General features: G+C 68.6%; 93 protein-coding genes and 1 pseudogene (2 of these 94 running past the window's edge). 50 read left to right on the forward strand and 44 right to left on the reverse strand.

Translation table 11 applies throughout. From position 1 onward, the window contains the following. Together CAL25_RS11585 and CAL25_RS11590 are read left to right on the forward strand one after the other, a co-directional pair. A protein-coding gene (locus tag CAL25_RS11585; protein ID WP_094800095.1) for a (2Fe-2S)-binding protein crosses the window boundary here: on the forward strand, positions 1-103 show its final stretch. The gene continues 401 nt to the left of window position 1, outside the view; 103 of the gene's 504 nt are visible here — the last part of the coding sequence; its start codon lies off the left edge, out of view; the stop codon is at positions 101-103. Next, entirely contained in the window at positions 100-3,024 is a 2,925-nt protein-coding gene (locus CAL25_RS11590) for a cytochrome c (protein WP_094800096.1), read from the forward strand. Before CAL25_RS11585 ends, CAL25_RS11590 begins: the two co-directional genes overlap by 4 nt. On the opposite strand, the gene CAL25_RS11595 is transcribed toward CAL25_RS11590, so the two are convergent. The 7 genes from CAL25_RS11595 to CAL25_RS11625 form a co-directional block, all read right to left on the reverse strand. Next, positions 2,970-3,404, reverse strand: coding sequence for a VOC family protein (locus CAL25_RS11595; protein WP_094800097.1), 435 nt, complete (start codon positions 3,402-3,404; stop codon positions 2,970-2,972). The two genes, CAL25_RS11590 and CAL25_RS11595, sit on opposite strands and share 55 nt — an antisense overlap. A 63-nt stretch (positions 3,405-3,467) precedes the next feature. Beyond that, a complete protein-coding gene (locus CAL25_RS11600; RefSeq protein WP_094800098.1) occupies positions 3,468-4,289 on the reverse strand; it encodes an ABC transporter ATP-binding protein in 822 nt (273 codons plus the stop codon). Continuing rightward, entirely contained in the window at positions 4,286-5,062 is a 777-nt protein-coding gene (locus CAL25_RS11605) for an ABC transporter ATP-binding protein (protein ID WP_094800099.1), read from the reverse strand. Before CAL25_RS11605 ends, CAL25_RS11600 begins: the two co-directional genes overlap by 4 nt. Continuing rightward, entirely contained in the window at positions 5,059-7,014 is a 1,956-nt protein-coding gene (locus CAL25_RS11610; RefSeq protein ID WP_094800100.1) for an ABC transporter permease, read from the reverse strand. Before CAL25_RS11610 ends, CAL25_RS11605 begins: the two co-directional genes overlap by 4 nt. 122 nt (positions 7,015-7,136) lie before the next feature. Continuing rightward, entirely contained in the window at positions 7,137-8,342 is a 1,206-nt protein-coding gene (locus tag CAL25_RS11615; protein WP_094800101.1) for an ABC transporter substrate-binding protein, read from the reverse strand. 324 nt (positions 8,343-8,666) lie between these two features. After that, entirely contained in the window at positions 8,667-9,140 is a 474-nt protein-coding gene (locus CAL25_RS11620) for a MarR family winged helix-turn-helix transcriptional regulator (protein WP_094800102.1), read from the reverse strand. A 77-nt stretch (positions 9,141-9,217) separates the two neighbouring features. Then, the gene (locus tag CAL25_RS11625) at positions 9,218-10,228 is read right to left on the reverse strand and encodes an XdhC family protein (RefSeq protein ID WP_094800103.1); all 1,011 of its coding nucleotides are present in this window, start codon (positions 10,226-10,228) and stop codon (positions 9,218-9,220) included. A gap of 123 nt (positions 10,229-10,351) precedes the next feature. Between CAL25_RS11625 and CAL25_RS11630 the strand changes: the two genes are divergently transcribed. Then, entirely contained in the window at positions 10,352-10,966 is a 615-nt protein-coding gene (locus CAL25_RS11630) for a nucleotidyltransferase family protein (protein ID WP_094800104.1), read from the forward strand. Between the two features lie 11 nt (positions 10,967-10,977). On the opposite strand, the gene CAL25_RS11635 is transcribed toward CAL25_RS11630, so the two are convergent. Further along, positions 10,978-12,351, reverse strand: a complete 1,374-nt coding sequence (locus CAL25_RS11635) for a DHA2 family efflux MFS transporter permease subunit (protein WP_094800105.1) — start codon at positions 12,349-12,351, stop codon at positions 10,978-10,980. A gap of 206 nt (positions 12,352-12,557) precedes the next feature. Between CAL25_RS11635 and CAL25_RS11640 the strand changes: the two genes are divergently transcribed. Then, a complete protein-coding gene (locus CAL25_RS11640; RefSeq protein ID WP_094800106.1) occupies positions 12,558-13,418 on the forward strand; it encodes a LysR family transcriptional regulator in 861 nt (286 codons plus the stop codon). Here CAL25_RS11640 and CAL25_RS11645 read toward each other — a convergent pair. Both CAL25_RS11645 and CAL25_RS11650 read right to left on the reverse strand, forming a co-directional pair. After that, the gene (locus CAL25_RS11645; RefSeq protein WP_094800107.1) at positions 13,415-15,706 is read right to left on the reverse strand and encodes an ATP-dependent DNA helicase; all 2,292 of its coding nucleotides are present in this window, start codon (positions 15,704-15,706) and stop codon (positions 13,415-13,417) included. The genes CAL25_RS11640 and CAL25_RS11645 overlap by 4 nt on opposite strands. Continuing rightward, entirely contained in the window at positions 15,703-17,457 is a 1,755-nt protein-coding gene (locus CAL25_RS11650; RefSeq protein ID WP_094800280.1) for a VRR-NUC domain-containing protein, read from the reverse strand. Before CAL25_RS11650 ends, CAL25_RS11645 begins: the two co-directional genes overlap by 4 nt. 372 nt (positions 17,458-17,829) lie before the next feature. Between CAL25_RS11650 and CAL25_RS11655 the strand changes: the two genes are divergently transcribed. Further along, the gene (locus CAL25_RS11655; protein WP_094800108.1) at positions 17,830-18,087 is read left to right on the forward strand and encodes a hypothetical protein; all 258 of its coding nucleotides are present in this window, start codon (positions 17,830-17,832) and stop codon (positions 18,085-18,087) included. A gap of 6 nt (positions 18,088-18,093) precedes the next feature. Here CAL25_RS11655 and CAL25_RS11660 read toward each other — a convergent pair whose 3' ends face one another. Further along, entirely contained in the window at positions 18,094-19,932 is a 1,839-nt protein-coding gene (locus tag CAL25_RS11660; RefSeq protein WP_094800109.1) for a glycoside hydrolase family 15 protein, read from the reverse strand. Beyond that, positions 19,932-20,747, reverse strand: a complete 816-nt coding sequence (locus tag CAL25_RS11665; protein WP_094800110.1) for a glucose 1-dehydrogenase — start codon at positions 20,745-20,747, stop codon at positions 19,932-19,934. The genes CAL25_RS11660 and CAL25_RS11665 overlap by 1 nt, the downstream gene beginning before the upstream one ends. A gap of 304 nt (positions 20,748-21,051) precedes the next feature. Between CAL25_RS11665 and CAL25_RS11670 the strand changes: the two genes are divergently transcribed. Further along, the gene (locus CAL25_RS11670) at positions 21,052-21,828 is read left to right on the forward strand and encodes a 2-keto-4-pentenoate hydratase (protein ID WP_094800111.1); all 777 of its coding nucleotides are present in this window, start codon (positions 21,052-21,054) and stop codon (positions 21,826-21,828) included. Between the two features lie 67 nt (positions 21,829-21,895). Here the strand turns inward: CAL25_RS11670 and CAL25_RS11675 are convergent, their stop codons facing one another. Then, positions 21,896-22,804, reverse strand: a complete 909-nt coding sequence (locus CAL25_RS11675; RefSeq protein ID WP_094800112.1) for a LysR substrate-binding domain-containing protein — start codon at positions 22,802-22,804, stop codon at positions 21,896-21,898. A 149-nt stretch (positions 22,805-22,953) separates the two neighbouring features. On the opposite strand from CAL25_RS11675, the gene CAL25_RS11680 reads away from it, so the two are divergent. From CAL25_RS11680 to CAL25_RS11690, 3 genes are all read left to right on the forward strand, one after another. After that, positions 22,954-23,862 carry an NAD(P)-dependent oxidoreductase gene (locus tag CAL25_RS11680; RefSeq protein ID WP_094800113.1) on the forward strand — a complete coding sequence of 303 codons (909 nt, stop codon included), beginning with the start codon at positions 22,954-22,956 and terminating at the stop codon, positions 23,860-23,862. 68 nt (positions 23,863-23,930) lie between these two features. After that, a complete protein-coding gene (locus tag CAL25_RS11685; RefSeq protein ID WP_094800114.1) occupies positions 23,931-24,896 on the forward strand; it encodes a Bug family tripartite tricarboxylate transporter substrate binding protein in 966 nt (321 codons plus the stop codon). A gap of 24 nt (positions 24,897-24,920) precedes the next feature. Next, positions 24,921-25,496 carry an amino acid synthesis family protein gene (locus CAL25_RS11690; protein ID WP_369597736.1) on the forward strand — a complete coding sequence of 192 codons (576 nt, stop codon included), beginning with the start codon at positions 24,921-24,923 and terminating at the stop codon, positions 25,494-25,496. Positions 25,497-25,577: 81 nt separating this feature from the next. Here the strand turns inward: CAL25_RS11690 and CAL25_RS11695 are convergent, their stop codons facing one another. After that, on the reverse strand, positions 25,578-27,161 hold the full coding sequence (locus tag CAL25_RS11695; RefSeq protein WP_094800116.1) for a TerC family protein: 1,584 nt from the start codon (positions 27,159-27,161) through the stop codon (positions 25,578-25,580). 697 nt (positions 27,162-27,858) lie between these two features. Between CAL25_RS11695 and CAL25_RS11700 the strand changes: the two genes are divergently transcribed. Next, a complete protein-coding gene (locus CAL25_RS11700; RefSeq protein WP_094800117.1) occupies positions 27,859-28,263 on the forward strand; it encodes an Hsp20/alpha crystallin family protein in 405 nt (134 codons plus the stop codon). After that, positions 28,260-30,662: an endopeptidase La gene (gene lon / locus CAL25_RS11705; RefSeq protein ID WP_094800118.1), complete on the forward strand. Its 2,403-nt coding sequence runs from the start codon at positions 28,260-28,262 to the stop codon at positions 30,660-30,662. Before CAL25_RS11700 ends, lon begins: the two co-directional genes overlap by 4 nt. A 65-nt stretch (positions 30,663-30,727) precedes the next feature. Here lon and CAL25_RS11710 read toward each other — a convergent pair whose 3' ends face one another. Both CAL25_RS11710 and CAL25_RS24385 read right to left on the reverse strand, forming a co-directional pair. Beyond that, on the reverse strand, positions 30,728-32,383 hold the full coding sequence (locus CAL25_RS11710) for a rhodanese-like domain-containing protein (RefSeq protein WP_249279045.1): 1,656 nt from the start codon (positions 32,381-32,383) through the stop codon (positions 30,728-30,730). Between the two features lie 78 nt (positions 32,384-32,461). Then, positions 32,462-32,974: pseudogene (locus CAL25_RS24385) on the reverse strand (cysteine dioxygenase); the annotation flags it as partial. Positions 32,975-33,479: 505 nt separating this feature from the next. Between CAL25_RS24385 and CAL25_RS24040 the strand changes: the two are divergent. The 4 genes from CAL25_RS24040 (at position 33,480) to CAL25_RS11725 (ending at position 36,131) form a co-directional block, all read left to right on the forward strand. After that, positions 33,480-33,779: a hypothetical protein gene (locus CAL25_RS24040; protein WP_141217922.1), complete on the forward strand. Its 300-nt coding sequence runs from the start codon at positions 33,480-33,482 to the stop codon at positions 33,777-33,779. Further along, positions 33,776-34,975, forward strand: a complete 1,200-nt coding sequence (locus tag CAL25_RS11715) for an EAL domain-containing response regulator (protein WP_094800120.1) — start codon at positions 33,776-33,778, stop codon at positions 34,973-34,975. The genes CAL25_RS24040 and CAL25_RS11715 overlap by 4 nt, the downstream gene beginning before the upstream one ends. 164 nt (positions 34,976-35,139) lie before the next feature. Beyond that, positions 35,140-35,763 carry a response regulator transcription factor gene (locus tag CAL25_RS11720; protein WP_094800121.1) on the forward strand — a complete coding sequence of 208 codons (624 nt, stop codon included), beginning with the start codon at positions 35,140-35,142 and terminating at the stop codon, positions 35,761-35,763. Between the two features lie 53 nt (positions 35,764-35,816). Beyond that, positions 35,817-36,131 carry an Hpt domain-containing protein gene (locus CAL25_RS11725; RefSeq protein ID WP_170948469.1) on the forward strand — a complete coding sequence of 105 codons (315 nt, stop codon included), beginning with the start codon at positions 35,817-35,819 and terminating at the stop codon, positions 36,129-36,131. Positions 36,132-36,318: 187 nt separating this feature from the next. Here CAL25_RS11725 and CAL25_RS11730 read toward each other — a convergent pair whose 3' ends face one another. From CAL25_RS11730 to CAL25_RS11740, 3 genes are all read right to left on the reverse strand, one after another. Next, the gene (locus CAL25_RS11730) at positions 36,319-37,047 is read right to left on the reverse strand and encodes a TerC family protein (protein WP_094800123.1); all 729 of its coding nucleotides are present in this window, start codon (positions 37,045-37,047) and stop codon (positions 36,319-36,321) included. Positions 37,048-37,156: 109 nt separating this feature from the next. Next, complete coding sequence (locus CAL25_RS11735; protein ID WP_249279029.1) at positions 37,157-37,948, reverse strand: anti-sigma factor family protein; 792 nt, start codon at positions 37,946-37,948, stop codon at positions 37,157-37,159. Then, positions 37,941-38,483, reverse strand: coding sequence for a sigma-70 family RNA polymerase sigma factor (locus CAL25_RS11740; RefSeq protein ID WP_094800124.1), 543 nt, complete (start codon positions 38,481-38,483; stop codon positions 37,941-37,943). Before CAL25_RS11740 ends, CAL25_RS11735 begins: the two co-directional genes overlap by 8 nt. Before the next feature lie 420 nt (positions 38,484-38,903). On the opposite strand from CAL25_RS11740, the gene CAL25_RS11745 reads away from it, so the two are divergent. The 4 genes from CAL25_RS11745 (at position 38,904) to CAL25_RS11760 (ending at position 45,321) form a co-directional block, all read left to right on the forward strand. Beyond that, on the forward strand, positions 38,904-40,679 hold the full coding sequence (locus CAL25_RS11745; RefSeq protein WP_094800284.1) for an MFS transporter: 1,776 nt from the start codon (positions 38,904-38,906) through the stop codon (positions 40,677-40,679). A 571-nt stretch (positions 40,680-41,250) separates the two neighbouring features. Beyond that, positions 41,251-42,639, forward strand: a complete 1,389-nt coding sequence (locus tag CAL25_RS11750) for a glutamate decarboxylase (protein WP_094800125.1) — start codon at positions 41,251-41,253, stop codon at positions 42,637-42,639. A gap of 140 nt (positions 42,640-42,779) precedes the next feature. Next, the gene (locus tag CAL25_RS11755) at positions 42,780-44,480 is read left to right on the forward strand and encodes an aspartate:alanine exchanger family transporter (RefSeq protein ID WP_094800126.1); all 1,701 of its coding nucleotides are present in this window, start codon (positions 42,780-42,782) and stop codon (positions 44,478-44,480) included. A 373-nt stretch (positions 44,481-44,853) separates the two neighbouring features. Further along, entirely contained in the window at positions 44,854-45,321 is a 468-nt protein-coding gene (locus tag CAL25_RS11760) for a hypothetical protein (protein WP_094800127.1), read from the forward strand. Positions 45,322-45,400: 79 nt separating this feature from the next. Here CAL25_RS11760 and CAL25_RS11765 read toward each other — a convergent pair whose 3' ends face one another. From CAL25_RS11765 to CAL25_RS11780, 4 genes are read right to left on the reverse strand one after another with little or no spacing between them, the layout of a single operon-like run. Beyond that, complete coding sequence (locus tag CAL25_RS11765; protein ID WP_094800128.1) at positions 45,401-46,549, reverse strand: hybrid sensor histidine kinase/response regulator; 1,149 nt, start codon at positions 46,547-46,549, stop codon at positions 45,401-45,403. A gap of 20 nt (positions 46,550-46,569) precedes the next feature. Beyond that, a complete protein-coding gene (locus tag CAL25_RS11770) occupies positions 46,570-47,172 on the reverse strand; it encodes a chemotaxis protein CheB (RefSeq protein ID WP_094800129.1) in 603 nt (200 codons plus the stop codon). Then, the gene (locus CAL25_RS11775) at positions 47,172-48,011 is read right to left on the reverse strand and encodes a CheR family methyltransferase (protein WP_094800130.1); all 840 of its coding nucleotides are present in this window, start codon (positions 48,009-48,011) and stop codon (positions 47,172-47,174) included. Before CAL25_RS11775 ends, CAL25_RS11770 begins: the two co-directional genes overlap by 1 nt. Before the next feature lie 32 nt (positions 48,012-48,043). Beyond that, positions 48,044-51,508, reverse strand: coding sequence for a response regulator (locus CAL25_RS11780; RefSeq protein WP_094800131.1), 3,465 nt, complete (start codon positions 51,506-51,508; stop codon positions 48,044-48,046). Positions 51,509-51,957: 449 nt separating this feature from the next. Between CAL25_RS11780 and CAL25_RS11785 the strand changes: the two genes are divergently transcribed. The 9 genes from CAL25_RS11785 to CAL25_RS11825 all read left to right on the forward strand — a co-directional run bounded on the left by CAL25_RS11785 (position 51,958) and on the right by CAL25_RS11825 (position 61,463). Then, the gene (locus CAL25_RS11785) at positions 51,958-52,692 is read left to right on the forward strand and encodes a FadR/GntR family transcriptional regulator (protein WP_094800132.1); all 735 of its coding nucleotides are present in this window, start codon (positions 51,958-51,960) and stop codon (positions 52,690-52,692) included. A gap of 173 nt (positions 52,693-52,865) precedes the next feature. After that, positions 52,866-53,852, forward strand: a complete 987-nt coding sequence (locus tag CAL25_RS11790) for a DctP family TRAP transporter solute-binding subunit (protein ID WP_094800133.1) — start codon at positions 52,866-52,868, stop codon at positions 53,850-53,852. Further along, on the forward strand, positions 53,852-54,325 hold the full coding sequence (locus tag CAL25_RS11795; RefSeq protein ID WP_094800134.1) for a TRAP transporter small permease: 474 nt from the start codon (positions 53,852-53,854) through the stop codon (positions 54,323-54,325). The genes CAL25_RS11790 and CAL25_RS11795 overlap by 1 nt, the downstream gene beginning before the upstream one ends. A gap of 3 nt (positions 54,326-54,328) precedes the next feature. After that, positions 54,329-55,612: a TRAP transporter large permease gene (locus tag CAL25_RS11800; protein ID WP_094800135.1), complete on the forward strand. Its 1,284-nt coding sequence runs from the start codon at positions 54,329-54,331 to the stop codon at positions 55,610-55,612. Further along, the gene (locus tag CAL25_RS11805; RefSeq protein WP_249279030.1) at positions 55,609-56,529 is read left to right on the forward strand and encodes an HpcH/HpaI aldolase/citrate lyase family protein; all 921 of its coding nucleotides are present in this window, start codon (positions 55,609-55,611) and stop codon (positions 56,527-56,529) included. The genes CAL25_RS11800 and CAL25_RS11805 overlap by 4 nt, the downstream gene beginning before the upstream one ends. Then, positions 56,526-58,232, forward strand: a complete 1,707-nt coding sequence (locus CAL25_RS11810; protein ID WP_094800136.1) for a thiamine pyrophosphate-binding protein — start codon at positions 56,526-56,528, stop codon at positions 58,230-58,232. The genes CAL25_RS11805 and CAL25_RS11810 overlap by 4 nt, the downstream gene beginning before the upstream one ends. A 173-nt stretch (positions 58,233-58,405) precedes the next feature. Then, positions 58,406-58,936 (forward strand): hypothetical protein, encoded by a 531-nt coding sequence (locus CAL25_RS11815; RefSeq protein WP_249279031.1) that lies wholly within the window; start codon positions 58,406-58,408, stop codon positions 58,934-58,936. A gap of 147 nt (positions 58,937-59,083) precedes the next feature. Continuing rightward, complete coding sequence (asd, locus tag CAL25_RS11820; protein ID WP_094800137.1) at positions 59,084-59,989, forward strand: archaetidylserine decarboxylase; 906 nt, start codon at positions 59,084-59,086, stop codon at positions 59,987-59,989. 139 nt (positions 59,990-60,128) lie between these two features. Continuing rightward, positions 60,129-61,463, forward strand: a complete 1,335-nt coding sequence (locus CAL25_RS11825) for an alpha-hydroxy acid oxidase (protein ID WP_094800138.1) — start codon at positions 60,129-60,131, stop codon at positions 61,461-61,463. 16 nt (positions 61,464-61,479) lie between these two features. On the opposite strand, the gene CAL25_RS11830 is transcribed toward CAL25_RS11825, so the two are convergent. Both CAL25_RS11830 and CAL25_RS11835 read right to left on the reverse strand, forming a co-directional pair. Then, positions 61,480-62,232 (reverse strand): MetQ/NlpA family ABC transporter substrate-binding protein, encoded by a 753-nt coding sequence (locus tag CAL25_RS11830; RefSeq protein WP_249279046.1) that lies wholly within the window; start codon positions 62,230-62,232, stop codon positions 61,480-61,482. 152 nt (positions 62,233-62,384) lie between these two features. Further along, positions 62,385-62,951 carry a GNAT family N-acetyltransferase gene (locus CAL25_RS11835; RefSeq protein WP_094800140.1) on the reverse strand — a complete coding sequence of 189 codons (567 nt, stop codon included), beginning with the start codon at positions 62,949-62,951 and terminating at the stop codon, positions 62,385-62,387. A 160-nt stretch (positions 62,952-63,111) separates the two neighbouring features. On the opposite strand from CAL25_RS11835, the gene CAL25_RS11840 reads away from it, so the two are divergent. Then, positions 63,112-63,489, forward strand: coding sequence for a DUF423 domain-containing protein (locus tag CAL25_RS11840; protein ID WP_094800141.1), 378 nt, complete (start codon positions 63,112-63,114; stop codon positions 63,487-63,489). A gap of 207 nt (positions 63,490-63,696) precedes the next feature. Continuing rightward, positions 63,697-64,590 carry a DMT family transporter gene (locus CAL25_RS11845; protein ID WP_094800142.1) on the forward strand — a complete coding sequence of 298 codons (894 nt, stop codon included), beginning with the start codon at positions 63,697-63,699 and terminating at the stop codon, positions 64,588-64,590. A gap of 124 nt (positions 64,591-64,714) precedes the next feature. Here CAL25_RS11845 and CAL25_RS11850 read toward each other — a convergent pair whose 3' ends face one another. The 3 genes from CAL25_RS11850 to CAL25_RS11860 all read right to left on the reverse strand — a co-directional run bounded on the left by CAL25_RS11850 (position 64,715) and on the right by CAL25_RS11860 (position 67,787). Beyond that, entirely contained in the window at positions 64,715-65,395 is a 681-nt protein-coding gene (locus tag CAL25_RS11850; RefSeq protein ID WP_094800143.1) for a glutathione S-transferase family protein, read from the reverse strand. A gap of 117 nt (positions 65,396-65,512) precedes the next feature. Then, positions 65,513-66,571: a serine hydrolase domain-containing protein gene (locus CAL25_RS11855; protein ID WP_094800144.1), complete on the reverse strand. Its 1,059-nt coding sequence runs from the start codon at positions 66,569-66,571 to the stop codon at positions 65,513-65,515. Between the two features lie 28 nt (positions 66,572-66,599). Next, positions 66,600-67,787 (reverse strand): pyridoxal-phosphate-dependent aminotransferase family protein, encoded by a 1,188-nt coding sequence (locus tag CAL25_RS11860; protein ID WP_094800145.1) that lies wholly within the window; start codon positions 67,785-67,787, stop codon positions 66,600-66,602. Positions 67,788-68,015: 228 nt separating this feature from the next. Here CAL25_RS11860 and CAL25_RS11865 point away from each other — a divergent pair, with 228 nt between their 5' ends. The 7 genes from CAL25_RS11865 (at position 68,016) to CAL25_RS11895 (ending at position 75,783) form a co-directional block, all read left to right on the forward strand. Further along, the gene (locus CAL25_RS11865) at positions 68,016-68,795 is read left to right on the forward strand and encodes a GntR family transcriptional regulator (protein WP_094800146.1); all 780 of its coding nucleotides are present in this window, start codon (positions 68,016-68,018) and stop codon (positions 68,793-68,795) included. 154 nt (positions 68,796-68,949) lie between these two features. Then, entirely contained in the window at positions 68,950-70,500 is a 1,551-nt protein-coding gene (locus CAL25_RS11870; protein ID WP_094800147.1) for an ABC transporter substrate-binding protein, read from the forward strand. 63 nt (positions 70,501-70,563) lie between these two features. Continuing rightward, positions 70,564-71,481, forward strand: coding sequence for an ABC transporter permease (locus CAL25_RS11875; RefSeq protein ID WP_094800148.1), 918 nt, complete (start codon positions 70,564-70,566; stop codon positions 71,479-71,481). Positions 71,482-71,491: 10 nt separating this feature from the next. After that, complete coding sequence (locus CAL25_RS11880) at positions 71,492-72,421, forward strand: ABC transporter permease (protein WP_249279032.1); 930 nt, start codon at positions 71,492-71,494, stop codon at positions 72,419-72,421. Position 72,422: 1 nt separating this feature from the next. After that, positions 72,423-73,409 (forward strand): ABC transporter ATP-binding protein, encoded by a 987-nt coding sequence (locus tag CAL25_RS11885; protein WP_094800149.1) that lies wholly within the window; start codon positions 72,423-72,425, stop codon positions 73,407-73,409. Then, on the forward strand, positions 73,406-74,389 hold the full coding sequence (locus tag CAL25_RS11890) for an ABC transporter ATP-binding protein (protein ID WP_170948470.1): 984 nt from the start codon (positions 73,406-73,408) through the stop codon (positions 74,387-74,389). Before CAL25_RS11885 ends, CAL25_RS11890 begins: the two co-directional genes overlap by 4 nt. Further along, positions 74,386-75,783, forward strand: a complete 1,398-nt coding sequence (locus tag CAL25_RS11895; RefSeq protein WP_094800151.1) for a M20 family metallopeptidase — start codon at positions 74,386-74,388, stop codon at positions 75,781-75,783. Before CAL25_RS11890 ends, CAL25_RS11895 begins: the two co-directional genes overlap by 4 nt. A gap of 99 nt (positions 75,784-75,882) precedes the next feature. Here the strand turns inward: CAL25_RS11895 and CAL25_RS11900 are convergent, their stop codons facing one another. Beyond that, a complete protein-coding gene (locus CAL25_RS11900) occupies positions 75,883-77,112 on the reverse strand; it encodes a PQQ-dependent sugar dehydrogenase (RefSeq protein WP_283162761.1) in 1,230 nt (409 codons plus the stop codon). 207 nt (positions 77,113-77,319) lie between these two features. Here CAL25_RS11900 and CAL25_RS11905 point away from each other — a divergent pair, with 207 nt between their 5' ends. After that, positions 77,320-77,931, forward strand: a complete 612-nt coding sequence (locus CAL25_RS11905; protein WP_094800152.1) for a glutathione S-transferase family protein — start codon at positions 77,320-77,322, stop codon at positions 77,929-77,931. Between the two features lie 28 nt (positions 77,932-77,959). Here CAL25_RS11905 and CAL25_RS11910 read toward each other — a convergent pair whose 3' ends face one another. Then, positions 77,960-78,919 (reverse strand): N-carbamoyl-D-amino-acid hydrolase, encoded by a 960-nt coding sequence (locus CAL25_RS11910; RefSeq protein ID WP_094800153.1) that lies wholly within the window; start codon positions 78,917-78,919, stop codon positions 77,960-77,962. Between the two features lie 344 nt (positions 78,920-79,263). Between CAL25_RS11910 and CAL25_RS11915 the strand changes: the two genes are divergently transcribed. Next, positions 79,264-79,986 (forward strand): glutathione S-transferase family protein, encoded by a 723-nt coding sequence (locus tag CAL25_RS11915; RefSeq protein WP_094800154.1) that lies wholly within the window; start codon positions 79,264-79,266, stop codon positions 79,984-79,986. Positions 79,987-80,043: 57 nt separating this feature from the next. Here CAL25_RS11915 and CAL25_RS11920 read toward each other — a convergent pair whose 3' ends face one another. After that, positions 80,044-80,985: a LysR family transcriptional regulator gene (locus CAL25_RS11920; RefSeq protein WP_094800155.1), complete on the reverse strand. Its 942-nt coding sequence runs from the start codon at positions 80,983-80,985 to the stop codon at positions 80,044-80,046. A 183-nt stretch (positions 80,986-81,168) separates the two neighbouring features. Here CAL25_RS11920 and CAL25_RS11925 point away from each other — a divergent pair, with 183 nt between their 5' ends. The 3 genes from CAL25_RS11925 (at position 81,169) to CAL25_RS11935 (ending at position 84,440) form a co-directional block, all read left to right on the forward strand. After that, complete coding sequence (locus CAL25_RS11925) at positions 81,169-82,146, forward strand: Bug family tripartite tricarboxylate transporter substrate binding protein (RefSeq protein WP_094800156.1); 978 nt, start codon at positions 81,169-81,171, stop codon at positions 82,144-82,146. Between the two features lie 93 nt (positions 82,147-82,239). Beyond that, positions 82,240-83,700: an N-acyl-D-amino-acid deacylase family protein gene (locus CAL25_RS11930; protein ID WP_094800157.1), complete on the forward strand. Its 1,461-nt coding sequence runs from the start codon at positions 82,240-82,242 to the stop codon at positions 83,698-83,700. Beyond that, on the forward strand, positions 83,697-84,440 hold the full coding sequence (locus CAL25_RS11935) for an aspartate/glutamate racemase family protein (protein WP_094800158.1): 744 nt from the start codon (positions 83,697-83,699) through the stop codon (positions 84,438-84,440). Before CAL25_RS11930 ends, CAL25_RS11935 begins: the two co-directional genes overlap by 4 nt. A gap of 102 nt (positions 84,441-84,542) precedes the next feature. Here CAL25_RS11935 and CAL25_RS11940 read toward each other — a convergent pair whose 3' ends face one another. The 8 genes from CAL25_RS11940 to proC form a co-directional block, all read right to left on the reverse strand. Then, the gene (locus tag CAL25_RS11940; RefSeq protein ID WP_170948471.1) at positions 84,543-86,498 is read right to left on the reverse strand and encodes a methyl-accepting chemotaxis protein; all 1,956 of its coding nucleotides are present in this window, start codon (positions 86,496-86,498) and stop codon (positions 84,543-84,545) included. Between the two features lie 356 nt (positions 86,499-86,854). Beyond that, positions 86,855-87,556 carry an ABC transporter ATP-binding protein gene (locus CAL25_RS11945; RefSeq protein WP_094800160.1) on the reverse strand — a complete coding sequence of 234 codons (702 nt, stop codon included), beginning with the start codon at positions 87,554-87,556 and terminating at the stop codon, positions 86,855-86,857. Beyond that, positions 87,557-88,324, reverse strand: coding sequence for a high-affinity branched-chain amino acid ABC transporter ATP-binding protein LivG (gene livG, locus CAL25_RS11950; protein WP_094800161.1), 768 nt, complete (start codon positions 88,322-88,324; stop codon positions 87,557-87,559). It lies immediately after the preceding gene. Further along, on the reverse strand, positions 88,321-89,556 hold the full coding sequence (locus tag CAL25_RS11955; RefSeq protein ID WP_094800162.1) for a high-affinity branched-chain amino acid ABC transporter permease LivM: 1,236 nt from the start codon (positions 89,554-89,556) through the stop codon (positions 88,321-88,323). The genes livG and CAL25_RS11955 overlap by 4 nt, the downstream gene beginning before the upstream one ends. Then, a complete protein-coding gene (livH, locus tag CAL25_RS11960) occupies positions 89,556-90,482 on the reverse strand; it encodes a high-affinity branched-chain amino acid ABC transporter permease LivH (protein ID WP_094800163.1) in 927 nt (308 codons plus the stop codon). The genes CAL25_RS11955 and livH overlap by 1 nt, the downstream gene beginning before the upstream one ends. Before the next feature lie 99 nt (positions 90,483-90,581). Then, positions 90,582-91,697, reverse strand: a complete 1,116-nt coding sequence (locus CAL25_RS11965; RefSeq protein WP_094800164.1) for a branched-chain amino acid ABC transporter substrate-binding protein — start codon at positions 91,695-91,697, stop codon at positions 90,582-90,584. 325 nt (positions 91,698-92,022) lie between these two features. Further along, positions 92,023-92,523, reverse strand: coding sequence for a queuosine precursor transporter (locus CAL25_RS11970; RefSeq protein WP_249279047.1), 501 nt, complete (start codon positions 92,521-92,523; stop codon positions 92,023-92,025). Between the two features lie 74 nt (positions 92,524-92,597). Further along, positions 92,598-93,431, reverse strand: coding sequence for a pyrroline-5-carboxylate reductase (gene proC / locus CAL25_RS11975; protein ID WP_094800166.1), 834 nt, complete (start codon positions 93,429-93,431; stop codon positions 92,598-92,600). A gap of 306 nt (positions 93,432-93,737) precedes the next feature. On the opposite strand from proC, the gene ugpB reads away from it, so the two are divergent. The 4 genes from ugpB to CAL25_RS11995 all read left to right on the forward strand — a co-directional run bounded on the left by ugpB (position 93,738) and on the right by CAL25_RS11995 (position 98,309). Further along, complete coding sequence (gene ugpB / locus CAL25_RS11980; RefSeq protein WP_094800167.1) at positions 93,738-95,051, forward strand: sn-glycerol-3-phosphate ABC transporter substrate-binding protein UgpB; 1,314 nt, start codon at positions 93,738-93,740, stop codon at positions 95,049-95,051. Positions 95,052-95,344: 293 nt separating this feature from the next. Further along, positions 95,345-96,226 carry a sn-glycerol-3-phosphate ABC transporter permease UgpA gene (gene ugpA, locus CAL25_RS11985; RefSeq protein WP_094800168.1) on the forward strand — a complete coding sequence of 294 codons (882 nt, stop codon included), beginning with the start codon at positions 95,345-95,347 and terminating at the stop codon, positions 96,224-96,226. A gap of 25 nt (positions 96,227-96,251) precedes the next feature. Next, the gene (gene ugpE / locus CAL25_RS11990) at positions 96,252-97,103 is read left to right on the forward strand and encodes a sn-glycerol-3-phosphate ABC transporter permease UgpE (RefSeq protein ID WP_094800169.1); all 852 of its coding nucleotides are present in this window, start codon (positions 96,252-96,254) and stop codon (positions 97,101-97,103) included. A gap of 117 nt (positions 97,104-97,220) precedes the next feature. Then, positions 97,221-98,309 carry a sn-glycerol-3-phosphate import ATP-binding protein UgpC gene (locus CAL25_RS11995; RefSeq protein ID WP_094800170.1) on the forward strand — a complete coding sequence of 363 codons (1,089 nt, stop codon included), beginning with the start codon at positions 97,221-97,223 and terminating at the stop codon, positions 98,307-98,309. 119 nt (positions 98,310-98,428) lie between these two features. On the opposite strand, the gene CAL25_RS12000 is transcribed toward CAL25_RS11995, so the two are convergent. Further along, complete coding sequence (locus tag CAL25_RS12000; RefSeq protein WP_249279033.1) at positions 98,429-99,400, reverse strand: Bug family tripartite tricarboxylate transporter substrate binding protein; 972 nt, start codon at positions 99,398-99,400, stop codon at positions 98,429-98,431. After that, positions 99,397-100,641 carry an amidase family protein gene (locus CAL25_RS12005; RefSeq protein ID WP_094800171.1) on the reverse strand — a complete coding sequence of 415 codons (1,245 nt, stop codon included), beginning with the start codon at positions 100,639-100,641 and terminating at the stop codon, positions 99,397-99,399. Before CAL25_RS12005 ends, CAL25_RS12000 begins: the two co-directional genes overlap by 4 nt. 103 nt (positions 100,642-100,744) lie before the next feature. Between CAL25_RS12005 and CAL25_RS12010 the strand changes: the two genes are divergently transcribed. Beyond that, a complete protein-coding gene (locus tag CAL25_RS12010) occupies positions 100,745-101,644 on the forward strand; it encodes a LysR substrate-binding domain-containing protein (RefSeq protein WP_249279034.1) in 900 nt (299 codons plus the stop codon). A gap of 184 nt (positions 101,645-101,828) precedes the next feature. On the opposite strand, the gene CAL25_RS12015 is transcribed toward CAL25_RS12010, so the two are convergent. Continuing rightward, the gene (locus CAL25_RS12015; RefSeq protein WP_094800173.1) at positions 101,829-102,956 is read right to left on the reverse strand and encodes a branched-chain amino acid ABC transporter substrate-binding protein; all 1,128 of its coding nucleotides are present in this window, start codon (positions 102,954-102,956) and stop codon (positions 101,829-101,831) included. A 215-nt stretch (positions 102,957-103,171) separates the two neighbouring features. Between CAL25_RS12015 and CAL25_RS12020 the strand changes: the two genes are divergently transcribed. The 3 genes from CAL25_RS12020 to CAL25_RS12030 all read left to right on the forward strand — a co-directional run bounded on the left by CAL25_RS12020 (position 103,172) and on the right by CAL25_RS12030 (position 113,335). Next, entirely contained in the window at positions 103,172-103,792 is a 621-nt protein-coding gene (locus CAL25_RS12020) for an RBBP9/YdeN family alpha/beta hydrolase (RefSeq protein ID WP_094800292.1), read from the forward strand. A 597-nt stretch (positions 103,793-104,389) separates the two neighbouring features. After that, positions 104,390-111,976: a type I polyketide synthase gene (locus tag CAL25_RS12025; protein ID WP_094800174.1), complete on the forward strand. Its 7,587-nt coding sequence runs from the start codon at positions 104,390-104,392 to the stop codon at positions 111,974-111,976. Positions 111,977-111,988: 12 nt separating this feature from the next. Beyond that, positions 111,989-113,335, forward strand: a complete 1,347-nt coding sequence (locus CAL25_RS12030; RefSeq protein ID WP_094800175.1) for an aminotransferase class I/II-fold pyridoxal phosphate-dependent enzyme — start codon at positions 111,989-111,991, stop codon at positions 113,333-113,335. 7 nt (positions 113,336-113,342) lie between these two features. Here CAL25_RS12030 and CAL25_RS12035 read toward each other — a convergent pair whose 3' ends face one another. Continuing rightward, positions 113,343-114,926, reverse strand: a complete 1,584-nt coding sequence (locus CAL25_RS12035; RefSeq protein ID WP_249279035.1) for an LTA synthase family protein — start codon at positions 114,924-114,926, stop codon at positions 113,343-113,345. Next, a protein-coding gene (locus CAL25_RS12040) for an SDR family NAD(P)-dependent oxidoreductase (protein ID WP_094800176.1) crosses the window boundary here: on the reverse strand, positions 114,919-115,343 show its 3' portion. 343 nt of this gene lie beyond the right edge of the window; the window shows 425 of its 768 coding nt (coding positions 344-768); its start codon lies beyond the right edge, outside the window; its stop codon occupies positions 114,919-114,921. Before CAL25_RS12040 ends, CAL25_RS12035 begins: the two co-directional genes overlap by 8 nt.

Raw genomic sequence — 115,343 nt, forward strand, 5'->3', positions numbered from 1 at the left:
CCACAACCTCTGCCGCTGCGGCACGCATCTCGAGATCCTGCAGGCGGCGCATCTGGCGGTGCGCTACTGGGCCGAGGATGCCGCGGCGAGGACGTCCGCATGAGCCTGCGCCTCACGTCCACGACGGACCTCGCGCCGCCCGACGGACCCGCGCTCGCGCACGGCGTGCTGCTGCTGCCGCCCCACCCCACCTGGGACGCCAGACGCTACACCGGCCCGCGTGCGGGCGACCTCGATGCCAGTGCGCTGCAAGGCCTGCCGGGCATGCCCCGGCTCATACAGCATCACAATCTGGTGGCCGTGATCGCCACGCGGCCCGACCACGCGCGCGCGGCGGCCGCGCGGCTCGCGGTGCCGTGGCGCACGCCCGGCGCCGCGCCGCAGCGAGCGCGAGCCGAGGACGACGCCCGCGACGGGCCGGCGCCGCTTGCCGAAGCGCACTACCGCTGGCCGCTGGCCGGCGCGGACCACGCCGCCTGCTGGGCCATCGCGTGCCCCGGCCCCGACGGCCTGACGGTGTGGTCCTCCTGCCCGGCGGACCGCTTGCGCACCGAGCTGACGGCCCTCCTCGACCTGCCCGCCACCCGCCTGCGCCTGCTCCCCAATGGCGTCCGCCAGGATCCCGGTGCCAACGACAGCGTGGCGCTCGACGCCGCCGCCGTGGCCGCCCTGCTGTCGTTGCATGCGCAACAGCCGGTGCGCGTGGACGGCGCGGACCTGTGGCTGCCGCACGCGAGCGCCGTCGGCGTGAGCGCACGGCTCGAGCGCGGCGCGGGCGACGCGCCGGGCCCGCTGATTCTGCACACCGACGGCGCGGCGACGCCGCGGCCCTCGCTGGCGCGCCTGCTCGCCCACGATATCGTGGGCGCGCCGCCCGGCGACGCGCCGCCCTACCGCGGCGGCGTCGTCGCGCCGCTCACCGGGCCGGTGTCGCTCGGCAGTCTTGCCGATGCCCGCGGCGCCTTGCGGGCCGCGCAGGTGTTCGCGCAGGAGTCGCTGCAGGATGAAGCGGCGGACGCGTCTCGCGCCGACCCGGTGGCCTGGCGGCTGGCACAGCTCGACGACCCGCGCGGCGCCGCGCTGATCCGCAGCGTGGCCGAACGCGCCGGATGGCAAGACGGCCAGCCGAGTACGTGGGCAGCCGGTCCGCGGCAGGGCCGTGGCTTCGCCTATGCCAGCGTCATCGACGACAGTACCGAACCGCCCACGCGCAACTGGGCGGCCTGGGTCGCCGACGTGACCGTCGATCCCAGCGACGGCGCCGTGGCCCTCACGCGCGTGGTCGTGGGCCACGACACCGATACGCTGCACGTCCCGGCCGTCGCCGCCGACCGCATCACCACCGACATCCACGACCAGACGCAGCGGCTGCTGCGCGCGCCCGCGGGATTCGACCAGCCCGAGGGCGCGAGCCCGTTGGCATCCGTCGACCCGAAGGCGCACGCGCTGGCCGCGCCGCGCGTCGATCTGGTCGGCGGCGCCGGCACGCTGGCGCCGCCGCGCGACCTGCAGTGGTCCGACGCGGCCGCCCTGCCCGCCGCCGCCGCGGTGGCCAATGCGGTGTATGCCGCCACCGGCGTGCGGCTGCGTGAACCGCCCTTCAACGGGCCGGCCGCACGCGCCCAGCTCGCGGCGCCCCACGCATCGCGTTCGGCGCGCCGCGCCACCACGGCCTGGCTGGGCGGCATCGCCGCGGCAGCATGCGGCCTGGTGGCGATGGCGTGGCCCTGGAAGGCCGCCATCGCGCCGGTCGACGCCCCCGACCTCTCGCTCTATTCGTCGGCCGCCATCGAGCGCGGCCGGCTGGTCGCCGCCGCCGGCGACTGCATCGTGTGCCACACCGCCCCGGGCGGTCAGCCCAACACGGGCGGGCTGGCCCTCGATACGCCGTTCGGCACGATCTACACCACCAACATCACGCCCGACCGCGAGACCGGCATCGGCGCCTGGTCGTATGCGGCGTTCGAGCGGGCCATGCGCCAGGGCGTGCACCGCGACGGCCGCCAGCTTTATCCGGCCTTTCCCTACACCGCGTTCGCGCGCCTCACCGACGGCGACATGCAGGCGCTCTACGCCTATCTGATGTCGCAGCCGCCGGTGGCGCACGTCCCGCCGCCCACCGAACTGGCGTTTCCGTACAACCTGCGTCCGCTGGTGGCGGGCTGGAACGCCCTGTATCACGACGCGGGCGTGTATCAGCCCGATCCGACCCAGACCCTGCAATGGAATCGGGGCGCTTACCTGGTGCAGGGCGCGGGCCATTGCGGCGCCTGCCACACGCCGCGCAACGCGCTCGGCGCCGAACGCACCGGCGCGGCCTACCTCTCGGGTGGCGTCGCCGAAGGCTGGGAAGCGCCCGCGCTCAATGCCTTGTCACGGGCGCCGGTGCCCTGGAACGAACAATCGCTGTATGCCTATCTGCGCACGGGCGCCTCGGCCGAGCATGGCGTCGCCGCGGGCCCGATGGCGCCGGTGATCCATGGCCTGTCGGCCCTGCCCGACAGCGACGTGCGGGCGATCTCGGTGTACCTGGCCTCGCTGCAGGCACCCGCCGAGGCGGCGGCCTTGCCCGATGCCGCGCAGCGGATCGCGCGCCTCGAGCAGGCGAGCGCCGCCGACGCGCGCGTGTTTCCGGCGAACGGCGAACGTCTGTATCAGGGCGCCTGCGCGGCCTGCCACGAGACCCGCGATGCGCCCGCCCTGTTCGGCGCCCGCCCCTCGCTCACACTCAACACCAATCTGCACAGCGCACGGCCGGACAATCTGGTGCAGGTGATTCTGAACGGCATCGCCGAGCCGGCCGATGCGGCGCTGGGCACGATGCCGGGCTTTCGCGACAGCCTCGATGATGCGCAGGTGGCCGATCTGGTGGCCTATCTGCGTGCGCGCCACGCGCCCGATCAGCCGGCCTGGGAAGACGTGGCCGCCACCAGCCGGCGGCTGCGCGCCGCGCACGACGGCGCGGCGGCTCAGGCGTCGAACGTCACCTCGACGGACGCGGCGCTGCGGCGCGCGGGCCCGTGAAACACGGCTTCGATATTGTTGCCGTCGGGATCGAGCACGAAGGCGCCGTAATAGCCCGGGTGGTAGGGCCGCTCGCCGGGCGCGCCGTTGTCTTTGCCGCCGGCGGCAAGCGCCGCCTGGTGAAAGGCCTGCACCATGGCTTCGTCACGCGCCTGAAAGGCCAGATGATGGCGGCCGGTGAGCTGGCCGCAGGCGGCCTGACTGTCGGCGCTGGAGACGAATAGCTCGTCGACCCAGAAATAGTCGTCGCCCTCGCCGCCCCAGGGCACCTCGAGCGCCTGAAACACGGCTTCGTAGAAGGCTCGGCTGGCCGCCAGATCCCGCACCACGAGCTGGATGTGGTCGATCAGACGGCCGCGATGCAACGAGAGGGTTTCCATGGTCGGTCTCCGTAGGGAATGCGCGCCAGCTCCGCGCCGGCGCGCCTACGGACCATCGTAACCTCAGACCGTGAGGTAGGCGCGCCGGACCTGTTCGTTGTCGGCGAGCTCGGCCATGGAGCCGGTGTACCGGATCTGGCCTTTCTCGAGCACATAGACGCGGTCGGACACGAGCTCGGCGAAGTGCACGTTCTGCTCGGACAGCAGAATGCTCGCGCCCTGCGCCTTGAGCTCCAGAATCATCTGCGCCATCTGCTCCACGATCACCGGCGCCACCCCCTCGGACGGCTCGTCGAGCAGCACCAGGAACGGATTGCCCATCAGCGTGCGCGCGACGGTCAGCATTTGCTGCTCGCCCCCGCTCATCTGCCCGCCCGGCCGGTCCTGCATCGCGCCGAGGTTCGGGAACAGCGTGTAAAGCGCCTCGGGCTGCCAGTGCCGCGCGGGCGAGCCGTCGGGCCAGGTGCGCGGCGGTTGCCGCCCGACCTCGAGGTTTTCGGTCACGCTCAGGTCGGTGAAGATGCGGCGGTCTTCGGGCACGAAGCCCAGCCCGAGCCGCGCGATTTCGTAAGGCTGCAGGCCGGCGATGTCGCGGCCCATGAACGTGACCTCGCCGCGCCGGCGCGCCAGCAGGCCCATGATGGCCTTGAACGAGGTGGACTTGCCCGCCCCGTTGCGGCCCATGAGCGCGACGACCTCGCCACGGCGCACGTCGAGATCGACGTCGAACAGGATGTGGGCGGCGCCGTACCAGGCGTTCAGACCACGCACGGACAGCAGCGGTTCGGCCGCGGTGGCGACCGCCGCGGTATCGACCGCCGCGGTGGCGACCGCCCCTGCCACGGGCGCGGACACGGCTTGCGGGGATTCGGCGACGGCACTCATGCGGCGGCTCCTGCGGCGGTTTTCTCGAAGGTCTTGCCGGTGCCGAAATACACTTCCTGCACCTTGGGATGATTGCGGATCTCCTGGGCACCGCCCTCGGCGATCAGCCGGCCGCGCGCCAGTACGATCATGCGATCGGCATAGGCGAACACCACATCCATGCTGTGTTCGGTAAAGAGCACGGCCATGCCGCGATCGACCACCAGCTGCTTGGTCAGCGCCATCAGTTCGTTGCGCTCCTTCGGCGCCATGCCGGCCGTGGGCTCGTCCATCAGCAGCAGCTTGGGATCGTTGGCCAGACCCATCGCCAGCTCGACGCGTTTGACGTCGCCGTAGGCCAGCTCGCTGCACGGCCGCTCGGCCTGGTCGCGCATGCCCACCTGCGCCAGCAGGTCGAGCGCCTCGTCGCGATACTGCCGCCCGGCGCTGCTGCCGATCGAAAACACGCGGCGATGATGCGACAGCAACGCCATCTGCACATTCTCGACCACCGTCAACGAGGCGAACGTGGCCGCGATCTGGAAGGTGCGGCCCACGCCCAGCCGCCAGATGTCGCGCGGCTTCATGCCCACGAGCTCATGGCCGCCCAGGCGCACCGAACCGGCGGTGGCGGGCAATTGGCCGCCCACCATATTGAAGGTGGTCGACTTGCCGGCGCCGTTCGGCCCGATCAGTGCCAGCAGCTCGCCGGCGGCCAGATCGAAGCTGATGTCGTCCACGGCCTTGACGCCGCCGAAGGCCTTGCTCAGGTTTCTGACTTGCAAAAGACTCATGCCTGCTTCTCCCGCGGACCACCGACGAACGCGCCGCCCTTGCCCTTGCCCGAATCGCCGCGCGGGGCACGGCGCGCGTCCCACGCCTGCGCCACCTGGCGGCAGAAGCCCGCGATGCCTTGCGGGAACACCAGCACCAGCAGCAGGATCACGCCGCCAAAGAGCGCACGCCAGTATTCGGTGGCGCGCATCACGTAGTCTTGCAGCAGATTGAAGGTCGCCGCGCCCACGATCGGACCGACCAGGGTCTGGATGCCGCCGAGCAGCACCATCACCAGACCATCGACGGACTTGCTCACCGCCATCGCATCCGGCGAAATGCTGCCCTTCGAGAACACGAACAGCGCCCCGGCCAGCCCGGCGAAGAGCCCCGACATCACGAAGGCCATCCATTGCACGCGCTTGACGTCGATACCGATCGCATCCGCGCGCAGGGCCGAATCGCGGCCGGCACGCAAGGCATAGCCGAATGGAGAAAACAGCACGCGCCGGATCGCCACGACCGCCAGCGCCACCAGCACCAGCGCCGCGTAATAGAACGCGTTGCCCGACAGCCATTCGGCCGGCCAGACGCCGATGATGCCGTTCGAGCCACCGGTGAAGTCGTCCCACTGGAACACGACCGACCACACGATCTGCGAAAACGCGAGCGTGAGCATGGCCAGATACACGCCGGAGAGCCGCACGCAAAACCAGCCGAACACCAGCGCCCCCAGCCCTGCGGCGAGCGGCGCGAACAGCAGCGCGGCCTCCATGGGCAGGGACGCGGCCTTCAGCAGCAGCGCCGCGCCATAGGCGCCCAGCCCGAAATACGCCGCGTGCCCGAAGGAATGCATGCCGCCCGGCCCCATCAGGAAATGCAGGCTCACGGCAAACAGCACGGCGATCAGGATGTCTTGCGTGAGCACCACGGCATAGGGCAGCACGTGGTCCAGCAGCGGCAATACCGCCAGCGCGATCAGCAGCGCCACGGCCCAGCCGCGCAGACCGCGGCCCGCGGGCCGCAGCGGCGCCTCGACCGGCGCGGAGTTGCGGCTCGCGCCCTGCGGCCGTCCGAACAGGCCCCACGGCCGGAACACCAGCACCAGCGCCATGAAGAGGAACTCGACCACCAGCGTGAGCTTGGAGAACGAAATGGTGATGCCGAAGATCGACACCGTGCCGATGAAGATGCACAAGGCCTTGATCTCGGCCACGATCAGCGCCGCGACATAGGCCCCCGGAATCGAGCCCATGCCGCCCACCACCACGATGACGAAGGCATCGCCGATGACGCGCAGATCGAGCCCCAGACTGGCCGGTTCGCGTGGCAATTGCAGCGCGCCGCCGAGGCCCGCCAGCATCGCGCCGAGCGCGAACACGCCGGTGAAGAGCCAGGCCTGGTTCACGCCCAGCGCGCCGAGCATCTCGCGGTCTTGCGTGGCGGCACGCACCAGCGTGCCCCAGCGCGTGCGAGTGAGCATGAGCCAGAGCAGCCCCAGCACCACCGGCCCGATCACGATCAGCACGAGGTTATAGACGGGGTATTGCCGGCCGAACAGGCTGATGGCGCCCGTGAGGCCCGGGGCACGCCGGCCCAACAGGTCTTCGGCGCCCCAGATCCAGAGTGCCGCGTCGTTGATCACCAGCACCAGGGCGAAGGTGGCGAGCAGCTGGAACAGCTCGGGCGCCTTGTAGATGCGCCGCAGCAGCACCACCTCGATGGCCGCGCCGATCGCGCCCACGGCCAGCGCCGACGCCATCAGGCCGAACCAGAAGCCGAGCGCGGTGCCCCCCACCCGCTCGACCACCGAATACGCCACATAGACGCCCAGCATATAGAGCGACCCGTGGGCGAAATTGACGATGCGCGTTACGCCGAAGATCAGCGACAGACCCGCCGCGACCAGAAACAACGACGACGCTTCGGCCAGGCCGTTGAGCAACTGCGCCAGAAAACCCGTGAGATCCATGACACCGACACCTGTGATGAACGCGCGCCGCGGCCGGAGAGCACCGGGCGCGCCGCCATGACCGCGATCGAGCGCGGCTCATGCAAGCAGCAGATCCGGCCCGCGCGGCGGGCCGGCCAGACTCACTGCGCCCGGCGCAGCTTGCGGACTTCGTCGTCGCTGGGCTGGGCCTTGGCGCCATCCACGTAGCGGATGTCGGTCATGATGCCCTTGCCATCCTTGGAGCCCAGCTTGCCGACATACGCGCCCATGGTCGACTGATTGTCGATGGCGCGGTACTCGATGTCGCCGAACGGGATCGTGAGCTTGAGGCCCGAGAAGGCCTTGATCATCGCCTCGGTATCGGTCGAGCCGGCCTTCTTGATGCCCTCGGCGAGCGACTTGATCGCGCTGTAGCCCACCACCGAGCCCAGGCGCGGGTAGTCGTTGAACTTGCCCTGGTACGCCTTCAGGAAGGCCTGATGCTCGGGCGTGTCGATGAACTGCCACGGGTAGCCCGTGACGATCCAGCCTTCGGGGGTCTCGTCGCGGAAGGTGTCGAGATACTCCGGCTCGCCGGTCAAGACGCTCACCACCGGCGTGCTCTTGAATAGGCCGCGGGTATTGCCTTCGCGCACGAATTTGGTCACGTCGGCCGCGAACAGCACGTTGAAGATGGCGTCGGGCTTGGAATCGGCCAGCGCCTGCACCACGCTGCCGGCATCGACCTTGCCGAGCGGCGCGGCCTGCTCGGTCACGAACTCGACGTCGGGTTGCGCCGCCTTCATCAGCGTCTTGAAGGTCGAGACCGCCGACTGGCCGTACTCGTAATTGGGATACACGATGGCCCAGCGCTTCTTGTTGAGCTTGACCGCCTCGGGCACCAGCATCGCCACCTGCATATAGGTCGAGGTGCGCAGGCGATACGTGTAGCGGTTGCCATCCTGCCAGACGATCTTGTCGGTGAGCGGCTCGCTCGCCAGGAAGAACACCTTCTTCTGCTTGGCGTAGTCGGTGAGGGCCAGGCCGATGTGCGACAGGAACGAGCCCGTCAGCATGTCGACGCGTTCGCGCGAGATCAGCTCTTCGGCCGCGCGCACGGCGTCGCCCGGGTTGGCGTTGTCGTCGCGGATCACGAGCTCGAGCTTCTTGCCGTTCACGCCGCCGGCGGCGTTGACCTCGTCGAGCGCGAGCTGCATGCCCTTCTTGTACGGCTCGAGAAACGCGGGCTGCGCCTTGTAGCTATTGATCTCGCCGATCTTGATGGTGCCCTGCGCCCAGGCGGAAGCGGAAACCAGCGCCGCGCATGCCGCGCCGAGCCACTGGGTATAGCGAATGCGACCGTTCATGTTTTCCCCTTGCATAGTCGATGATGGTCACTGCGGGTGAGTCCTGCCATGCGAATTCGTGGAACCTCGGCGAGCCTCGTCGGACTCGCATTCTTTTTAAAGCGTACACACTCGAATTCTGCACGCAAACCGCGCACCCGCACGGTATAACCACAATTTAAAAATGGATATTCCAAAACCCCCAGGGAATACCCGAATAACGTCACAAAATCAGTGCATTAACGCACCACTCCAGGCACCAGAAGTGCGCGCATGAGCTCGATTCACGTGGCGGACGGCCCTCTGGGCCGGCTCAGAATATCGAGCGTCCTCGCTTGAATTGACCTAGGACTTTCCCGTAGTCGCCTCGGCGTCGGCATCGTCGAACTCACACATCTTGCGCAGCAGATACACCACCGCCACCCGTTCGGCGGGGTTCAGCTCGCCGAACGTCGCCTCGGTGATGTCGCGCGCGAACGGCACCATTTCGCCCACCAGCGCCGCGCCGGCCTCGGTCAGCGAGACCAGCACCTTGCGGCGATCCGCCGGATCATGCGAGACCGTGATGAGTTCGCGGGTCTTGAGGCGATCGATCACGCCCCGCACCGTCGCCTGATCGATGGCCGTGTGCTTGACGATCTCGATCAGCGAGCACGCCCCCTGGTCGCGCACGGCGCACAGCACGACGAACTGCGCCGCCGTCAGCTGCGAATCGGGAATGGTTTGCTGGAAGAGCGCCACATGGCGCTGATAGGCGCGGCGCAGCAGGTGGCCGACCTGCTCCGAGAATTGATAGGGTTGCTTCGGGTCTTTCACGATGAGCCTGTGCCTGCGGGGATGGGGGCATCGGAACGATGGGCGCGATACATGGCCGCAGTATACCGACCCCCTCCGCGTCAGTCGCAGGCTTTACGCCCCGCCGTCAGGGTCTCGCGGCCCTGCCCGCCCGCCGCCGGCAGGCGTTCGGCGCCGAGCGTGTTGCGCACCCAGACCAGCTCGGCGGCGATCGCCACCGCGATCTCGGCCGGGGTGCGGCTCGCGATATCGAGGCCGATCGGACCGTGCAGCCGCGCGATCTGGGGATCGGTGAGATCGAGCAGGCGCAGGCGTTCGCGGCGCTTGGCCTGATTGCCACGCGAGCCCAACGCGCCCACATAGAACGCGGGCGAGCGCAGCGCCTCCATCAACGCCATGTCGTCCAGCTTGGGATCGTGGGTGACCGCCACGATGGCCGTGCGCGCGTCGGTGCCGATCTCGAGCACCGCGTCGTCCGGCATGCCGTCGACATAGCGCGCCGCGTCGCAGTGCCAGACGGCGCGCGCCTCGGGCCGCGGATCACAGACCAGCACATCGAAATCCAGCGTCGCTGCCAGGGGCGCGAGCACCTGCGCCGTGGCATTGGCGCCGATGATGAGCAGGCGCCAGCGCGGCCCATACACCGCGCGCAGCACCGTGCCGTCGAAATCGGGACCGTCGATCGGCTCGGCCGGCGCCAGCGTCATCGCGCCGGTGCGCAGGTCCAGCGTGCGCCGCACGAGTCGATGCTCGGCCACCTCCGCGAGCACGTGCTCGATCCACGCGCCGTCGGCGAGCGGTTCGACCACCAGCCGCAAGGTGCCGCCGCACGGCAAGCCGAACTGCGCGGCCTCGTCGCTCGTGACGCCGTAGGTCAGACGCTCCGGCACCGCCGGCAGGCGGCCCTCGCGCGCGCGCTGCATCACATCGTCTTCGATGCATCCGCCCGACACCGAGCCACAGGCCACGCCATCGCCGCGCACCACCAGCGTGGCGCCCGCCTGGCGCGGCGCGGAGCCCCAGGTCTGCGCAACGGTGAGGAGATGCACCGTGTGGCCGGCGGCGAGCCAGTCACGGGCGTGACGCAATACATCGAGGTCGAGAGCATTCATGAGCGATCAGCAGTAAATAACCAGGCGAAAGGCAGGCCAGAGGCAGGCAAGACCCGCATGAGCAAGCCGCGCGCCCGCGCCGCCTCTCTATACTGAAGCCCCTGCCCCGCGATCCGGCACGCCATGCCTTCCAACCCTGTGTATACCCCAGACCTCTCCGCCTGTGTTGGCATACTGCTTGCCGCCGGTGCGGGCTCGCGCTATCGCCAGGCCGGCGGGGCCACCCATAAATTGCAGGCCCCGCTGCCCAGCGGGCAGACGGTCGCCGTGCAGAGCGCCCTGCGCCTGCGCGAGGCCACCGGGCAGGTGTTGGCGATGGTGGCCGCCGACGACGCGCTGCTGTCGGCTCAGTTGGCCGCGTCGGGCTGCACCGTCGCCGCGGCGCCGCCGGTCGAAGCCGGCATGAGCGCCACATTGGCCGCGGCGGCGGCGTGGCTGCTGGCCCATGCGCCGCAGGCGAGCCACGCCGTGGTCGCGCTCGCGGACATGCCCTGGATCGCGCCGCAGACCCTGCTGAGCGTGGCCCGCGCCGACGCGGCCCACCTCATCGTCGCGCCCGTTCATGCCGGACGCCGAGGCCATCCGGTGCGCTTCGCCAGGACGCTGTGGCCGGAGCTTGCCGCGCTGAGCGGCGATACCGGCGCCCGTGGCGTGCTGGCGCGCCACCGCGCGCATGAGATCGAGGTCGACGATCCCGGCGTGCTGCGCGACGTGGACCTGCCCACCGATCTGGGCTGAGCGGCCCGCGCTCAGGCGGGCTGGGGCTGCGGCGCGCCCGGCACATCGATGCGGCGGAACACCAGGGCCGAGGCCAGCGTGACCATCCCGACCACCACGAACGCGATGCGGAAGGCGTGGCCCGCGTCGCCGCCGGCGGCAAAGAGCGACACGAGGCCGCCGCCGATCGACACGCCCAGGCCCATGGCCAGCATCTGCACCATCGAAAACAGACTGTTGCCGCTGCCCGCGTCGCGCGGCGAGAGCTCCTTGAGCGTGACGCCGTTCATGGCGGCGAACTGCATCGAGTTGCTGGCGCCGAACACACACATCACCAGGATCTCGATCCACAGCGGCGTCACGGCCGAGAACGTGGCGAAGGCCACGATCGATGCACCGACGATCACCGTGTTCCAGACCAGGAACGCGCTGTAGCCGTGGCGGCGCAGCAGCGGCGCGATCCAGCCCTTGGCGAAGGTGCCCGCGATTGCCGCCGGCAACAGCATCAGGCCCGAATGCAGCGGGCTGTAGCCCAGCTGCAGCTGCATCAAGAGCGGCAGCAGAAATGGCACCGCGCTCGAGCCCACGCGACAGACCAGGTTGCCGAGCAGGCCCACGCTGAAGTTGGGCGTCTGGAACAGACTCAGGCGGAACAGCGGATCGGGGCGGCGGCGGGCATGCGCCACGTAGGCGCACACCGCGAGGATGCTGACGGCGACCAGCGTGCCCGAGACCAGCAGGCGATTCGACTGGACCGGGCTCTCGAGGGCCAGCGAGAACGACACCATGCAGAGCGACAGCAGACCGCCGCCCACCCAGTCGAAGCGCGGGGCTTCGGGCAGGCTGTCGTCGGGCATGAACTTCCAGACGCCGATCAGACCGAGGATGCCGACCGGCACGTTGATCAGGAAGATGGCGTGCCAGGTCATCGACTGCACGAACCAGCCGCCCAGTGTGGGCCCCAGAATCGGACCCACCTGCCCTGCGATCGAGATCATCGCGAGCGCCGCCACGTAGGCCTCGCCGCGCACCGTGCGCAACACCGCCAGACGCCCCACCGGCAGCAGCATCGCGCCGCCCACGCCCTGCACCACGCGCGCGGCCACCAGTTGCGGCAGCGACTGCGCGGCGGCACAGAAGATCGAGCCGAGCACGAACAGCAGGATGGACACGAAGTAGACGCGGCGCGATCCGAAACGGTCGGAGAGCCAACCCGACGCGGGGGTCAGCAGCGCCATCGTGAGGGTGTAGGCGACCACCACCGGATGCATCTCGAGCGCCGACACGCCCAGACTGCGGGCAATCGAAGGCAGGGCGGTGTTGACGATGGTGGTATCGAGCGCCTGCATGAAAAAACCGCCGGCTACGGTCCATAGCATGGCGGTGTGGGCGGATGACTTCGGCATAAAAACGGCTTTTCTTTCAGGGCTTTGCGGGAGGTGCCCGACAAGCCGGCCTGCCCGCCGCACGCAGCATGAAATCGCTTCATCCGGGGCGGACCGGCCTGGTTCGGGACACGATGGAAGCATTCTAGTAAGCTGGTGCCTATCGTGAACCCCACTCAGCGCGCTCACTGCTATCGATTTTTTCGATAAGCACGGCCCGCCTGCCCATGCTCAATCCCGTCTGGCTTCATACCTTCGCCACCGTCGCGTCCGTCCAGGGCTTTTCTCAGGCGGGCCGCGAGCTGGGGCTGACCCAGTCCACCGTCAGCGAACACATCCGGCGCCTCGAAGAAACGGTCGGGCGTCGCCTGCTCACGCGCGACACGCATGCCGTTGCGCTCACGTCCGACGGCGAGGCCATGCTGGCGCATGCCCGCCATATTCTCGAGGCCATGGCGCATGCCGAATCGCAGTTCCGCTCGCCGCGGCTGCGCGGCCGCGTCAGGCTGGGCTGCTCGGACGACATCGCGCTGGGCCCGCTGCCCGCGATCCTCGCGGCCTTTCGCAACGCCCACCCCGACGTGGAGCTGCAGATCACCATCGCGATGACCGGCCGGCTGCACGAACTGCTCGATGGCGGCGCCATCGATCTGCTGGTCTGCAAGCGGCGCAAAGGCGAGGCGCGCGGCACGCGGCTCTTCACGAGCCATCTGCAATGGATCGCGCGGGCCGGCACCGAGGTCGATCTGCGTCAGCCGCTGCCGCTGGTGCTCGCCGCCGAGCCCAGCATCACGCGCGCCGTGGTGCTCGACGCGCTGGCCGTCGCGGGCGCGAGCTGGCGCATCGTCTGTACCAGCAGCTCACTGGCCGGCAGCAGCGCGGCCGCGCGCGGCGGCCTGGGCCTGACCGTCAGGCCGCAGTTCATGACCGGCCGCGGACTGGCGCCGCCGGTGAACGCCGCCGCCCTGCCCGCGCTGCCCGACGTGGACTACGTGGCGGTCGGTGCGCCCCACCTGAGCCGCCCCGCCGAAACGCTGCTGCAGATCCTGATCGACAGCGAATTGCGCGGCGACTGGACGACGGTCTAGCGCGCCCGCATCTCGGTCACGCGCCACCAGCCCGGCAGGAGCGCGCGCACCTTGTGCCGGCGGAAGCGATCGTCGATCAGATGCACGGTGCCGGTATCGGTCTCGCTGCGGATCACGCGGCCGGCCGCCTGCACCACCTTCTGCAGGCCCGGATAGAGATAGGTGTAGTCGTAGGCCGCGTCGTCGCCGAAGCGCGCACGCATCGTGGCCATGATCTGCTCGTTGACCGGGTTGACCTGCGGCAGGCCCAGCGTGGCGACGAAGGCGCCGATGAGCCTGCGGCCCGGCAGGTCGACCCCCTCGGCAAAGGCGCCGCCCAGCACGGCGAATCCCACGCCCCGCCCCGACTCGGTGAAGCGCGCGAGGAATGCCGCGCGCGCGGCCTCGTCCATGCCGGGCGACTGCTCCCACACGGGCACCTGCGGATGACGCTGGCGCATCAGCGCCGTGACCTGCGCCAGATAATCGAAGCTGCTCAGAAAACCGAGATAGTTGCCCGGCTGCTCGGCATACTGCGCGGCGATGAGATCGGCGATCGGCTCGAGCGAGCCGGCCCGGTCGCGCCAGCGCGTCGACACGTCGCCCACGACACGCACGCGCAGTTGTTCGGCGGAAAACGGCGCCTCCACATCGAGCCAGGTGGTGGCGGGCGGCAGGCCCAGCGTATCGAGATAGAAGCCGGCCGGACTGAACGTGCCCGAAAACAGCACCGTGCTGCGCGCCGCCGCGTGACGGGCCGCGAGGTACGGGGCCGGCACGACGTTGCGGATGCAGGCGTCCGAATCCGGCTTGCCGTACTCCAGGCCGCGCGTGTGGCGCGTCATGTCGAACAGGGCATGACTGCCGAAGCTTTCCGCCAGCCGGCCGAATTGCAGCAGCGCGAAGTACAGGCCCAGCAGCAGGTCGTCGGGCGCGGCGGGGCCGCTGGCGTAGTGATCGGCGAAGGCCGTCGCTGCGCGCTGGACCGCCTCGCGCAGATTGCCCGGCACCATCTCGTGCGCCGCGTAATCGCCCTCCTGCTTCTTGAGCACCGCGCGCCACGAACGCAGCAGGCCGTCGAGCGGCTTGCGCAGCGCCGCCGGCGCCAGGCCGCGGGCCGCCCGCACGGCGCCCATCGACAGCGACGCGCTGTACATGCGGCGGGCCCGCTCGAGCAGATTGTGCGCCTCGTCGACCGCCACGGCCACGCGCCATTGATGCACCTGCGTCAGGGCATACAACATGGCGCTCGAATCGAACCAGTAGTTGTAGTCGCCCACGACCACATCGGCCCAGCGCGCGAGCTCCTGCGCCAGGTAGTACGGACAGACCTCGTGCGCGTCGGCCGCCGCGCGCACGGCGGCGCGGTCCAGCGTGGCGTCGGGCGCCGCGAGGGCCTGCGCGCGCGCACCCGGCAGCCGGTCGTAGAAGCCGCGGGCGCGCGGGCACGCGTCGCCGTGACAGGCGCGGTCGGGATGCACGCAGGCCTTGTCGCGCGCCACCAGTTCGACCACGCGCAGCGGCAAGGGCGCGTCGCGGCCCGCGCGCAGTTGCGCCAGCGCATCGAGCGCGAGCGCATGACCGGGCCCCTTGGCCGACAGGAAAAACACCTTGTCCAGACCCTGTGCCGCGCAGGCCTTGAGCAGCGGAAACAGCGTGCCGAGGGTCTTGCCGACCCCGGTGGGCGCCTGCGCCATCACCGGATGCCCGTCGCGCGCCGCGCGATACACGGCCACGGCGAGCTGACGCTGCCCCGCCCGCATCGTGCCGTACGGAAACGCCAGAGACTCGAAGGCCGCGTCGCGGGCGAGCCGGTGGGCCCGTTCGCGCGCGGCCCACTCGGCATAGCGGGTGCAGAGATCGGCAAACACCGCCTGCAGCTCGGCGGCCGTGAGGGTCTCGGCCTCGGCCGTCTCGAGCTCTGTATCGAGATTGAAATACACCACCGCGACGGTGATCCGCTCCAGCCCGCGCGACTCGCACAGCATATGACCGTAGACCCGGGCCTGAGCTCGATGCAGGGCGCGCTGATTGGCCCGCAGGCTGGCCAGATCGCCGCGATAGGTCTTCACTTCTTCGACGCGCCGGGCCTCGGCATCGAAGCCATCGGCGCGGCCGCGCACCGTCAGGCCGGCATGGGTGGCGCTGAGCCGGACCTCATGTTCGAACGCCGCTCCCCGCCGCGCCGCGATGACGGCGTGGCCCGCCATGCCTTCGAGCGCGGTGGGCGCCGGCGTGAAGCGGGAATCCAGATCGCCCGCGCGCGCGGTGAAATCGCACAGCGTGCGCACCGCCACGTCGAGATTCATGCGGCCTCCTGCAGAGGCTCGTTTGGTGGCGTGGCGTCCGGCGGGGTGGCGACCAGCGCCACGGCGGTGGGCGAGATCGTGCCGCTCGCCTCCGCGCTCGCCAGCGTTTCGTCCCAGCGCACATGACACACCCGCACCGGCAAGCCATGCCGCGCCGCATAGGCCAGCCAGCGCATCTGGTTGTCCTGCAGGCGGTCGCCCGGGCCTTTCACCTCGATCAGCTCGTAGCGCGCCTCGGCGGGCCAGAACCGCACCAGATCCGGCAGGCCGGAACGATTGGTCTCGATGTCGTCGAGCAGGCGCGCGAACCACAGCGCGAGATGCTCGGGTGCGATGCACGCGAGCGCGGCTTCGAGCAGGTCGCGGCTCAGCATGCCCCAGAAAACGAACGGCGACTGCACCCCGGCCTTGGCTTCGTAGCACGCGAGAATGCGCTCGCGGTGCGTGCCGTCGGCCAGTGCGCCCAGGCAGGCATCGAAGGCGGCCGCGCGGCGCGCGCGAAAGCCGGCATCGTGCAGATCGGCCGGGCCGCGCTGAAACGGATGGAAGAACGCGCCGGACACCGGCTCGAAGATCGCGCGCCAGCACAACAGCCCGAACAGCGAATTGATCAAGCCGTTTTCGACGTAATACGCCGGCGCTTCGCGGGTGCCGAGGTGATCGCGCACCACGAACTCGACACGCCGTGCCGGCTCCGGCCGCGGCAACACCAGCTCGAATGGCGCCATCGTGGCGCGTCGCGTGGGCGCCGGCGCGGGCAGGCCGGCATGGCGGGCCAGCCGCGGCAACATGCGCGCCACCAGCTGCAGCTCGGCTTCGCTGCCGGGCGCGGAGAGGGTGTCGCGGGCGAGCGCATGCGCGTCTTCATAACGCGCCTGCCGCTCGATCACGCGTATCAGGCGCTGGCGTGCGCCCGGATGGCGCGACGCGCGATAGGCCGCCTCGGCGGCGTCCCAGGCCCCTGCCCGTTCGCACCACTGCCCCAGGCGGAACCACACCTTGGCCTGGCGGCGCGCGAGCCACGGCACCTCGCTGGCGCAGGCTTCGATCTCCGCGTGCAGGGCCGGCGCCTCATCGGGCGTCGCGCTGTCCAGACGCTCGCGTACGGCGTGCAGGGCCAGGTAGGTATCGATGGCGCGCGCATGCGGAAAGGCGCGTGTATGGCTGTCGAGCGCCACCGGTTCATACTGAAAAACACCGAGGTCGGCGAGCACGAACTCCGACCAGCTCTGATGCAGATTGCCGAAGAACATCAGGCGCAGGCGCTCGGCGAGCGCGCCGATCTCGACGGACCAGATGGCCTCGTCCGGCCCCGCGCCCCACGCGCTGCAGGCTCGTACGTCCGCGCCGCCCAGGTGCTCGCGCAGCGTGGCCAGCAGCTCCGCCTTGCGCCACGACGCGCGCGCGCCGGCCTGCGGATAGCGCCGCGCGAGTTCGTCTTTGGTATGCAGCGCGGCCCACTCGGTCCAGTCGAGCGCCGGATCGGCCTGCAACCAGCCCAAGGCCAGCAACGGCGCGGCCGCGGTGGGGATGCAGCCGATTTCTTCGTAGTGCAGACACTCGGCCCGATAGACACGGCGCGTGCGCATCAGCAGGCGCACCGCGAGCGCGCGCGAGGCCTGCGGCAAGCGGGCGAAGTCGTGCACGAAGGCCCGCTCGGCCGGCGCGAACAGATCGTCGTAGCGCGCGGCCAGCCAGTCCAGCGCCTGCTGGAAATTGTGCAGATAGTAGTAACGGTGCGGGGCGAACATGCGGGCAACGGGATCCGGGGCATCCATCCATGGCGGGCGCCACACCGGCCCCTGACTGGATATCCATCCAGCATCATAGCAGCCCTGGCCGCGCGACCCGGCCTGCCGCCGCTGCGGCCGGACGCTCGTGCTCCTCGTGCGCCCGCCGAGCCCGGCTTGACACGCGTTTTCCGAAATTTAGTGCCGGATCACGTCAAGATCGCGCCATTTGCGCACGCAACGATTAATCGACCTGCGAGTCGCCCGCCGCGAGCGCCTCCGTGTGTGCCGTACACGCCACAAAAAGCCCTGTTTTTCTGCGTTATTTTCACGCCGCCGACGCAGGCTTGCGGGTAAGCTTTCAGCCCGGTCTCAGGTAAATCAGGAAATGACATGAGCAGAGAGAACGTCCGCAAACTCCTCTCGATGACCGCCGGCGACACGGAACTGCGCGAACGCGTGGAACGCCTGTGCGATGGCAACACCATCGGCTCCGCCGCGCGCGTGGTGCGCCTGGCCGAAGACCTCGGCATTTCTTTCCATATCGAGCCGTTTCTGGCGGAGATGCACGAGCGCGTCGAAGCCGCGCGCGCCAAGGCCGTGGCCGACGGCCGCGCCCCGGAGAGCGCGGCCCGCTGGCGTTTTCACTGAGCCGGCTCAGTCCTGCGGCGCTTCGCGGCTGGCGCGCTGCTTCGCCGGCCCCTCGGCCTGGTTGAGGTTGTAGGCAGTGTTGACCAATCCGATGTGCGAGAAGCCCTGCGGGAAATTCCCGACCAGGCGACCGTGCACCACGTCGTACTCCTCGGCCAGCAGCCCGAGGTCGTTGCGCAGGCCGAGCAGCTTGTCGAACAGCCGATTGGCATCTTCCAGCCGCCCCTGCATCGCGTAGGCATCGGCCAGCCAGAAGCTGCACGCGAGAAACGCGCCCTCCTCGCCTTCGAGGCCATCGTCGGTCTTGGCCATGCTGTAGCGCCGCAGCAGCCCGCCCTGCAACAGGTCTTCCTCGATGGCGCGGATCGTGCCGTGCACCCGCTCATCGTCCGGCGGCAGAAAGCCCACCTGCGGAATCAACAGCAGGCTCGCATCGAGCGCCGTCCCGCCGTAATACTGCACGAAGGTATTGCGCTGCGCGTCGTAGCCGTGCGTGAGGATGTCGTCGCGGATGCGCTCGCGCAGCGCGCGCCAGCGATCCAGCGGCCCGGCCAGACCGAACTGTTCGCATGACTTGATCGCGCGATCGAACGCCACCCAGCACATCAGGCGCGAATGCGTGAAGGCCTGCTTGGGCCCGCGCACTTCCCAGATGCCGTGGTCGAGCGAATCCCAGATCTCCTCCAGGGGCTTGAGAAACACGTTCTGCAGGCGCCACGCCTCGGCCATCGGCGCCAGGCCGGCCGCCCGTGCCGCGTGCAGCGTTTCGATCAGCTCGCCATAGACGTCGAGCTGGATCTGGCCGAAGGCGCCATTGCCCACCCGCACCGGCTTGCTGCCGGCGTAACCGGGCAGCCAGGGCACATCGTGTTCCGGCAGCCAGCGCTCGCCCGCGATGCCGTACATGATGTGCAACTGATCGGGATGCCCGGCGGTGGCGCGCAGCAGCCACTGGCGCCACGCCTCGGCCTCTTCGCGATAACCGGCGTTGAGCAGCGCATAGAGGGTGAGCGCCGAATCCCGCAGCCAGCAATAGCGGTAGTCCCAGTTGCGCTCGCCGCCCACGTGCTCGGGCAAGGAGGTGGTGGGCGCGGCGACGATACCGCCCGTCGGCGAAAACGTCAGCAGCTTCAGCGTGATGAGCGAACGCACCACGGCCTGGCGGCGCGGGCCGTCGGGCCCCTCCCAGTGGCAACGGTGCGCCCATTGTTGCCACCAGCTGATCGTGCGTTCCAGGCTCTCCAGGCGATCGGCCACGAAGTGCGGCGTCTTGTGCGAGCGATGGTACGAGAGCGTGAACGGCACGACTTCGCCCTGCCGCACCGTGAATTCGGCGGTGCTGATCATGTCGTGCCCGTCGAGCGCGACCGGCGTGTGCAGCTCCACGGCGTCGGGGCCGGCGATCGCACTCAGGCCGTAATCCCGCCGCCTGACCCACGGCACGGCCTGACCATAATTGAAGCGCAGCACGAGCTCCATGTTCATCTCGACGCTGCCATGCAGGCCGCGCACCACGCGCACCAGATCGACCTTCTCCTCGTCTTCCGAGAGCGGCATGAAGTCATGCACGAGGACCGTGCCGGTGCTGGTGTCGATGCGCGTCTCGAGCACCGCGGTGTCGGGCACATAGCTGCGCGTGACACGGGCCTCGGGGTCGGCGCCGCTCAGCCGCCAGCGGCCGTGCGAGGCATCGCCCAGCAGCGCGGCGAAGCAGGCCGGCGAGTCGAAATGCGGCAGGCAGAGCCAGTCGATCGAGCCGTCGCGCGCCACGAGCGCCGCCGACAGCATGTTGCCGATCAGCCCGTAATCCTCGATCGGCTTGGGGTAGGTGCTGGCACTGCGCATCAGCCCGCCCCCCGGAACTCGGGATATAAGGTCATGCCGCCATCGACGAACAAGGTGGTGCCGGTCACGTAATCCGAATCGTCGCTCGCCAGCCACACGGCCGCGCGACCGATGTCATCGGGCTCGCCGATGCGGCCATACGGAATCAGTTTGAGCAGATCGGCCAGGGCCTCGGGCGTGTCCCAGGCTTCGTGATTGATGGGCGTCCGGATCGCACCGGGCGCGATGCTGTTCACGCGGATGCGGCGCGGCGCCAGCTCCTGCGCGAGCGAGCGCATCAGCAGATTGATGCCGCCCTTCGACGCCGCGTAGTTGGCCTGGAACGCCCACGGGATGACCTCGTGCACCGAGCTCATGAAGATCATGGTGCCGCGGGCGCGTCGTTCGCCCTCGGGCGCCTCGCGCGCCAGAAAGTGGCGTGCTGCCTCGCGCGCGCACAGAAATTGACCGGTGAGATTGACGTCGATCACGCGGCGCCATTGATCGAGCGTCATCTGCTCGATCGGCGAAGGCTGTTCGATGCCCGCGTTGTTGACCAGAATGTCGAGCGGCCCGAAGGCCGCCTCGGTCTGCGCATAGAGCTGCGCGACCTCGTCTTCGCGGCTGACGTCCGCCTGCACCGCCATCGCGGTGCCGCCGTCGCGCGCAATGTCGTCGACCACCTTCTGCGCACGCGCGGCCGACTCGCCACCGCTGCTGTGATTGACGGCCACCCGCGCGCCCGCCTGCGCCAGCGCCACGGCGACCGCCTGACCGATCCCTGACGATGCGCCGGTCACGATCGCACAACGCCCATCCAACACCTTCAAAGGCATGCCTGTCTCCTTAGGACAACGGCCGGCGCGTTCACGCCGGCGAATGGCAGCCTCCCCTATTTTTTTACACAGCTTAGCGGGGCGCGCGCCGCGCGACAACCATTGCGCGCGAGGCCGCGCCAGGCATGGCGCTTGCCCCTGCGCGGGGTTTCCAAAGCCCTGCGCAACGTCCGCCGGCGCGCGTCAAACCTTGCGATCGGCTGAACACGAGCCCTTTCGACTTTACATACACTATGGCTCCCGCCGGCCCGGTCTCGCGCATCGCTGAAGCGCCACCAGGCCGTTGCATGTTGGAGTCTGCATCATGGAAGTCCGTATCGAACCTTATCCCGGCTGCGACGAGGCCGCGCACTATCTGCTCGCCGCGCGGCAACGCGGCGAGCCCGGCCCGCGCCTGCCCGACCACTGCCGTCCCGCCACCCTGGGGCAGGCCTTCGCCGTACAGATGCGCACCGCCGAACTGCAGCAGGCCCAGGGCGCGCCGATCGCCGCCTGGAAAAGCGCGGTGCCCACGCCGGAGAAGTTCGCGGTCGCCCCCATCTACGCACCGGCGGTGCATCTGAGTGAACACGGCAGCGCGCCGGCCGCCGACGCGCTGGTGCGCATCGAGCCGGAGATCGCCTTCGAACTCGCGCGCGATCTGCCGCCACGCGCCGCCCGCTACACCCGTGCCGATGTCGACGCCGCGGTCGGCCGCAGCCGGCTCGCGCTCGAAGTGCTGGGCTGCCGCTACAGCGCGCCGCAGCACGCCAGCCTGCCCGAGCTGCTGGCCGACCACATGTTCAACCAGGGCCTCGTGCTCGGGCCAGAGATCCACCAGGACGCGCCCGCGCGCCTGCCGATCACGGTGCATGTGGACGACGCGCTGCAGGAAGATCACGACGGCGTGCACCCCAACGACGAACCGCGCGCCGGCCTGTATTGGCTGGCCGAGTTCCTGCGCGCACAAGGCCTGGGCCTGCGCGCCGGCCAGCACGTCATCACCGGCTCGTATGCCGGCTACATCGACGTGCCCGCCAACCGCGCCGTGCGCGTGGGCTTCGGCGACCTGGGCGAGATGGCGCTGCGCTTCGTGCGCTGACGAGATCCGGCGGCGCACGCGCGCCGCCCCACCTCGCCGCGTGACGGGCGCCGTGCAGCCACGGCCCTCAGCGCACGCCCCCCGACTCGCGCGCCCGCGCGTAGTCCTTCAAGAGCCGCATGAAGCGCTGCACATGACGGCTCGGGCGCTCGAAGCCGGAGCGCACCAGGCTGAGTTGCAGCGGGATCGACTCCTGCAGCGGCCGCACTTCGATGCCGGGCCAACCGGCCTGCTGGACCGAAAACTCATCCACGATGGCCACGCCGACGCCCGCGCGCACCAGCGCGCAGGCGAGCTCGGCGCGCACGATGTCGGCCGTGGCGTGCCAGCTCACGTCGGCGCGCTGAAAGGCCGCCGCCACCAGCTGGCCGAACGGAATCGAACGGCTGTACAGCACGAGCGGATACGCGGCCAGCTCGGCGAGGCTGACCGCCCGGCGCGACGTCAGCGCGTGACCGGTCGGCATGATGCAGACCATCTGCCCCGTGGCGAAGGGCTCCACGACCAGATTGGGATGATCGATCGGCAGCACGGACACCGCCAGCTCCGCCTTGCGGCCCAGCAGCTCGTGCGCCATGTCGGACAGCAAGGTGGTGTGGTACTTGAGCCGGACGTTCGGATACTGCGCGAGAAAGCGCGCGACCACGGTCGGCACGAAGTTCAGCGCGAGGCTGGGGCTCGAGCACAGCGCGAGCGCGCCGTCCGGGCGCAGCGCCAGGTCGCGCGCCAGCTCGTCGATGCGCACCGCCTCGTCGAACAGCGGTCCGACTTCCTCGAACAGCCGCAGCGCCTCGGCCGTGGGCGTGAGCTTGCCGCGATCGCGCTCGAACAGCGCGAGCCCCAGCGATTGCTCGGTATGCGCGATCAGGCGGCTCACGGCGGGCTGCGAGACGAACAGCAGCTTGGCCGCGCCATTCATCGAGCCCGTGAGCATCACCGCCCGGAACACTTCCATCTGTCGCAGCTTGAATCGCATCGCCCCTCCCGGCGGCACTCTTCCGATAATCGAATGTTATACCCCCAGGCCAACTGCGCATAAGGCTAATCCGCGGGTTTTCGGTAGGATTTTCCGCAGGCGGGCTCTGCCAAGCCGGCCGTCCGAAGTTGATTCGATAAGGATTCTGCATGACGCTGAAACTGGGATTCGTGGGCCTGGGCATGATGGGCCTGCCCATGCTCGAAAATCTGGCCCGCGCCGAGGGCCTGGACATCCTCGCGCACGATCGTGCCGAAGCGCCGTTCGAACGCCTGGCGCGCCATCCGGCCTGGCAGCGTTCGCTGCACCGGGCTTCCGACCTGACGGCGCTGGCCGACCGCGAGCTCATCATCACGATGCTGCCCAACAGCACGATCACCAACGCGGTGATCGCGGGGCCGGGCGGCCTGGCCGAACGCCTTGCGCGCGGCGCCACCATCGTCGACATGGGCTCCTCCAATCCGGCCGACACCCGGCAGCTCGCCGCGCAGCTGGCTGAACGCGGCATCGGCCTGATCGACGCGCCCGTCTCCGGCGCGGTCGCCAAGGCCGCCACCGGCACGCTCGCGATCATGGTGGGCGCCGCGACGCCCGATCTCGAGCGCGTGCGGCCGGTGCTCGCGCACATGGGCACCACCATCATCCATACCGGCGCGGTGTCGTCGGCCCACGCCATGAAGGCGCTCAACAATTACGTGTACGCGGCGGGGCTGCTCGCCGCGTCGGAAGCCCTGCTCATCGCCGAACGCATGGACCTGGATCTCGGCATCTTCACCGAAGTGCTGAACGCCTCCAGCGGGCGCAACGTGGCCACCGAAACCAAGCTGCGCCAGTTCATCGTGCCCGGCACGTTCAACGGCGGCTTCGCGCTCGGCCTGATGGCCAAAGACCTCGGCACGGCCGACAGCCTGCAGGCGCTGGCCGGCGTCCAGACCGAGCAGCTGGCGCTGTGCACGCGCCTGTGGCGCGAGGCGCGCGAGCAACTGCCCGCCACCGCCGACAACACCGAGATCTATCGCTATCTGCGCGAACGGGCCAGCGAGAACGCCCCGGCCTGACGCACGCCCACGCAAGACGGACGGCACCGCACGACGGCGCCGCCGACACCGACAACAGGAGACAATCCATGCAGCCCCTTCTTCGCCGCCTCGCGCTGGCCGGCGCCGTCTGCGCGTTTGCCGCCGGCAGCGCGCTCGCCGCCTATCCCGACCGCCCGATCCGCCTGGTCGTGCCCTTCCCGCCCGGCAGCATCACCGATGTGGTGGCGCGCACGCTGGCCAAGGACATGGCCGACGACCTGGGCCAGCCCATCGTGGTGGAAAACAAGCCCGGCGCCAACGGCATCATCGGCACGCACGACGTGGCGCGGGCCAAGCCGGACGGCTACACGCTCGTGATCGTGGGGGTGTCCACCGCCGCCAGCGGCGTGAGCCTCTTCAAGGATCTGCCCTACCACCCGGCGCGCGACCTCACCGCCATCGGCGCGATCGCCGAGACGCCCTATCTGCTGGTGGGCTCGCACGACATGCCCGGCACGACGGTCGCCGACCTGTTCGCCTACGGCAAGAAGAATCCCGGCAAGCTCACCTATGCCTATGGCTCGGGCAGCGCGCAGGTGTTCGGCGCGAAGCTGGCCACCATGGGCGGCATCAACGTCACGCCGGTGCCCTACCGCGGCGGCCCGCAGGCCCTCACCGACGTGATCGGCGGTACCGTGGACATGACCTTCACCGATCTCGCCAACGGCCTGCAGCAGGCGCGCGCCGGCAAGGTGAAGGTGTATGGCGTGAGCACGCCGCAACGTTTCGCGCTGACGCCCGACGTTCCCACCCTGAACGAGACCGGCGCGCCCGGCTTCGACCTCACCGTGTGGTTCGGGCTGATGGGGCCGGCCAATCTGCCGGCCGACCTCACGCAGCGGCTGTCGCGCTCGCTCACGCAGGCGCTCGCCCGCCCCGAGCTCCAGGAAACCTACGCGCGCCAGGGTCTGTCGCCGCTGCGACAGGGCCCCGCCCAGTTCGGCGCGTATGTCTCGAGCGAGATCGACAAGTGGGCCGCCATCGTCAAGGAAACCGGCATCCCGCCGCAATAAACCAACAGGGAGATTCGTATGTCACTGATCGAAATCCGCAAACGCGCGCTGCTGAAAGAGACCACGTATCACGAGAACGGCCCCGCGCCGGACCAGCCGCTGATCCTCGCAGCCGCGTGCGCCGTGATTCGTAACCCCTACGCAGGCCGTTACGAGCCGGACCTGATGCCCTTCATGGCGGAGCTGCGCACGCTCGGCACCGAGCTCGCCACCGAGCTGGTCGATACGCTCGGCGGCAAGGACAACGTCGAGGTCTACAGCAAGGCCGCGATCGTCGGGATCGATGGCGAGATGGAGCATGGCGCCGTCTGGCACGAGGCCGGCGGCTGGGCCATGCGTACCGTGCTGGGCGAACCCAAGGCCATGGTGCCCGCCGTGAAGGCGGTGGCCAGCGCGGGCTATCGCGTCATGGTGCCGGTGCACTACATCCATGCCTCGTACGTGCGCAGCCATTTCAACAGCATCGAGATCGGCATCCAGGACGCGCCGCGTCCGCGCGAGATCCTGTTCGCGCTGGTGATGGGCACGGGCGGCCGCGTCCATTCGCGCCTGGGCGGGCTCACCAAGGAAGCGGTCAAGGTGCACGACGGCCAGCGCTGAGACCGGCATCGCCAGAAAAAAAACGGCCGCGGGGATCGCTCCCCGCGGCCGTTTTCATGGTGCGCGCGATGCGCGGACCGATCAGGCCTCGTCGGCCTCCTGCGGCACCATGTGCACCGCACGGACCTGGGCGATGCGGCGGCCTTCGACGCGCATGACCTCGAAGCGCCAGTCGCGCCACGACACCACCGTGCCGACCGCGGGCAAGGTGCCCGAGGCGCGCAGCAGGCAGCCTGCCAGCGTCGCGTCGTCGGGATAGTCGCTGGCCAGCTCGTAGGCATCGAGCATGCGGGCGACCTCGGTGGTCTCCAGGCGGCCGTCGAACACCCAGGCGCCATCGGCCATGCGGGCAGCGCCCGGCGTAGCATCGTCGGCGTGGTCGGGCAGATCGCCGGCCACGGCGGTCAGCAGATCCATCGGCGTCACCAGGCCTTCGCACACGCCGTGCTCGTCGACCACGATCAGCAGGTGTTCGCGCGACTCGCGCATGGCTTCGACCAGCTTGAGCACCGGCATCGTTTCCGCAACGTAGTGCGGCTCGTGCGCCAGCTCGATCAGATCGACCGGGCCCGGCGCGCGCAGCGGCTCCATCACATCCTTGAAGTGCAGCACGCCGATCACGTTGGAAGGGTCGCCGTTGCACAGGGGCAGACGCGAGTGACCGCGCGCGAACTTCTCCAGCACCACGTCGGCGCTGTCCTTGACGTCGAGCCAGACCATCTCGCCACGCGGCACCATGATGGCGCGCATGTCGCGGCTACCCATGGACAGCACGCGCTCGATCATGGAGCTCTCTTCCGGCGCGAAGGCGGGCTCTTCCGAGTCCGGATCGCCGGCATGCGCGGGTTCGGGCGCGCCATGCGCATCGCCGTCGTGGCGATCGGCACGCAGGAGGCGCAGCACGGCGCGCGCCGTACGTTCGCGGCGGCCCAGGCCGTGCACATCACGCGTGGTGTTGCGGCGGGCCAGCTGGTTGAACAGCTCGATCAGGATCGAGAAACCGATGGCCGCGTACAGATAACCCTTGGGGATGTCGAAGCCCAGGCCTTCGGCCACCAGGCTGAAACCGATCATCAGCAGCAGGCCCAGACACAGGATGACCACGGTCGGGTGACGGCCCACGAAGGACATCAACGGACGGCTGGCCAGCATCATCACGATCATGGCCACGATCACGGCCGTCATCATGATGCTCAGTTCCTGCACCATACCCACGGCGGTGATCACCGAGTCGAGCGAGAACACGGCGTCCAGCACCACGATCTGCAGGATCACCTGCCAGAACACGGCGTGCTGCGCGCGCTTGCCACCGCCGCCATGCGCGCGCCCTTCGACGCGCTCGTGCAGCTCCATGGTGCCCTTGAACAGCAGGAACATACCGCCCATGATCAGGATCAGGTCACGGCCGGAGATCTCCGCGCCGAACACCGTGAAGAGCGGCGCGGTCAGCGTCACCACCCACGCGATACTGGCCAGCAGGCCCAGGCGCATGATGAGCGCGAGCGACAGACCGACCAGGCGGGCCTGGTTGCGCTGATGCGGCGGCAGTTTGTCCGCCAGGATCGCGATAAACACCAGGTTATCGATGCCGAGCACGATCTCCAGCACGATTAGTGTCGCCAGGCCCAACCACGCAGTGGGGTCGGCCATCCAGTCAAATATCATCTGAGGTCCTCAGGAACAAGAAGCAGGAATGCGCGGCGCACGCCACGATGGGCGTGCGCTCGGCGCGTAGACAGGGGAAGCAAAGCGAAGCGCCACGCGCGCGGGGCGCGGCGTGGCGTATAGGCGTGAAGCGGGGCGACGTGGCCGCACGCGAGGCGGGGCCGAGGGTCGGAAGCCGACGTGCGAAGGCGCGGCCGCGGGCGCGGCGCGAGACGTGGGCGGATGGCGCAGCGAACGCTGCGCACGGCATGATCGGGTTGGCCGGCGGCGTGGCTTTCACGGCGCCGACCCTACTAGGAGGCTCGTCTTTCATAAAGGCGGTTTACCGTCTGGATCAGGCCACGCCGCGGAGGGCGAAACCGCCATCATCAGGATGGCGGCTTGTGCTGGCAAGACGCACGCCATGAGGGCGACGCATCTGACCGGGGCCTGCCCGGGCCGCACCGCGCATAGGCGCCGTGCCGGCATGGGACTGGACGGATTCCCGCAGTACTCTCTTTCTTACAGGACTCTGAATATTACCTGAAAAATCCTGCAGGTCCATGGCAGCGCGCACGCGCGGCCCGCCGGCATCCGCCCCGCCCCTTACGCATGGCGGCCGGCGGTGCGAACATCAGGCATGGCGGATGCGGGCGCCTCGCGCTTGAAATCGGTGTCCACACCACCATCTACCTCCCATGGTCAAGAGGGCGAGTTCATGAGATCGCGCGATTTTTCTACCTGGGTCTGGGGCGACGCGCTGGCGCTGCTTCAGCATGCGGAGCGAATGCAGCGTCAGCTGCTTCGCTGCACCGATGATGCGCACTGCTGGGAACCCGCAGTGGACATCATCGAAACCGACACCGACATCACGGTCATCCTGGCCGTGCCGGGCGTGTCGACCGACAACATCGTCGTTCGGTTCGACCCGGACGGCATCACCATTTCCGGCCTGCGGCCCTTCCCGGCCGCCTACCGCTCCCGCATCCATCGTCTGGAGATTCCGTATGGCCGCTTCGCGCGCCGTATCCGGCTCTCGCTGCATGCGCTCGAGCCAGTCACCCCGCAACTGCGGGACGGCTGCCTGATCCTTACCCTGAACAAACTGAGGGAGGCCCCATGACGGACCTGCGTACCCTGCCCGACGATGCCCGCATCATCATTCCGTTGCGCGACGCCGTGTTGTTTCCCGGCGTGCTGTCGCCCGTTACCGTGAGCCGCGGCATCTCCGTGGCCGCGGCCCAGGAAGCCGTGAAGGCCGAGCGCCCGGTCGGCTTCCTGCTGCAACGCGATCCTCAGAAAGACGTGGTGACGCCCGACGACCTCTATTGGGTCGGCACCGAGGGGCCGATCGCCCGCTACATCACGGGCCAGGACGGCGCGCATCATCTGCTCGTGCAAGGGCAGGCGCGCTTTCGCGTGCTCGAGTTCCTCGAAGGCTGGCCCTTCATGGTGGCGCGCGTGGCGCTCATCGAGGCGGCCGCCGACAGCGACAGCGAGATCGAGGCGCGCTTCCTGCAGCTCAAGCGCCAGGCGGCCGATGCGATCGCCCTGCTGCCCAATGTGCCCGACGAGCTCGCGGCCGTGGTGCAGGGCATCGAGTCGCCCGCCCTGCTGGCCGACATGGTTACCAATCTGATCGACATCAAGTCGGACATCAAGCAAGACATCCTCGAGACCTTCGATCTCGCGCGCCGCCTCGACAAGGTGATCACGCAGCTCGGCGCCCGCCTCGAGGTGCTGCGGCTGTCCAAAGAGATCGGCGAGCGCACGCGCGCGCAGTTCGACGAACGTCAGCGCGAGACGGTGCTGCGCGAACAGCTGCGCCAGATCCAGAAGGAGCTGGGCGACGCGGGCGACAACAGCGCGGAGCTCGAACAGCTCCAGGAAGCCATCGACAAGGCCGGCATGCCCGAAGACGTGCTCAAGCACACGCGCAAGGAGCTCGCGCGCCTGCAGCGCATGGGCGACACGAGCGGCGAGTACGCGATGCTGCGCACTTATCTCGAGTGGCTGACCGAGGTGCCCTGGAAGCCCGCGCCGCAGGAGCCCATCGATCTGGCGCAGGCGCGTGCCGTGCTCGATGAAGACCACTTCGGCCTCGACAAGATCAAGCGGCGCATCGTGGAGTATCTGGCGGTGCGCAAGCTCAATCCCTCGGGCCGCAGCCCGATCCTGTGCTTCGCGGGCCCGCCGGGCGTGGGCAAGACCTCGCTCGGCCAATCGATTGCGCGCGCAACCGGACGCGAGTTCCAGCGCGTGGCGCTGGGCGGCGTGCACGACGAAGCCGAGATCCGCGGCCATCGTCGCACCTATCTCGGCGCCCTGCCCGGCAACATCATCCAGGCGATGCGGCGCGCCGGCACGCGCAACGTCGTGCTGATGCTCGACGAAATCGACAAGCTCGGCGCGGGCGGCTTTCATGGCGACCCGGGCAGCGCGTTGCTGGAGGTGCTCGATCCGGAGCAGAACCACAAGTTCCGCGACAACTACCTCGGCGTGGACTACGACCTCTCGCAGGTGATGTTCATCTGCACGGCCAATGCGCTCGACACCATTCCGGGGCCGCTGCGCGACCGCATGGAGATCATCCAGCTGCCGGGCTATACCGAAGAAGAGAAGATCCAGATCGCACGCCGCTATCTGGTGGCGCGGCAGCGCGAGGCCAACGGCCTGAAGCCCGAGCAGGCCACGGTGACCGAGGCGGCCCTGGCCGGCATCGTGGGCGATTACACCCGCGAGGCCGGCGTGCGCAATCTCGAACGCGAGCTGGGCGCCGTGTTGCGCCACGCTGCCGTGGAGATCGCCGAAGGCAAGGCCACCGAGGTCACCATCGACGCGCCGGACCTGCCCGCCATTCTGGGCCCGCAGCGCTTCGAAAATGAAGTCGCGCTGCGCACCGCCGTGCCCGGCGTGGCGACGGGACTGGCCTGGACGCCGGTGGGTGGCGACATCCTCTTCATCGAAGCGAGCAAGACGCCCGGCAATGGCCGATTGATTCTGACGGGCCAGTTGGGCGACGTGATGAAGGAATCCGCCCAGGCCGCGCTCACGCTGGCCAAGACCTGGAGCGGCGACGCGATGGACAAGATCGACGTCCACATCCACGTGCCGGCGGGCGCCACGCCCAAGGACGGTCCGAGCGCCGGGGTGGCGATGTTCGTCGCGCTCGCTTCGCTGCTGTCGGATCGGCCCGTGAGCGCCAACGTGGCCATGACGGGCGAGGTCAGTCTGCGCGGCCTCGTCCTGCCGATCGGCGGCGTCAAGGAAAAGACCCTGGCCGCACTGCGGGCCGGCATCACGACCGTGATGCTGCCGCGGCGCAACGCCAAGGATCTGGACGACGTGCCCGCCGAAGCCCGCGCCAAGCTGCGCTTCGTGTTGCTGGATCGGGTCGAGGACGCCTTGCGCTGCGCCATCGATGGCGAGTGCGCGCCGGCGCCGGGCACGGCACCGGACGGCGCGGCGGCGGCGGCGCGTCAGCCCGAGCCCGCCGAGGCCCAGGCGCCCAAGCCGCACTGAAGCGCGCGGCGCCGTGGCCCGCCAGCATGGCGGCCCCTGCCCTCGTGGCCGGGGCCGCCTTTTCTTTACACCACCCGGAACCCGTGCGTGGCGTCGCGCGCGAGCTGGTCGACCAGCCCGTATTCCCAATCGAGATAGCCTTGCATGGCTTCGACCGGGTTGTCGGTGCCTTCGTACGGCCGGCGATAGCGATCGTCGGCCGGCGAGCGCCAGACCTGCGGTTCGCTGACCAGCGCGCCCCCCTGGGCGGTCCACGCATCGGTGCCGCCCTCGAGGATCGCCACCGGCACATCGATGGCATGGCGCGCCAGCGCGGCCGTGAGATCGGCCCAGGCATAGGCCGCCAACCGGCCGTCGCCGGAGGTCAGCACGACGCGCGTGGCTTGCGCCAGCCCCGGCGCGAGCGCGTCGAAGCCCGAACGTAGCGCGAACTCGGCCTGGGCGATATGCCCCTTGCGATACGTCAGGCTGGGCGCGAGATCGAGCAGGACGGTGCCCGGCTGCGCCAGCCAGTCGCGCAATTGATTCGGCGCGATGCGCGCCCGCGTGGCGCCCTCGGGCTCGGGCGGCAGCGTCTGCACCGGCGCGCCCACCGCGAGCGTCACGCCCGCGCGCTGCGCGTCGGCCGCGTCGAGCACATAGACATCCCAACCCATCTGCGCGAGCCACGATGCCGTCATGTCGGCGCGCACGCCCGCGTCTTCGTCGATGCCGTCCGTCAGCACGATGCGGGCGCCGCGGACGGGCACCACGTGATCGGTTTCCTGCACGAGCTGACCGCCCGGCGCGTTCGCGAAGCCGGGCAGATGGCCGGCCTCGTACAGCTCGGGCTGGCGCACGTCGAGTAAATAAAGGCCGCGGGCCGGGTCGCGCAGGGTGTCGAGCTCCGCCCAGGTCACGCGCTTCACGCCGGCGCGGTCGGCCACCTCGCGCGCGCGCAGGCGCGCCGTGTTGCGGTGGCCCGCATCGACCTCGGCGGGATGACGGCGCGATTGGCCGTGCTCGAGCGTGAGCCCGGCCAGCGTCCAGCCGATCGTGCCGTTGCGCAGCGCGAACACCGGATTGGGCAAACCGGCATTCACCAGCGACTGGGTGCCGATGATGCTGCGGGTGCGGCCCGCGCAATTCACGATCACCGTGGTGGCCGGATCCGGCGCGAGCTCGCGCACGCGCAGCACGAGCTCGGCGCCCGGCACGCTGGTGCTGCCCGGAATGTTCATCGTGTGATATTCGTCGTAGCGGCGCGCGTCGACCACCACCACGTCGGCGCCGCGCTCGAGCAGCGCGTGGACCTCCGGCGCGGGCAACGAAGGCGTGTGCCGGTGCGCCTCGACCAGTTCGCCGAACGACTTGCTCGGCACGTTGACGTCGCAGAACAGCTCGCCGCCGTCCGCCGCCCAGCCGGCCAGGCCGCCCGCCAGCAGACTGACTTCGGTGTAGCCCAGCTCGCGCAGACGCCGGGCGGCGCGGCGGGCCAGGCCCTCGCCGTTGTCGTAGACCACCACGGGCGTGTCCAGACGCGGAATGCGGCGCCAGGCCTGCAGCTCGATCTGCGAGTACGGCAGGTTGGCCGCGAACAGCGGATGCGACACCGCGAACGGCGCCTCTTCGCGCACGTCGAGCAGCGCGACCTCGCGGCCCGCGATCAGATCGGCCCGCACCGCCTGGGTGGCGCGCTGCGGGAACGCCCCCGGCTGCGCCGCGCCCCAGAGATTGGGCAGCGGGGCATCGCTGTAGCCCGAGATGAACGGCTTGATCTCGCCGGACTCGGTATAGACCGAGCGCCGGATGCTGCCGATATCGGCGCCGTACACATGGATGCTGATCGAGACCTGGTCGTTGTGCACATTGCTCACGCGGTGCACGTCGTGCCCGGGCGGCCAGACGGCCTCGACCTGACCGGGCACGAGCACCACGGGCGCGCCGTCCGCGATCCAGTTGCCTTGCGCGTCGCGCGCATAGCGTTGCGAGCGCTCGGCGCCGCGCAGCATGCCGATCAGGCCCCAGACCGTGTGATCGTGGACCGGCGTGGCCTGCCCCGGGCCCCAGACGAAGCTCACCACCGAAAAGCGCCCGCCCGGATCGGCATAGAGCAGATATTGCGCGTAGCGATCGGGCTGCGGTTGGGCGTAGGCGTCGGGCAGCCAGTCGTCGTGGCGCACCAGGTCGCGCAGCAGCGCGGCGCCCTGCGTCAGGGCGGCGTCGCGGTCCGCGCCCCCGGCGAGCAGATCCGAGAGGTCGGAGACGAAATCGCGCAGACGGTCCAGGCGCGGGGCCGGCGCGGCGGCGCCTTCGGTGGGGTTCGCTGACATATCTGGAGCTAGAGAGAGTGGAATTCGGTGAGAAAAAACCGTCCGAACCAGGTCTGTCCCGTAAAAAAACTGGAATGACCCCGGAAAAATGGCTCTTATTCGAGCATTAATCCCAAAGCCTGGCCCTTATATTCAGGCCAGCGCTGTCCGGCGGCGCGATCCTGACAGTATGCCAAACCATGGCAGCCATTCCTGCCCAGGGTCGCCCGATTATCGTCATATCGATATACCGTGCCTGCCGCCCGCCGCTTTGCGACCGGGCCGAGCGGGCCGGCCGGGCCTGCCCCATCCGTTGACCCGGGACGCCAGGCCCTCTGGCGCCCAGCCCTGTGTAGTTTGCGAGGAAAGCGTTGTGAGAAGGTATGCGTTGCCCCGTGCGGCCGGGAAACCGGCCTCGCGGCCTGCGGCATTCAGCCGTCTTTCAGTCCTGCCCGCGCCCGCGCGCGCCCTGACACGCCACGCGCTGTCCTGACTCCACACGCCAGCCTCGCGCGCAGATCCCGACATGAAAATAGTTGCGCTTAATTTGACTGCGGTGCATGCCATCGCCGCGGCCCCCGGGTCGCTGGGATTGGCAAAGTTTCTCTGTACCTTTCTTGCACGCCTGCGTGAACGCATCCAGTCGCTGATATTCGACTGGTTCGCGCGCTTGGAGATTCGCGCCCGACCGGATATAAATCTGGCAAAAGCCGCGCCCAGCCAGGCGCCACGCCATTCCAGCCCGGTTTCCGCCCTGGCTCAGGCGCGATCCTGCCGCTGGCCGGCCTATCGCGGTCACCGTATCGCACTCGGCGACAACACATGAACCGGCCCGCCATCCTCGTTCTCGAAGACCATCCCGTGCAGCGGCTGGTCATGGTGCGCGCCCTCGAGACGCTCGGACACTCGCGCATTCTCCAGGCCACGGAAGGCGAACAGGCGCTCGCCCGCCTCGCCGAACACGGCCCCGTCGACATCGTCATCTGTGACATCAAGCTGCCCGGCATGGACGGCACCGCCTTTCTGCGCGAGTCCAGCAAGCGCGGCCTGGTCAAATCGGTGATTCTGAGCAGCGACGTCAGCAGCGACCTCACGGCCGCCGTGCTGCACATGGCCAGCCTGTTCGGCATCCGCGTGCTGGGCGACCTCGGCAAGCCGCTCAAGCTCACCCGCCTCGAAACGCTGCTGCGTCGCTACGAGTCCGACGCGGACCAGCCGCCCGGCCAGGCCCCCGCCGCGCCGGTGTTCGTCCCCACCGCCGCCGACATTCAGGGCGGCCTCGGTCGGGGCGAGTTCATCCCCTACTTCCAGCCCAAATTCGACATCCGCACGCTCCAGCCCGCGGGCGCCGAGGTGTTGGCGCGCTGGAACCACCCCGAACACGGCATTCTGGGCCCGGGCGTCTTTCTCAATCAGGTCAAGGAGTGCGACGAGCTCGACCGCCTGACCTGGGCGCTGAGCGAGTCCGCCATGGCCCTGGCGGCGCGCGCGGTGATGAAGGGCCGCCCCGCCAGCCTGGCCATCAACGTCGAGACCAGTCAGCTGGCCTCGACCACGCTGCTGCCCACGCTCGAAGACTCGCTGTTGCGCCATGCCCTGCCGGCCACCGCGCTCACGATCGAAGTGACCGAGACGGGCCTGCTGGCCGCGCAGGCCACGACGCTCGAGACCCTCGTGCGGCTGCGCCTGCTGGGTTGCACCGTGGCGATCGACGATTTCGGTACGGGCTTCTCCTCGATGGAGCGGCTCTGCAACCTGCCCTTCAATCAGCTCAAGATCGACGCCTCGTTCGTGCGCCGGCTGCCCGGCGACTCGCGCAGCGAGAGCGTGATCGCGGCGACGCTGTCGCTGGCCGAAAGCCTGGGCATCGATGTGGTCGCCGAGGGCATCGAAACCGCGGAGCAGCGCCACGCCCTGCTCGACATGCGTTGCGCGCTGGGTCAGGGCTATTGGTATGCCCGGCCGATGTCCAGCGCCGACTATGAGTCCTGGCTGTTCAATCCCATGGCCGCCTGGACCTGATCGGCATACGGGCCGCCGGCCGACGCCGGCGGCCCGCGCTACCTGGGGGGTGAAAAGTCAAACATCTCTCTGACATTGCTCGTGGCGGGCCACCGCTCGGCGCTATCGTTACGTGTTGCCCGCGCTTCGCGCGCCGGCGTATCCGATCCGCCCCTCCCCCCGGCATGCACAACATCCTCATCATCGATGACCACCCCGTCACGCGCTACGCGCTGGGCGCCCTCCTTGCCCGCGAAGGCTATCTCGTCGCCGGCGAAGCCGCCGAGGGCCGCCACGGTCTGCAACTCGCCCACGAGCTCAAGCCCGATCTGGTTCTCGTCGATCTCGGCCTGCCGGGGCTCGACGGCCTCGAAGTGATCGCCCGGCTGCGGGCCCACGGCGCCACGCCCCGCATCCTGGTGCTGAGCTCGCTGCCCGCCGCCACTTACGCGCGCCGCTGCCTGCAGGCGGGCGCGCACGGCTTCGTCTCCAAAGAAGCCGACACCCGCGATCTGATCGCCGCGGTCCAGGCCATTCTTTGCGGGTACTGCTTTTTCCCGTCCGAGGCACTGTCCGCCGCCACCCTCGACCCGGTCCCCGACGACGCCAGTCTGCTCGCCCAGTTGTCCAACCGCGAGCTGGCCGTGCTCAAGCAGATCGCCCAGGGTGCCTCCAACAAAACCATCGCCGAAGCCCTGTGCCTGAGCAACAAGACCGTCAGCACCTACAAGGCGCGGCTGCTGGCCAAGCTCAACGCCAGCACGGCCTTCGAGCTGATGGAATTCGCGCAACGCACCGGGGTGAGCTGAGCATGCGCGCCGCACCGGCCCCCCTCGTCTTCGACCGCCGCCAGATACTGTCCTTGAGCGACGGCGACAAGGCGTTCACGCGCACCCTGCTCACGCGCCTGATGCAGACCAACCGGTCCGACATCCGTGCACTGCTCGCCTCGCACGCCGCGGGGTCCGCCCCGGCGGTGGCCGCGCGCGCGCACCGGATCCGGGGAGGCTGCTCCATCGTCGGCGCGGGCCGGGTCGCGGCCCAGGCCCTGCTGCTGGAATCCCACCTCGAAGCCCACGGGCTCGACGCCCGCAGCGGCCGCGCCGCCTGGCGCCTCGCGCGTCGCATCCTCGAGCTCGAGCGCGCCCTGCTGGCGTGGCTCGCGTCCTTACGCTAGGCCGCGCCGCGCGGGCATTGCCGCCGTCCGCACGCCGCCAGCGCCTCATCGCTCAGCTCGCGCCGCTCTAACCCCGCCGCTCGCGCTGCGCCGACCCACAAAAAAAGAGAGGCGGTGCTGTGCGCACCGCCTCTCTTCATCGTCGATCCGTGCGCCCCGGCACCGTGCCGGGGCGTGTCTCAGATCATCAGACGCCTTCGCGGGCCGGCACGGCCTGCGCCTGACGCGCCAGCTTGCGCGAGGCAAACCACTTGCCCAGGCCGATCACGATGATGACACCGGCCACTTCGGCGGCCAGCTTGGCCATGGTCGGGATTTCGCCGAAGCGGTTGGTGATGACCACGTCGGTGACCAGCATGCCGCCGGCAATCCAGCCCAGCAGACCGGCGCCGATCGTCACGACCATCGGGAAGCGATCGATCAGCTTCAGCACGATGGTGCTGCCCCAGATGATGATGGGCACGCTCACGACCAGACCGAAGATCACCAGGCCGAGCTGGTGGGCTTCGTCGGCGCCCTGCGCGGCGCCGGCAATGGCGATCACGTTGTCCAGGCTCATCACGAAGTCGGCCACGATGATGGTCTTGACCGCGGCCAGCACCGAGGTGCCGCCCTTGATGTTGCTATGCGCATCACCCTCGGGAATCAGCAGCTTCACACCGACCCACAGCAGCAGCAGCGCGCCCACGACCTTGAGGAACGGAATGGTCAGCAGCGTGAGGGCGAAGCCGATCAGCAGCACGCGCAGGCCGATGGCGCCGGCGGTGCCCCACAGGATCCCCTTCATGCGTTGCTTGGGTTCGAGGTTGCGGCAGGCCAGCGCGATCACCACCGCGTTGTCGCCGCCCAGCAGGATATCGATCAGGATGATCTGGAAAACAGCCGCCCAACTGAGCGTTTGCAAAAACTCAAGCACGTGAAAACTCCTGTGAACAGAGAACAAAAACAAAAACCCGACACGCCCGGCGGGAAACCGCCCCGCGAAACGCGCGTTTCAACCCCGTCGGGGCAGCGGGCGGGGTTGCCTACATCGGACGCACCAAGGCAAGCGAAAGCTGCCCGGCGACCTGCGCAAGATCGGTCTGGGGTTGATCGGTGGTGACGGCATAGGCCCATTCGCCCTGCTGCCAATAGGCGACGCCGGCCACACCGGCCTCCGTCACCCGCGACACGACGGGCGGCTGGTCCTCGCGGACCTCGGCCGCCTTGCCGGCAAAAATCGACAGCACGCCCAGGCCGCCGGCCTCGAGCGCGACTTCCACGCCGGGGCCGCTGCGCGACGGAAACACCTGCACGTCGCGCACTTGCCAGTCGTGCGGCAGCGCCGGCAGGCGAATGCCCGTGGTGCGCAGAATCTCGTCGGCATCCAGATAGGTGATGCGCGGCTGCGAATGCATGGTGGCGCGCATCTGCGCCGTGCGATGCGCAATCAGTGCGTCTTCGACGAAAGTGGGCACGTTCTGCGCCACCGCGAACCGCATGTCCGGATGCCACGCCCCATAGGCCATGTGGCCGGCCCAGCCGATCGCGAGCAGGATCGCGGCCACCGCGATATAACGCAGCCGCTCGACCCAGGCCAGGCGGTCCAGCCCCTGTTGCAGGTCGAGGGCGGTGCGCTCGCAGCGCATCGGCGTGTCGGCGGGCGGCGGCAAGGCGCAGCGCAGCGCGTCACGCACGCGCAGGTCGGCCATCACGCGCATGGCCTCTTCCGGGTTGTGCGACAGAAATTCCTCGACCTCGATCCGGCGTACCGGATCGAGCTGGTCGTCGACGTAGGCGTCGAGATCCAGATCGGTGATCGGCAAGGTTTCAGACATCGGTCCCTCCCACGACGCGCAGGCGGCGGGCGGTCTGGCCCGTGGCCTCGAACTCGCGCAAGGCGGCACGCGCCCGGCCCAGCCGGGACATCAAGGTGCCGACCGGCACATCCAGCACGCGCGCCGCTTCCTGATACGACAGGCCTTCGAGCGTGACCAGGTGCAGCGCCTCGCGCTGATCCAGCGGCAACTGATCGAAGGCGCGGCGGATCTGCTGCAGGCGAACGTGATGCTCCTGCGGCGCGGCCACGGCGGCGCTCTCGCTTTCCTCGCCGCTCCAGGACTCGACGTGCGCGGCCGCGTTGCGGGCCCGCCGCCATTCGCTCACGAACACGTTGTGCAGAATCGACATGAGCCACGCGCGCGGATTGCCGTTGCCCTCGGCGCGCCAGGTGTGCCGCCGCTCGTAAGCGCGGGCCAGCGCCTCCTGCACGAGGTCATCGGCATCGTGCGGATTGCGGGTCAGCGTGCGCGCATACGCCCGCAGGGCGGGCAGTTGGGCGGACACGGAGAATTCGGTCTGGGGCGCGGTCATATAGTCGTAGACGCCTGGCAAACGGCTTTAATCCGCTTTCAATCGCCTTTCTTACAATTTTCTGAATTCTAGCTGACTTCAGAGCGGGAAGTCGTCCGACGAAGGCCCTAAAATGCACCACCTTGGTGCATTTCGGCATGAATCGACCCGCGTCAGGCCCCTCGGTTGAAAGCTTGGCGGCCCGCCACCGTCGGCTTGACAGGCCGGCCCGCTCGGACCAAGGTAGGGTCTCCCCCAATCCCCGCCCCTGCCGCCATGCTGCAAGCGCCTGTCGCCCCGCCCGTCCCTCCCGTCTCGAGCGCGTCGTCCGCGCCCGATCCCCAGGCCGGCACCGCGGCGCGAGCGCCCGGCGGCGCGCAGGAAGCGGCCGCCGCCGCGCAGGCCGGCGGCGCGGGCCCGGGCGGCGTTCCTCCCACCGACATGCCCCCTGGCAGCACGTCGTCGGGCGGTTCCGACCCGGGCGGCGTGATGGGGCCATTCCAGTTCGCCGCGTTCCGGATGATCTGGATCGCCAATCTGTTCGCCAACTTCGGCGTCTGGGCGCAATCGGTGGCGGCCGCCTGGGTGATCACCGACGCCCCCGATACCAGCGCCGTGCTGGTGGCGATGATTCAGGTCGCGGCCGCCGTGCCGCTGGTCGTGCTCTCGATCGTGACAGGCGTGCTGGCCGACAACTACGACCGGCGCCGCATCATGCTGCTCGGCATGAGCGTGGAACTGGTGATCGGTCTGTCCATCACGGTGCTGGCCTTCCTCGGCCGTCTCGAGCCCGTGACGCTGATCGTGGCCACCTTCATCGTCTCCATTGGTGGCGCGGTCGTCACGCCGGCCTGGCAGGCGGCCGTGGGCGAGCAGGTGCCCAAGTCGTTCGTCGGACGCGCCGTCCTGCTCAACAGCGTCAACTACAACGTGGCCCGCGCCCTGGGCCCGGCCCTCGGCGGCGTGATGCTGGGCACCTTGGGCGCCCCCTGGGTGTTTCTGTTCAATTGCATCTGCTACGCGGCGCTGATCTGGGCGATCTGGCGCTGGCGCCGTGAGCTGCCGCGCCGCTCGCTGCCGCCCGAACGCATCGTCGAGGGCGTGGTCGCCGCGCTGCGTTTCACCGAGTTCTCCACGGTGACGCGCCTGGTCATGATGCGGGCCTTCATGTTCGGGATCTCGGCCAGCGCGCTATGGGCGTTGCTGCCCCTGCTGGCGCATGCGCACCCCGACGGCAGCGCATCGCTGTATGGCTACATGCTGGGCGCCCTGGGCGTGGGCGCCATCGGCGGCAGCGTGCTCATCGGACGGGTGCAACGCCGCGTCGGCGTGTCGCGGCTGGTGAGCGGCGCGGCCGCGCTGTTCGCGCTGTGTCTGATGCTGATGGGCCTGACCGACAACCTGGCCCTGGTGTTTCCGGCCCTGCTGGCGAGCGGCAGCTGCTGGATCGCGGTGCTGGCCACCTACAACACGACCGTGCAGCTGCTGGTGCCCGATTGGGTCAAGGCGCGCGCCCTGGCCCTCTATCAGACCGCCATCTTCGGCGGCCTGGCGCTGGGCTCGTTTGCCTGGGGCCACTTCGCCGGCACGATGGGGGTGCAGGGCGCCATGGGGGCCGCCGGCATCGCCCTGCTGGTGACCGTGCTGCTGCTGTATCGCTCGCGTCTGCCCGACCAGGCCGACGCGCGCACCCTGACCACCCTGCCCTCGACGCGCCCCGACGCCCCCGCCGACTTCGACCCGCATCACGGCGCGGTATTGCTCACCATCGAGTATCAGGTCGAGCCCGGCCGCGTGCCGGGCTTCGTCGCCGCGGCACGTTCGCTGCGGCTGATGCGGCTGCGCAATGGCGCCGACCAATGGCAGCTGTTTCGCGACCTCGAACAAGCCGGCGTCTGGCGCGAGGTGTTCGTGATCGGCTCGTGGATCCAGTATCTGCGCATGAACGACCGCATGACCCTGGCCGACCGCATGGTGCTCGATGCGGCGCAGGCTTTCCATGCCGGGCCGCAGCCTCCGCGCGTGACCCACGGGGTGAGCTATCTGGCCCTGGCGGCCATGCCGCAGGCCGGCCTGCGCGCCACGCCGATCCCGGTGGATGCGGAAGGCGGCTCGATACCGACACACACCGGCAGCCCGCTGACCGACTCGCCGCCGCCGGGGCCGGAGGCCCCGGACGACGGCACGCCGGCCCAGCCCCGACCCGCGGGCGTCTGACGCCGGCGGGCTGCCCCCGCCTCGAGGCTGGCTACCGCGCAAGGCCGGAGGCCGTGCCGCGCGGCGCGCGGCTAGTGGCGCACGGCTAGTGGCGCGCACTCCCTTACTCGCGCCGGGCGCTCACGGCAATCGCACTTTTGCGATGAAGTATTGCCGATTTATCGAACATCATGCATGATCGGCATTCGTTGGCCTGCGTCTTTTCCGCCGTGCCCACGCCCGCAAGACGACGCGTCTCCCGCGTCCAGATGTTCAGGTTTGGTCGGTTTGTCCGCCCCCGCGATACGGGTTTCGGATTGCATAAATCCTTCGGTTTTTATGTGAGCACCAAGATGGCCTGCATTCTGTTGCGCTTTGCCTCCCTGCCCGTTTGTGCCGCTCGCCGCGTTCGCCGCGGCCGCCCTCGCACGTCCGTCGCACCCGTTCGCTGACCACGTTTTCCCGCCGGCGCCCTCCTCGCGGGCGCCGGTCCGTGTGCGCGCGGCCACCGCGGCCGCGCATCCGTTCGTGGATCCCGCGCCACCGGCGCGCGCGTCCGCCGTTGCAAGCATGTCCTTTCGGAGAAGCAAGCATGAGCCAGCCGCACGATGTTCAGCTCCAGACGCCCTACGACCAGTTCAATATCAACGTGCCGGAGAACGAGTTTCCGCGCAATGGCATCAGCGCGCGGGCCGCGCAGGCCCTGGTGCTGAGCGACGAGTGGACCGACACCAATCCGATGCTCAACATGTCGTCGTTCGTCACCACCTTCGCCGAGCCCGAGGCGCAGGCGGTGGCGCACAAGAACATGTTCAAGAACTACATCGACCACGACATGTACCCGCAGCTCTTCGCCATGGAGCAGCGCATGGTGCGCTGGCTGCACGAGCTCTGGAACGGCCCGAAGAGCGTGGAACCCTACGGCACGGCCACCGTGGGCTCGTCGGAGGCGTGCATGCTGGCGGGCCTCGCGCACAAATGGAACTGGCGTCAGGCGCGCGAGAAGGCGGGCAAGGACGCGACCCGCCCCAATATGGTGACGGGCGGCAACGTGCAGATCGTCTGGAAGAAGTTCCTGCGGTACTTCGACGTCGAGCCGCGCATCGTGCCGCTCAAGCCCGGCCAATACACGCTCACCGCCGAGCAGCTCGACGAATACGTGGACGAGAACACGATCGCGGTGGTGGCCATCGCGGGCCAGACCTTCACCGGCGAGGACGACGACATCCAGGGCATCCACGACTGGCTCGACGCCTACGAAGCCCGTACCGGGATTTCGATTCCGATGCACATCGATGGCGCCTCGGGCGGCTTCGTGAACCCGTTCCTGTACCCCGACTACAAGTGGGATTTCCGCCTGCCGCGCGTGATGTCGATCAACGCGTCGGGCCATAAATATGGTCTGACGCCGCCGGGGCTGGGCTGGGTGGTGTTCCGCGAGCGCAAGATCTTCAACGAGGATCTTGTGTTCTACGTGAACTACCTCGGGGGCGAGATGCCCACGGCCACGCTCAACTTCAGCCGCAATTCATTCCAGGTGGCGGTGCAGTACTACCAGTTCCTGCGGCTGGGCTTCGATGGGTTCCGGCGCGTGATGCAGCGCACGCTGGACAACGCGGTGGCGCTGCGGCAAAAGCTGGTGGACAGCGGCTACTTCACCATCATGAACGACACGCAGCGCATCCCGGTGGTGGCGGTGACGCTGCACGACAAATACAAGAACTTCAACGAGTTCGACGTGTCGGCCAAGGTGCGCGAGAAAGGCTGGGTGATCTCGGCCTACAGCATGCCGCCCGACGCCGAGGAGGTGCGCAGCCTGCGCGTGGTACTGCGTCCGCACATCAACTACAACGTGTCGATGCTGCTGGCCAACGACATCATCAAGGCCTGCCAGTACCTCGAGCAACACGGGGGCTCGGCCACGCCACCCGAGCTGCACGGGCACCACGACGAACTCAAGACCAGCCCGGCCAAGTGCTGAGTCCGTACGACGTGGCACCCGCGTGCCGCGATCGATGAGCAAGCGGGCGCGCCGGCATGCGCGCGCCCGCTTGCGCATCGCCGGTTCCGCGTGGCGGCCTTCAGGCGAACGCCGCTCGACCCTCGACGCAAGGAGTTTTCATGACAGGGTTCATGCAATTCCTGGGGAACAACCCCTACATCCTGCTCTTCTTCACGATCGGCCTGTCGGTCTGGGTCGGCAAGTTTTCTTTCAAGGGCTATGGCCTCGGCTCGGTGGCCGCGGCCATCATCGTGGGCTGCCTGCTGGCCACCGCCGGCTCCACGTACGGCGTGAAGTTTCACCTCGATGACTTCGCCAAGTCGCTGCTCTACTACCTCTTCATGTATGGCGTGGGTCTGCGCGTGGGGCCGTCGTTTCTCAATGCCCTCAACAAGGATTCGATCAACTACGTGATCCTGGCCGTGATCGCCCCGGTGCTGGGCCTGGGCATCGTCGTCTGGGGCGCGGGCTTCTTCGGTCTGCCGCAGGGCGCGGCCGGCGGCATGCTGGCCGGGTCGCAGACCATGTCGGCGGCGATCGGGTCCGCCGAACAGGCCATCACGTCCGGCGCGCTGGCGCTGCAGCAGGGCATGACGCGCGAGCAGGTCGACGCGATGATCGCCCTCTCCTACGGCATCACCTACATCTGGGGCACGGTCGGCATCATTCTGCTGTGCAAATACCTGCCGCGCATCTGGGGCGTGGACGCCCGCAAGGCCGCCATCGAGTTCGAGAAATCGCATGGCGTGCCCAACGTCGACGATGCCGGCCTGACGGCCTTTCACCCCTTCGACGTGCGCGCCTACCGCGTCACCAACCCGGAGACGGCGGGCAAGACGATCAAGGCGTTCCGCGCACGCTTTCCGGAATACCAGGTGATCAACGTGGAGCGCGGCGAAGCCCTGCTGGGCGCCGACGAAACGCTCGTGCTGCAGACGGGCGACATCATCGCGCTGGGCGGCCGGCTCGAGTCGATGACGGCGAATATGGGCGTGGTCGGCCCCGAAGTGCCGGAGGCGCGCGCGCTCAACATCCCGCTCGACCAGGCCGAAATCCTGGTCATGAACAAGGCGGTGATCGACGTGCCGCTGAAGAACTTCCGCAACGGACCGCTGGCCGGCCAGATCCAGCTGCAGCGCATCGAGCGCGGCGGCGTGCCGTTGCCGATCGGCCTGGAGACCACGCTGCACAAGCGCGACGTGCTGTTCGTCAATGGCCTCAAGCCCGCGGTGGACAAGGCGGGTTCGATGTTCGGCGTGATCGCCCGGCACAGCACGGCCACCGACCTGCTCACGCTGTCGGCCGGCATGATCCTGGGCTTCCTGATCGGCCTGATCGAGTTCCCCGCCTTCGGCGCGATGGTGGGCCTGGGCAACGCGGGCGGTCTGCTGCTCTCGGGCATCATCGTGTCGTCGCTGTCCTCGCGGCTGCGCTTCTTCGGCAACACGCCGAACGCGGCCCGCAACATCCTCGAAGACCTCGGCCTGATCGGCTTCGTGGCCATCGTGGGCATCAACGCCGGTGCCGAGCTGCTCACCCAGTTGACCGGCATGATCGCGCTGAAGATCTTCGTGGTGGGCTTCCTGGCGTCGACCATTCCGCCCATCATCGTGTGGGCCATCGGCTTTCACATCATGAAGATCAACCCGGCCCTGCTGATGGGCGCCACGGCCGGCGCGCGCAGCCATTCGGGCCCGGCGCGCGAGGCCGCCAAGGAAGTGGGCTCGAGCGTGCCGTGGTTGAGCTTCCCGGTCGGCTATGCCGTCTCGGGCGTGCTGCTGACCGTGTTCGGCTACTTCGCCATGATGCTGTCGCACTGAGCGGCCGGCCGGGGCGGCGCGCGACGTGCCACCCCGGCCCGCGGCACGATCGAGCCGGCAACCCCCGGCGCGATCCGCGCCAGGGCACTGTCGTATCACCGCGCCAGCGCACGCCCCCCCTGCGCCGACCACGATCCGCGCTGCTTCCGCCCCCCCTTGCGCCGACCATTATCCGCGCTGCTTCCGCCATTTCCCGTCCGTCGCCGCGAACCGCTAAGATCAGGCTGTGTTACCGTGCGGACCGGCACACCGGCGCAACGGCGCACCGGCGCACCGGCGCGACGCGCGACGACGCAGCGTGCCACCGATCGAACCCCCCGATCACCGCTTCCGAACACCCGCCGCCCACGCGGCATCTCTAAGCAGGCCCGGCATGGAACTGAAACTGCCCTATCCGCCCACTCCCGAACACGCCCCCGATCTCGCGGGCGTGGTCGTCAACGTGGTCCGGAATATCGAAGGCGTGACCCTGGATTTCACGCCGGCCTCGCTGCGCGTGATCGACGGCCTGATCCAGGATTTTCATGCGAGCGGCAATAGCGCCGCGGCCGTGCGCAATACGGTGTTTTTGTTCGGCTGTTATGCCGGCGAAGTGATCGTGCGCCATCTGCATGCGCGCTGGGCCCACGCGTCCACCTCGCCGCTGGGCAAGGGCGAGGCCAGCGGCGGCGTGCCGCTGGTGCTGCAGATGCCGGGCGGCACCTGGATCAGCCCCATCGCGAAGGCCTACAGCCAGCTCGCCAATGGCGCCGAAGACAATCTCTCGTTCTTCTACCACGTGCTCGCCGCCGAGAGCGGCCAGGCCGAACCGCTGCGCGCCCGCCGCATTCGTCCGTCCTGAACCTGGCGATGGGCGGTCCAACGGGCCGTCCCTTTCTGCCAAGGCGCCTGGCCTCCGACCCCGCGTCGGCGGCGGTTCTTTAAAGCACCGCCTTGCGCGTGCCCGGCGCCACCTCGCGCGGCAGCTCCACGCGGAACGACGTGATGCCGTCGCGCGAGCCCGCTTCGATGCAGCCCCCGTGCGTGATCACGATCTGCTGCGCGATGAACAGACCCAATCCCAGACCCTGATGCTCGCCCGGGCGGCGCTCGCCGCCGCGGAACGGGTTGAACAGGTGCGGCAGCAGGTCGGGCGGGATGGTGCCGCCGTTGCTGACCGTCACCGTGACACGGTCGATCGCGCCGCCATCGATCTGCACCCGTACAGGCACGGCCGGATCGCCGTGATGGATCGCGTTGCCCACCAGATTGGCCAGCACCTGGCACATGCGCTCGCCGTCCCAGGTGCCGAGCGGATTGCCGTCGAGGTGCATTTCGATGAGCCGGTCCGGATGCCCGGTCTGGACTTCGTCGAGGGTGCGCTGCACCAGCGTCTGCATGCTCAGGCGCGTGGGGGTGACCGTCAGGCCACCGGTCTGGCGGATGCGGGTCACGTCCAGCAGGTCCTCGATCATGCGCGCCATGCGTTCGCTGCTCTGAAGCATGCGTCCGGCGATGCTGCTCACGCGCGCCGCGTCGATCTGGCGCTGCAGCAGCGTCGCCGCGATCGTGATGGACTGCAGCGGCGTGCGCAGGTCGTGACTCAGCACGGCCATGAACATTTCATTGACCCGCAGCGCCTCGGTGCGCTCCTGCAGTTGCTGCGCCAGGGCGCGCTTGCGCTCGTGCAGCTCGAAAAACACGTTCGCCTTGGTGCTCAACATGTACGGATCGATGGGCTTGTACAGAAAGTCCACCGCGCCGGTCTCGTAACCGCGGAACTGCCAGTTGTGCTCGCGCGAACCCGCCGTCATGAAAATGAGCGGGATATGACGGGTGCGCTCGCTGCCGCGGATCAGCTCGGCCAGCTCGAAGCCGTTCATCTCGGGCATCTGCACATCGAGCAGCGCCAGCGCCACATCACCGTGGTTGAGCAGCAGCTCGAGCGCTTCGGATCCCGACTGCGCCTTCAGCACCTGCACCCGGTCGTTCTCGAGCAGGGCCTGCAGCGCGACCAGGTTTTCCGGGACGTCGTCGACCAGCAGGCACTTGATGCGGTCGTCGGTGGTCGTGTCGGGCGAAGAGATCATGGTTCCGGTTAAGCGTGGGTTCACAGCAAACGCTGCGCATGGCGTTGCGCGAGCAGCGTGGCGATGTCGGGGGGAGGCAGCACATGGTGCGCACGCAGGCGGGCCAGCGCGGCGTCGGGCATGGCGGGCATCGAGGCGCTCGCCGGGGTCTGCACCACGGTGAGACCGCCCGCCGCGTCGATCGCGGCCAGACCGCGGGCGCCGTCTTCATTGGCGCCGGACAACAGAATGCCGATCAGGCGGTCGCCATAGCATTCGGCCGCGGTCTCGAACAGCACGTCGATCGAGGGGCGCGAAAAGTGCACCGGCGGATCGATGGACAGCGACAGGCGCGGGCCGGCGTCGACCAGCAGGTGGTAATCGGGCGCGGCGAAATACACATGCCCCGGCTCGATCGGCATCTGGTCCTCGGCCTCGACGGCGGGCAAGGCGCAGCGCTGGCCAAAGATCTCGACCAGCAGGCTGCGCCGGTGGCGCGGCAGATGCAGCACCACCAGCACGGCGGCCCGCAGCCCCGCCGGCAGCGCCGGCAGGATATCCATCAACGCGTCGATGGCCCCCGAGGAGCCGCCCATCACGATGGCGTCGTGGGCGTTGGCGGCGGGCGTGTCGGTACGCGGCATCAACGGCCCGCCTTCTTGCGGTAGATGCGGTCTTCGAGCACGAAATCGTCGAAGGCGTTGGCCTGGCCCGAGAAGCGCAACGACTCCTTCGCACCCAGGCCCAGAAAGCCGCGATGGCACAGGGCATCGTGAAACAGGCCCAGCGCGCGGTCCTGGAGGTCGCGCTCGAAATAGATCAGCACGTTGCGGCACGAGATCAGATGCATCTCGGCGAACACGCTGTCGGTGGCGAGGCTGTGATCCGAGAACACCATGTGTTCGCGCAGGCCCTTGTCGAACATCACGCGGCCGTAGCGGGCCGTGTAGTAATCCGACAGGGAGCTGCGTCCGCCGGCGCGGGCATGGTTTTCGGTGAATGCGGCCGCCCGATCCAGGTCGAACACACCCTGCTCCGCCGCGCGCAAGGCATGCGGGTTGATGTCGGTGGCATAGATCAGCGTGCGATCCAGCAGCCCTTCCTCGTGCAGCAGGATGGCGAGCGAGTACACCTCTTCGCCTGCGCTGCAGCCCGCCACCCAGACCTTGATCGAGGGATAGGTGCGCAGGATCGGGATCACCTCCTGGCGCAACGACAGGAAGTAGCTCGGATCGCGAAACATGTCGCTGACCTGCACCGTGAGGTACTGAAGCAGCGCGGTGAACACCGAGGGCTCGTGCAGCACTCTATCCTGCAGCTGCGACAAGGTCTTGCATCCGAACTGACTGAGGGCGGTATGCAGGCGCCGCTTGAGCGAGGCCTGCGCATACCCCCGGAAATCGTAGTGGTACCGATGAAAAATGGCATCGATCAGCAAGCGCTGCTCGATGTCGGCGGTACGGATCTTGGCGGGCTGGGACATGGTGTGCTTCAACGGCTATGCAGGCTCCGGGCCTATTTGGGCATCCACACGCGGACCAGCGACAGCAGCTTCTCCACGTCGAGCGGCTTCGCAATGTAGTCATTCGCGCCGGCCGCCAGGCACTTCTCCTGGTCGTCTTTCATGGCCTTGGCCGTGAGCGCGATGATCGGCAGGCGGCGCCACTCGGGCCGGTTGCGGATCTCGCGCATGGCGGTGTAGCCGTCCATCTCGGGCATCATGATGTCCATCAGCACCAGGTCCACGGCGGGATGACCGGCCGTGCCGGCGCGCGCCAGCGCCTCGAGCGCCTCGCGGCCGTTGCGGGCGATCTCGACCTGCATGCCGGTCGGCTCGAGAATGCTCGACAGGGCGAACACGTTGCGGACGTCGTCCTCCACGATCAGGACGGTGCGGCCCTCCAGCGCCGTGTCGCGGCTGCGGGCGAGCTCCAGCATCTGGCGCTGCTCGAGCGGCAGCTCGGCTTCCACCTGATGCAGGAACAGCGTCACTTCGTCGAGCAGGCGTTCGGGCGAGCGCGCGTCCTTGATGATGATGGAACGCGAGAAACGACGCAGTTCCTGCTCTTCGTCGCGCGAGAGCGCGCGGCCGGTATAGACGATCACCGGCGGGAACGACACGCCCTCCTGCTCCGTCATCTGCTGCAACAGCTCATAGCCGCTGATGTCGGGCAGGTTCAGGTCCATGACCACGCAGTCGAAGGTCGCGCCGCGCAGCAGCTCCAGCGCGGCGGCGGCCGTATCGGCGCACACGATCTCGACATCATTGCGGGCCAGCAACTCGCGCACGCTTTCGCGCTGGCGGTCGTCGTCCTCGACGATCAGGACACGGCGCAGATCCTGCGTGAACTTGGCCTCGAGACGCTGCAGCGCCAGCACCAGTTCGTCGCGCTTGACCGGCTTGAGCGCGTAGCCGACCGCGCCGCGGCCCATGGCCTCCTGCGTGTAGTCGGCCACCGAGACCACATGCACCGGGATATGGCGCGTGTAGGGATTGCGCTTGAGCTGATCGAGCACGCCCAGACCCGAGAAATCGGGCAGGTTGATGTCGAGCACGATCGCGTTCGGACGGTACTTCTCGGCGTAAGCCAGGCCCTCGGCCGCGGTATGCGCCAGATGGCAATGAAAATCCATTTCCTCGGCCAGATCGGCCAGGATGCCGGCGAAGCGCTTGTCGTCCTCGATCACCAGAATGCGGCGGCCACCGGGCGGCGGCGCGGCAGGTGCCTGCGCGGCCTCGCTCTGAGCCGGCGGCGCGGCGGGGGCCGGCGCGGGCGCCAGGGTCCGCGGGGCGTCGGAGGCGGGCGGCGCCGACGGACGCGCGGCGCGGAAGTCCGCGCTCGACGTGGTCCCGGGCCGGACATCCGCGCCCCCTTCGATGCTCACCGGCAGCACCAGCGTGAACACGCTGCCCTGCCCCGGCGCGCTCGAGACCGAAATGCTGCCGCCCAGCAGGGCAGCCAGATCGCGCGAAATCGACAGACCCAGCCCGGTGCCGCCGTACTTGCGGTGCGTGCTGCCGTCGGCCTGACGGAAGGCTTCGAAAATCAGTTGTTGCTGGTCCTGCGCGATGCCGATGCCGGTATCCTGCACGGCGAACGACAGCATGCCTTGCGGCGTGCGCGTCACGCGCAGATGGATCGAGCCCTGCTCGGTGAATTTCAGCGCGTTCGACAGCAGGTTTTTGATCACCTGCCCCAGACGGCCGGCGTCGGTATCCATGCGCGCGGGCACGCCCGGATCGATCTCCAGCGTCAGGGCCACGCCCTTTTCTTCGGCGATCGGGCGCAGCGGATCGATGAGCCGCTGCATAGCCTGCTCGATCACCACCGGCTCCACCGACACCGTGGCCTGGCCGGATTCGATCTTGGCCAGATCCAGGATGTCATTGATGAGCGTGAGCAGGTCGGTGCCCGCGGCGTGGATCGTCTGCGCGTACTTCACCTGCTCCGGGCTCAGGTTGCCGGTGCGGTTATCGCCCAGCAGCTTGGCCAGAATCAGGGTGGAATTCAGCGGCGTGCGCAGCTCATGGCTCATATTGGCCAGGAACTCGCTCTTGTAATGGCTGGCCTGCTCCAGCTCGCGTGCCTTGTCGGTCAGGGCACTCTGGGCACGCAGCAACTGCTCGCGCTGGTGCTCGAGCTGCTGCGTCTGCTCTTCGAGGTTGGCGTTGGTCTGCTCGAGCTCGGTCTGCTGCAGTTCCATGCGCGCCTGCGACTCCTGCAGGATGCGGCTTTGCTGCTCCAGCTCTTCGTTGCTGACCCGCAGTTCCTCCTGCTGGGTCTGCAGCTCTTCGGACTGGCGCTGGGTTTCTTCTAGCAGCGCTTCCAGGCGGCTGCGGTCGATGCCGGCGCGGATCGCCACGGCCAGCGACTCGGATGCGCCCTGCAGCAGCTCGCGCTCGGCCTCGCCCACCTGGTGGTTGAAGCCCAGCTCGATCACGGCGTAGACGCGGCCATTCTGCATCGCGGGAGCCAGGATGAGCTCGGCCGGATTGGAGCTGCCCGTGGCCGACGACACCGGCAGGTGTCCCGCCGGCACATTGCGCACGTGCAGCAGCTTGCGCGAACTCACGGCCTGGCCTGCCAGGCCTTCGCCCGGCTGGACCTTGTTCTCGAGCCGCTCGCGCGCCAGGCCGTAGCCGCCGAACAGCTGCAACTCGCCGCCCACGCGCTCGACGACATAGCCCGCGCCCACGTCCGCCTTGACGTAGTCGGCCAGGAATTCCAGCGTGCGCTGGCCGATCTCCTCCAGCCGGTGGTCGCCCTGCAGCTTCAGGCTCAGGCCCGACAGGCCCGCCTGCACCCATTGCTGGCGCGACTTGGCACGGTGTTCGCGGATGGTCATGCCGGCGGACGCCAGGATCAGCACCAGCAGCACCAGCGAACCGCCCCAGGAGTAGTACGCGGACAGGGTCGCGGCGTCGGACCAGATCTCGCGCCGCTCTTCGATGTTGCGCATCATCCGGGTGTACAGGTCGGCCACCTGGTCGCGCAGGCGATCCATGGCCTCCTTGCCCGCATCGGTGCGCACGACCGCCATCGCGCCCTCGACGTCGCCCGCGCGGCGCATATCGATCGTGCTCTGCAGCTCGACCAGCTTCTGGCGCGTGATGCCCTCGATGTCGTTGACGATGCGCCGTTCCTCGGAATTGTGCGAGGCGGCTTCTTTCACCACGGCGAGGCGTTGCTCGATCAGGCTGAGCGAACGCAGATACGGCTGGAGATAGCTGATGTCGCCCGTCAGAAGGTAGCCGCGCTGACCCAGCTCGGCGTCTTTCATGGCCGAATTGAAGAGGCTGAGCTGGCGCAGCGCCTCGGTACTCCGGTCCATCGCTTCGACGGCCTGCACGCGGGTTTCCGCGGAGCGCACATTCACGAAGGCGATGACGAGGGTGGCGAGCGCGGCGGTGATGAAGCCGAGTAGCAGACTACGGGGAAACGCATAGCTACTGGCAGAGCGCGAGGCGGATTGGGGCATGCGTCAGGATTCCCGGCGGAGGCACGCGGAGGGCGCACCAGCGTTGGCGTGATTCGTTGAAAGGTAGGAATGATCTCTCTGCCTATAGTAAGAATACGTGAGAGAGGCCCATGGACTATACCGGTTTTGTTGCATATCGCGCGCAGAGATCACCGTTTGTTCCGTTCTATGGCGACAAATTGTCATGTTTGGAGGCGTTTGACCGCCGTGCCGGCCGCTCTCGCGGCGCTGCCACGGCCGACTTACCCGCGACGGCGGCGCCCTCAGCAAGTCTCGTGCCCGGACTCACAAGCTGTCACACAACCGCGCCGACGCCCTAGTGGTTTTCCCTCGAAAGCGCCTTGGTCGGCGCTCAGCCCATTCCGAGGCAGCCGGCCGTCCGGTATATTTCGGTCAGTGGCCTGACCACTGAGCCACCAGAACACCAGACAGTTTTTACAGGACCTCGCATGGCCGCTTTCCAGGCAGTCGCCTCCACCCGTCTGTACCGCATGATCGCGGACCAGATTGCCGGGCGCATCCGTGCCGGCGACTTTCCGGCCGGCGGGCGCCTGCCGGCCGAGCGGGAGCTGGCCGAACAGCTTCAGGTGAGCCGCGCCTCCGTGCGCGAGGCCCTGATCGCCCTGGAAATCGAAGGCTATGTCGAGGTGCGCGTGGGCACCGGCGTGTTCGTCTGCGCGCCGCGCGACGATGGCCAATACGGCGCGCCCGCCCTGCCCGCCGCGCCGGCGGGTGGCGCCGAGGCCACCGACATCGGCCCCTTCGATCTGCTCGAGACGCGCCTGCTGATGGAGCCCGAGTGCGCCGCGCTGGCCGCCCAGAAAGCCTCGCCCGCGCAGATCGGCGCGATCCGCGCCGCGCACGAAGCGATGTCGCTCACCGATGGCCCGGCCGAACACGACCGCGCCTTCCACAGCGCCATTGCCAACGGCTGCGGCAACGCCGCGCTGGCGGCCGCGATCTCGCACATCTGGCAGCTGTCCTCGACCAGCCCGGTGTTTCACCGCCTGGAAGAGCACTTCGTCACGACCAACGTCTGGGTCGAAGCTCAAAAGGAACACGAACGCATTCTCGCGGCCATTACCGACCGCGACCCGATCCGCGCGCGCCATGCGATGCACGACCACCTGGTCGGCATCATGGCGCGCCTGCGCGAAGATTTCGGCAGCGGTGGCATCCGATGAGCTCCTGATGCCGCGCTGACCCGGCTGCGCGCCGGCCTTTCCCGATTCCAATGCCCTTCAGGCTGGCGCCGCGCGCGCCCGGCCGGGGCCCGTTCATGCCGCGGTTCCGGCGTGCCGTGACACCGACGGACTCGGTGCAAGACAGGCACGAACAGTTGCCCAAGGGGAAAACAATGCAGCTCAACCGTACGCTCACCCGCCTGCTCGCCGCCGCGGGCTTCACGCTCGCGCTGGCGCCCGCCGCCCACGCGCTCGACATCAAGCTGGGCCACGTGCTCGCGCCCAGCCACAGCTGGAACAAGGCCGCCGAAGGCTTCGCGGCGGAGGTCAAGGAAAAGACCGCCGGCCGCGTGAACTTCATCCTGTTCCCGAGCGGCCAGCTCGGCAACGAGAAGACCATGCTCGAAGGCCTGCAGATCGGCAGCCAGGGCGCCGCCATCATCGGCTCGGGCTCGCTGCAACCGCTCGAGCCCAAGTTCGGCGTGGTCGAACTGCCCTACACCTGGACCTCGTCGGCACAGGCCTACAAGGCCTACGACGGCGAACTGGGCCAGGCGCTCGCCAAGCTGGCCGAGAAGAAGAATCTGATGGTCATCTCGTGGTGGGAGAACGGCTTTCGCCACGTGACCAACAATCGCGGCCCGGTCAACAAGCCGGCCGATCTCGCCGGCCTGAAGACCCGCGTCACGCCCGACAAGATGCGCCTGGACACCTTCACGGCGCTGGGCGCGAACCCCGCGCCGCTGGCCTTCGGCGAGCTGTACTCCGCGCTCCAGCAGAAGGTGTTCGATGCCCAGGAAAATCCCCTGTCCATCATCTACACCTCGTCGTTCTTCGAAGTGCAGAAGTACCTGTCGCTCACCGGCCATGTCTGGGGTCCGGCCAACCTGATCATCTCCAAGCCGGTCTGGAACAAGCTGTCCGCCGAGGACCGCAAGGTGGTGCAGGCGGCCGCCGACAAGTGGCGCGATGAACAGCGCAAGATGATCACCGACGGCGACCAGCAGTTCGTCGAGCAGCTCAAGGCCAAGGGCATGCAGGTCAACGAGGTCGACAAGGCCGCCTTCGCCGCCGCCGTCGCGCCCGTCTGGAAGACCTACGAGCCCGTGTACGGCGCCGAGCTGATGAACCTCGTTCAGAAGTACCGCGAGGCCAAGTGATGCTCAGCCGCGTGTCCGCCATTCTGTCGGGCATCAGCAAGGCCTTCGCCGCCCTGGCGGTGGCCTTGCTGGCGATCCTGATCACCTACGTGGTTTTTGCCCGTTTCGTCACGCACACCACGCCGCACTGGGCCGAGGAACTGCCGCGGCTCGTGCTGGTGTGGTCCGCCTTCATCGGCGGCGTCGTCTGCAGCTTCGAGCGCTCGCACCTGATGGCAGGCCTGCTGCCGTTCTTCGTGCGCAACGCCCGCGTGCTCGCCTTCGTCGAACGCGCCAACCACGTCCTCATCATCATCGGCCTGCTCGCCCTGGGTTACGCCGGCTGGCAACTCGCCGAGCTCACCATGGACCAGACCCTGCCCGCGCTCGACGTGTCGGCCGGCACCGTCTACCTGGCCCTGCCGTTCGCCTGCGTCATCACGGCCATCGTGCACGTGGCCCAACTGTTCGAGCCGAGCGCCGCAAAGGATTAATCGATGTCTTCGGGTGCCCTCTTCCTGATGGGCGTGTTCACGATCACGGTGTTGATCGACATGCCCATCGCCTTCGGTCTGGTGCTGTCCTGCCTGGCCTACCTGGCGATCTACGACGCCGCGCCCATGATGGTCGCGGCGCAGCAGTACGTGGTGGGCCTGGACAGCTTCACGCTGCTGGCCATTCCTCTGTTCATCCTCGCCGCGCAGCTCATGAACGGCGCCGGCCTGACCCAGCGCATCGTGCGCCTGTGCGCCGCCATCGTCGGCGACATCAAGGGCGGCCTGGCGGTCGTGGCCGTGCTGGCCTGCCTGATGTTCGGCGCGCTGTCGGGCTCCGGGGTGGCCGACGTGGTCGCCATCGGCAGCCTGCTGCTTCCGGCCATGGCGCGCGCCGGCTACGACAAGGGCTTTTCGTGCGCCCTGGTCGGCAGTGCCGGCGCCACCTCCACCATCATCCCGCCCAGCATCGTCCTGATCGTGTACGGCACGATCACCGACACCTCGGTGGGCAAGCTGTTTCTGGCCGGGATCATCCCGGGCATTCTGCTGGGTGCCGCGCTCATCGCCGTGGCGATCTGGCAGTCGCGCAAGCATGGCTGGTCGGGCGGACAACCGTTCGCCTGGGCAGAGCTGCGCGCCGCCGCGATCGATGCGCTGCCCGCGCTGATGGTGCCGGTGCTCATCATCGGCGGCATCCGCTTCGGCATCTTCACCGCCACCGAGGCGGCCTCGAGCGCCATCGTCTACGCCCTGCTGATCGGCTTCTTCTGGTACCGCACGCTCAGCCTGCGCGCGATCTGGGACAGCCTCAAGTCGACCGGCGAAGGCAGCGCCTCCATCCTGCTGATCATCGGCGCGTCCGGCCTCTTCGCCTGGGTGCTGGTGGCCGAACAGGTGCCGCAGGCTCTGTCCAGCCTGCTGGTCAACTGGACCGACAGCAAGACGGCCGTGCTGCTGGTGCTCACGGTGGTGTTGCTGCTCCTCGGCACCTTCATGGAAGCGATCCCGGTGATCATCATCGTGGCGCCCGTGGTGATGCCCGTGCTCGCGCACTACAACATCGACCCTGTGCACTTCGGCATCCTGCTGTCGATCAACATGGCGATCGGGGCCAATACGCCGCCCGTGGGGGTGGACTTGATGGCCGCGTGCAAGATCGGCGGCATCAACATGATGCAGACCCTGCGTCCGCTCAGCTGGATGATGCTGGCCATGACCGCGGTCATGCTGCTGCTCACGTTCGTGCCCGAACTGGTGCTGTTCCTGCCGAGGCACGTCCAATGAGCGCCCGCCGTCCCCCCGCGCTGCGCCGCAGCTGGATGTTCGTGCCCGGGCTGAATGCGGAAGCCCAACGCGCAGCCCTCGCCGCGGGCCCCGATGCCCTGGTGGCCGATCTCGAGGAATTCACCGCGCCCGCCGACCGGCCCGCGGCGCGCGAGCGCATCGTGGCGCTGTTCGACGAATGCCGCGCTCAGGGCGTGGTGGCTGCCACGCGCATCAACAAACTCGAAGACTGCGGCCTCGAAGACCTGGCCGGCGTGATGCCCGGCGCCCCGGACGCGGTGTTCCTGCCGCACGCCGAGAGCGCCGAGCAGATCGCCGCGCTGGACCGCGCCATCACGGCGCACGAAACCGCGCTCCGCCTGCCCCTGGGCAGCACCGAGATCGTGCCCACGCTGGAATCGGCGCTGGGCGTGGTGCGCGCACTCGCCATCCTGAGCGCCAGCCCCCGGGTCTCGTCCTGCCTGCTGGCCGCCGAAGACCTGAGCGCGAACCTCGGCGCCGAGCGCGCGCCCGACGGCATCGAGCTGCACGCGCTGCGCGCCCGCTTCCTGGTGGACTGCGTGGCCGCCGATTGCGTGGCGATCGACTGCCCGTTCAACTTCCGCGATAGCGCCGCCCTCGAAGCAGACCTGCGCTGGGCCCGGCGCCTGGGCCTGAAATCGAAGTGCGCCACCTTCGCCGGCCAGATCGAGACCATCCACGCCGTGTTCACACCCGCTCCCGACGAGGTGGCGCGGGCCACCGCGACGGTGGCGGGCTACGAGGCCGAACGGCGCGGCGAGGCGCCCGCCGCCGGCGCCGCCCCCATCGACCCGCCCGTGTACAACACCGCGCGGCGCCTGCTGGCGCGCCACGCGGCATTCGAACAATGGACGGCGCAAGCGCCCGTCCGCACCCTCAAGGGAGACGCCGCATGACCGCCACTCCGACTCCGGCCGAACGCAACGGCGGCCAGATCCTCATGCAGCAGCTGCGCATTCACGGCGCGCGCCGCATCTTCATGATCCCCGGCGAAAGCTACCTGCCCTGCATCGATGCGCTCAACGAACACGTGGGCGCCATCGAGCCCATCGTGTGCCGCCAGGAAAGCGGCGCCGCGTACATGGCCGAGGCCTATGGCAAGCTGACCGGCGAGCCGGGCATCTGTTTCGTCACGCGTGGCCCCGGCGCCACCAACGCCAGCATCGGCGTGCACACGGCGTTTCAGGACTCGACGCCCATGATTCTGTTCGTGGGTCAGGTCGGCAACGACTTCATCGAGCGCGAGGCATTCCAGGAAATCGACTACCGCCGCATGTTCGGCCAGATGGCCAAGTGGGTGGCGCAGATCGACCGCACGGACCGGATCCCCGAGTTCATCGCGCGCGCCTACGCGGTCGCCACCAGCGGCCGCCCGGGCCCGGTGGTACTGGCGCTGCCCGAGGACACCCTGTGGGGCCGCGCCACCGTGGCCGACCTGCCGCGCTACCAGCGCACGCACAGCCACCCGGGCGCGACCGACCTGGCGCGCATGGTGCAGCTGCTCGACCAGGCCGAGCGGCCCTTCCTGCTCGTGGGCGGCAGCGGCTGGACGTCCAACGCCATCGACCAGATCGCCGGCTTCGCCAAGCGCTTCGAACTGCCGGTGGGTACCGCCTGGCGCCGTCTGGAGTGCTTCGACCAGCGTCATCCGAACGCGGCCGGCCACGTGGGCTGGGCCATGACGCCGGCATTGCGCGACCGCATCCGCGACGCCGATCTGGTGCTGGCGGTGGGCACCCGGATGGGCGAGGCCACGACCGAGGGCTACACCCTGATCGAAAGCCCGCGGCCACGCCAGCGCCTGATTCATGTGTATCCCGACGCCAATGAACTGGGCCGCGTGTTCGCCCCGACCCAGGGCATCGTGGCCGACGTGGCGAGCTTCGCGGCGGCCGCGGCACAGCTCAAGCCCGGTCACGCGGCACCGCGCGGCGAGGCCGTGATCCAGGCGCGGCGCGAATACGAGGAAAGCCTGCGGCCGCTGCCCTCGCCCGGGCCGCTGTGCCTGGACGAGGCCGCGTCGTATGTGGATGCGCATCTGCCGCAGGATGCCTGCATCACGGTGGGCGCGGGCAATTACGCGCTGTACCCGCATCGCTACCGGCGGTTCGCGGGCCTGGGCACCAGTCTCGCGCCCACGGTCGGTTCGATGGGCTACGGCCTGCCCGCCGCGATCTCGGCCAAGCTCGAGCATCCCGATCGTGCCGCGGTCTGCTACGCCGGCGACGGCTGCTTCCAGATGAATCTGCAGGAGCTCGGCGTGGCACTGCAGTACCGGCTCGGCATCGTGGTGCTGGTGTTCAACAACGGCATGTGGGGCACGATCCGCGCGCACCAGGAACGCGAGTTCCCGGCCCGCACCATCGCGCTCACCTTCCAGAACCCCGACTTCACGCAGCTGATCAAGAGCTACGGCGGTCATGGCGAGGCGGTCGAGCGGACGGCGGACTTCGGTCCGGCCTTCGAGCGCGCGCTCGCCTTCGCGCAGCGCGAAAACCTCCCCGCGCTGCTCGAAATCCGCTACGACGCGGATGGCATCGCCCCCGGTCAGACCCTGTCGGCGATCCGGGCCGACGCGCTGGCCCGACACGACGCCTGACGCCGGACTGAAGGCAGCCGACCGCCGCGCTGTCATATACGCGCCGAAGCCGGGAAATAAGACACGAATCTCGTCTTTTTCCCGGTTTTTGCCATTTCATTACGAAGTATTTCAAAGCGCGCCGCGACACGGTAGAATGCGTGCGTCCTACGAATCGCACGACCCATCCAGGCATGTCGCAAACTCCGTCTTCCTACCCCACGATTTACCTTTACACCGAAGAACAGCGGGGTAACCAGCTCGTCGAATCCGAAGTGATCGGCATGTTTTCCGACATCTCGGGCGCGGACAAGCTCATCGTGGTCAAGGATCCCGCCAGCGGGATCAAGTTCGTGTATCGCGTCGAACACGACGTCACCAACCTGGATGCCGCCGCCATCACGGACCTGGATGCCGCGAAATTCAACGGCAAGAACAGCACGCTGATCAACGGCATGAACTACAAGCTCGGCACCGCCGAGTCCGCGTTCAAGCTGTTGCGCGGCAAAACGACCTGGATTCAGGACAAGGGCGCCGTGCTGTCGGTGCTGCTTCAAAACGCCGCCGCCCGCAGCGCGCGTTTCAGCGTGATCCGCATTCAGCGCGATCGCATCACCAAGGTGCCCGCGGGCACCGCGGTCGAGACCCTGGCGCAAGCGCGCGCAGCCGCCCTGGCACGCGCCGCGGCCGGCGCCGACGACGCCGCGCCGCCTCCCGCGCTCTGACCTGCCGCCCCGTCTCGCACACGCGCTTACATCAGACGTAGGGCCGGGGCGCGATAAGCAGTTACACTCCCGCGTTGCGACCCATCCGAGGGCGCGCCGCCGCGCACGGTTATCGTGTGCTCAACGCGCCCCGCCTGCCGGCCACCTATGACATTAAAAGAACGACTTTTCCTCGCCAGCCAATACGCGGCGCCCCACCATCTCGTGTCGCGCGCCATGGGCCGCTTCGCCGATTGCCGGGCGCCCGAGGTCAAAAACTGGATGATTTCGCGCTTCGTGAAGCGCTACCAGGTCGACATGCGCGAGGCATTGGTCGAGGATCCGCTGGCCTACGGGTCGTTCAACGAGTTTTTCACCCGCGCGCTCAAGCCCGATGCGCGCCCGCTCGATCAGGCACCCGGCGCGGTGCTGTCGCCGGCCGATGGCGCCATCAGCCAGTTGGGCCCGATCGAGCACGGCCGGATTTTTCAGGCCAAAGGCCACAGCTACGGCCTGAATGAATTGCTGGGCGGCGACGCCGCGCGCGCCGAACCCTTCATGGGCGGCGACTTCGCCACCATCTACCTCTCACCGCGCGACTATCACCGCGTTCACATGCCGGTCGCCGGCACGTTGCGCGAGATGGTGCATGTGCCCGGGCGGCTGTTTTCGGTCAACCCGCTGACCGCCGGCCACGTGCCCGCGCTGTTCGCCCGCAACGAACGCGTGGTCTGCATTTTCGACACCGGGCATGGTCCGATGGCGCTGGTCCTGGTCGGTGCCATGATCGTGGCCTCGGTCGAAACCGTCTGGGCCGGTCTGGTGACGCCGCACAAGCGTCAGGTGCGCACCACGCGCTACGACGAGGCGGCGCGTGGTCCCATTCATCTCGCCAAAGGCGCCGAAATGGGCCGCTTCCTGCTGGGATCCACGGTCATCGTGCTGTTTGGCCGCGATCGCATCCGCTGGCTCGACACGCCGTCGGTGCGTGGTCCGATCCGGATGGGCGAGACGCTCGCGCAACCGGCCGATCAGGTGCCCTCGCACGGCCTCGACACCCTGCCGGCGCTGTAAGCGCACCGGCACATAGCGAAGATAAGCGAATAAACGTCTTCTGTTTTATTCGCTATCAGGCGCAACTACCCCGCGGTAGATTTGAATTGGCGGGCCACCTCGAGCGGCCCGCCTCGAACCTATTGCGCGGAGTTGCCCTATGTCCACCCTGCCCCCGTCCGCGGTCCTGTCCGCGGTCTCCCTCACCGCCGGCGCGCCAGCTGCCTCCGGCCGAACGCATGACGACGTCGCGCGGGCGAACCCCGGCCGTGGCGCCGCACCGGCGCAGCGCGGCGCCGTGCCGCAGGCCGCCCCGGTCGCCACACCGCTGCCGCGCGCGCTGCGCGGCATTCTGAGCCTGGACGACTTCGAGGCCGCCGCGCGCCGCCGCCTGCCGCGGCCGATCTTCGGCTACGTTGCCGGCGCCGCCGAGAACAACCAGAGCCGCGACGACAACCGCGCGGCCTTCGCCGAACACGGCTTCGCGCCCCGCGTGCTGGTGGACGTGTCGGCGCGGGACACCTCGGTCGAGCTGTTCAGCCGGCGCTACGCGGCGCCCTTCGGTCTGGCGCCGATGGGCATCAGCGCGCTGTCCGCGTATCGCGGCGACATCGCGCTGGCCCGTGCCGCGCACGCGGCCGGCGTGGTCGCCATCATGAGCGGATCGTCGCTCATCCCGCTCGAAGACGTGCACGCGGCGGCGCCCGGCACCTGGTTCCAGGCCTACCTGCCCGGCGACCCCGCCCGCATCGATGCGCTCGTCGAACGGGTGGCCCGCGCCGGCTACGAGACGCTGGTCCTGACCGTGGACATTCCGGTGTCCGCCAACCGCGAAAACAACGTTCGTACCGGCTTCTCGACCCCGTTGCGGCCGAGCCTGCGGCTGGCCTGGGACGGGCTCACGCATCCGCGCTGGCTGGCGGGCACCTTCCTGCGCACGCTGGTCCGCCACGGCATGCCGCATTTCGAGAATTCGTTCGCCACCCGTGGCGCGCCCATTCTGTCGGCCAACGTGCTGCGCGACTTCAGCGCCCGCGATCACCTCAACTGGGCCCACGTGGCCCGCATCCGCGCCACCTGGAAGGGCCAGCTGGTGATCAAGGGCATCATGAATCCCGCCGACGCGGCCGTCGCGCGCCGCCACGGCGTGGACGGCGTCATCGTGTCGAACCACGGCGGGCGCCAGCTGGACGGCACGGTGTCGCCGCTGCGCGTGCTGCCCGATGTGGCGCACGAGGCGGGCGACATGGTCGTGATGATGGACAGCGGCATCCGCCGCGGCAGCGACGTGCTCAAGGCACTGGCGCTGGGCGCGCGCTACGTGTTCGTGGGCCGGCCGATGAACTACGCCGCCGCCGTGGGCGGCGAGGCGGGTGTGGCGCACGGCATCCGGCTGCTGCGCGACGAGGTCGATCGCAACATGGCCATGCTGGGCGTGCTGTCGTGCGAAGAGGTCAACCGCCGCCTGCTGCGGGCGATGGGCCCGGCGCGCTGACGCCGGGCCGGCACGATCACCAGGGGAAGTCGATCAGCTCGCCGTACAGGCGGCGCAGCGTGCTCTTGACCTCGGGCGACTGCTGGTAGATCTCGATGAAGCGCAGCAGACGCGGGTCTTGCGCCTTCTGGGGCGTGGTGACCCAGCGAATCGCGTAGCGGCGCACGGCCTCGGGATCCTTGTTGTCGAACGCCAGACCGTCTTTCTCGTCGATGCCGGCGTGTTTGGCGAAGGTCGTGTACGTGACCGACGCCGTCACGTCGTCGAAGGTGCGCGCCGACTGCGAGCCTTCGATCTGCACCAGCTTGATCTTGCGCGGATTGTCGGTGATGTCGTCGAGGCGGGCCTGATGACCCACGCCGGGCTTCAGACCGATCAGGCCGATGCGCTGCAGCAGCAGCAGGGCGCGGCCGGTGTTGACCGGATCGTTCGGCACCGCGATGGTGGCGCCCTGGGGAATCTCGTCGCCCTTCTTCAGCTTCTTGCTGAACAGGCCGATCGTGGTCGAGTAGCCGTAGGCGATCGGGGTGAGCGAGGTGCCGCGACGCTGGTTGAACAAGGCCAGAAACGGCTCGTGCTGGAAGAAGTTGGCGTCGATGGAGCCATCGGCCACCGCGATGTTCGGCAGCACCCAGTCGTTGAACTCGACCAGCTTGACCGCCAGGCCCTCTTTGCGCGCCTGCGCGATCGCGATCTCGGTGGCCTCGTTGGCCACGCTCGGGATCACGCCGATGGTGAGCGGCTTCGCGGCGCCCGGGTCGGCGGCCATCGCGGGCGGGGCGGCCACGGCGGCCAGGACCAGCGCCGCGGCGCTGCGCAAAAACTGACGGCGATACGAAAAGGACATGACGAATCCACGAACATGCGCCCCGGCGGATGCGGGGCAATCCCGCATTGTGCCCGAGCCGGGCGGGCGCGCCCTCATTCCCGTGCGGCGGGCAAGGACAAGTCGCGTTCGCGCATCCGGTACAGCACATGCGGGGCGAGCGCATCGTCCGCCGGCAGTTGCGGGTGGAGGAAGTCGCCCGTCACGTCGCGCCGCATTCCGATACGCCGCATCACGGCCTGTGAGCGCAGATTGCCACGCGCGGTGAACGACACGATCTCGTCCAGCCCCGCCTCCTGAAAGCCGTAGGCCAGCGCGGCACGCGCGCCCTCGCTGGCGAACCCATGCCCCCAGAACGGCTGCGCGAGCCGCCAGCCGATCTCCACGCAGGGCGTGAACGCGGCGTAAAAGCGCGGCCGGGCCAGGCCGACGAAGCCGATGAACGGCGACCCGCCGCGCACCTCGACCGCCCAGAGACCGTAGCCCTGCTCGTCCATCGCGGCACGGATCCGCGCGGCCAGCGCATCGCTGGCCGCGCGATCGAGCACGTTCGGAAAGTGCGCCATCACGCGCGGGTCGGCATTGAGCTCGGCGAAGGCTGGCAGGTCGGCGTCGCGCCAGGGTCGCAGCAGCAGGCGCGGCGTGGTGAGCGTGGGAGGCATGAGGACGAACGATTCCGGCGCGAGGCGAACCCGGTCGAATGCCGGGTCCGAGGCGCGGATCGTAGAGCAACTGGCCCGAATTCACCAGCGTGACTCAGGGCAAACCCGCACAGGCGAGCTATCATAGGCGCTCCTCAATCCCGCCCGCTCCGGAGCCACCATGACCGACCGCCACCTGATCATCCTCGCCGCCATCAACATGATCGTGGCCGTGGGCGCAGGGGCCTTCGGCGCGCACGGGCTCAAGCGCATGATCACGCCCGACATGCTGGCGGTCTGGCAGACCGGCGTGCTTTACCACCTCATCCACGCGCTCGGCCTGTTCGTCATCGCGTTTCTCGGCACCCGCTTCGCCTCGCCGCAGCTCACCGCGGCCGGCTGGTTGATGTTCATCGGCATCATTCTGTTCTCCGGCAGCCTCTACGCCCTCACGCTGACCGGCACCCGGATTCTCGGCGTGATCACGCCGCTCGGCGGCACGGCGTTCCTGGCCGCGTGGGCGCTGGTGGCCTGGGCCGCCTGGCGCGGCCCGGCCTGACGCGGCCTGGCCTGCGCGGCGCGGTCTGACGCGGCGCGGCCTGCGCGGCCCGGCCTACGCGGCGCGGCCTACGCGGCCCGGCCCGAACCGCACGCACTGACGCGGCACCCCGGCCGCGCGTTCCGGGCGGGGATCGCTCCCCGCCATTTCTGCCCTTTCTGCGCGTCGTGTCACCCGACGCGCGTCTTCATCTGTCTGGATCGCATCATGGATTCCGCTGTCCGCACGCCCTCCCCCTTCGCCGGCATCGCCTGCGTGATGGGCGGCATTTTCTGTCTGACCCTGAGCGACGCCCAGGCCAAGTGGCTGGGCGATCATTACTCGCCGATTCAGATTCTGTTCATGCGCGCACTGATCGCGCTGCCCGTGGTGCTCGCCGTCGTGGCGTCCCTGGGCGGACGCCGCAGCCTGCGCACGCAGTATCCGCTCATCCATCTCCTGCGCGGCGCGATCAACATCGTCTCGGCGACCTGTTTCTACATCGGGCTGACCCATCTGCCGCTCGCCGAAAACACGGCGATCGCGTTCGCCGCGCCGCTGTTCGTCACCGCGCTGTCGGTGCTGCTGCTGAAGGAAAAGGTCGACGGCGCGCGCTGGCTCGCCGTGGGCGCGGGCTTTGCCGGCGTGCTCGTGATCGTGCGCCCGGGCTCGGGCGGCTTCCAGATCGCGGCCCTGTGGCCGCTGATCACGGCGCTGCTCTATGCCGTGATGATGATCACCGCGCGCGCCATCGGCCGCGGCGAGAGCATGCTCACCACCATGTTCTACATCGTGGCAGGCCAGCTCGTGTGCAGCGCGGTCGCGGTGCCGTGGTTCTGGAACACGCCCGCCGCCGAGCACCTGCCCTACTTCGCGGGCGTGGCGCTCTTTTCCACGCTGGGCCTCACGCTCATCACGCAGGGCTTTCGGATCGGGCCCGCGTCGGTCGTGGCCCCGTTCGACTACACGGGCCTGATCTGGGCCACCCTGCTGGGCTGGATCATCTGGAACGAGCAGCCCGACCTGCAGGCCTATGTCGGCGCGGCCTTCATCGCCGGCAGCGGCCTGTACATCGCGCTGCGCGAAACGCGCGGCGAGCGCCGCCGGCGCAAGCGCGCGTAGCGCCGGAGCGGCGGCGGGAGACGGTGCCTGTCGGGCGACGGCGGGAGGCCTCACACCCGGCCGCACGTGACGCGCGCCGCACCTGCCCCGCGTGCGCGTCGACGCCGCGTTGCGCGAGAGCCCGTTACTCCAGCGGCGGATCGAAGTGTCGGTCGAGCACGGTCGCCAGATGCGGCTCGAGCGCGGCCGTCTCCGCCACCGCGGCGAGTCTGGGGCAGCTGCGCCGGAACCAATCCTGCCCGGGGCGCCAGCGCGTCATCACCGCCACGTACAGATCGAGTGCCGAGAAATGCGCGCCCAGCGCATGCGGCGCCCCGATCTCGCGCTCGATCTCCTGCCAGAGCTCGGCGCGGCGGTCGTGCACTTTCACGCGCATGAGCTCGGCGGCCGCGCCGGGGCCCGCCCATTTGGCGGGATCGTCGCCGTAGGTAAAGGTGGGATAGACCGAGCCGATCAGGCGCTCGAGCAAATTCCAGAAGCGCCAGCGCTCCGGCGTGCCGGCGGGCGGCACGAGCCCGGCGTGCGGCGCGAGATCGTGCAGGTGCAGGATCATCGCCGCGCTTTCGGTCATGATGCCGCCGTCGGGCAGCACCAGCGTGGGCACCTGCCCGCTCACATTGAGCCGCAGCAGGCGGTCGCGCCCGGGGCCGGGCTTGAGATAAGGCAGATCGGTAAGGTGAAACGGCAGGCCGGTGAGGCGCAGCGCGGCCTCGACGATGGCCGAGCCGCAGCCGCGCGAGCCGATGAGCTCGAACGAACCGGGTCCTGCGGCGCCCTGCGGCGCAGTCTCGCGGGTGGCTGGCATGATGCGCTCCCTGCACGCCGCGAAGCTGCCGGCGCGCGCTACGGATCGTGGGGGATGTCACACGGACCACTATAGCGCGCCAGGGCGGGCGCGGGGCGCCCGGCCCGGGTCTTCGGCTCAGCCCTGCTGCTCGGCGTCCACCGCCGCCAGGATCTTGCCGAACAGCGTGTCGGCATGGCCCGAATCGAGCCAGCGCACGATCGCCACCATGCGGCGCTCGGGCTCGACCCACGTGAACGAACTACCGGCGCCCACGCCGAAGAAGCTCGATGCGGGCAGGCTCGGGAACATCTTGCGCTCGTGATTGAGCCAGATCAGATAGCCGTAGTACGGCGCGATATCGACCGGCTCGCGCATCGCGCGCAGCCACTCGCGCGACAGCACCTGCTTGCCATTGGCCTGCCCCTCGTCGAGCAGCATCTGCCCGATCAGCGCCTGATCCTTGGCGCTGATCGACATGCCGCCGCCCCAGTGCGTGCCACCCGGCACCGACTGCATGCGCTTGCCGTCGATCTCGACCCACGCGGTGTCGTAGCCCACCCATTGCCAGTTTTCGCTGGCGCCCACCGGCCGCGTGATGGCCTCGCGGAACACCTCCGGCAGCGGCTTGCGGAACAGATGCAGCAGGGCGTACGAGAGCTGATTGATCCGGACGTCGTTGTATTCCCAGTACGTGCCGGGCTTCTGCAAGGGGCGCGGATCGCCCTTCTTGCCATCGGGCGGCACGCCGAAGGTGACCGCACGGTAGCGGTCGACCTGATCGGGCAGACCGAAGCGCTCGCCTTCCCATTCGCTCGTCTGCTGCAGCAGCTGACGCCAGGTGATCTCGGCATTCTGGCCCTCGTCGAAGCCGATGCCGGGCACCCGCGCGCCCACGCGCTCGTTCACGTCCGGCAACAGGCCACGGTCATGCGCCACGCCGGCCAGCAGGGCCAGATACATCTTGGCCACGCTGAAGGTCAGGTCGGCGCGCTCGGGCTCGCCCCAGGACGCCACCGTCTTGCCGTCGACCACCACAACACCGGTGTTGGGCCCGCGGTCGTGGACCGGGCCGTAGAGCCGGTTGTACGGCGGCGGGTCGTTCTGGTGCACGCCCCAATTGCCCTTGACGCTGCGGTCCCAGGTGGATTCGTGTTCGGTCGCGAACTGGATCGCGTCCTTCATCAATGGGTTCATCTCGCTTCCTCTTGGTAAGTTGTGCGCTTCAGACGGCGGGGGCCTGCGCGAGCCGCTGCATGGCGGCAGCGACGCCGCCGGCCCGGTGCGGCACGCCGGCGGCCGCCAGGCCCATCTCGACACCGGCCAGCGTGCCGCACAGTGTCAAATCGTTGAAATGGCCCAGATGGCCAATGCGGAAAATACGGTCGGTGAGCTTGCCCAGGCCCTGTCCCAGCGACATGTCGAAGCGCTCGAGCACGGTCTTGCGCAGGGCGTCGGCGCTGTGCCCCTCGGGCATCAGCACGGCGGTCAGCGCCGGGCTGTGACCGTCGGGCTCTTGGCACAGAATCTCGAGACCCCAGGCCTGCACCGCCGCGCGGGTGGCTTCGCCATGACGGCGATGGCGTGCGAACACGGCGGGCAAGCCTTCCGCGCGCAGCATCTCGATGGCCTCGTGCAGGCCGTAAAGCAGGTTGGTGGCCGGCGTGTACGGGAAATAGCCCTTGCCGTTCACGCCCAGCATGTCGCGCCAGTCCCAGTAGGCGCGGGGCAGCTTCGCCGTCTCGGCGCGTGCCAGCGCGCGTGCGCTCACGGCATTGAACGACAGACCGGGGGGCAACATCAGGCCCTTCTGAGAACCCGATACGCTCACGTCCACACGCCACTCCTCGTGGCGATAGTCGATCGAGCCCAGCGACGAAATCGTGTCGACCATCAGCAGCGCGCCGTGGCCGCTGCGGTCCATCGCGGCCCGCACGGCCGGAATGTCGCTGACCACCCCGGTGGAGGTTTCGTTGTGCACCACGCAGACGGCGGCGATGTCCTTGCCCGCGTCGGCGCGCAGCGCCGCCTCGATCGCGCCGGCATCCACGCCGTGGCGCCAGTCGCCGGGCAGGAAGGTCACGCGCAGACCCAGGCGGTCGGCCAGCCGGCGCCACAGACTCGCGAAGTGCCCGGTTTCGGCCATCAGCACGTGATCGCCGGGCGACAGCGTGTTGACCAGCGCGGCCTCCCAGGCGCCGGTGCCGCTGGCCGGATAGATGATCACGGGGCCGCTCGTCTGAAAAATCGCCTGCATGCCCGAGAGCACGGCCAGACCCAGCTCGCCGAAGGCCGGTCCGCGATGGTCGATGGTCGGCTGATCGATCGCGCGCAGCACGCGATCGGGCACATTGGTCGGGCCGGGAATCTGCAGAAAATGTCGACCGGAGGGATGACGGTTCAGGGCAAGCATGCGTGGCCTCATGTTCAGGGTGGTATACCAAAGCACGGCACGAGCGGAGTGGGCGGCAAACGGCCCGCCCGCGCACGAACGCGAGCCGACCCCGGCGAACCCGATATCTCGCCCGCAGCCACTCTATCCCATTGTTTTCGCGCTTGGAACGCAGGGTATTCACGCATGCAGTAAATCTGCGGAGCGGGTCTATAGTGGCCGCTATTCACCGGTCGAGTTGGTATACCAATGAGCAGTGACTCCACCCTGGCACTGGGCCCTCGCCCGCACTTCGCCCCGTCCGACGACGCGGGCGAGCACGGGGCGCCGCCCGCGCGCGGCACGGCGAGTCCGGCGCCCCGCGCCGCGGCCACGCTGCCCGCCACCGTGGCCGTCAGCCTGCGCGAGCGCATCGTGCAGGGCCAGTTCCCGCCGGGCGCGCGCCTGAACGAACGCTACCTCTGCGAACTGCTGGGCGTGTCGCGCACGCCGTTGCGCGAAGCGTTCCGGCTGCTCGCCGCCGAAGGGCTGATCGAGCTCGAGCCCAAACGCGGCGCGCAGGTGGTCGCCATGTCCGAGACACGCATCCGCGAAGCGTTCGAGGTGATCGGCGGGCTCGAGGCCATGTCGAGCCGCTTCGCGTGCGAGCGCGCCACCGACGCCGAGATCGCCGAGATTCGCGCGCTCACGTTCGAGATGCAGGCCAGCCATGCGCGGCGTGATCTCCCCACGTACTACCGGCTCAATCACGCCATCCACGAGTGCCTGAGCAAGGCGGCGCACAACACGCTGCTCAATCAGCTCTACGACACGCAGAACGCCCGCATCCAGCATTTGCGCTTCGCGTCCAACGAAGACCCCGCCAAGTGGGATCAGGCCATGCGCGAGCACGTCGAGATGGCCGATGCCCTGGGCGCCCGCGATGGCGAACGCCTGGCCGGCATTCTGCGCGGCCATCTCCAACGCAAATGCGACGCCGCCCTGCGCGCGCTCGCCAGCCACGGCGTCGCCGCTCCGGAGAGCGGCTAGACGGCGTCGGCGCAGTACCCATTCCAACGGATCGGCGGCCCACGCCGGCCTCGGAGACGACAGATATCAGCAGTGCAGTTTCGACGCAGCACCCGGCAGCATCTCGTCCAACCATACAGGCCTCGTACAGAGGCAGGAACAGGGGAATCACGACATGGCACTCTCGCCCGCTCACCGCTTTTCGGGCCGCCTCCAGCGGCTGCGCCTGACCGCCGGCGCCCTCGCGCTCGGCCTCGCCTTCGCCTTGCCGGCGCACGCGGCCAAGAAAGACGACACCGTCCGCATGGCCTACGATCAGGCGCCCGAAAGCGTCGACCCGTACTACAACAACGTGCGTATCGGCGTGATCATCGCCGCCAACGTCTGGGACACGCTGCTCTACCGTGACCCCGTCACGAACGAGTACAAGGGCCAGCTCGCCAAGAGCTGGAAGCAGGTCGACGACAAGACGCTCGAGTTCGAACTGCGCCAGGGCGTGAAATTCCACAACGGCGAAGAGTTCGACGCCGACTCCGTCGTGTACACGCTGAACTTCGTCGCCGATCCGAAGAACAAGGCCGTGACGCAACAGAACGTGGCGTGGATCGACAAGGTCGAAAAGATCGACAAATACCACGTGCGGCTCACCACCAAGAAGCCCTTCCCCGCCGCCAAGGAATATCTGTCCACCACCGTGGCGATCCATCCGGCCAAGTATTACCAGGAGGTCGGACCGCAAGGCATGAACGCCAAGCCGGTGGGCAGCGGCCCGTACAAGGTGGTGGACTATCAGCCGGGCAAGTCCATCACGCTCGAGCGCAATGCCGACTACTTCAAGGATTCGCCCAAGGCCCAGCCCAAGGTCGGCAAGGTCGTGATCCGCTTCATCCCGGATCGCCAGACGCAGATGGCCGAAGTGATCTCCGGCGGCGAAGACCTGATCATGAGCGTGCCGAAAGATCAGGCCGAGCAACTCAAGAGCGTGCCCTCGCTGCAGGTGATCAACGGCGAGACCATGCGCATCGTGTTCATGCAGATGAACATCCTCGACAACACGCCCGCCGCGCCGCTGAAAGACGAGCGCGTGCGCAAGGCGATCAACCACGCGATCGACCGCCAGGCCATCCTGAAAAACATCGTGGGCGAAGGCGGTTCGCTGCTGAACGCCGTCTGCACGCCGTCGCAGGTGGCATGCACGCAGGACGTGCACAGCTACAAATACGATCCCGCGCTCGCCAAGAAGCTGCTCGCCGAGGCGGGCTACCCGAACGGCTTCGACCTCGACCTCGTCGCCTACCGCGAGCGCAATCAGACCGAGGCCATCATCAACTACCTGCAGGCGGTCGGCATCCGCCCGCGTCTGAGCTTCCTGCAGTACGCGGCCATGCGCGACATGATCCGTGGCGGCAAGGCCTCGCTCACGCATCAGACCTGGGCGTCGAACCTCGTCAACGACGTCTCGGCCTCGACGCCGGTGTACTTCGGCTTCGGCAACGACGACATCACGCGCGACCCGAAGGTCAAGGAGCTGCTCGACAAGGGCGATCAGACCATCGAGCCCGGCGCCCGCGCCGCCGCCTACAAAGAGGCGCTCGGCATCATCGCCGACAAGGCCTACGCCGTGCCCCTCTGGACGCTGCCGGCCTATTACGTCGCCAATAAAGACCTGCAGATCAAGCCCTACTCCGACGAGCTGATCCGCTTCTGGGACATGAGCTGGAAGTAAGCACGAGCGGCCCGGCGCCTGTCGCGCCGGGCCTGTGGTCATGCAAGCAAGAGGTGGATGTCTATGTTGGGTTATACGCTCAGACGCCTGGGCCTGGCGGTGCTCGTCGCACTGACGGTGTCCGTGCTGGCGTTTCTGCTGTTGCATCTGTCGGGCGATCCGGCGCTGGCGCTGGCCGGTGAAGGCGCGCGGCAGGCCGATATCGATGCGGTGCGCAAGGCCTACGGGCTCGATCGCCCGCTGGTGGTGCAGTACGCCGACTGGCTCTGGCACGTGGTGCGGGGCGACTTCGGCATGTCGGTGTACTTCAAGACGCCGGCGGGTCCGCTGATCTGGGGCAAGCTCCAGACCACGCTGATGCTGGGCATGGGCGCGCTCGCCGTGGCCCTGCTGATCTCGATCCCGCTGGGCGTGCTGGCGGCGCTCTACAAGGGCAGCTTCATCGACCGGCTCTGTCTGGCCATCGCGGTGCTCGGCCAGGCGCTGCCGAACTTCTTCTTCGCCCTGATCCTGATCATGCTGTTCTCGCTGACCCTGCGCATGCTGCCGGTGTCGGGCAGCGGCACCTGGCAGCACTTCGTCATGCCGTCGATCGCGCTGGGCTACTACGTCGCGCCGGCCTTCATGCGGCTGATCCGCGCCGGCATGATCGAAGTGCTGGGCGCCGACTACATCCGCACCGCGCGCGCCAAGGGCCTGCCGGCCGGCACCGTGATCTTCAAGCATGCCTTGCGCAACGCCATCGTGCCCGTGGTGGCGCTGGCCGCCGTGCAGCTGGGCTATCTGCTGGGCGGGTCAGTCGTGGTCGAGACCATCTTCGCGCTCGATGGCCTGGGCTACCTCGCCTACCAGAGCATCACCTACAAGGATTTCCCGGTGATGCAGCTGATCGTGTTGTTGCTGTCGGTGCTGTATGTCCTGCTCACGCTGGCCGCCGACGTGGCCAATGCCTGGCTCGACCCGCGCATCCGCGCCGCCTGAGGAACGCATCATGGATATCCGCACCCTCGCCTCGGCGCCGCCCACCCAGGGGCCGGCGGCGCCCCAGTTCAGCCCGGCCGCCGCGCCGCCCCGACGCAAGCGCCGCGGCGCGCTCAAGCGCAACATGGCCCTGGTGGTGGGCGGCGGCCTGCTCGCCCTCATCGTCTTCGTGGCCCTGTTCGCGCCCTGGCTGGCCCCGCACGACCCCTACTTCCAGGATCTGGCCTACCGCACCGCCCCGCCGGTCTGGTACGAAAAGGGCACCTGGCTCCATCCGCTGGGCACCGACCAGCTCGGCCGCGACTACCTGTCGCGCCTGATGTATGGCGCCCGCATCTCGCTCCTGATCGGCGTGAGTGTCGCGCTGCTGTCCGGCCTGATCGGCACCACCATGGGCATGGCCGCCGGCTACTTCGGCGGCAAGGTCGACCTCGTCGTGTCGTTCCTGATCACCACGCGCCTGTCGCTGCCGGTCATCCTGGTGGCGCTCGCCACGGTCGCACTGGTGGGCGGCTCGCTGTGGGTCGTGATCCTGGTGCTGGGCCTGCTCAAGTGGGACCGCTACGCCGTCGTGATGCGCAGCGCCACGCAGCAGGTGCGCTCGCTCGAGTACGTGGCGGCGGCGCAGGCCGCCGGTGCCTCGACCTGGCGCATCATCCGCGGCGAAGTCCTGCCCAATGTGGTGCCCCACCTGATCGTGATCGCCACGCTGGAAGCCGCCAGCGCCATCCTGCTCGAGGCCTCGCTGTCGTTCCTGGGCCTGGGCGTGCAGCCGCCGCTCCCCTCATGGGGGCTCATGATCTCCGAGGCCAAGGCGTACATGTTCTTCTCGTTCTGGCTCATCGCCATTCCCGGCACCGCGCTGGCGGCGCTCATCTTCGCGATCAACCTCGCCGGCGACGGCTTGCATCAACTGCTGACGCCGCAGGAAAGGAGCTGAGATGACACACGAACACGCATTGGAAATCGAAGGTCTGTCGGTCGATATCGACACCGCGGGCGGCACGCTACACGCGGTGCGCGACGTCTCGTTCCAGGTCAAGCGCGGCGAGACGCTGTGCCTGGTGGGCGAATCCGGCTGCGGCAAGTCGATGACCTCGCTGGCCATCATGGGCCTGCTGCCCCGCTCCGCGCAACGGCGCGCGCGCCGGCTGGCGGTCATGGGCGAAGACCTGGCGCATGCGAGCCGGCGCCGCGCCAACGCCCTGCGCGGCGACAAGATGGCGATGATTTTCCAGGAGCCCATGACGGCGCTCAATCCCGCCTACACGATCGGCACCCAGCTTACCGAGCACTACATCCATCATCGCAAGGCCAGCGGCGCGCAGGCCCGCGAACGCGCGGCGGAGCTGCTGCACAAGGTCGGCATCGCGTCGGCCGGCGAGCGGCTGGGCCAGTATCCGCACCAGTTGTCGGGCGGGCTGCGTCAGCGCGTGATGATCGCGATGGCGCTCATGTGCGGCCCGGAGGTGCTGATCGCCGATGAGCCCAGCACCGCCCTCGACGTCACCATCCAGGCGCAGATCCTGCGCCTGCTGGCCGATCTGCAGGCCGAACTCGGCATCGCCATGGTGCTCATCACCCACGACCTCGGCGTGGTGGCCCGCATCGCGCATCAGGTGGCGGTGATGTACGCCGGACAGGTCGTGGAGGCCGCGCCGGTGCGCGAGCTGTTCGCCACGCCGCGCCACCCGTACACGCGTGGCCTGCTCGACTGTATCCCGGTGCCCGGGCGCAACACGCCGGGCAGCGACCTCGGCACCATTCCGGGTGTCGTGCCCTCGCTGGTGGGCGACATCGCGGGCTGCGCCTTCGCCGATCGTTGCCGCTACGCCGAGGCCGCGTGCCGATCCGCCGTGCCGGTGCACGCGAACGAGCGCGGCCAGCAATGGCGCTGCATCCACACCGACCTGGGAGCCGTCGCATGAGCACCGTTCACGCTCCTCTGATGCGCACCCGCCAGGTCCAGCGCAGCTTCCAGATCGGCGGCGGCATGTTCAAGCCGCGCCGCACCCTTCATGCCGTCAACGGCGTGGATCTCGAGGTCGAGCGCGGCTCGGTGCTCGGCATCGTCGGCGAGTCGGGCTGCGGCAAGTCCACGCTCGCGCGGCTGCTGCTGGGCCTGACCCCGCCTTCGGCCGGCGAGATCGAGCTGGACGGCCAGAACATCACGGCGCTCGATCGCCGCGCGATGGCCCGCCGCGTGCAGCCGATCTTCCAGGACCCCTACTCCTCGCTCAACCCGCGCCGCAGCATCGCGTCTATCGTTTCTCTGCCGCTGGAGGTGCACGGCATCGCCAATCCGCGCCAGACCAAGGCGATCGAGATGCTGGAGCGCGTGGGCCTGCCGCCGCGGCTGGCGCAGAACACGCCCAATCAGCTCTCGGGCGGCCAGCGCCAGCGCGTGGCGATCGCCCGCGCGCTCGTCATGAAGCCCGAGCTCGTGATCTGCGACGAGCCCACCTCCGCGCTCGACGTCTCGGTGCAGGCGCAGATCATGAATCTGCTGATGGAGCTGCGGCGCGACTTCAATCTGACCTATGTGTTCATCAGCCACAACCTCGCGGTGGTGGAGCACATCGCCACGCATGTGGCGGTGATGTACCTGGGCCGCGTGGTCGAGTCGGCCCCCACGGCCGAGCTTTACGCCCGGCCCCTGCACCCCTACACCCAGGCGCTGCTCGCGTCCGTGCTCACGCCCGAGCCGGGCCTGGGCATCCCCGACATGGGCCTGGGCCTGTCGTTTCCCGATCCCGTCAATCCGCCCTCGGGCTGCCCCTTCCACCCGCGCTGCCAGCACGCGATGCCTCAGTGCAGCAGCGAACGCCCGCCGTTGCGGCAGGTCGGCGCGGTCCAGGTTGCCTGCCATCTCCATCCCGCCACGTCATCCGGAGCCTCCCTGTCATGAGCCGTGACCTTGCCCTCGAACATGCCGCCGCCCGCTTCGACTCGGGCGACTTCGGCCGCCTGCTGGCGCGCCGCATCGCCATCCCCACCGAAAGCCAGAACCCCGACCGCGGCGCCGATCTGGCGCGCTACCTCGACGAGGAGATGAAGCCGGCGTTCGAAGAGATGGGTTTCCGCTGCCGCACGCTCACGCACCCCAAGGCGCGCGCCCCCTTCCTGCTGGCGGAGTGCATCGAGGATCCGGCACTGCCCACGGTGCTCGGCTATGGCCATGGCGACGTGATCCGCGGCCTCGAGCCCGAGTGGCACGCCGGCCTGTCGCCGTGGCAGATGCAGGAGCGCGACGGCCGCTGGTATGGCCGGGGCATCGCCGACAACAAAGGCCAGCACAGCATCAATATGGAAGCGATGCGGCTGGTGCGGCAGACCCGCGGCAAGCTGGGCTTCAACGCCAAGTATCTGATCGAGATGGGCGAGGAGACCGGTTCGCCGGGCCTGCGCGAACTGTGCGAGGCCGAACGCGAGGCGCTGCGGGCGGATCTCCTGATCGCCTCCGACGGCCCGCGCCTGGCGCCCACCCGGCCCACCGTGTTTCTGGGTGCGCGCGGCAGCCTCAACTTCGACCTCACCATCGAGGCCCGCGCGGGCGGGCATCACTCGGGCAACTGGGGCGGCCTGATCTCCAATCCGGGCATTCAGCTGGCGCACGCCATCGCGAGCCTGGTCTCGCCCACCGGCCAAATCCGCATCCCCGAATGGGTTCCGCGCGAACTGCCCGATTCGGTGCGGCGCGCGCTGGCGGATTGCGAGGTCGACGGCGGCAGCGACGGCCCGGAGATCGAGCCGTGGTGGGGCGAGCCGGGCCTGTCGCCCGCGGAACGCGTGTTCGGCTGGTGCTCGTTCGAGGTGCTGGCCTACAAGACCGGCAATCCCGAGACGCCCGTCAATGCGATTCCGCCGCGCGCCTGGGCGCGCTGCCAGCTGCGCTTCGTGGTCGGCGTGGATCCCGATGATCTGTTGCCGGCGCTGCGCCGCCATCTCGACCGCCAGGGCTATCCGATGGTGCAGATCAGCACCACGCGCGAAACGATGTTCAACGCCACCCGGATCGATCCCGACGACGCCTGGGTGCGCTTCACGGTGGAGTCGCTGGCCCGCACCACCGGCAAGAAACCGGCGATCCTGCCCAATCTGGGCGGCTCGCTGCCCAACGACATCTTCACCGAGGTGCTGGGCCTGCGCACCGTCTGGGTGCCCCACTCGTATCCCGGCTGCTCGCAGCACGCGCCGAACGAGCACCTGCCGCCCGAGCTGCTGCGCGAGGCGCTGCTGGGCATGACCGGACTGTATTGGGATATCGGCGCCGCGGCCGTCGAGGGTCGCGCACCCGCCTGACGGAAGTCGGGCATCCGAGCGCCGGGCAGTCGGGCGCCGGGCTTTCTAGCGCCGGGCAGCCGGGCAGCGGCCCACCCGAAACGGGGGGCCGCGTCTGCCTCAGTTTGCCGGCGTCACGCGCAGCAAGGCGCCTTCGGGCGCATCGGTCAGCACGTAGATCGCGCCATCGGGCCCCTGGCGCACATCGCGCACGCGGGCCTGGTGCTTGCCCAGCAGACGCTCCTCGCGCACGATCTTGTCGCCGTCGAGCTGCAGACGGATCAGGTCCTCTTCGGCCAGCGCGCCGATGAACAGCGAGCGCTGCCACGCCGGATAGCGGTCGTCGGTATAGAACGCCATGCCGCTCACGCCCGGCGACTTCTTCCACCAGTAGTAGGGATCGACCGCGCCCTCCATCGAGTCCCCCTTGGCTTCGGGAATGCGCAGGCCCGAATAGTTGATGCCATGGGTGGCGATCGGCCAGCCATAGTTGGCGCCTCGCTCGATCAGATTGATCTCGTCGCCGCCGCGCGGGCCATGCTCGTGTTCCCACAGCACGCCGGTCCAGGGATTGAGCGCCATGCCCTGCGAATTGCGGTGACCGTACGACCAGATCTCGGGACGCGCGCCCGCGCGGCCCACGAACGGATTGTCTTGCGGCACGCGCCCTTCCGCGGTCAGGCGCACCACCTTGCCCTGCAGCTTGTCGAGATCCTGCGCCGTGGGGCGCTGGTTGTTCTCGCCCAGCGTGACGAAGAGATAGCCCTTCTCGTCGAACACGATGCGCGAACCGAAGTGGTTGCCGGTCGAGAGCTTGGGCTCCTGGCGGAAGATCACCTTGAAGTCGGTCAGCGAACGGTTGTCGGTGGCGAGCCGGCCATAGCCGACCGCCGTGCCGGCCTTGCCGCCGCCCGCTTCGGCGAACGACAGATACACGCGCCGGTCCTGCGCGAAGCCCGGCGAGAGCACCACGTCGAGCAGCCCGCCCTGACCATCGGCTTCGACGGTGGGCACGCCCGCCAGCGGCGCCGACAGCCGGCCGCTCTTGTCGAGCAGGCGCAGACGGCCCGGACGCTCGGTGATCAGCATGCTGCCGTCGGGCAGGAAGGCCAGGCCCCAGGGATGTTCGAGGCCGCGCGCGATTTCGCTGACCTGGGCCTGCACCTTCTGAGGCGCGAGGCTCTCCATGGCCTGGGCCGGCGCGAAGGCCGCGCAGGCCAGGGCCAGCGCGCTCGCCCATGCGGCGAGCTTCAGGCGCGGCCGCGTGGCCGTGGACAGGATGAAGGCGGAACGCGCGCTCGAGCGAGCGGCAGTGTGAGTAGCAACGGCAGGCGCACCGTAAAACGTCATTGAAGACCTCCCCGCGAAAGGTGGTTGGCGTACGGAAGAAAAGCCCCGGCGGAAGCATGCTGCGATGCGCAGATGACACGATGCGAGAGGCCGGGCCGATGCGAAAAATCGCGGGACCACGATCGGCACGAGGCCGCCGTCCGATTGGCGTACCATAACGCGATGCCCGGACGGCAAGTCCGCCCGGCCTCTTGGAGACCACGTTCAATGAAACTGTACTACATGCCTGGCGCCTGCTCGCTCGCAGGTCACATCGTGCTCGAGTGGGCCGGCAAGCCCTATGACACGCAGCGCGTCTCGCGCGAAGAGCTCAAAGAGCCGCCTTATCTCGCGCTCAATCCGCTGGGCGCCGTGCCCACGCTCACCGACGGCGATCTCACGCTCACGCAGAACGTCGCGATCCTCGAATACATCGCCGAACAGGCCGCGCCGTACCTGCTGGGCGATGGCTCCGCGCGCGGCCGCGCCGACGTGCGCCGCTGGCTGGGCTTCCTGAACTCCGACGTGCACAAGACCTTCTCGCTGGTCTTCGGCCCGCAGCGCTTCGTGAGCGAAGAAGCCGCGCAGCAGGAGCTGCGCGCCTCGGCCCTCACGCAGCTGCGCAAGCTGTTCGGCATCGTCGACACGCAGCTGGGTGGCCGGCCTTACCTGACCGGCCCCAATCCCACGATCGCCGACGCCTACCTGTACGTCGTGCTGCGCTGGGCCCACGCCAAAGAGGTCGACCTGAGCGGCATGCGCCATCTCGCCACGTTCTTCGAACGCATGCAGGCCGACGCCAAGGTGCAGGCCGCGCTCAAGGCGGAAGACCTGCAGTAAACGCCGGCCCGCGCCGCGCGAGCCCGCGTCAGACGGGCTTGCGCGGCAGCGGCGCGCCCGGACCGACGCGTTCGGTGATGAGCGAATAGTGTTCGGGACGGCGGTGCCGCGCGAAGTCGAACACGTTGCGGCGGAAGGTTTCGGCCAGATCGAGGTCCACGTTCACGGCGATCACCTCGTCGTCTTCCGTGACGGTCTGTGCCGCGATCTCGCCCGTGGGGGCCACGATCACCGAGCCGCCGATCATGTGGTGGCCGTCCTCGGAGCCGCACTTCGCCGCGGCCGCCGCCCAGACGCAGTTCTGATAGGCACTGGCCTGCAGGGTGATGAGGTGGTGGTGCATCCGCAGATGCACCGGCTCGGGCCAATGGATGTTGTGCGACGGCGTGTTGTAGCCCAGCACCACCAGCTCGGCGCTTTGCAGCGACATCATGCGCCACGTCTCCGGCCAGCGGCGGTCGTTGCACAGACACATGCCGATGCGCGCGCCGAGCGCGTCCCACACGCCGAAGGGCTCATCGCCCACATTGAAGAACTTCTTTTCCAGATGCTGGAACGGCGCATCCGGCTTGTGATCGTCGTGCCCCGGCAGGTGGATCTTGCGGTACTTGCCCACGATGGTGCCGGCCTTGTCGACCAGGATGGCGGTGTTGAACGGCACGCCCTCCGGCGTGAGCTCGGCGTAGCCCAGATAGAAGCCGACGCCCAGTTCGCGCGCCGCGTCGAACAGCGGCTGCACCTGCGGGTTGGGCATGGCGGTCTCGAAGAAGCGCTGGCGCGCTTCTTCGTCGCTCATCCAGTAGCGCGGGAAGAACGTGGTGAGCGCCAGCTCCGGAAACACCACCAGCTCGGCGCCACGACCGTGCGCCTCGCGCAGCATCTCGACCAGCCGGCCCACCACGCGCTCGCGCGTGTCGGCCAGATGCACCGGCCCCATCTGCGCCACCGCCAGCCCGATCCTGCGCTTGTTCTTCCCCGTCTCGCTCATGTTTTGTCCTCGATCGGCGGCCCGGCCGACGCCCTCGCCAGCCCCGCGCACGCCGCAAAGGCGTAAGAATGCCGCGAGTCGGGCCCGCGGCATAGCGGCGGCCCCGGCGCCACGCGGGTGCCCGTGATCAGGCGCGAACCCGCGCCAATGCTGACGCTGCGGCCGGTGCATAGCGGCGCGGCGATAGCGCCACGTTATGGCGCAGGCACAAAATTCAATGACCGGAATCCCTGCGCGCGCCGGTGCGTGCCACCAGAACGCCTGGCGGCGCGCGGCGGCCGTTATCGCCGCGCCGGGCACGCCGCGTGCTGCCGGACGGCCTTTCCCTTTCAAGGAGTCCCGCCATGACCTACGACCTTTGGTACTGGGACGGCATTCCCGGCCGCGGCGAATTCGTGCGGCTGGCGCTCGAAGCCGCCGGCATCCCCTACCGCGACCGCGCCCGCGAGGACGACGGCAAGAACCATGACGGCGATTCCGCCAGCCTGGTCGAGGACCTCCAGCGCGACCGGCCCCACCCGCCGTTCGCCCCGCCCTACCTCGTCGCCGATGGCATGACGATCGGTCAGGCGGCCAACATCCTCCTGTATCTGGGCGAGAAGCACGGCCTGGCCCCCGCGGACCTGGAGGGCCGGCTCTGGGTCAATCAGATTCAGCTCACCATCGCCGACATGGTGGCCGAGGTGCACGACGTGCATCACCCGATCGCGGCCGGCATGTACTACGAAGACCAGAAAGACGAGGCCCTGCGCCGCGCGGAGGATTTCCGCGCCAACCGCATGCCCAAATTTCTCGGTTACTTCGAGAAGCTGATCCAGCCCGATGGCTGGCTGACGGCGGGGCGCTGGACCTATGCCGACCTGTCGCTCTTCTTCCTGATCGACGGCCTGCGCTTCGCGTTTCCGCGCCGCATGCTGACCATCGCGCACAAATACCCGCGCCTCATGGCCCTGCACCAGCGTGTCAGCACCCTGCCCGAGCTGCAGGACTACTTCAAGAGCGACCGGCGCCTGCCCTTCGGCGACGGCATTTTCCGGCATTACGAAGAGCTCGACCCGCGCGAGTGACCCGCACGACGGCGCAAGCATTGCCGCCGTGCGCGCGGCTTCGGCCTTTGGCGGATCTCAGCCCTGACCCTCGAATACCTGGCCCACCGCGGCCAGGAAGCGCCGGCCCAGCAGCGGCAAGGGGGCGAGATTGGTGTGCGTGGCCCAGATGGACGCGTGCACGGCCGGCTCGATGGGCCGGATTTCCACGTGATCGGCCAGCTCCGGCGTCACGCACCAGCGATCCACCAGCGCGGGGCCCAGCCCCTGCAGCACGAAGGCGCACGCGGTCACGGGCGAATGCACCTCGACCGCCGCCGGACAGGCCGGCGCGCCGCCGAAAAAAGGCGCGAGCGCGCGTCCCAGCGGCGTGTCGGGTGGATAGCCGATCCATTGCGCCGACGAGAAATCGGCCGCATGCACCACCTCGTGTCCGGCCAGCGCATGGCCACGCGGGACAAGGCACACGACCGGCACCTCGCCCACCAGCGTCGAGCTCAGGTTCGGGTGCTCGGGCGGTGACATCGACAGCCCGACGTCGGCCCGCCCGGTGAGAAAGTAGCCGGCCAGCTCGTCGAACGTGACGCTGCGGTAATCGACCCGGCTGCGTTCGTTGCGCTGGCGCATGCGCTGCAAGGCCTGCGGCACCAGCCGCTGGCCGAAGCTCGCGCTCGACACCACGCGCAGCATGCCGGCGCCGTCCTGCCCGAGCGCCGCGGCGAGATCGTTCACACGCTGGATCCCGCCGTAGACCTGCTCCACCTCGCCATACAGCCGCCGCGCCTCCGGCGTGGGCACGAGACGGCTGCGGCCGCGCTCGAACAACGCGTAGCCCAGGCGCGACTCCGTCAGCGCCAGCACGCGGCTCACCGCCGGCTGCGAGACGTGCAGCATGCGGCCGGCGCCGCTGATGGAGCCCGCCATCATGATGGCGCGAAACACCTCGATCTGCCGCAGGTTCAGCGGCCGGCTCCCCGCGGGGCCGGGGCTGGCGTCGTCGGCAAATTCGTCATCCGGCATGGCGGCGCATCCTGTGTTCGAAGAGCCTCGCCGCACCTTCGAATGGCGGTGGCGAAGCCCAAAAAGTCGGTCTCGGGCAATAACGGCGAATTATAGGTTTGGGACATTTTTCGATGAGGGACCGGCGTGACCCCGGTGATAACCTGCCCGACGCAGTATCACATCACAACAGGGGAAATCACCATGAATCGCATCGTCAACCGCGGCCTGGGCATTGCCGCCCTCGCCGCCTCCCTCTTCGCGGGCAGCGCCACGGCCGCCTTCCCGGAAAAGCCCATCACCTTCGTCGTGCCCTCGGCCGCCGGCGGCTCGCCGGACGTGCTGTCGCGCCTCTTCACCACGCAGATGTCCAAGGACACCGGCGCGACCGTCGTGGTCGAGAACCGCCCGGGCGCGGCCGGCAACATCGGCATCTCGCTCATCAAGCGCGCGGCGGCCGACGGCTACACCATCGGCTACGGCAACATCAACACGCTGGCCGTGAACCGCTCGCTCTTCAAGAAGCTGCCCTACGACGTCGACGCGGACCTGACGCCGGTGGCGCACCTGTTCGACCTCTACAACGTGCTGATCGTGCCGGCCGAGTCGCCCGTGAAGTCGGTGCAGGACCTGATCGAGCGCGCCAAGGCCGCGCCGGGCAAGCTCTCGTACGGCGCGTCCGGCGTGGGCACCACCGGCCACATGGGCGGCGAACTCTTCAAGAGCATGGCCAAGGTCGATGTCATGTTCATCCCCTACAACGGCGGCCCGGCCGCGCTGCAGGATCTGCTGGGTGGCCGTCTGGACTTCATCTTCGTGAACACCTCCGAAGCCGTGCCGCTCATCAAGAGCAACAAGGTGCGCGCGCTGGGCGTGAGCAGCCTCAAGCGCCTGACGCTGCTGCCCGAGGTGCCCACGCTCGACGAGAGCGGCCTGAAGGGCTATGAAACCATCGCCTGGGGCGGCGTGGTCGCGCCCAAGGGCACGCCGCCCGCGGTGGTTCAGCAGCTGAACGCGGCGCTGGTCAAGGCGCTGGCCGCCCCCGAGGTCAAGACCGGTCTGGCCGGGCTGGGCGCCGAGCCCGCCGGCGGCTCGCCCGCCGACTTCCAGAAGCTGATCGACGCCGAAACGGCCAAGTGGAAGAAGATCATCGACACGGCCGGCATCGAAAAGCTCGACTGAGCCCGACCGCGCGCGCGGCCCCGGCCGCGCGCCGCACTTGGCGCGCCGCCCGACCCGCGCCTCCCTTCTCCACGCTTTCGCCGCACCCTGCCCATGCAAGCCGATTTCATCATTACCAATGCGCTCATCGTCGACGGCACCGGCGCCCCCGCCGTGCCGGGTCACCTCGCGATCCGAGGCCAGACCATCGCCGCGGTCGGCCAGTTCGCGCTGCCCGACGGCGTGCCCTGCATCGACGCGCGCGGCAAGGTGCTGGCGCCGGGTTTCATCGATTCGCACACGCACGACGACGGCTATCTGCTCGCCCATCCCGACATGCGGCCGAAGGTATCGCAAGGCATCACCACGGTGGTCACCGGCAACTGCGGCATCAGCCTCGCGCCGCTGTCGGCGCGCGATGCGCTGCCGCAGCCGCTCGACCTGCTGGGCCCGCCGGCGCTGTTCGGCTTCGACACCTTCGCCGACTGGCTCGCGCGCCTGGCCCGGCAACCGGCCGCGACCAACGTGATCCCGCTGGTCGGCCACACCACCCTGCGCGTCGCGGTGATGGACGATACGAGCCGCGCCGCCACGCCCGCCGAACGCAGCGCCATGGCCGCCCTGCTCGACGAGGCCATGGACGCGGGCGCGTTCGGCATTTCCACGGGCACGTTCTATCCGCCGGCCAGCGCAGCCCCGACCGACGAGCTGCTCGATGTGTGCGCCCCGCTCGCCGGCCGTGCCGCCATCTACGCCACCCACCTGCGCGACGAGGCCGACGCCATCGTGCCCGCCATGGAAGAAGCCTTGCTGATCGGCCGCGCCACCGGCGCCCGCGTGGTGTTCTCGCACCACAAGCTGGCGGGCGAGCGCAACCACGGCCGCAGCCGCGAAACGCTGGACCTGATCTCGCGCGCCGCCGAATCGCAGCCCGTCTGCCTGGATTGCCATCCCTACCCCGCCACCTCGACCATGCTGCGGCTCGATCGCGTGCGCCTGGCCAGCCGCACGATGATCACCTGGTCGCAGGGCTACCCCGAGGCCACCGGGCGCGATTACAGCGATGTGCAGGCCGAACTCGGTCTGGACGACGACGCCATGCTGGCGCGCCTCGCGCCCGCCGGCGCCATTTACTTTTTGATGGATCCGCAGGACGTCACGCGGATCTTCGAGCACCCGCTCACGATGGTCGGCTCCGACGGCCTGCCCTTCGACCCGCATCCGCACCCGCGCCAGTGGGGCACGTTCACGCACGTGCTGCGCCGCCTGGTGCGCGAAGAACGGGTCCTGAGCCTGCCGGCCGCCATCCACCGCATGACCGGCCTGGCCGCCGAGCAGTACGGGCTCGAAAAACGGGGGCTCCTGCGAAAGGAGTATCATGCCGACGTCGTTTTGCTCGATCCCGAGACCGTCACCGACCTGGCCACCTTTGCCGCCCCCGTGCAGCAGAGCCAGGGCATCGACGCGGTCTGGGTCAATGGCGAACTGGTCTGGAACGGCCAGCAGCCCAGTGGCGCACTGCCGGGCCAGGTACTCAAGCCTGCCCGCGGCGCCGGTACGGAAGTCGTAGGATGAATCACCCGAAGCAATCTTGTTTTCTGGGCGTGCTCGGTGGCATGGGCCCCATGGCCGGCGCCGCCTTCGCCCTCAGGCTGGCCGCCCTCACGCCCGCCAGCGTCGACCAGCAGCACATCCCCACCCTGCTCCTGAACGATCCCCGCATTCCCGACCGCAGCACCGCGCGGCTCGCAGGCGGCGAGGATCCGTTGCCGCACATGCTGGAGCGCGTGCGCTTTCTGAACGATGCGGGCTCGCAGCTCATCGCGATCCCCTGCAACACGGCCCACCTCTGGTACGAGCAGATCGCCGAAGCCGCGCAGTGCCCGGTGCTGCACATCATCGAGGCCGTGGCCGAAGACCTGCGCCGTCAGGGCATTCCCAAGGGTCGCATCGGCCTGATGGGCACGCCCGCGACGCTGGCGCTGGGCCTGTACCAGCAAACGCTGGAGCGCCACGGCTACGAATGCATCGTGCCGACCCATGACGAAGTGCAGTCGCTGTGCGCCGCCTCGATCGCCGCGGTCAAGGGCAACCGGCTCGAGGACGCCTACGCGCCCGCCGCCGAATGCATCACGCGCCTGAAGGCGCGCGGGGCCGACGCGGTCGTGCTCGGATGTACCGAACTGCCGCTGGCCGTGCCGCATGCCCTGCGCCCGAGTCTCGGCGTGCCGCTCACCGACTCGATCGACGCGCTGGCGCTGGCCGCCATCGCCTACTACGAGCGCGTGCGCTCGGCGCAGCGCCAGGCCGCCTGATCCCGGCATGCATGAAAACGGGGCGATGATCGCAACACGCGATCATCGCCCCGTTTGCTTTCGGCGACCGGCGCGCGGGCGCGCCCGTCGTTGCAACGCGTCTCAGGTCTGGAACACGCCCACCGACTCGTCCAGCTGACCGGCCAGATCCGCCAGGCTGCTGGCGATGCGCGCCGCCTCGTCCGCGAGCGCCGCGTTGCGCTGGGTCATGTCGCCGATGTGCGCCACCGCCGAGTTGATCTGCGCGATACCCGCCGATTGCTCGCGGCCGGCGGTGGAGATGTCGTTGACCAGCACCGCGACCTCGCGCACCTGGCCCGCGATGCCGGCGATCGCCAGACGCGTCTCGCCCGCGTGCCGATGACCGGCGCCCACCTGCTCGAGCGCCGTGTGGATGAGGCCTTCGATCACCTTGGCCGCGTCGCCGCTGCGCTGCGCGAGCTGGCGCACTTCCGAGGCCACCACCGCGAAGCCGCGCCCCTCCTCGCCCGCGCGGGCGGCCTCGACCGCGGCGTTGAGCGCCAGAATGTTGGTCTGGAATGCGATGCTGTGGATCACCGCGATGATCTCCGACATCTTGTCGGCCGCGATGCGCACACCGTCCATCGCCTCGACCAGCGTGTCGACCACCACGGCGCCCTCGTCGGCCGCGCGCGCGGCATGCCGCACCTGCTCGTCCACCTGGTCAGAGTTGCTGGCGTTCTGCGCCACCGTCGCCGTCAGTTGCTCGAGGCTGGCCACCGTCTCCTCGACGTTGGCGGCCTGGCTCTCGCTCTGGCTCGACATGTCGGCGCTGGCGTTGGCGATCTCCTGCGTCTGCACGCCCATCGTGGTGCTCGCCGCGCGGACGCGCTGCACGATGGCGATCAGACCGTCGCCGATCCCGTTGACCGCCGCCGTGAGCCGGCCGATCTCGTCGGGCCGGCCGATGTCGGCGCGGGCGCGCAGGTCGCCCTGCGCCAGCTTCTCGGCCACGGCCATCGCGGCGTTCAGGCGCCGGCCCACCGTGCGCCGGATCATGAAGAACAGCAGCAGCGTCAGGCCGGCGATCGCCACCAGCGCCGCCCCCACATACAGCAACCGGGCGCGCCGCACGTCGGCCGTCAGCTCGGCCACGCTCGCCTGCCCCACCACCAGCCACTGCCACTCGGGCATGTAGGCGTGCGCGACGATGCGCGGCTCGCCCCGCAGGCCGGTCGTGAACGTGCCATCGCGCGCGCTCAGCATGCCCGGCACCCGCGCCTTGCCCGCGTCGTCCACCAGCGCATCGGGGCCCGTCAGCGCGCTCTTCTGCAGCAAGTTCTCGGGCACCAGATACTGGCCGTGCGCCGGACCGGCCGCGCCCGACACCACGCGGTAGTCGCCCGTCTGCGCGACCTTGCGCCGGGCCACGTCCTGCTTGAGCGCGGTCGTGGTGGCGCCGATGTCCACGCCCACGAACAGCACGCCGATCACGGCACCCGCGGCATCCTTCATCGGCCGGTACGTGGTCATGTAGAAGGTGCCGAACAGCGTGGCCGGACCCGAGTAGGTCTCGCCCTTGCTCACCTTGGCATAGGCAGCGCTGTCACGGGCGAGCAGCGTGCCCATGGCGCGATTGCCCGCGGCGTCCTTCACCGAGGTCGTGATGCGCACGAAATCGTCGCCGTCCTTGGCGAAGATCGTGGCCACGCCCTGGGTGCGTTCGGTAAAGCGATCGGGCAGCGCGATGTTCTGGTTCAGCACCACCTCCCCCGCGCGCAGCGTCGGGGTCTGGCGCTCGCCGACCGCCACGCGCTCGGCGGGCGACAGCGTGTAGGGTTGCGCCAGGTCGGCCTCGAACACGTTCGTGAATCGATCGGCTTCGGCCTGCACGGTGGCGCTGTACATGCGCACCATGGCGGCGATGCCCTGGGCTTCCACGCGCATGCGTTCGGTCGCCTCGCGCTCCACGCTGGCCACCATGCCGAGGTAGAGCGCCCAGGTAAAGCCCACAAAAACGATGGTCACCAGGCAGAGCACCATCAGGGAAAGACGGGTCGCCACGCTCCAGGCGCGGCCAGTCGATGCAACGGTCATGCAGTCCTCTTGCAAAAGTGCGGGGCAGCCCGAGACATTCATGCTGCGGCGCACTTAACGACTACGACGTCTACTAAGAAAACTTAAATATTTCGCCGAAGGTACGTTTAGATACATGAAATTGCATGCACTTGGCGGCAGAATCGGTGAGATACGTGTCTCAAAACCGGCCGGGCGGCGTGAATCGGCCCGGATCCGCGCAGGCCGCGCCTGCCCGTGACGGTTGCACACATGACAGCGCTGTCTACACGGCGGTGGCCCGCCGGGCGCGACGCCGTGGCGCCCGGCCGCCCCAAAGAAAATCGGCCCCGGAGTCTCCTCCGGGGCCGATTCATTCCAGGCAGACCGCGATCCTGTCAGCCGCCCAGATACGCCTTGCGCACCTGGTCGTTGACCAAAAGATTGGCGCCGGTGTCCTCGAGCACGACACGGCCGTTTTCGAGCACGTAGCCGCGATCGGCCACCTGCAGCGCCTTGTTGGCATTCTGCTCGACCAGGAAGACCGTGACGCCCTCTTCCCGGATCGTGCGGATGATGTCGAAAATCTGCGCGATGATGAGCGGCGCCAGACCCAGCGTGGGCTCATCGAGCAGCAGCAGCCGCGGCCGGGACATCAGCGCGCGGCCGATGGCCAGCATCTGCTGCTCGCCGCCGGACATCGTGCCGGCGCGCTGCGACGCGCGTTCTTTGAGACGCGGAAACAGCTTGTACACGTGCTCGATGCCGTCCTGAATCTGATCGCGGGTCGAGAAGAACCCGCCCATCATCAGGTTTTCGGCGACGGTGAGGTCCTTGAACACGCGCCGCCCTTCCGGCGAGATCGCGATGCCGGCGCGCATGATCTCGTGCGTGTCGGCCTGGGTGATGTCGCGGCCCTCGAACGAGATCTTGCCCGAGCGGGCGCGCGGGTTGCCGCAAACCGTCATGAGCAGGGTGGTCTTGCCGGCGCCGTTGGCGCCGATCAGCGTGACGATCTCGCCCTGATTGACCTCGACGGACACGCCGTCGAGAGCCTGGATGGCGCCGTAGTAGGTGTGAATGTTTTCGAGCTTCAGCATTTATTCTTCCCCCAGGTACGCCTTGATGACGCGCGGGTCGTTGCGCACGGCATCGGGGGTGCCGGTGGTGATGGGCTTGCCGTGCTCCATGACCAGGATGCGGTCGGAGATGCCCATGATGAGGCTCATATCGTGTTCGATGAGCAGCACCGCCACGCCGAACTCGCGGCGCAGTTGGTCGATCAGCGCCTGCAGATCGCGCTTTTCCTGGGGATTCAGGCCGGCCGCCGGCTCGTCGAGCATGAGCAGGCGCGGCTTGGTGATCATGCAGCGCGCGATTTCGAGGCGGCGCTGATGGCCGTAGGCCAGGTTGCCCGCTTCGCGGTTGGCGAACTCGCGCAGCCCCATGAAATCCAGCCATTCGGCCGCGCGGTCGAGCGCGTCGGCCTCCGCCTGGCGGTAGCCGCGCAGCTTGAGCAGCCCCGGCAGCAGGCGCGATTCCACCTGCGTATGCTGGGCCACGAGCAGGTTCTCGAGCACCGTGAGCTGCTTGAACAGACGCACGTTCTGGAACGTGCGCACCAGGCCGTGGCGCGCCACCTTGTGGCTGGGCAGACCGACGATGGACTTGCCGTCCATCGTGATCTCGCCCGCCGTCGGCTTGTAGAAACCGCCCACGCAGTTGAACACGGTGGTCTTGCCGGCGCCGTTGGGGCCGATGATGGCGAAGACCTCGTCGCGCTGGACCTCGAAGGCCACGCTGTCGACGGCCAGCAGGCCGCCGAACCGCATGGTCAGGCCGGATACTTTCAACAAGGCTTGGCTCATTTGCGCAGCTCCACGTGCGGACGCTTCATGGGGAGCAGGCCTTGCGGACGCCACATCATCATCAACACCATCAACAGACCGAACATCAACATGCGGTACTCGGCGAACTCGCGCGCCAGCTCGGGCAGCACGGTGAGCAGGATCGCGGCGAGGATCACGCCGACCTGAGAGCCCATCCCGCCCAGCACCACGATCGCGAGGATCAGCGCCGACTCGATGAAGCCGAAGGACTCGGGATTGACCATGCCCTGACGCGCCGCGAAGAACGCGCCGCCGAAGCCGGCGAACATCGCGCCCAGCGTGAACGCCGAGAGCTTGATCCGGGTGGGATTGAGGCCCAGCGAACGGCAGGCGATCTCGTCTTCGCGCAGCGCCTCCCAGGCGCGTCCCACCGGCATGCGTATCAGGCGGGTCGACACGAACAACGTGATGAGCGCGAGCAACAGCGCCATCAGGTACAGGTAGATCACCATGTGGTTGTTCTGGAAGGTCAGGCCGAAGAACTGATGGAAGGTCTCCGCCCCTTCGGTGCTCGCGCGCCGCGTGAGCTCCAGACCGAAGATGGTGGGCTTCGGAATGCCGGAGATGCCGTCGGGACCGCCCGTGACCGTGTTCAGGTTGATGAGCAGCAGGCGGATGATTTCACCGAAGCCCAGCGTCACGATGGCGAGGTAGTCGCCGCGCAGGCGCAGCACCGGAAAGCCCAGCAGGAAGCCGAACAGCGCGGCCATCGCGCCGGCGAACGGCAGCGCTTCCCAGAAGCTCCAGCCGCCCCAGTGATACAGCAGCGCGTAGGTATAGGCGCCCACCGCGTAGAAGCCCACGAAGCCCAGGTCGAGCAGGCCCGCGAAACCGACCACGATGTTCAGGCCCAGGCCCAGCATGACGTAGATCAGCACGAGCGTGGCGATGTCGACGTTGCTGCGGCCCGCGAAGAACGGCCAGATCATGGCCGCGGCCACGATCAGCAGGAAGAACCACTTGCGCCCCTTGGTGGGCGCGGCCGGCAGGACCGGCAGGCTGGTCTTGAGCGCGCGGAACGGCTTGGCCAGCCACGGACGCAGCAGCTGGAACACGAACACACCGATCACGGCGATCGCGACCAGATCCCAGCGCGGCTCCATCAGGGTGCGCGCCCCCTGCCGGACCAGCTGCAGCCCGAAGATGGGCGTGACGATGAAGGCGGTCAGGACGGCCGCGATCGTCGCATTCTTGAGAGCGTTGTTGGCCATCAGACTTTCTCTACCTCAGGTTTACCGAGCAGCCCGGTGGGACGGAACAGCAGGATCAGCACCAGCAGGCCGAACGCCACGATGTCCTTGTACTGCGACGAGATATAGGCCGCCGCGAAGGTCTCGGCCAGGCCCAGCAGCACGCCGCCCAGCATCGCGCCGGGGATGCTGCCGATGCCGCCCAGCACCGCCGCGGTGAACGCCTTGATGCCGGCGATGAACCCGATGAACGGATTGAGCTTGCCCACCGTGATGGCGATCAGGACCCCGCCCACGGCCGCGAGCGCCGCACCGAGGATGAAGGTGAACGAGATCACCTTGTTGGTGTCGATGCCCAGCAGGTTGGCCATGTGCATGTCCTGCGAGCAGGCGCGCGACGCACGGCCCATGCGCGAATACTTGATGAAGAGCGTGAGCGCGATCATCAGCAGCACGGTGACCACGATGATCATCACGCGCGAGTACGGGATGGTGACGTCGAAGTCGGTGCCCATGTGAAACTGCATGGCGCCGGAGACGAGCGACGGCACGGCCATGTCACGGGCGCCCTGGCCCAGGGCCACCCAGTTCTGCAGGAAGATCGACATCCCGATGGCCGAGATCAGCGCCACCAGGCGCGGGCTGGTGCGCACCGGCCGGTACGCCACCCGCTCGATCGAGAAACCGTAGATGCTCGTGACCACGATCGCGACGACCAGCATCGCGGCAATCACGAAGGGCAGCGGCAGGCCGCTGTTGGTGCCGATCGCCGTCAAAGTGACCAGGCCCACGTAGGCCCCGATCATATAAATCTCGCCGTGCGCGAAATTGATCATGCCGATGATGCCGTAGACCATTGTGTAGCCAATGGCGATCAACGCATAAATGGCACCCAGGGACAGTCCGTTGAAGAACTGCTGGGTGAGTTGTGGGAGTAGATCGGACATATTGAGTCATGCTCCAAACGGAACCGGCTCCGGTAGGACGACCCGGAGCCGGAAACCTGGGCGTATACGACACGCCGGCACGAGGCCGGCGGCGCGTGATTACAGCTGGGTTTTCTTGCCGGCCTTATCCCACTTGAAGACGGCAAATTCAAAGTCCTTCAGATCGCCCTTGGCATCGTACTCGACCTTGCCGATGGCGGTATTGAAGGTGTTCTTGTGCAGGTGGTCGGCCACCTTGGCGGGATCCTCGCCGACCGCGTTGATGCTTTCGGCGATGAGCTGCACCGCGGCGTATGCCGGCATCTGGAACGCGCCGTCGGGATCGCGCTTGGCGTCCTTGAATGCCTTCACCACGCCTTCGTTACCGGGCAGCTTGGTGAAATCGGAGGGCAGCGTCACCAGCAGGCCTTCGATGGCCGGACCGGCAATGGCCACCAGATCCTGGTTAGCCGTGCCTTCCGGACCCATGAACTGCACATTCAGGCCCTGTTCGCGCGATTGGCGCAGCAGCAGACCCAGCTCGGGGTGATAGCCGCCGAAGTATACGAAATCCACGCCAGCCGACTTCAGCTTGGTGATGACGGCCGAGTAATCGCTGTCGCCGACGTTGATGCCTTCGAACAGGACGATGTTGACCTTCTCGCTGTCGAGGGTGTTCTTGACCTGGGTGGCCACGCCCGAACCGTAGGTCTGCTTGTCGTGCAGGACGGCGACCTTTTTGGGCTTGATCGTGTTGGCGATGTAGCGCGCGGCGAACGGACCCTGCTGGTCGTCGCGGCCGATCGTGCGGAAGAAGAAGTGCGGCTTGATCGTGTCGGTGACCAGCGGCGAGGTGGCGCCCGGGGTGATGCCGACGATGCCTTCCTGTTCGTAGACGTTGACGGCGGCCACGGTCACGCCGGAGCAGGCGTGCGCGACGGCGAACTTGGCGCCCGAGTTGACCACGCGGTTGGCGGCGGGAACGGCCTGTTTGGGTTCGCAGCCGTCGTCGATCAGGATGGCCTCGAGCTTCTTGCCCTTGACGCCGCCTTTGGCGTTGATGGTTTCGATGGCAGTGAGGGCGCCGGCCTGGATCTGATCACCGTATTGGGTGTTCGGGCCGGTCATGGGCTGGGGAATACCGATCTTGATGGTATCGGCGGCGTGGGCGGCACCTGCCAGTGCCAACGCACCGATCGCCAGGGCAAGCGGAGTAAAGCGTTGCGACAACTTCATGCGGAATTCTCCCGGCTTAGAGGGTTGGTTTACAGCGGCTTTGCATTGACCGGAAGAACGGGCCGATAAAACCCGTGCCAGAGGCGCCTGCATTACCGGCTTCTTGGGCGAAAAACCAATGTCGGCGGTATTCTGAAAGCAAGCCTAAAGCCTGTCACTGCGTGTATTCCCCAATATTTTGTTTTGCCACAAAAAACGTGACGGATACGCAGAATTAACCGACGTAATCGTCACGTAAGCCTGGTGTTTTAGGAAAAAGAAATACCGCGCCGCGGCCGCGCAGCCCGCCGAAAAAATCGGGGCGCCGGATGGCGCCCCGATGGCTTCAGCGGGCCTGCGGCACGCCGCCCGGCCGGGCCAGATTCCACATGAGGGCACGGAACGGGGCCAGCATGCTGATGTTCACCACCAGCTTGATGGCGAGGTCGCCCAGCATCCAGGTGACCCACGGGGTTCCGGTGGCGGCGAACGCCACCGAAAAGAAAATGGCGGTATCGAAGATCGCGCCCAACATGCCCGACAACAGCGGCGCGCGCCACCAGCGCTGGTCGCGCAGGCGATCGAACACCTGGATGTCGATCAGTTGCGCGCACAGGTAGGCCAGGCCGGATGCGAGCGCGATCCGCGGCGAGGCCACCCACATCGACACCAGCAAGGCGGCGGCAAAGCCGAACCACACCACGCGGCGCGCGGCCACCGGGCCGAACCGGCGGTTCAGCACGTCGGTGACCAGAAACGCCACCGGATACGACAGGCCGCCCCAGGTGAGCCAGTCGTTGAGCGGCACCTGGACCAGGATGTTGGACCCGACCACCACCGCGCACATGCACAGCACCGCGATGGCAAACTGGGCCGGACGCAGCGGCTCGAAACGCCCCTGCCCGGCCGATACGCCCGATGTCACTTGCCGAACTCCCGTGCGAGCTCGCGCGAGCGGTTCGCGGCCGCCTCGAGCGCACGGCCCACCAGGCCGCGGAAATCGCCGTCCTGGAACACGCCCAGCGCCGCGGCGGTGGTGCCGCCCTTGGAGGTGACACGCTCGCGCAACACGCCCGGGGGATCCGACGACTCGGCCGCCAGGCGGGTCGCGCCGGCGAAGGTGCCCAGTGCCAGCTGACGGGCCTGCTCGGCGCTCAGCCCCAGCGACTGGCCCGCCTCGATCAGCGCTTCCAGGAACAGGAATACGTAGGCCGGGCCGCTGCCCGACAGGGCCGTGACCGCGTCCAGCGCCGCGTCGTCGGCAACCCACACGACCTCGCCCACCGAGCCCAGCAGCCGCGCGGCCAGTTCGCGGTCGGCGGCATCCACGCCGTCCAGCGCGGCCAGGCCGGTCATGCCGGCGCCCACCAGCGCGGGGGTGTTCGGCATGCAGCGCACCAGCCGCTGCCAGGGCTGACCCGGCGCGCCCAGCCAGTCGGCCAGGGTGTCGGCACGCAGGCCGGCGGCCACGCTGATGACCAGCGTGTCGTCGCGCAGCCACTGGCGGGTCGAGGCGACCACGTCGCGCATGTTCTGCGGCTTGACCGCATAGATCCACACGCGCGCCCGCGCGAGGGTCTCGTCACCGGCGGTGGCGGTGGTCATGCCACGCGCCTGCCAGGCCGCATGGGCCTCGGTATTGATGTCGATGACGTGGATGTTTCCCGCCGGGCAGACCTTGCCGGCCAGGCCGCTGGCCAGCGCCGCGGCCATATTGCCGCCGCCGATGAAGGCGATAGAGAGTTGATTTTCCATGGGGCAGGATTGTAAACCCGCCACTCACGGCGCAGAATGGGCTCGCCGATTCGGGGACGGTTTTTTGTCGAACGGCCGCCCGGAGACAAAAAAGCCCCCTCGGGGGGCAGCAAGCCGAAGGCGCAGCGTGGGGGCACTAACCCAAAGGCGTTGCGTGGGGCAGCTTTTCCTTTTTCGCCTTGGTGCATTTGACAGGGCCACGGCATCGTTTAAAGTCACGCCTTTGTCACAAACAATTCATAAGGTGTAACGCTTCGCGCGATCCGGATCCGAATCGCGCGGTCGCTCAAACCGGAGGAACATCTCATGCGACCCCAACGTCTCGCACTCACATTCGCCGCCCTGATGGCGGCCTTCGCGGGTGCTTCGGCGCACGCCGCCACCGAAATCCAGTTCTGGCACTCGATGGAAGGCGCGCTGGGCGACCGCGTCAACGGCCTCGTCGAAGAATTCAACAAGGCCAACCCCGACTACCAGGTCAAGGCGGTCTACAAGGGCAACTACGGTGAGTCGATGAACGCCGGCATCGCCGCGTTCCGCGCCGGCAATGCCCCCGACATCCTCCAGGTGTTCGAAGTCGGCACCGCGACCATGATGTACGCCAAGGGCGCCATCAAGCCGGTCCAGCAGATGTCCGAGGAAGCCGGCGATCCGATCGATCCCAAGGGCTTCATCGGCGCCGTGGCGGGTTACTACTCGTCGCCCGAGGGCAAGCTCGTGTCGATGCCGTTCAACAGCTCGACCGTGGTCTTCTACTACAACAAGGACGCCTTCAAGAAGGCGGGCCTGGATCCCGAGAAGCCCCCCAAGACCTGGGAAGAGCTGGCTGCCGCCGGCGCCAAGCTCAAGGCCGCCGGCCAAGAGTGCGGCTACACCACCTCCTGGCCGTCCTGGACCCAGCTCGAGACCTTCTCGGCCTGGCACAACGTCCCGTACGCCACCAAGGACAACGGCTTCGGCGGTCTGGACGCGCGTCTGGCCATCGACACCCCGCTGCATGTGCGCCACCTCGAAAACCTCGCCAAGATGGGCAAGGAAGGCATCTTCATGTACGGCGGCCGTGGCGACGAGCCCAACTCGCTGTTCATCAGCGGCAAGTGCGCCATGATCACCGGCTCGAGCGGTCTGCGCGCCAACATCGCGAAGAACGCCAAGTTCGAGTTCGGCACGTCCACCGTGCCCTACTACGCCGACGTGCAGGGCGCGCCGCAGAACACCATCATCGGTGGTGCCTCGCTGTGGGTCTTCGCCAACAAGAAGCCCGAGATCTACAAGGGCGTGACCAAGTTCTTCAAGTTCCTGGCCACCCCTGAAGTCGCGGCCCGCTGGCACCAGCAGACCGGCTACGTGCCGGTCACCGTGGCGGCCTACGAGCTCACCAAGAAGCAAGGTTTCTACGACAAGAACCCGGGCACCGAAGTGGGCGTGAAGCAGCTCAACGTCGAAACGACGGCGCAATCGCGCGGTCTGCGTCTGGGCTACCTGCCCCAGATCCGTGAGATCGAGGACGCCGAGATCGAACGCATCGTGTCGGGCAAGACCAACGCCAAGGACGGTCTGGCCAGCGTCGTGAAGCGCGGCAACGAGCTGCTCGAGAAGTTCGAAAAGAGCGTCAAGTAAGATCCGACGCCCTGGGCCGGGTTCGCCCGGCCGCTGGCCCGTCGCCGCCGGTTTTCCGGCGCGACGGGCCAGCCGTTTATGATGCAGCCGCAGATGCTGCGCCCGCCCTGCCCGGCCCGCACGCCGGGGGCGAGCCAGCATGCTGCGGACTTTTTCGTTGTGCGCCCGGTCGGGCGCACACGTCGTAGGGCAGGAATGTTTCGTTCCCGCCTGGCGTCGCGGCAACCCCGCCGGCGCGGTACTGGCGCTGCCTCGTGCAACGCTTTCATTGAATCCTCCTAGGCATCCGCCCCATGGAAAAACGTGTAGTTTTCGGCCACAAGACACTGCCCTATCTGCTGCTCGCTCCGCAGCTGATCATCACGGTGGTGTTTTTCTTCCTGCCTGCCGGTCAGGCCATGTGGCAGTCCATGCGCATCGAAGATGCGTTCGGCCTGTCCTCCGAATTCGTCGGTCTGGCGAACTTCGCCGAGCTGTTCTCTCAAGACAGCTATCTCGACTCCTTCCGCGTCACTGCGATCTTTTCCGTGCTCGTGGCCTTCGTGGGCCTGGCCGTATCGCTGCTGCTGGCCGTCATGGCCGATCGCGTGATCCGCGGCGCCGGGCTCTACAAAACTCTGCTGATCTGGCCGTACGCCGTGGCGCCCGCCGTGGTGGGCGTGCTGTGGCTGTTCCTGTTCTCGCCGTCGGTCGGCATCCTGGCCGTGGCGCTCAACGGCATGGGCGTGCCCTGGAATCCGCGTCTGAACGGCAACCAGGCGCTCACGCTGGTGCTGATCGCCGCCGTCTGGAAGCAGATCTCGTACAACTTCCTGTTTTTCCTGGCCGGCCTGCAATCGATTCCGCGCTCGCTGATCGAGGCCGCCGCCATCGACGGCGCCTCGCCGGCGCGACGCTTCTGGAGCATCGTGTTCCCGCTGCTCTCGCCCACCACCTTCTTCCTGCTGGTGGTGAACGTGATCTACGCATTCTTCGACACCTTCGCCGTGGTCGACACCACGACGCAGGGCGGTCCGGGCACCTCGACCTCGATCCTGGTCTACAAGGTGTACAGCGACGGTTTCCGCGGCCTGGATCTGGGCTCCTCGGCCGCGCAGTCGGTGGTGCTGATGTTCATCGTGGTGGCACTCACGGTGATCCAGTTCCGCTACATCGACCGCAAAGTGCAGTACTGATACAAGACAGAACAGGTATCGAATCATGGTAGAACGCCGTCCCTGGCTGGACATTCTGGCCCACGTCATCCTGCTTTGCGGGGTGGCGCTGGTCGCCTTTCCGATTTACGTCACGTTTGTCGCATCGACCCAGACCGCGCAAGAAGTCGCTTCCGCGCCGATGTCGCTGATCCCCGGCAAGCACTTCGCCGACAACTACATGCAGGCGCTGTTCGCCGGCTCCGGCGGCGGTTCGTCGGGCACCCCGGTGGCGCGCATGATGTATGTGAGCCTGATCATGGCCCTGGCGATCTCGCTGGGCAAGATCCTGATCTCGCTGCTCTCGGCCTTCGCGGTGGTGTACTTCCGCTTCCCCGGCCGCATGTTCTTTTTCTGGATGATCTTCGTCACGCTGATGCTGCCGGTCGAAGTACGTATCGCCCCCACCTACAAGGTCGTTGCCGACCTGGGCATGCTCAACAGCTACGCCGGTCTCACCCTGCCGCTGATCGCGTCGGCCACCGCCACCTTCCTGTTCCGGCAGTTCTTCCTGTCGGTGCCCGATGAGCTGGTCGAGGCCTCGCGCATCGACGGCGCGGGTCCGATGCGGTTTTTCCGCGACGTGCTGCTGCCGCTGTCCAAGACCAGCATCGCGGCCCTGTTCGTGATCCAGTTCATCTATGGCTGGAACCAGTACCTGTGGCCGCTGCTCATCACGACCCAGGAAGACATGTACCCGGTGGTCATCGGCATCAAGCGCATGATCAGCGGCGGTGACAGCGTCACCGAATGGAACATCACCATGGCGACCGCCATCCTGGCCATGATCCCGCCCGCCCTGGTCGTGATCCTGATGCAGAAATGGTTCGTCAAGGGCCTGGTCGACACCGAGAAATAAGGTTTGCACGCCGCGCCGCCGGCGTGCGGCCGCCCGAGTAAGCATCGATCTCGGCGCGACCCCGCCGCCACGGCGCCAGCAGCCCCTCCGAACAAGATTACGCAGACGAAGAAACACATGGCTACCCTCAGCTTTCGCAACGTAAAGAAGACCTACGCCGGCAACGTGCCGGTGATCCACGGCATCGACATGGACATCAAGGATGGCGAGTTCATCGTCATCGTCGGTCCGTCGGGCTGCGGCAAATCCACGCTGATGCGCATGGTCGCGGGCCTCGAGTCCGTGACGAGCGGCGAGATCGTGATCGACGACAAGGTCGTGAACACGCTGGAGCCGGCCGAGCGCGACATCGCGATGGTGTTCCAGAACTACGCGCTCTACCCGCACATGAGCGTGTACGACAACATGGCTTACGGCCTGAAGATCCGCAAGTTCTCGAAAGAAGAGATCCGCAAGCGCGTCGAGGCCGCCGCGCAGATCCTGGAACTGGGCAAGCTGCTGGATCGCCGTCCGCGCGCCCTGTCGGGCGGCCAGCGTCAGCGCGTCGCCATGGGCCGCGCCATCGTGCGTGAACCCAAGGTGTTCCTGTTCGACGAGCCGCTGTCCAACCTCGACGCCAAGCTGCGCGTGGCCATGCGCCTCGAGATCCTGAAGCTGCACCGCCGTCTGAACACCACCAGCCTGTACGTCACGCACGATCAGGTCGAGGCCATGACGCTGGCCCACCGCATGGTCGTGATGTACCAGGGCGTGCCGGAGCAGATCGGCACCCCGATGGAAGTGTTCGAGAAGCCCGCCTCCACGTTCGTGGCCGGCTTCATCGGCTCGCCTCCGATGAACCTGATCGACGTGGTCGTGGCCGGCGACGGCACGGTGCAGACGGCCGAAGGCCGCGCGCTCGACATCTCGCCGCTGCAGGTGCCCAGCCAGGTGCGCGGCCGCAAGGTCGTGATGGGCCTGCGCCCCGAGCACATGCTGCTCAACGCGCCGGGCGTGCCGGTCGAGATCGAGATGGTCGAGACGCTGGGCTCGGAGCAGCTGGTGCACGGCCGCTGCGGCCCGACCATGCTGGTCGTGCGTTGCACCACCCGCCAGCTCAACGAGTCGCCCGCCAAGGTCGGCGACACGCTGAACATCGGTTCGGATGGCCGCCACCCGCTGCACTGGTTCGAGGCCGACACCGGCCGCCGCGTCGAAGGCCTCTGATCCTTCGGCGGGCAGCATGACAAAGGGCGTCCGATGCCTGTCGGACGCCCTTTTTTATTTCATGATGACGCCTGCCCTGCCCTGCGCCGGACGACGTCGGGGCCGAGCCCGATGCGCGCTCAGTCCGCCTTCGCTCCCGATGCCTTGACGATGTCGCGCCATTGCTCGAACTCCGCGGCCTGGCGGCGAGCCAGCGCCTCGGGACCATCATGCAACACGGTCACGCCGAGCTGCTGGAAGCGCTGCTGAACCGCGGGCGCGGCCAGCGCGGCCTCGATGGCCTCGTAGAGCCTGCTCGTGGCCGCCTTGGGCGTGCCGGCCGGCGCGTAGAAGGCCACCCACAGATCGCCGCTGAAGCCCGGCAAGGCCTCGGCAATGGCCGGCACGTCGGGCAGCAAGGGCACACGGCTGGCGCTGCTCACGCCTATGGCGCGCAACTGGCCCGCCTTGACCGCCTCGAGCGCCGAGGGCAGGCTCGCGAACAGCATGGGCACCTGATTGCCCAGCACGTCCGTCATGGCGGGGGCCACGCCCTTGTAGGGCACATGCTCGAGTTCGAGGCCGCCCTTCTCGTTCAACATCGCACCCAGCAGATGATTCAGCGTGCCGGTGCCGGCCGAGGCGTACCGATACTTGCCGGGATGCGCCTTGACCTCCGCGATGAAGCCCTTCAGGTCCTGCGCCGGAAAGCCGGGATTGACGAGCAGCACGTTCGGGACGACGCCCACCGCCGCGATGGGCTCGAAGTCGCGCAAGGGATCGAAACCCGGCTTGGCGTAGATCCACGGCACGATGAGCTGGTTGCTGTTGGCGGTGAACAGCAGGTTGTAGCCGTCGGCCCGTTCGCGTTTGGCGGCCTGGGTGCCGACCACGCCGCCCGCCCCGGCCTTATTGCTCACGATGACCGACTGCTTGAGCGTATCGGCGAGCTGTGTCGCCATGATGCGCGCCACGATGTCCACGGTACCGCCCGGCGCGGTCGGCACGGTCACGGTGATCGGGCGGTCCGGGTACTCGGCCCGGGCGGGAAGGATGGCCAGCAGGCCGCACAGCAGCACGGCGGGCTTGAACAGTTGATGCAGTCGAATCACGGCAGACTCCGGTTAAGTGAAGGAAGCGACGCGGTATCACGCCGGTCGATCAGGGAATGGATCTCGCCCGCCCAGCGCAGCAGCGCCGGATCCATGCCCGGGCGCGCCACCAGCATGACGCCCAGCGGCAGGCCCCGGTCGTCCTGCGTGGTGGGCAGATGCAGGCAGGGCCAGCCCAGCACGGACCAGGCCTTGTTGAAGCCCGATTCGCCCGTGTGGGACAGGCCGTGCGGGGCCGGGCCGAGCGCGCTGCTCGTGAGGACGAGGTCGGCGTCGCCGAAATCGGCCTCCCAGTCGCGCCGGCGCGCGGCATGCAGACGCGCCAGCGCGGCTTCGTAATCCGCGTACGCAAGCGCCTGGCCCCGCCGCAGGTCCGCGCGCAGGCGCGGGCTCAGGCGCTCGTCCCGGGCGGGATCGGCATCGGCGCTCAGCGCGGTCAGCGCGCGCGTCAGTTCGTAATGCACCACGGTGCCGTGCGTGCGCAGCAGCTCCTGCGATTGGGGCATCGCTTCGGTCTGCGCGACCGCGTAGCCAGCGTCGCCGAGCGTCCTGCCGGCGTGGCGCACGGCCTCGAGCGCGGCCGGTTCCAGGTGGTATCCCGGCTGCGCCGGCAACACGCGCACGCGCGGCCGGCGCGGCGATTCGCAGCGCTGTGGCGGCAGCAATACGCCGGCCACGCGCGCGGCCATGTCCACGTCGCGGGCATGCCAGCCGATGGTGTCCAGACTCGGACACATGACCTGCATGCCGGCCCGCGACACGGCGCCGTAGCTGGGCTTGAAGCCCACGACCCCGCAGAACGCCGCGGGGCGGATGATGGAGCCGCCCGTCTGGGTGCTCAGCGCGAAGTCGACCATGCCGGCGGCCACGGCGGCCGCCGAGCCGCTGGACGATCCGCCCGGCGTGTGGGAGAGCTGGCGGGGATTGCGCGTCGGCCCCGGAGAGACATGGGCGAACTCGGCGGTGACGGTCTTGCCCAGCGGCAGGGCCGCCGCCGCGCGCAAGGCAGCCACGCAGTCAGCATCGACCGCCGCGGGCCGGTCGTCCGTAACCGGCGAGCCACAGCGGGTCGCCAGGCCCGCCACGTCGATGACATCCTTCACGCCAAAAACCAGGCCCGTCAGCGGTCCATGCGCCGCGGCCCGCGGCGCGGGATCGAGGCAGACCCAGGCGTGCAGCACCCGGTCGGCTTGCGTGAGGTCCGCGACGAGGCGGGCGAGATCGGAATGAGAAAGGGACATGGCAGCTTCTGAACGGACCCGGCAAGCGATGGCTGGCCGGGAAGGACAGCCGCATGTTAAACAGCCCATTACCTACGGTCCAATTCAGAATTCGACATGGATTATGAGCAATATCGAATCAATGTTTCTCGACGACCGCATGCTGGCCTGCTTCTGCGCCGCCGCCGAAGAGCTGCATTTCGGCCGGGCCGCGGCGCGTGTCTTCATGAGCCAGCCGCCCTTCAGCCAGCACATCAAGCGGCTCGAAACCCTCGTGGGCGTGCCCTTGTTCGAGCGCACCACGCGCTCGGTCCGGCTCACGCCCGCCGGCGAAGTGATGGCTCGGCACGCGGCGGGGCTGGCCGTGAGCACCGCCGCGATGCTGCGCGCCACGCGCCGGGCCGCGCTGGGCGAAGCCGGACCACTGAGAGTGGCACTCGCGCCCACGGCGGCCTACTCACCGCTGGCCGACGCCTTGTATCGCTACCGCAGCGCGAATCCGGACGTGGAGCTGGATCTCGTCGAGGCCAATTCCAACCGGATGGAGGCCATGCTGCGCGGCCATCACATCGACGTCGCCATCATGCGTCCCATGACCCTCGACCGAGGCATAGCCACCGTGGAGATCTGGCGTGAGCCCATGATGCTGGTGCTGCGCCAGGATCATCCGTGGGCAAAGCGCCGCAGCATCGATATCGCGCAGGCCTGCACGCTGCCGCTGATCGGTTATGCGCAGTCGGCCTCGCCGTACTTCCGGCAGTTGCTGGACCGGATGTTCGCGCGCATCGGCGCGCACCCGTCCATCGTGCGCGAAAGCGTGATTCCCACGTTGCTGACCCTGGTCGAAGTGGGCGTGGGTGCGGCCATCGTGCCGAAGTCGCTGTCGCGCATGCGCGGCGAACCGCTGGTGTTCCTGCCGCTGCGCGAGGCGGAGCCGGCACGCATTCTGGCGGCGCACCTGAGCGCAGAGGCATCGGCGGCCGCCCGCTCCCTGATCGCGCAACTGCGCGGCGGGTCGCGATAGCGGGGCATGGGTGTGACGCCCGACGGCCACGGGCGCGACTGGCCGCGGCTGGCTTCATGGCTGCCCGGCGCGGCCGGGTCGCCTACGCCGGCGCGCCGGGCCCGGACGAAAAAAAACCGGGCTCGCGATCACATCGCGGCCCGGCGCGCGCGCTCCTCGTGGAGCGCGCGGGATCACTGCCGGCTTACTTGAAGGCCGACTTGCTGCCGTCCTTGTGCCAGGTGAACACCTGGAACTCGAAGTCGGTCAAGTCGCCCTGCTTGTTCCAGGCCGTCTTGCCGATCGGCGTGTTGAAGCTGTTGGCGTGCAGGTACTGGGCCACCTTGCCCGGATCCGTGCTGCCTGCTCCCTTGATGCCATCGGCGATGACCTGGGTGGCGGCATAGGCCGTGAGCTGGAACGCGCCGTTGGGATTGCGCTTCTTGTCCTTGAACGCCTTGACGATGTCGGCGTTGGCGGCGTTCTGGGTGAAGTCGGCCGGCAGCGTCAGCAGCATGCCTTCGGCGGCGTCGCCCGCGATGGCGTTGATGTCGGGGTTGCCCACGCCCTCGGGGCCCATGAAGCGGGCCTTCACGCCCTGCTCGGCCGCCTGGCGCAGCAGCAGACCCATTTCGGGGTGGTAGCCACCGTAGTAGACGAAGTCGACGCCATTGCTCTTGAGCTTGGTGATGACGGCCGAGAAGTCGCTGTCGCCCGCGTTGATGCCTTCGAACACGGCGATCTTGACGCCCGCCTTCTCGAGCGTGTCTTTCACGGCGGTGGCGATGCCCTGGCCATACGACTGCTTGTCGTGCAGCACGGCGACGGTCTTGGGCTTGATCTTCTCGAGCACGAACTTGGCGGCGGCGGGACCCTGCTGGTCATCGCGGCCGATCGTGCGGAAGATGAACTCGTAGTTCTTGCCGTCGGTCACGGCCGGCGAGGTCGCCGACGGCGTGACCATCACGACGCCTTCGTTGTTATAGATCTCGGTGGCGGCGATCGTGGCGCCCGAGCACACATGGCCCACCACGAAGCCGATCTTGCCGTTCACCACGCGGTTGGCGGCGACCGGGCCCTGCTTGGGCTCGCAGGCGTCGTCGATGACCACGGCCTCGAGCTGCTTGCCATCGACACCGCCGGCGGCGTTGATGCGCTCGATGGCGGTGTTCACGCCTTCGCGCACCATCTCACCATATTGCGTGACCGGACCCGTGGTCGGACCGACCACGCCGATCTTGATCGTCTCGGCGTGCGCGCCCGCGGCGAACGTCAGGCTGGCGGCTGCGCCGAGCGCGGCGAACAGCGGGGTCAGACGAATCGATTTCTTCATGGGCTTGCTCCTTCAAAGGCTTGTCGTCGTTGATCTCAATCACGGGACACCGGCTCGCGCCGGCCTCCAGATCCCGTGCTTTGGCGTGGGAAGCATACACTGAAAGACCGGACCGACCGGCCACGCAGCGGACGCATTCCATATACCGCTTCGGACATATGCAATCGCCTATTTATTCGTTTGTGTTCTTAAGCGCCGATTGCATCATGCTGGTCATGAGACTTCAGCCCCTCCTCGTTCCTGGCTGGAAAGATTCCGGTCCCGGCCACTGGCAAACCCTCTGGGAGCAGCAGCTGCCCAACGCACGGCGCCTGCGCCAGCGCGACTGGGAGCATCCCGAGCGCGGCGAGTGGCTCGCCACCCTGTCGGCCGCCGTCGACCAGGCGACGAGTCCCGTCCTGTTGATCGCGCACAGCCTCGGCTGCCTGATCAGCGCCAGCCTGCCCGTGCCGCTGCGCGGCAAGGTGGCGGGTGCGCTGCTGGTGGCGCCGGCGGACGTGGAACGGCCGCATGCGCCGGCATGCCTGCAGTCGTTCGCGCCGGTGCCGCGTCAGCCGCTGCCGTTTCAGAGCGTGGTGGTGGCGAGCGACGACGATCCTTATTGTCGACTCGAACGCGCACACCAATTCGCACAGGACTGGGGCAGCCGTCTGGTGGTCCTCGAACAGGCCGGCCACATCAATGCCGATAGCGGCCTGGGCCAATGGCCCCAGGGATTGAAACTGCTGGGCGCGCTCAGGCGCCGGGCCAGCTGGCGGGTATCGCCGCCGCCCGAGAAAATATCCCCCGTCCAGCTCGCACCGCTAGGCGCGGGCACGAGACTCTCGAATACCTGAGGCGCCGCCGCAGCCGGGATAATCCGCCGCCCCCGAGGGCGGCGTTTTTCGTCGGGCTGCGGCACATGGCCTACGCGGCCGGATTTTCTGACCGGCAAATATTAAAGGCCGATTAAAACGCCACCCCGAAAATGGGAACTCGCGCATTTTTCTGCGGTCGATACATATAAATACGCCGCGCCCCGAATAATGTTTCCGAATGATGGATTGGGCACCTGTAAGGGCCATGTAAATCGCGCCGCGCCGATGTAAGCAGTCGTTCGATGTTGCAGGGCAGCATTCCCCCCTTCCCCCTCCCGGCCACCGGGGCGCCCCCGGGGCTTCCGATAAATATTGGCAACTTTGCCATTAATACTGTCGGGTCTTGACATACTCTCCCCCGCCCCGCTCCCTAGAATCTCACTCCGTGAATCCGCCTGCCGGCAGCCCGGCACCGATCACGCAGGCTCTAAATACAAATAATCGCAGCGTCGACTGATCCGGACAGGGGCCGAACAGGTCGCGCAGTGCCTGCCGGCACCCGATTCGCTGGCGCTGCAACTCATTCCGACGCCTCATCCGGCGACGCTGCCCTCAGCTATTGCTAAAGGAAGTTAAATGGCAAAGCGCGTCGCCGTCGTGGGCATGTCGTTCCGTTTTCCCAGCACCAACACCGCCGAATATTGGACGGATCTGCTGGCCGGCAAGGATCTGGTAACGGAAATCGACCCCGGACGCTGGTCTCCCGACCGCTATTTCCACCCGTCCAAGCAAAATCCCGGCACCGCCTATACGCGCAGCGCGGGCACGCTCGGCGACATTTCCGGATTCGACGCCGATTTTTTCGGCATTTCCCCGCGTGAAGCCGCGGTCATGGATCCGCAGCAGCGCCTTTTGCTCGAGCTGTGCTGGGAAGCCATGGAAGACGCCGCCATCCCGCCTCAGCGTTTGCGCGGCAGCGATTGCGGCGTCTACATCGGGATCTCGACGGCCGACTACGCCTACCGCATGGCGCATGACCTGGACCTGCTCGACAGCACGGTCGCCACCGGCAACACCAGCAGCATCGCGGCCAATCGTCTCTCGTATGTGTTCGACCTGCGCGGACCCAGCATGGCGGTCGACACCGCATGCTCTTCGGCGCTCGTTGCCTTCCATCAGGCGGTGCGCGCCATCGCCAGCGGCGAATGCACCCACGCGATCGCGGGTGGCGTGAGCCTGCACCTGCACCCTTATGGTTTCATCACGTTCTCCAAAGCGTCGATGCTGTCGCCGCGCGGACGCTGCAGCGTGTTCGACGCGTCGGGCGACGGCTACGTGCGCTCGGAAGGCGGCGGGCTGTTCGTTCTGAAAGACTACGACCAGGCGCTGGCGGACGGCGATCCGATCATCGGCGTCGTGGCGGGCAGCGCGGTCAATACCGACGGCCGCAAGTCGGGCCTGACCGTGCCCAGCGCGCAGGCGCAGGCGCAACTGCTGGAGCAGGCCTATGGCCGCGCCGGCATCGACCCCGCCGAGCTCGACTACCTCGAAGCGCACGGCACCGGCACGCGCGTGGGCGACCCGATCGAGACCCGCGCCATCGGCATGGCGCTGGGCGCGCGCCGCCCGCAGGGCAAGCCGCTGCCGATCGGCTCGGTCAAGAGCAACCTGGGCCACCTCGAGGCCGCCTCCGGCGTGGCCGGGCTGGTCAAGGCCCTGCATGCGCTGCGCCATCGTGAGGTGCCCGCCACCATCGGCGTCCGGGAGATCAATCCCAACATCGATTGCAGCGGCTGGAACATCGACATCGTCACCCGCAATCTGCCGCTGCCGGCCGAAGGCACGCTCACGATCGGCGTGAACTCGTTCGGCTTCGGCGGCGCCAACGCGCACGTCATTCTGCAAAGCGCGCCCGAACTGGCCGCCGCCAGCGTGCCGGCGCCGCTCGCGCCACCCGCGCGCGAGGTGCCCGTCTTCGTGAGCGGCCGGACCGAGGCCGCGCTGCAACAGGCCGCGCTCGACCTCGCGGCACGGTTGCGTGCGCAACCAGAGCGGCTGTACGACATTGCCTGGCAGAGCTGCCTGCGGCGCGACTGGCATGCGAGCCGCGCGCTCGTTTTCGGTCAGGATGCCGCGGCCGTGGCCCAGACCCTCGCGCAACACGCTGCGGGTCATGCGCCGCGCCACGCGCTGGCGCACGGCACCGCGCTGCCGGACGCCACGCGCGTCGTCTACGCCTACTCGGGCAACGGCTCGCAGTGGATGGGCATGGGACGCCGGTTGATGACCCATCCCGTCTTCGCCGAAGCGGTCGACGCCATCGATCGCCTGTTCGAACCCTTGGCCGGCTACCGGCTGGCCGACGAGCTGCGGCGCCAGGACGCGCCCAACCGTTACGACAGCACCGAGTACGCGCAGCCGGCCCTGTTCGCATTGCAGGTCGGCATCACTCACCTGCTCGCCGAGCGCGGCCTGCAACCCGGTGCCGTGCTCGGTCACAGCGTGGGCGAAGTCGCCGCGGCGTGGGCCAGCGGCGCGCTGACGCTGCAGGACGCGGTGCAGGTGATCTACCACCGCAGCCGCCTGCAGGGCACGACCCGCGGCGTGGGCGCGATGACGGCCGTGGGCTTGAGCGGCAACGCCGCCCAGGACCTGATCGACGCCGCCGGGCTCGGCCAGGAGGTCTGCGTGGCCGGCTACAACAGCGTGCGGGGCGCGACGCTGGCCGGCACCCCGCGGGCCTTGAGCGTGATCGAAGGACAACTCAAGGCCCAGCGCCAGTTCCAGCGCCGGCTGGATCTGGACTACGCCTTTCACAGCACGGCCATGGACAGCATCGAGGCGGGCCTGCGCGAGTCGCTCGCGGGCCTCGCGCCCGAGCAGGTGGCGGTGCCCATGATTTCCACCGTGACCGGCGCGCCCTTGATCGGCACCGAACTGGACGCGCAGTACTGGTGGGACAACGTGCGCCAGCCCGTGCGTTTCGAACAGGCGCTCGAGACCCTGACCGCGCAGGGCGATGTGCTCTATCTCGAAATCGGCCCGCACCCCGTGCTGCGCGGCTACCTCAACGACGCGTTGAAGGCGGCCGGCCTGACGGGCCGCGCATTGACCACGGCAGCCCGCGGTGAAGACGATCCGGCGCGCATCCTGGACGCCGCCGCCCAGGCCATCGTGGCGGGCGCGACGCCGCGCTGGGATACGCTGCTGCCGCGCGCCGGCCGGCCGCTGACCCTGCCCGCCTACCCCTGGCAGCGCGAACGCCACTGGCACGACGAGACGCCGGAGAGCGCCAGCCTGCTCGGCCGCCCGGATCTGCATCCCCTGTTGGGCTACGCCCTGCCTCAGCACCCCTGGACCTGGGAGAACCGGCTGGACGCCGAGCGCCATGCGCCGCTGGCCGACCACGTCGTGGGCGAGGCCGTGGTGTTCCCCGGCACCGGCTTCGCCGAGCTGGCCCTGGGCGCGGCCGCGCAGCACGCCCCCGACGCCGCCTTGCTCGACATCGAAGACCTCGAGATCCGTGTGCCGCTGTTGCTCGACGGCGAGCAGGCGCAACGCGTGCGCACCGAGCTGGACACTGCCGACGCCAGCGTGCGCATCAGCGCCCGCGCGACCGGCAGCGATGCCGCGTGGACACTGCATGCCACCGCGCGCGTACTGACCGGCTCGGCACCGGCGCATCTCGATCAGGGCGCCCCCGCGGCGCCTGCCCGCGCGGCGGATTTCGACCACGCCCTGCACGCGCGGCTGACCCGCGCCGCCGGCCTGGCCTATGGGCCGCATTTCAGCCTGGTGCGCCAGGGCTGGCTGACCGATGCCGACACCGTGCTGGCCGAACTGGACGCGCCCGCGGCGGACGCGCTGTGGCAGGATCTGTTGCTGCATCCGGGCTCGCTCGACTGCACCTTCCAGCTCATCATCATGTTGATGCGCGAGCATGCCCATCGCTACGCGGGCATGACCTTCGTGCCCGCGCGCATGGGACGCATCACGGTGCGCCGTGGCGCGGGTCCGGTGCGCTGGGTGCGCGCGCGGCTGCTGCGCCGCAATCCCCACTCGCTCACCGCCGAATTCGATCTGTACGACGCCGAGGGGCAATCGGTGGCCGCGGTCCGGCAGGCGCGCTTTCGCAGCGTGCGGCTCGGTGGACAGGGCACGCCCGCGCTCCATTACCTGGCCGACGCAGCCGTGGCCGCGCCGCATCCGCGTGCCAGCACGCCGGCACAGCCCTTCCCTCAAGCCCTGCTCCAGCGACTCGGCCAGACCTCCGTGCCGGCGCGCGAGCGCCAGTATCACTACGCCGACGAGGTCGAGCCGCTGCTCTACGCGCTGAGCGAACAGTTCGGCCTGGAAGCATTGCAGACGCTGGCCGACGACGAGGGTCTGCTGCCCGCGGCCACCGTGACGCGCCTGCGCGAGCAAGCCCGCGACATCGCGCCGCTCTTCGACCATCTGCTGCGCCAGGGCACGGCCGCCGGCTGGCTGGCGCCCACCCCGGCGGGTTGGCGCTTCGTGACGGACCATACCGATGAGTCCAGCCCCACGGCGGCCGACATCTGGAATCTGCTCTCGCACGACTATCCGGACGAGTTCGCCCTGATGCAGGCCTGCTCGCGCGTCGGCATGGCCTTGCCGGCGCTGCTGCGCGGCGACGGCGCGGCCGCCGAGCCGCAGGGCGCATTCACGCCGGGACAGGCGCAAGCCGCCATCCTCGGGCGCGCCGGACAGTTGCACTGGCAACAGACGGTGGCCGACGCCATCGCCGCCGCGCAGGATGCCCTGCCGGCCGGCGCGCGCCTGCGCGTGCTGGAGATCGGCGGCTGCGGCCCCGAGCTGGGCGCCGCCTGCTGCGCGGCCCTCGACTTCGATCGCGCCGACTACCGTTATCTGGCGCTGCATCCCGACGCGCAGGATGCCGCCGCCAGCGCGCTCGAAGACTGGCCCGCCGCCCGCATCCAGCCCGCCGGAGAGGCAGTGCAGGACGGCGCGTTCGATCTGGTGATCGTGCATACAGCCTGCCACGCGCTGTCGCAGAGCCAGGCCGCCTTTGCCGCGGGCCGCGCCGCCCTCGCGCCGCACGGCCTGCTCGCGCTGACCGGCAATCACCCCGATGGCTGGCTCGATCTGGTGTTCGGCGCCAGCGCCGACTGGTGGGCGGAGTCGGCCGAAGGCGGCGCCGTGCCGGCCTTGCAGCCCGCCGCCCATTGGCGTGGCGCGCTCGAGGCCGCCGGCCTGACGCCGCTCGCGCAGGAAGGAGACGACGCCGTTCAGGCGGGCCCTTATCTGCTGTGGGCACAGGCCCAGACGGCCAGCTCCAACGCCGACGGCGCCGACGGCGCGGAGCCCGCCTCCGCCGCGCGCGCCTGGCTCATCCTGGCCGACGATGCGTCGGCCGACTGGGCCGAGCAGTTGCAGGCGCGCCTGCACCAACGCGGGGACCAGGCCATCCTGGTGCGCGATGTCGCCGCGGACGCGCCGGCCGTGGCCGCCAGCCTCGCCATGGCGCTGGACACCGCGGGCAGCCTGCACGGCGTGATCCATGCCGACGGTCTGTCGCCGGCGGACGACGGCCCGGAGACGCGGCTCGCGCGCCAGACGCGCCGCGTCACGCTGGCCGCCCTGGTCGCGCAGGCCTGCGAAGCGCTGCCCGCACCGATTGCCTTCACCCTGCTCACGCGTAACGCCGCCCAGCACCTGACCGGCGCCGGGTCGCAGGAAGACGACGCAGCGCTGTGGGGCTTCGGCCGCACGCTGCAGAACGAGGCCGCCAACTACGCCGTGCGCCAGATCGACCTGCCCGCACACGAGGCCGGCACCGACTGGGAGGCCCTGCTGCGCGAGCTGCTCACCCCCGATGAAGAAACCGAGATCGTGCTGAGCGCGGCCGGCGCCCGCCACGCGGTGCGGCTGCGGCAGGTCGAGGCACCGCGCGGTCCGGCGCGGGATCAGGGCGACACCGTGGTCCGCCTGGGGCTGTCGTTCCCGGGTCAGTTGCGCAACCTGCGCTGGGAACGCGTGGCCGCCCCGGCGCCCGCCGCCAACCAGATCGAAGTCGATGTCCAGGCGACCGGGCTGAACTTCCGCGATGTGATGTATGCCCTGGGCATGCTGTCCGACGAAGCCATCGAACAGGGTTTTGCCGGGCCCACACTCGGCCTCGAATTCGCCGGCGTCGTGCGCCGGACCGGCAGCGAGGTGCACGACTACAAGCCGGGCGACCGCGTGGTGGGGTTCGGTCCGGCGAGCTTCAGCAATCGCGTGCTGACCACCGGCGACGCCATCGCCCTCATTCCGCGCAACCTGAGCGCCGCCGCCGCGGCCACCATTCCGAGCACCTTCTTCACGGTGTATTACGCGCTGAACCATCTGGCGCGGCTCGAGGCGGGCGAGCGCATCCTGATCCACGGCGCGGCGGGCGGCGTGGGTATCGCGGCCATTCAGTATGCGCAGGCGCTGGGCGCCGAGGTGCATGCCACGGCCGGCACCCCCGAGAAGCGCGACTTCCTGCGCCTCCTGGGCGTGAAGCATATCTACGACTCGCGCGCGCTGAGCTATGCCGATGAGATCCTCGCGGCCACCGGCGGCGACGGCGTGGACGTGGTGCTCAACTCCCTGGCGGGCGAAGCGATCAACCGCAACTTCGCGGTGCTCAAGCCGTTCGGCCGCTTCCTCGAACTGGGCAAGCGCGACTTCTACGAAAACACCCGGATCGGCCTGCGCCCGTTCCGCAACAACATCAGCTACTTCGGCATCGATGCCGATCAGCTCATGCGCGAGCGCCCGGCCCTGACGCGCCGGCTGTTCGGCGAGATGATGGCGCTCTTCGAGGCCGGCACGCTGCGGCCGCTGCCCTATCGCGGCTTCGAGGCACGCGATCTGGTCGACGCCTTCCGCCATATGCAGCAGGCGCGCCAGATCGGCAAGATCGTCGTGACCTACGACGGCGGCCTGCCCGCGGGCGTCACGGCGGACGACGCGGCGCCGGCCTGGCAAGCCAGCTCGCAAGCCAGCTACCTCGTGACCGGCGGACTGCGTGGCTTCGGTCTGCGCACCGCGCAATGGCTGGCCGAGCGTGGCGCCCGCCACCTCATCCTGTGCAGCCGTAGCGGTCCGGCCGACGCCGAGGCCACCGACGCGCTGGCCGCCCTGCGGGCGCAAGGCGTGAACGTGCTGGCGCGCGCGTGCGACGTGACCGACGCCACGGCGCTTGCCGCGCTGCTCGACGAGGCGCGCGCCACGATGCCCGCGCTGCGTGGCGTGGTGCACGCGGCCATGGTGCTGGACGATGGCCTCGCGCGCAGCCTCGATGCGAGCCGCATCCAGCGCGTGCTCGCGCCCAAGATGTTGGGTGCCCTGCACCTCGACCGTCTCACGCGCGACGATCCGCTCGACCTGTTCGTCTGCTTCTCGTCGGCCACGACACAATTCGGCAACCCGGGCCAGGGCAACTACGTCGCCGCCAATGCCTGGCTGGAGGCCTTCGTGCGCCAGCGCCGCGCCCGGGGCCAGGCCGCCACGGCGGTGTGCTGGGGCGCCATCGACGATGCGGGCTATCTGGCCCGCAACACGCAGATCAAGGATGCGCTCGCGAGCCGCATGGGCGGCAGGCCGCTGCCGGCCACGCTGGCCCTGCACGCGCTGGGCGACATGCTGGCCCACGAAGCGAGCGGGCTGGGCGTGCTCGAGCTCGACTGGCAGCCGCTGGCACGCTTCCTGCCCGCCGCCGGGCACCCGCGCTTCGCCGAGCTGGCGCGTGCGGGTGGCGGCGCCGACGGCGAGGCGGGTGACGACATCGCGCACCTGCTCGACACGCTGGACGACGAGTCCCTCCACGAGCGCGTGGTCGACATGGTCAAGCGCGAAGTGGGCGAAATCCTGCGCGTGGCGCCTGAGCGCATCGATGCGCTCCGGTCGGTCTACGACATGGGGCTCGACTCCCTGATGGGCGTGGAACTGGTCGTGGCGCTGGAACAGCGCTTCGGCCAGCGCCTGCCGGTGATGGCCCTGTCGGAGAGCGCCACCATCGACAAGCTGGCCCGCCGCCTGGTGGTGCTGCTGCGCGGCGAGGAGACGGCCGCCGCCCAGGCGCCGGCCGTGTCGAGCCAGATCGAGCAGGTCGTGGCGCAACACGCCGTGGACGTGCCCCTGGAGGCCATCGCCGACTTCGCCACCCACCTCGAGCAGCGCGCCGACGCCGGCGCGCCGCGCATGATCCGCTGAGGAAACGGACCCATGGCTACACTCAAACCCGCCAAGGCGCCCGGCGACAGCCTGAAAGATAAGCTGATCCGTCATGCCCTGGAACGGCGGCTGAACCGCGCATCGGCCCCGGTGCCCGCCCTCGGCGCCGCCGCGCCGGCCAGCGCGCCGGTGCCCGACGCCCATTGCCGCTTCGACCAGCACCCGGCCTATCAGCAGTTGCGCATCATCAACGATGGCGCCGCGCGGCTGGGCGTGGCCAACCCGTTTTTCAAGGTGCACGAGGGCTCGGCCGCCGCGAGCACGCGGATCGGTGGCGAGCGCTATCTGAACTTCTCGAGCTACAACTATCTGAGCCTATCGGGCGACCCCGTCGTCGCACAGGCGGCCAAAGACGCCATCGACCGCTACGGCACGTCGGTATCGGCCAGCCGCCTCGTCTCGGGCGAACGGCCGATCCACCGCGCGCTGGAACAGGCGCTGGCCGAGCTCTACGACGTGGACGACGCCATCACCTTCGTCAGCGGCCACGCGACCAATGTGTCGACCATCGGCCACCTGTTCGGTCCGAACGATCTGATCCTGCACGATGAACTGATCCACAACAGCGTGCTGCAGGGCATTCAGCTCGCGGGCGCACGCCGCCTGTCCTTCCCGCACAACGACGCCGCCGCGCTCGATGAGCTGCTCACCCGCGAGCGGCGCGGCTTCGAACGCGTGCTGATCGTGCTGGAGGGCATTTACAGCATGGACGGCGACTACCCGGATCTGCCGGCCTTCGTCGAGCTCAAGCGGCGCCATCAGTGCTTCCTGATGGTGGACGAAGCCCATTCGCTGGGCGTCATGGGCGCGCGCGGTCACGGCATCCGCGAGCATTTCGGTCTGGCCGGCGACGACGTCGATATCTGGATGGGCACGCTGAGCAAGACGCTGGCGGGCTGCGGCGGTTACATCGCCGGCGAGACGGCGCTGGTGGAGCACCTCAAGTTTCTCGCGCCGGGCTTTCTCTACAGCGTGGGCATGCCGCCGCCGGTGGCCGCCGCATCGCTGGCCGCCCTGCAACGCCTGCACGAGGTTCCCGACCGGGTCCGCACGCTGCAACAGCGCGGCCAGGCATTTCTCGCCCAGGCCCGCGCCGAGGGCATCGACACCGGCACCAGCACGGGCCTGGCGGTGATCCCCGCGATCATCGGCAACTCGATCAAGGCGGCCCGACTCTCTGCCGCCCTGTTCGACCGCGGGCTCAATGTGCAGCCGATCCTGCACCCTGCCGTGCCCGAGCAGTCCGCGCGCCTGCGCTTCTTCATCTGCAGCGAGCACAGCGAAGCCGACATCCGCGACGCGGTGCAGCTGACGGCGCAGGAAATCCGGCGGCTCTGAGCGGCGCTCAGGCCGCCACGCGGGCGCCGCCGCGGTACAGCCCGGCGGCGGCCAGAAAGGTCTGGGCGAGATCGTGCACGGCAAGCTCGCGCACGGCCCGCGCGCCTTGCGATCGCGCATTCCACACCAGATAGTCGGTCAGGCCGTCGGGCTCGCCCAAGGCGCCGTAGACCTTTTCCATGATCGGCACGTGATCGCCGTACACGCAGAGGGTGGCGGGCCGGTCGAGCGAGCGCATGGTGTCGGCCAGGGTCTGGAACATGCGATCGGCATTGCGCAGATGGCGCACATAGGCGCCGAGCTCGTCGCAGCCGGCCGGCAACTCGCCCCGGATCAATTCGGCCACTTCCGCCGGGTCCAGGGACTCCCAGTGCAGCGGACCGTGGTTCTCCATCGTGATGACGTGCACATAGAGCGGCTGATCGCCCGCCTCGCGCAGCAGCGCCGCCACGTGTTCCGCCACCGGCACGTCGCCCACATAAGCGCCCACGCGATCCGCCGGATCAAAGGCCGCGATGTCGGTGAAGGCGTCGAAGCCCAGGCGGGGCAAGACCCGGTCGCGCCGATAGAAGCCGCCGTGATAGGGATGCACGCACACCGTGCGGTAGCCCCATTGCCGCAGATGCGAGGCCAGCGTGGGCACGGGCCGCGCACACAGCCGGCGATACGGGTTATAGCGATGCACGCCCAGCTCCTCGGCCGACACGCCGGCAAGAAAGCCGAATTCCGAACGCACCGTGTTCGCGCCCCAGGCGGCCACGCGCAGCCGGCCGCTGGACTCGGCCTGCGCGCGCAGGCCGTCCCAGTGCGCCAGGACCTCCGGGCGCACCATGGGATAGCGGCTGCGCGGATCGAAGAAGGACTCGCTCTGCACCGACACCAGATGCGGCAGCGCCGCGGCGGGCCTGGGCCGCAGGTTGACGAACGGAAAGCCGGCGAGCGGCTTGGGCGGCTCGCGACGCTCGGCACGCCCATACGTCCAGAGCAAGGCGGCCATGCCGAGACGGCGCAGGTCGCTGCGGGCGCGGAACGACGCGCGCGGCAGCCGCCGGGCGGCCAGCAATGCGAGCGCGGCGCCCGCCGCCAGGAAGGCGGCCACGGCCCCGAGCCAGTCGGTCCAGGCCGCGCCGTAGGCGGGCTCGAAGCGCAGGGCCACCCACACACTCGCCGCGTAGACGGCGATCGGCACCACCACGCCGGCCCAGCCCAGGAACGGCAGATAGAGGCGCGGGTGACGCAGGGCGTCGATGAAATACTCGAAGTCCGCGGTGACGAAGGGTTCGCGCAGCGAGCGATACTTCGCGTTGCTCACGCCCACCAGGATGCCCTGCACCACCACCAGATTGGCGATGGCGAACCAGGGCCGCCGGAACAGCGCCAGCTCGAGCGCGAACAACACCGTCCACCCGCCCGCGTGCAGGCACAGCGCGGACACCGGGCGCCGCCACGGCGCGCGGGGTGCGGGCCGCAGCGCCCCTTCGATCAGAAAACTCAACACGAGCCCGCAGGCCCAGGGCAACGCCAGGGTGGCATGCGACTGCCACCACGCGCTGACCGGCCACAGGCCGGCGAATTGCCAAAACTCAGTCACGATAGCCCAGCCTGCGCAGAATGAAGCCCGACACGGCGGGATGGATGCCGGCCAGCAGCCAGCACCCGAAGTTCAGGGGAAAAGGAAAGCTGATGCGGGCACGGTTGGCCGCCAGCCCGCGGCGGATGCGTTGCGCCGCGCGGGCCGGCCGCCACAGAAACGGCTTGGGTCCGGGCATCGCCTCGCACATCGGCGACTCGACGTAACCCGGCATCACTACATTGACGCGCACGCCGTAGCCGGCGAGGCCGTCGCGCAGCGCCTCGCCATAGGCCTTGAGCGCGGCCTTGCTCGCGCTGTAGCTCGGCGTCTCGGGCAAGCCGCGCCACGCGGCCAGCGAGCTGATGAGCGCGATCTGCCCGTCGCGGCGTTCCCGCATGGCGGGCAGCACCCCTTGCACGGTCGCCATGGCCGCCC

The organism is Bordetella genomosp. 5 (assembly GCF_002261315.1).
Taxonomy (GTDB): Bacteria; Pseudomonadota; Gammaproteobacteria; order Burkholderiales; family Burkholderiaceae_B; genus Bordetella.

Coding starts and splice junctions, on each gene's coding strand:
- CAL25_RS11935 (WP_094800158.1), top strand. CDS start 83,697: ATGAATCACCCGAAGCAATCTTGTTTTCTGGGCGTGCTCGGTGGCATG.
- CAL25_RS11755 (WP_094800126.1), top strand. CDS start 42,780: ATGACAGGGTTCATGCAATTCCTGGGGAACAACCCCTACATCCTGCTC.
- CAL25_RS12010 (WP_249279034.1), top strand. CDS start 100,745: ATGAGCAATATCGAATCAATGTTTCTCGACGACCGCATGCTGGCCTGC.
- CAL25_RS11810 (WP_094800136.1), top strand. CDS start 56,526: ATGACCGCCACTCCGACTCCGGCCGAACGCAACGGCGGCCAGATCCTC.
- CAL25_RS11940 (WP_170948471.1), bottom strand. CDS start 86,498: ATGACCGTTGCATCGACTGGCCGCGCCTGGAGCGTGGCGACCCGTCTT.
- CAL25_RS11655 (WP_094800108.1), top strand. CDS start 17,830: ATGAGCAGAGAGAACGTCCGCAAACTCCTCTCGATGACCGCCGGCGAC.
- CAL25_RS11835 (WP_094800140.1), bottom strand. CDS start 62,951: ATGCCTCCCACGCTCACCACGCCGCGCCTGCTGCTGCGACCCTGGCGC.
- CAL25_RS11870 (WP_094800147.1), top strand. CDS start 68,950: ATGGCACTCTCGCCCGCTCACCGCTTTTCGGGCCGCCTCCAGCGGCTG.
- CAL25_RS11745 (WP_094800284.1), top strand. CDS start 38,904: ATGCCCCCTGGCAGCACGTCGTCGGGCGGTTCCGACCCGGGCGGCGTG.
- CAL25_RS11610 (WP_094800100.1), bottom strand. CDS start 7,014: ATGGATCTCACGGGTTTTCTGGCGCAGTTGCTCAACGGCCTGGCCGAA.
- CAL25_RS11955 (WP_094800162.1), bottom strand. CDS start 89,556: ATGGCCAACAACGCTCTCAAGAATGCGACGATCGCGGCCGTCCTGACC.
- CAL25_RS11830 (WP_249279046.1), bottom strand. CDS start 62,232: ATGGCCGCCGACCCGGGCGCCGCGAAGCCGCTCACCATCGGCGTGATC.
- CAL25_RS11605 (WP_094800099.1), bottom strand. CDS start 5,062: ATGAGTCTTTTGCAAGTCAGAAACCTGAGCAAGGCCTTCGGCGGCGTC.
- CAL25_RS11765 (WP_094800128.1), bottom strand. CDS start 46,549: ATGATCTCTTCGCCCGACACGACCACCGACGACCGCATCAAGTGCCTG.
- CAL25_RS11600 (WP_094800098.1), bottom strand. CDS start 4,289: ATGAGTGCCGTCGCCGAATCCCCGCAAGCCGTGTCCGCGCCCGTGGCA.
- CAL25_RS11995 (WP_094800170.1), top strand. CDS start 97,221: ATGGCTACCCTCAGCTTTCGCAACGTAAAGAAGACCTACGCCGGCAAC.
- CAL25_RS11895 (WP_094800151.1), top strand. CDS start 74,386: ATGAGCCGTGACCTTGCCCTCGAACATGCCGCCGCCCGCTTCGACTCG.
- CAL25_RS11720 (WP_094800121.1), top strand. CDS start 35,140: ATGCACAACATCCTCATCATCGATGACCACCCCGTCACGCGCTACGCG.
- CAL25_RS11685 (WP_094800114.1), top strand. CDS start 23,931: ATGCAGCCCCTTCTTCGCCGCCTCGCGCTGGCCGGCGCCGTCTGCGCG.
- CAL25_RS12030 (WP_094800175.1), top strand. CDS start 111,989: ATGGCTACACTCAAACCCGCCAAGGCGCCCGGCGACAGCCTGAAAGAT.
- CAL25_RS11740 (WP_094800124.1), bottom strand. CDS start 38,483: ATGACCGCGCCCCAGACCGAATTCTCCGTGTCCGCCCAACTGCCCGCC.
- CAL25_RS11695 (WP_094800116.1), bottom strand. CDS start 27,161: ATGATATTTGACTGGATGGCCGACCCCACTGCGTGGTTGGGCCTGGCG.
- CAL25_RS11635 (WP_094800105.1), bottom strand. CDS start 12,351: ATGCCGAAGTCATCCGCCCACACCGCCATGCTATGGACCGTAGCCGGC.
- CAL25_RS11770 (WP_094800129.1), bottom strand. CDS start 47,172: ATGCCGCGTACCGACACGCCCGCCGCCAACGCCCACGACGCCATCGTG.
- CAL25_RS11625 (WP_094800103.1), bottom strand. CDS start 10,228: ATGAATGCTCTCGACCTCGATGTATTGCGTCACGCCCGTGACTGGCTC.
- CAL25_RS11880 (WP_249279032.1), top strand. CDS start 71,492: ATGGATATCCGCACCCTCGCCTCGGCGCCGCCCACCCAGGGGCCGGCG.
- CAL25_RS11920 (WP_094800155.1), bottom strand. CDS start 80,985: ATGCCGGATGACGAATTTGCCGACGACGCCAGCCCCGGCCCCGCGGGG.
- CAL25_RS12005 (WP_094800171.1), bottom strand. CDS start 100,641: ATGTCCCTTTCTCATTCCGATCTCGCCCGCCTCGTCGCGGACCTCACG.
- CAL25_RS11775 (WP_094800130.1), bottom strand. CDS start 48,011: ATGTCCCAGCCCGCCAAGATCCGTACCGCCGACATCGAGCAGCGCTTG.
- CAL25_RS11715 (WP_094800120.1), top strand. CDS start 33,776: ATGAACCGGCCCGCCATCCTCGTTCTCGAAGACCATCCCGTGCAGCGG.
- CAL25_RS11905 (WP_094800152.1), top strand. CDS start 77,320: ATGAAACTGTACTACATGCCTGGCGCCTGCTCGCTCGCAGGTCACATC.
- CAL25_RS11750 (WP_094800125.1), top strand. CDS start 41,251: ATGAGCCAGCCGCACGATGTTCAGCTCCAGACGCCCTACGACCAGTTC.
- CAL25_RS11900 (WP_283162761.1), bottom strand. CDS start 77,112: ATGACGTTTTACGGTGCGCCTGCCGTTGCTACTCACACTGCCGCTCGC.
- CAL25_RS11735 (WP_249279029.1), bottom strand. CDS start 37,948: ATGTCTGAAACCTTGCCGATCACCGATCTGGATCTCGACGCCTACGTC.
- CAL25_RS11700 (WP_094800117.1), top strand. CDS start 27,859: ATGAGATCGCGCGATTTTTCTACCTGGGTCTGGGGCGACGCGCTGGCG.
- CAL25_RS11630 (WP_094800104.1), top strand. CDS start 10,352: ATGCCTTCCAACCCTGTGTATACCCCAGACCTCTCCGCCTGTGTTGGC.
- CAL25_RS11885 (WP_094800149.1), top strand. CDS start 72,423: ATGACACACGAACACGCATTGGAAATCGAAGGTCTGTCGGTCGATATC.
- lon (WP_094800118.1), top strand. CDS start 28,260: ATGACGGACCTGCGTACCCTGCCCGACGATGCCCGCATCATCATTCCG.
- CAL25_RS11840 (WP_094800141.1), top strand. CDS start 63,112: ATGACCGACCGCCACCTGATCATCCTCGCCGCCATCAACATGATCGTG.
- CAL25_RS24040 (WP_141217922.1), top strand. CDS start 33,480: ATGAAAATAGTTGCGCTTAATTTGACTGCGGTGCATGCCATCGCCGCG.
- ugpA (WP_094800168.1), top strand. CDS start 95,345: ATGGAAAAACGTGTAGTTTTCGGCCACAAGACACTGCCCTATCTGCTG.
- CAL25_RS11875 (WP_094800148.1), top strand. CDS start 70,564: ATGTTGGGTTATACGCTCAGACGCCTGGGCCTGGCGGTGCTCGTCGCA.
- CAL25_RS11865 (WP_094800146.1), top strand. CDS start 68,016: ATGAGCAGTGACTCCACCCTGGCACTGGGCCCTCGCCCGCACTTCGCC.
- CAL25_RS11800 (WP_094800135.1), top strand. CDS start 54,329: ATGTCTTCGGGTGCCCTCTTCCTGATGGGCGTGTTCACGATCACGGTG.
- livH (WP_094800163.1), bottom strand. CDS start 90,482: ATGTCCGATCTACTCCCACAACTCACCCAGCAGTTCTTCAACGGACTG.
- CAL25_RS11930 (WP_094800157.1), top strand. CDS start 82,240: ATGCAAGCCGATTTCATCATTACCAATGCGCTCATCGTCGACGGCACC.
- CAL25_RS11860 (WP_094800145.1), bottom strand. CDS start 67,787: ATGCTTGCCCTGAACCGTCATCCCTCCGGTCGACATTTTCTGCAGATT.
- CAL25_RS11640 (WP_094800106.1), top strand. CDS start 12,558: ATGCTCAATCCCGTCTGGCTTCATACCTTCGCCACCGTCGCGTCCGTC.
- CAL25_RS11645 (WP_094800107.1), bottom strand. CDS start 15,706: ATGAATCTCGACGTGGCGGTGCGCACGCTGTGCGATTTCACCGCGCGC.
- CAL25_RS11590 (WP_094800096.1), top strand. CDS start 100: ATGAGCCTGCGCCTCACGTCCACGACGGACCTCGCGCCGCCCGACGGA.
- CAL25_RS11795 (WP_094800134.1), top strand. CDS start 53,852: ATGCTCAGCCGCGTGTCCGCCATTCTGTCGGGCATCAGCAAGGCCTTC.
- CAL25_RS11805 (WP_249279030.1), top strand. CDS start 55,609: ATGAGCGCCCGCCGTCCCCCCGCGCTGCGCCGCAGCTGGATGTTCGTG.
- CAL25_RS11910 (WP_094800153.1), bottom strand. CDS start 78,919: ATGAGCGAGACGGGGAAGAACAAGCGCAGGATCGGGCTGGCGGTGGCG.
- CAL25_RS11850 (WP_094800143.1), bottom strand. CDS start 65,395: ATGCCAGCCACCCGCGAGACTGCGCCGCAGGGCGCCGCAGGACCCGGT.
- CAL25_RS11815 (WP_249279031.1), top strand. CDS start 58,406: ATGTCGCAAACTCCGTCTTCCTACCCCACGATTTACCTTTACACCGAA.
- CAL25_RS11825 (WP_094800138.1), top strand. CDS start 60,129: ATGTCCACCCTGCCCCCGTCCGCGGTCCTGTCCGCGGTCTCCCTCACC.
- CAL25_RS11675 (WP_094800112.1), bottom strand. CDS start 22,804: ATGCGATTCAAGCTGCGACAGATGGAAGTGTTCCGGGCGGTGATGCTC.
- CAL25_RS11615 (WP_094800101.1), bottom strand. CDS start 8,342: ATGAACGGTCGCATTCGCTATACCCAGTGGCTCGGCGCGGCATGCGCG.
- livG (WP_094800161.1), bottom strand. CDS start 88,324: ATGAGCCAAGCCTTGTTGAAAGTATCCGGCCTGACCATGCGGTTCGGC.
- CAL25_RS11665 (WP_094800110.1), bottom strand. CDS start 20,747: ATGCCTTTGAAGGTGTTGGATGGGCGTTGTGCGATCGTGACCGGCGCA.
- asd (WP_094800137.1), top strand. CDS start 59,084: ATGACATTAAAAGAACGACTTTTCCTCGCCAGCCAATACGCGGCGCCC.
- CAL25_RS12020 (WP_094800292.1), top strand. CDS start 103,172: ATGAGACTTCAGCCCCTCCTCGTTCCTGGCTGGAAAGATTCCGGTCCC.
- CAL25_RS11595 (WP_094800097.1), bottom strand. CDS start 3,404: ATGGAAACCCTCTCGTTGCATCGCGGCCGTCTGATCGACCACATCCAG.
- CAL25_RS11790 (WP_094800133.1), top strand. CDS start 52,866: ATGCAGCTCAACCGTACGCTCACCCGCCTGCTCGCCGCCGCGGGCTTC.
- CAL25_RS11650 (WP_094800280.1), bottom strand. CDS start 17,457: ATGTTCGCCCCGCACCGTTACTACTATCTGCACAATTTCCAGCAGGCG.
- CAL25_RS12025 (WP_094800174.1), top strand. CDS start 104,390: ATGGCAAAGCGCGTCGCCGTCGTGGGCATGTCGTTCCGTTTTCCCAGC.
- CAL25_RS11945 (WP_094800160.1), bottom strand. CDS start 87,556: ATGCTGAAGCTCGAAAACATTCACACCTACTACGGCGCCATCCAGGCT.
- CAL25_RS11785 (WP_094800132.1), top strand. CDS start 51,958: ATGGCCGCTTTCCAGGCAGTCGCCTCCACCCGTCTGTACCGCATGATC.
- CAL25_RS11845 (WP_094800142.1), top strand. CDS start 63,697: ATGGATTCCGCTGTCCGCACGCCCTCCCCCTTCGCCGGCATCGCCTGC.
- proC (WP_094800166.1), bottom strand. CDS start 93,431: ATGGAAAATCAACTCTCTATCGCCTTCATCGGCGGCGGCAATATGGCC.
- CAL25_RS11890 (WP_170948470.1), top strand. CDS start 73,406: ATGAGCACCGTTCACGCTCCTCTGATGCGCACCCGCCAGGTCCAGCGC.
- ugpB (WP_094800167.1), top strand. CDS start 93,738: ATGCGACCCCAACGTCTCGCACTCACATTCGCCGCCCTGATGGCGGCC.
- CAL25_RS12015 (WP_094800173.1), bottom strand. CDS start 102,956: ATGAAGAAATCGATTCGTCTGACCCCGCTGTTCGCCGCGCTCGGCGCA.
- CAL25_RS11760 (WP_094800127.1), top strand. CDS start 44,854: ATGGAACTGAAACTGCCCTATCCGCCCACTCCCGAACACGCCCCCGAT.
- CAL25_RS11965 (WP_094800164.1), bottom strand. CDS start 91,697: ATGAAGTTGTCGCAACGCTTTACTCCGCTTGCCCTGGCGATCGGTGCG.
- CAL25_RS11915 (WP_094800154.1), top strand. CDS start 79,264: ATGACCTACGACCTTTGGTACTGGGACGGCATTCCCGGCCGCGGCGAA.
- CAL25_RS11855 (WP_094800144.1), bottom strand. CDS start 66,571: ATGAACCCATTGATGAAGGACGCGATCCAGTTCGCGACCGAACACGAA.
- CAL25_RS11925 (WP_094800156.1), top strand. CDS start 81,169: ATGAATCGCATCGTCAACCGCGGCCTGGGCATTGCCGCCCTCGCCGCC.
- CAL25_RS11660 (WP_094800109.1), bottom strand. CDS start 19,932: ATGCGCAGTGCCAGCACCTACCCCAAGCCGATCGAGGATTACGGGCTG.
- CAL25_RS11780 (WP_094800131.1), bottom strand. CDS start 51,508: ATGCCCCAATCCGCCTCGCGCTCTGCCAGTAGCTATGCGTTTCCCCGT.
- ugpE (WP_094800169.1), top strand. CDS start 96,252: ATGGTAGAACGCCGTCCCTGGCTGGACATTCTGGCCCACGTCATCCTG.
- CAL25_RS11670 (WP_094800111.1), top strand. CDS start 21,052: ATGGAAGTCCGTATCGAACCTTATCCCGGCTGCGACGAGGCCGCGCAC.
- CAL25_RS11680 (WP_094800113.1), top strand. CDS start 22,954: ATGACGCTGAAACTGGGATTCGTGGGCCTGGGCATGATGGGCCTGCCC.
- CAL25_RS11970 (WP_249279047.1), bottom strand. CDS start 92,523: ATGTGCGCGGTGGTGGTCGGGTCCAACATCCTGGTCCAGGTGCCGCTC.